Source organism: Lentiprolixibacter aurantiacus, assembly GCF_026241225.1.
Lineage (GTDB): Bacteria > Bacteroidota > Bacteroidia > Flavobacteriales > Flavobacteriaceae > Lentiprolixibacter > Lentiprolixibacter aurantiacus.
On the sequence record NZ_JAPFQP010000001.1, the window covers coordinates 1,150,464 to 1,265,806 of the forward strand.

Sequence of the window (115,343 nt, forward strand, 5' to 3'; positions counted from 1 at the left end):
AAAGAAATGGAATGTGTCCTCTGAGATTATGTTTTGGAGGACATTTCTTTTTTGGGGTTTAACCTGAGATACAGGCACTTTTTATCATAATCAATAACAGCCTTTGCCTTTTTCAGGACGTCTGCCCCTATGATGCCATCAACCGGCAGGGCCTCATGGGCTACCAGGGCTTCATTCACGTGGACCAGGTCAAAGAGCACCAGTTTGAGTTTGTTTTTTGTCCAGGCACCGATCTCCAGCTTGTTCTTTGAAGAAATCAGTGTGGCCATATCAGTAGCTCCGGCACCTGCAGCCTTTACTTCGGACTCTTTTGTGGTGAGCTTAAAGTAATCTATTTTATCGAAACTTACACAGGTATTGGATGCACCCGTGTCAACAATGAAACGCCCGGGTTGCCCGTTGATTTTGGCCCTCAATTCAAAATGGTTTGTGGCAGTATATACCAGGGGAATTCTGACGTAGTTTTTCTTTTCCAGAAACTTCCTGAGACTGGCCATAATCGGTTATTTTGACAAAGATAATCCTATTTTTGTTCCATGGTTATTACGGACACACATTGTCATCTTTATCTGGAGGCGTTTGAGGAAGACCTGGAAGCGGTCATGAGCCGGGCAAATGCAGAAGGGGTTTCACGATTCTTTATTCCTGCTATTGATTCCGGATACACACAGGCCATGCTCGATCTGAAAGGGGCCTTTCCAGACCAGGTATTTCTGATGGCGGGCCTGCATCCCACCCATGTGAAGGAAAATTACAGGCAGGAGCTGGAACATGTTAAAACCCTGCTTGATCATGGTAATTATTGCGCTGTGGGTGAGATCGGTATCGACCTGTACTGGGATAAGACTTTTATCAGGCAACAGCAGGAAGCTTTCCGGATCCAGATACGGTGGGCTAAAGAATATGGATTGCCCATTGTTATTCATTGCCGTGAATCCTTTGATGAGATATTTGAAATACTGGAAGAGGAAAAAGGGAATGATTTAAGGGGTATCTTCCATTGTTTTACCGGAACCCTGGAACAGGCCCATAGGGCTATTGGATACAATATGAAGCTGGGGATAGGGGGTGTGGTTACCTTCAAAAATGGAAAGATTGACCAGTTTATTGATCAGATCGACCTGGAGCATATTGTACTCGAAACGGATTCCCCCTATCTGGCGCCAGTGCCCTATCGCGGAAAAAGAAACGAAAGCAGCTATCTTAGGCAGGTCATTGATAAACTGGCCACCCTTTACAACATACCCGGGGAAGAAATAGCACGTATCACCACGGTAAACTCCAGGGCTGTTTTTGGAATGTAAAATAAATCGGTACTCATGTACCGCAATTGAAGAAGTTGGTATATGAACGAAAAGGTTAACATACTCATCATCTACACTGGAGGGACCATTGGAATGGTAAAGGAATACCAATCGGATGTGCTCAAGGCATTTGACTTCAGGAAGGTGGTAGAACAGATTCCGGAACTCAGGCAACTGGGCTGCCATATTGATAGTGTTTCCTTCAAAAAACCAATAGATTCCTCTGAAATGAACCCCGGGCACTGGACAGCTATTGCCACTCTGATCGAAACGCACTATGACAATTACGACGGTTTTGTTGTACTTCACGGAAGCGATACCATGAGCTATACAGCTTCGGCCCTGAGTTTTATGCTGGAGAACCTGGGAAAGCCGGTCATTTTTACAGGATCCCAGCTTCCTATAGGAGACCTGCGAACGGATGCCAAGGAAAACCTGATAACGGCTATACAGCTCGCCTCGCTTAAGGAAAATAATAAACCGGTAATACAGGAGGTTGGATTGTATTTTGAATATAAACTTTATCGGGCCAACAGGACTACCAAACTTAACGCCGAGCATTTTCAGGCTTTCGGATCCCCTAATTTCCCTGCTTTAGCCGAATCCGGGGTGCACCTCAGGATAAACAGGGAGTACCTTTGGCAAACTACTCCAAGGAAGAAGTTTAAGGTACACAAGGACCTGGATGCCAACGTGGCCATTCTCAAACTCTTTCCGGGGATGAGCAGGAACCTGCTTGAAGGGGTGTTGAATATTTCAGGTTTAAAGGCCCTGATCCTGGAGACTTATGGAGCGGGGAACGCGCCCACCGAGGCCTGGATGTTAAAGGCCCTAAAGAGAGCGCTTGAAAAGGGCCTTCATGTGGTAAATGTTACCCAATGCCCCGGGGGTAGTGTTATGATGGGTCGTTACAAGACCAGTTTGGCACTCAGGGAAATGCAGATCATAGATGGGGGAGACATCACTACAGAAGCTGCGATCACCAAGCTCATGTACCTGCTTGGCAGCAAGGTATCCCGCAAAGCATTTAAAACCATATTTGAAACCCCTTTAAGGGGGGAAATGTCCTAAAATTAACGCGGGAAAATTTTATTAAATAATAATTTTTTTGTTTCTTGGACGCCCTGTTTATAAGGAATAGAGAGGTGGCCGAGTGGTCGAAGGCGCACGCCTGGAAAGTGTGTATACACCAAAAGTGTATCGAGGGTTCGAATCCCTTCCTCTCTGCAAGTGTATTCCTTGGGGGTAAAGGCGCAGAACCGCCTATTTTTATGGGATTTGATGAGGTTCAGGTATGCATTTCTGCCGCCAAGTTTTAATTTTTTAATTGTATTTTTTATTTTATCTTTAACCCTATTAACTAACTAAATTTAAGTTTGAAAAAATGAAAAGATTATTCTCGATCCTGGCTATGGCCGGGTTATTTGTCCTAAGTACAAATACAGTGAGCGCGAAGGCAACAGCTGCAATCTCCAATATGTCAGCTACAGTCAACACAGCAATGGTGATGTTACAGGATGAAGCCGGAGCGGAAGAAGCCAAAGGATTTACGCAGGTATTGAAGGAGCAATTCATTCAGGGGGGCGCAGGCTTCATGGGAATTGTACTTCTTTGTTTGATCTTAGGTCTTGCGGTTGCAATAGAAAGAATTATTTATCTGAACCTGGCAAGTACTAATTCAGCTAAGCTCAAGCAGCAAGTTGAAGATGCACTGGCTTCCGGAGGAATTGAAGCTGCAAAAGAAATTTGCCGTAACACTAAGGGGCCCGTTGCCTCTATCTACTATCAGGGTCTGGACCGTGCAGGTGAGAGTGTAGAATCTGCTGAAAAAGCTGTTGTTGCTTACGGTGGAGTTCAGATGGGACAGCTCGAGAAAAACGTTTCCTGGTTATCTCTGTTTATCGCAATTGCTCCCATGCTTGGATTCATGGGTACGGTAATCGGTATGATCCAGGCCTTCCAGAAAATTAGTGCTGTTGGTAACCTGAGTGCCTCCCTGATTGCAGGTGACATCCAGGTAGCTCTTTTGACTACAGTATTCGGTCTTATCACAGCTATTATCCTGCAAATTTTCTACAACTATATCATTGCTAAAATCGACAGTATCGTAAACGATATGGAAGACTCTTCGATCACTTTGATCGATATGCTGGTAGACCACAAGAAATAAGTTGAACTCTTAAAGAACAAATTATGAACAAAATTGTAAAAATCGTTCTTGCCGTTATAGGAGTTGTGGCTGCAATTATGTGGTATCAGTTGCCCAGCAAGGATATGCCCGTTTCTGAGGCTATCGAGAGTGGACCAATGAATATCATGTTTATGATCATGTACCTCTTATTAGGAATTGCAGTCGCATCAAGTATATTGTTTGCGATCCGCGCTTATTTTTCTAACCCTAAAAGCCTCAAAAAGACTTTGATGCTTGTTGCTGGATTCGCGGTTGTAGTATTTATTGCATACGCCCTTTCCGATGGAGAGGACGGTACCGTTGAAGCCATGTCAAGCAGAGGTGTAGAAACCACTACGGATGTTGTTAAGAACATCGGTGCAGGTTTGAACGTGTTTTTCTTCCTGGTAATCATCGCTGTTGCATCAATGGCCTGGGGAGGAGTGAAGAAAGTATTTAGTAAATAAAAAGAAAAGTTATGCCTAGAAGAGGAGGACCACCGGAAGTAAATGCGGGCTCAATGGCAGATATCGCTTTCCTCTTGCTGATCTTTTTCCTGGTGACCACCACCATTGAAACAGACGCAGGTTTGGATCGTATGCTGCCTCCAATTGAACCACCAGATCAGGATGTGGTAATTAAACAGAAGAATATCTTCACCGTAAACATTAATAAAAATGGCCAGCTTCTCGTGGAAGAAGAGCTGTTGGACCTCAGGGATCTTAGAGCTAGAGCTGTTGAGTTTCTGGATAACGGTGGTGACGGAACCTGTAACTATTGCAGGGGAGGCAAAGACGCCAGTTCTTCGGATAATCCTACAAAGGCAATTATCTCCCTTAAGAACGACCGCGAAACCAAATATGCTACCTATATCACTGTTCAGAATGAACTGGTAGGAGCCTATAACGAATTGCGGAACAGGGAAGCACAACGCCTGTATGGCAGAAACTTTACGGAAATGGAAGCTGAATTTCTCAATCCGGAAACGCCTGCCAGTATTCGGGACGATCTGAAAGACAAAGTAAAGGCAGTGCAGGATTTATTCCCGCAAAAACTGTCCGAAGCTGAAACGTCTGCGAGTAACTAACAAAAGCTAAGTATCAATTATGGCTAAATTCAATAAGAAAAAGGATGGGGATGTACCCGCAGTATCTACGGCTTCGTTGCCAGATATTGTATTTATGCTTTTGTTCTTCTTCATGACAGTAACCACCATGAAAGACAGTTCTCTTATGGTACAAAACACCTTGCCTAATGCAACGGAGGTTAAGAAACTGGAGAAGAAAGACCGGGTCCTGTATATTTATGTGGGAAAACCAACCCGGGAGTATCAGAAGGTATTCGGTACAGAGCCTAAAATCCAATTGAACGATAAGTTCGCCAATGTTTCTGAAGTGGGTGATTTCATTCTGATGGAAAGAGCTAAGAAGCCTCAGGAACTTCAGAATGTGCTTACCACGGCTCTTAAAGTCGATAAGGAGGCCAATATGGGACTTATCTCGGATATAAAACAAGAACTGAGAAAGGTAAATGCCCTTAAGGTAAATTACACTACCTATGAAGGGGATGCCTTCCGAAATCTCCAGTAAAGGGAGAATATAATACAAACTTAAACAAGGTTAGAGGCGCTCCAAATGTAATATTTGGAGCGTTTTTTTGTGGGGAAGCTATTGGAAATAAGTACCTTTAATAACCATGTTCAGGACATTTCAGTTAATCTTTGCCTGTTTGTTATCCACTGCGCTGTTTGCCCAGGATTCTCTGACCATTAAGCAGAGCAAATACCTGGAAGACCAGTTCTATATTGGATTGACCTATAACCTCCTGCTGAACAAACCGGAAACGGTAACACAACAAAACTTATCCTATGGATTACAGGCCGGGTTTATAAAGGATATCCCGCTGAACAAGGAGCGCAATTTTGGCGTTGGCATCGGACTGGGATATGCCGTAAATTCATACTATAACAACATACAGGCTATAGAAACTGACAATGGAATTACCTACCGGGTGTTTGATGAGAACTTTTCCTATAAAAGAAATAAGATAGAAACCCACCTTATTGAAATGCCCCTGGAGATCCGCTGGCGGAATTCCACGGCAACAGAACACCGTTTTTGGCGGATATACACCGGATTTAAACTGGGCTATATTGTGGGAACACGGTCCAAGCTGGTCACAGAAGGCTATAAGGACTCATTTTACAACCGGGATACTGAAAACTTCCGCTATGGCCTGGTGCTCAATGTTGGCTACAATACATTCAATTTCCACTTGTACTATTCCTTGAACGATTTCTTTGAAGAGAATACAACTCTGGATACCGGTGAGACGCTTTCCCTCACCCCGATGAGCATAGGGATAATCTTCTATATTCTGTGATCTCCCGGTTTTAAGCCCGCTAAAGCCAGAATTTGAAAGTTAGTAGCTGAGAGATCATCCCCAAAAGAAATCCGATGAATATCTCAGACCTGCTGTGTGCCTGGAAATAGAGTCGTGCTGTGGCAACCAGTCCTGCAGCCAGGGTAACAGCACTTATAGCGATGGTAATATTTATCTCAAAATGTATGCTAAGGCCTGTCAGGAACATCAGCAGGGTGCCCATACCCATCATATGCAGGCTGCTTTTAAAATTCAGGAAGAGCAGTAAAAGGCAAGAAGATGTGGCCGCTATTAACCCAAGAAAAAAGTAATACAGCTCTATGATATAATTGTTGGGGATTACCTTGACTACAATCATCAATAATAAGGCGAGGCTAATAATCAGGGGATACTTTCTTTCCCCCACTTTGGGGAGGAAAATATTGCTAACCACTCCCAGGGTCCTCAGTATGAAATAAATAATTATGGGGATAATCACCGTGAGAATAAAAATGGGGAGGATATTCCCGTTCTGTATTTCCCTTGGGGTGTATTTGGGGGTGATCACAAAATAAGAAAGTGTACCCATTATCGGGATGAACAGTGGGTGGAAAAAGTAAGACAGTACTTTCAGGAACAGTTTCATCAAATCTGTTTTCTGAGTCGGGCTACTGGAATTCCGAGCTGTTCCCGATATTTGGCCACGGTGCGCCTGGCGATGGGATACCCTTTCTCTTTGAGTATCCTGGCTAGTTTGTCGTCTGTAAGTGGTTTTTTCTTGTCTTCCTCCCCGATAACATTTTCAAGAATAGTCTTGATCTCCCTGGTTGACACGTCCTCACCCTCCACGTTTTTCATGGATTCTGAGAAATACTCCTTAATCAATTTGGTGCCATATGGGGTGTCTACATATTTGCTGTTGGCCACCCTGGAGACTGTGGAAACATCCATTTGGATGGTGTCTGCAATGTCTTTCAGGATCATGGGTTTGAGCTTGCGCTCGTCCCCGGTCAGGAAATATTCCCGCTGATAGTCCATAATAGCCTTCATGGTTACATACAATGTCTGTTGTCTCTGCCGTATAGCATCTATAAACCATTTGGCCGCGTCCAGTTTCTGTTTGATAAAGAGTACTGCGTCCTTCTGGGCCTTTGTTCGCTCCTTGGACTTTTTATAGCCTTCCAGCATATTGTTGTACTCTTTTGAGACATGGAGGTCCGGTGCATTCCTGGCGTTAAGGTTCAGTTCCAGTTCCCCATCAACAATCTTTATGGAAAAATCCGGGACGATATGTTCAATAATCTTATTTCCACCCGAGTAAGACCCTCCGGGTTTGGGATTTAACTTTTCAATTTCGCTTATGGCCTCCTTTAGCTCTTCTTCCTCAATACCGTGTTTCTGAAGAAGCCTGGAATAGTGTTTTTTAGTAAAGTGTTCGAAGGATTTGTCCAGGATTTCCAGGGCCAGTTCTATGGAAGGGGTGGGGGGTTTTCGCTTCAATTGTATAATGAGGCACTCGTCCAGTGACCTGGCTGCCACTCCGGGCGGATCAAGTTCCTGTACAACTTTCAGCACATGTTCTATAGCCTCTTCATCTACATACACATTCTGGGTAAATGCCAGATCGTCCATGATATCCGGTATGGTCCTTCGGATATAGCCACTTTCATCAACACTACCAACCAGGAATTCAGCAATGGCCCACTCCTCATCATTGAGGTATATGGTGTTGAGCTGATTCATCAGGTACTGGTTAAAGGAAACACCAGCAGCATATGGAATGCTCTTTTCGTCTTCGTCCGGGCTGTAATTGCTGGTTTGGGTACGGTAATCCGGGATTTCATCGTCACTCAGATAGTCATCAATATTGATATCCTCCGTGTCTATGGTTTCGCTATCCATATCCCCATCCAGGGAATCGCTGTACTCGTCCTCCATTTCCAGGCTTTCCTTGCCGCTTTCAAGCGCAGGGTTTTCTTCCAATTCCTGTTTAAGCCGCTGTTCAAATGCCTGGGTAGGCAGTTGAATTAGCTTCATTAATTGGATCTGTTGGGGGCTTAGCTTTTGTGCAAGTTTAAACTGTAAGTGTTGTTTCAGCATTTGAGTAACAGATCAACCTTCCTCATAAAGTTACATAAGTATTTTAAAACTCCGCATTTTGCGGGGTTCTGGGGAATGGAATTACGTCTCGAATGTTACCCATGCCTGTAGCAAACTGAACAAGCCGTTCAAATCCAAGTCCAAAACCGCTGTGGACCGCACTTCCAAACCTGCGCAAGTCCAGATACCACCACAGTTCTTTTTCATCAATGCCCATTTCTGCAATGCGTTTTTCCAGCACATCAAGGCGTTCCTCCCGCTGTGATCCGCCAACGATTTCCCCAATACCCGGGAAAAGGATATCCATGGCACCAACGGTTTTGCCGTCATCATTGAGGCGCATATAAAAGGCCTTGATCCTGGCAGGGTAGTCGAACAGTATTACCGGGCATTTAAAATGCTTTTCAACCAGGTAGCGTTCGTGTTCACTTTGGAGATCCACACCCCATTCATTTACGGGGAACTGAAACTTCTTCTTCTTATTGGGTTTGCTGTTTCTCAGAATATCAATAGCCTCTGTGTATGGGATCCTTTTAAACTCATTGTCTGTGACAAACTTCAGTTTTTCAATCAGGGACAGTTCACTGCGTTCCGCCTGCGGACGGGTTTTTTCTTCATCCAGCAATCGTTTTTCCAGGAACAGCAGGTCCTCTTCACAGTTCTCCAGAATATACCTCAGAATATTTTTAATGAAATCTTCGGCCAGATCCATGTTGTCTTTCAGATCATGGAAGGCCATTTCAGGCTCGATCATCCAGAATTCTGCCAGGTGCCTCGAAGTATTGGAGTTTTCAGCCCTGAAGGTAGGCCCAAAAGTATACACCTTGCCCAGAGCCATGGCATAGGCCTCCGCCTCAAGCTGACCCGATACGGTCAGGTTGGTCTCTTTACCAAAAAAATCCTCGGTGTAGTCCACTTCATTGGCTTCCGTCAATGGCGGATCCTTCGGATCCAGGGTTGTTACCCTAAACATTTCTCCTGCCCCTTCTGCGTCTGAGCCCGTAATTATAGGTGCATGGAAATAGTAAAAACCGTTTTCCCTGAAATACTTGTGAATAGCAAATGCAAGGGCCGATCTCACACGCATGACTGCTGCAAACGTATTGGTGCGGACACGCAAATGGGCCTGCTCCCTGAGGAACTCCATAGAGTGTTTCTTAGGCTGTATGGGATAACGCTCCGGGTCGGCTCCACCGTGGAGGAAGAGATCCCTTACCTGAATTTCCACATCCTGCCCGCGACCCATGCTTTCCACTACAGTCCCGGAAACCCGCACAGCTGCACCAGTTGTGATTTGCCTTAGGAGGTTGTCATCAAAAGCTTCAAAATCCACAACACATTGGATACTCCGCTGGGAAGAGCCATCGTTAAGTGCAATAAAACGATTGCTGCGAAAGGTGCGTACCCATCCATTCACTACTACTTCTTTACCAATCCAATCCCGGTGCAAGAGATCAATTATACGATATGCCTCCATACAAATTTTTCTTATTCAAGCTCCAAAGATAACCCTTATCAAAAAATAAAGTAACGTATGTACCTCTTTTATAGCCGGAAATACGAGGGTTTTGATCAGGCGTTGCTGTCCGGAAGTTCTTCCTTGGGAAGAATATCGATCTGTGGTTTTTTAAGCACCTCTTTGTTGGCAATGCTACGTTCGAGGGAAAGCAATAGGGAAGGCAGCAGTATAAGGTTGGCCAGCATAGCGAAAAGCAGCGTGGCAGATACCAGGGCTCCCAAAGCCACGGTTCCCCCAAAACTGGATATAATAAATACAGAGAACCCAAAAAAGAGGACGATGGAGGTATAAAACATACTTACTCCGGTTTCCCTTAGAGCAGCGTAAACGGATTGCTTTATGCGCCATTTGTTTGCCGTTAATTCCTGGCGGTACTTGGCCAGAAAATGAATAGTGTCATCAACGGAAATTCCAAATGCAATACTGAAAACCAATATGGTTGACGGCTTTATAGGTACACCCACAAAGCCCATAACACCAGCGGTTATCAAAAGCGGGAGCAGGTTAGGGATCAGTGATATCAGGATCATGCGAAAAGATCGGAACAGATAAGCCATAAAGAGGGCAATGAGCCCGATTGCCAGGGACAGGGATAACAACAGGTTTCGGACCAGGTATTTGGTCCCTTTCAGGAAAAGCAGGGCCTTGCCGGTTATATATACCGAGTAGCGTTCATCAGGGAAAATTTTAGCAATGTTCTCCAGCAAGACCCTTTCAATTTCTTCCATACGATCTGTACGCACATCCCGCATGAAGGTGGTGATGCGGGCCACCTGCCCGGTACTGTCCACAAAACTTTGCAGAAGTTCGCTATTCCCCTGGGATTTCCGGGCAACATCCATAATAAAGGTATTCTCCTGGGCGGTGGGTAGTTGATAATACCTGGGAATACCGTTGTAAAAGGCTTGCTTGGAATACTTGATGAGGTTTACTACCGAAACGGGTTTGGACAGTTCCGGGGTTTCCTCAATGATCTCTCCCAGGCGGTCCATCCGCTTCAGGGTGGCAGGTTTCATAACCCCTTTTTTACGCTCTGTATCCACAACAATTTCAACGGGCATGATTCCGTCAAATTCCTGCTCAAAAAATCGGATATCCTTGAAGAAATCGGCCTTCTTTGGCATATCTTCTATGGGACTCCCCGAGATTTCTATCTGGTATATCCCTATAATACTCAGGGCAAGCAAGGCCACAGAAGTGAAATATACACCTATGCGGTGTTCACGCACAATGCGTTCCATCCAGCTTACAAATCCATCGATCCATTTTTTATTTAGGTGTTTAAGGTGCTTGGTCTTGGGCAAAGCCATAAAACTGTACACAATGGGAATGATGAGCAAAGAAAGGATAAATATCCCCAGAATATTGATGGAAGCCACTGTTCCAAATTCCGTGAGCAATTTACTATCGGTAATGATGAAAGTGGCAAAACCGGAGGCCGTGGTAACGTTCGTCATCAGGGTGGCATTCCCGATTTTGGAAATTACCCTTTGCAGGGACAGGGCCTGGTTGCCATGTTTATTTACTTCCTGCTGGTACTTGTTGATCAGGAAAATACAGTTGGGAATCCCGATTACAATGATCAATGGTGGAATCAAAGCGGTCAGGACGGTTATTTCATATCTGAGCAGACCCAATATGCCAAAGGCCCACATAACCCCAATAGTCACTACACAAATGGAAATAAAAGTAGCCCTAATGCTGCGGAAAAAGAAAAAGAAAATCAGGGAGGTTACAGCCAGTGCCGCCCCAATGAATTTCCCTATTTCATCAATGATATTCTGTGAATTTAGGGTTCTTATGTATGGCATTCCAGAGACCCGGACATCAAGTTGGGTTTCTTCCTCAAAATTTTCAACCAGCTTGCTAAGGTCGTTGAGGATAAAATCTTTCCTTACTGAAGTATTTACAATATCCTGATCCAGGTAAACCACCGTTCGGATGGTTCTGGTTTCCTTGTTGTAGAGAACTTTGTCATAAAACGGCAACTCATTAAAGAGGGTAGTGGTTATGCTATCAATTTCTTTCCGGCTGCCTACTTCATCTTCCAGAAATGGCAGGAGTACAAACTCCTGTTTTTCGTTATCCTTCTTCAGTATCTGTAGGTTATCCGTGGAAATGACAAAATCTACTTCGGGAAAAGCATCTAATTGTTTGCTCAGAATATTCCACCGATTGAATTTTTCCGGTGTAAACAGGGCACTGTCTTTTACCCCCAGTACTATGGCATTGCCTTCTTCCCCGAAGATATTTAGGAATTCATTGTACTGCAGATTAATGGGGTGGTCATCTGGCAAAAGATTGGCTTCGGAAGTAGAGAAGCGCATGTGTTGCCACTGCATCCCGAGGAAGACGGTTACAGCAGCGATAAGGGCTAGAATAAGTATCCTGTTTCGCAAGATGATGCGAGCTACTTTTGGCCAGAAGCCCCGAGTTAATTTTGCTACCATTTTAATCCGATTCCGGGCGGCAAAGGTAGAAAATGGCTAACAGTGTTCCTAGCGCAGCATCAAGAAAAGGGCCGGCAAAGCCAGTAAAATAAGGTTAATTATGCCGTCAAAGGGATATTATTTACCTTCCTCTAAGAAAAGGCGTCACGATTGGGCTCAGATACACCACATAAACGTTACAGGCGCCGGGCACGAAAATTGTACCAGATCTTAATAGTCCTGTGTCTGGTAGTCCTGGTTGTGGCAATAATTGCCCTCTATTTAGGGGATGAGTTATAAATGGAGGTGGCGGTATAGCTATACCTTCATGATTTCAGCCTCTTTTGACTCCAGCAGGGCGTCTATCTTTTTGATGTATGCATCCGTTAGTTCCTGAACATCGATCTCTGCATTAGCTTCCAAATCCTCAGAAACATCCAGATGCTTGATTTCCTTATTGGCTTCCTGCCGGGCACTTCGCACCCCTACCTTGGCATCCTCTGCCTCCGCCTTGGCTTGTTTTACCAGTTGCTTCCTTCTTTCCTCAGTAAGCGGAGGCACATTGATAATCACGGTTTCACCGTTATTCATTGGATTAAATCCCAGGTTGGCATTCATAATAGCCGTTTCAATCTCCCCCAGAAGGCTTTTTTCCCAGGGTTGCACAGAAAGGGTCCGCGCATCCGGGGTATTGATATTGGATACCTGAGACAGGGGAGTCATGGAGCCGTAGTATTCCACCATAACGCTCGACAACATGGAGGGGTTTGCCCTGCCTGCCCGGATCTTAATAAACTCTTTCTCCAAATGTGCAATGGCAGCGTCCATACTTTCTTTGGTCGTTTCCAGTATCAAGTCTATTTCTTCGTTCATGTCCACACGTTATTGAGGTTAATAATTGCCTGATATAATTACAGATTTACCACGGTTCCGATATTTTCACCCGAAACAATCTTTAAAAGATTTCCCTTTTTGTTCATGTCAAAAACAACAATGGGGAGCTCGTTTTCCTGACTGAGGGTAAATGCCGTGGTGTCCATCACCTTAAGGCCTTTGTTCAAAACATCCGTAAAGGATATCTTATCAAATTTGGTAGCGGTTTTATCTTTTTCCGGATCACTGGTATATATCCCATCTACCCGGGTTCCCTTGAGGATAACATCTGCCTCTACTTCTATAGCACGGAGCACGGCTGCGGAATCTGTAGTAAAATAAGGGTTACCGGTTCCTCCTCCAAAAATAACCACCCTCCCTTTTTCCAGGTGTCGCATTGCCCTTCTGCGAATAAACGGCTCAGCTACTTCGTTGATTTTTATGGCTGACTGCAAACGGGTTTCAAGGCCTTTATCCTCCAGGGCAGCCTGAAGGGCAAGCCCGTTGATGATGGTAGCCAGCATTCCCATATGGTCTCCCTGAACACGGTCCATCCCATTGCTCTGCCCGGCCAACCCCCTGAATATGTTGCCTCCACCAATCACAATGGCGACCTCAACACCAGTATCAACTACCTCTTTGATCTCTTCCGCATATTCTGCAAGGCGTTTGGGGTCTATTCCATATTGTCTTTCCCCCATTAAGGCTTCACCACTGAGTTTCAAAAGGATCCGTTTATACTGCATGCTTTTGGGCTTGATTTCGAACAAAAATAATCAAAAAATCAAGGGGATACAGGTACATATATGCAAAAAATAATTACAGTATTCTCCTGCTATTTTTTCAATTCAACCTTCTGAATGCATTTCAAAAAGTAAAAAATATTTGTCATAAAGTAAAAAACATTTTACATTTGAAGAAAAATAAAACATGAAAACCAAGTATTTATTTCACGCGAAGTATAGGAATCTGGGCTGGATGGTTTTTATTCCAGCTTCCATTCTGGGTTTTGTTACCTTACTGCTGGAATGGGAACCTGCTTTTTTAGATGTAGAGGTTCTGGGTTTTTTCATTGATGAGGTTTTTGGCGTAGAGAAGCTTGTTGGTTTTACGGAGAACAATATCCTCAATGAGATTCTTGGAATACTTGTTATTCTAAGCGGGTTAACGGTCGCTTTCAGCAGGGAGCCTGATGAAGATGAAATGATTACAAAAATACGCCTGGAATCCCTGGTCTGGGCAACCTACTGGAATTACGGCATCCTGGTCCTGGCGTTTTTATTCCTCTATGACCTCACATTTTATTGGGTAATGGTATTCAACATGTTTACCATCCTTTACCTGTTTATCATCCGGTTTACTCTGTCTATTCGCAAACTAAAAGCAACTTCCGGCAATGAAGAATACCATTAAAATAAACCGGGCCAGATTGGGATTGACGCAGGCCGATCTGGCCGTTAAGGTGCAGGTTAGCCGACAGACCATTAATGCCATGGAATTGGGGAAGTATGCGCCCTCTACAATATTATCCCTGAAGTTATCCGATATTTTTGATGTCCCGGTAAACGAGCTTTTTATGTTAGAGGAGGGAGACTGGCAATAAAAAAAGGCCACCTTATCTGGCGGCCTCTTATATGATTGTTATTGCTCAATTATGATCCGAGTGCTACGCGCTCAAATCCTGTGATTTCAAGGCTGGAATCTACAGACTTAACGTATTGAGCAACACTCTGCTTACTGTCTTTGATAAAGTCCTGATTTACCAGGGTGTTGTCCTTAAAGAAACGCTTCAGTTTTCCCTGAGCTATTTTTTCAAGCATAGCTTCGGGTTTTCCTTCCTGCCGAAGCTGGTCCTTGGCAATTTCAATTTCCTTTTCTATAACGCTTTGCTCAACCTGATCTTCGTTGAGGGCAACAGGGTTCATTGCAGCGGCCTGCATGGCCACATCCTTAGCAGCAGTCGCAGAACCTTCAACAGCACCAGACAATCCTACCAGGGTAGCGATTTTGTTACCGGCGTGGATATAGGATCCAACGAAAGGAGCGTTCAGCTTTTTAAAGCCTCCTATTTCGATCTTCTCACCAATTACTCCGGTTTGCTCTATCAACTTTTCCTCAACGGAAAGTCCGTTGAAGGAAGCCTTGAGAAATTCATCCTTTGAGTTAAAGTCAAGTGCCAGTTCTGCCAACTCATTAGCCAGCGTAACAAAGCTCTCGTTCTTGGCCACAAAGTCTGTTTCGCAGTTGAGGGAAATAATCACACCATTGGTGCGATCTTCACTAACCTTGGCGATAGCAGCACCTTCAGATGATTCCCGGTCGGCACGTTTTGCAGCAACTTTTTGACCTTTCTTTCTGAGGATTTCAATTGCTTTTTCAAAATCCCCTTCTGCTTCTACAAGTGCGTTTTTGCAGTCCATCATGCCTGCACCAGTAGACTTTCTTAATTTGTTTACCTCTGCGGCGGTAATCTTAACCATTTCCAATTAATTTATATCCTTTAAATAGTTTTGTTTTATGGTGTTTATTCAACACCTGCCTTGGCTTTATCCTGCCAGTCCTTCAGTTTGTCCCAGTCTCCGTCAGCAGCCATTTTAGCCTGCTTTGGCCAGGATGTAGGATCCAGGTGGGCCATCCTTGAGCTTGCTTCAGTAAGGATTTCCTTGATAGCGTCAGGTTTGGCTCCGGCCAGCTTTTCAAAAGAATCCATTCCGGCGTTGATAAGAGCTTCTGCTCCCTTTGGTCCGATCCCTTCAATTTTGGTAAGGTCATCTGCTTTTGCACTCTCTTTCTTTTCTTTTGCAGGAGCTTCTTTTGCTTCCACGGGTGCATCAGCAGCAACTTTTTCTTCTACAACCGTTTCTGCAGCTGCAGGAGCTTCTTCAACTTTTTCCTCGGCCACTGCCACTTCCTTAACCGGTGCCTTGGCTACTTCTGGTCCGGCTTCTGCTTCCTTCTCAGCAGATTCTGCTTGCTTATCGGCTTTTCGCTCTGCAAGTCCTTCTGCAACAGCAGTGGTAACAGAATCCATAATGATATCGATAGACTTGGATGCGTCATCGTTTGAAGGGATCACATAGTGAATAGGACGAGGATCACAATTGGTATCCACCATGGCAAAGATGGGGATATTGAGTTTCTGTGCTTCCTTCACTGCAATGTGCTCGCGCATTACGTCAACAATAAAAATTGCCCCTGGTAAGCGGGTCATATCTGCGATTGAACCCAGGTTCTTTTCCAGTTTTGCACGGAGACGGTCTACCTGCAGACGTTCCTTTTTCGAAAGGGTATTGAAAGTGCCGTCTTTCTTCATGCGATCGATGGAAGCCATTTTTTTAACGGCTTTCCTGATAGTCACAAAGTTGGTCAGCATACCCCCCGGCCACCTTTCGGTGATATAGGGCATGTTGATTTTCGATACTTTATCGGCAACAATGTCTTTAGCCTGCTTTTTGGTAGCAACAAAAAGGATCTTCCTGCCTGAAGCCGCTATTTTCTTAAGCGCTTCATTGGCTTCATCCAGTTTTGCTACAGTTTTGTAAAGATTGATTACGTGGATTCCATTACGCTCCATGTAGATGTAGGGAGCCATATTGGGATTCCATTTTCTGGTAAGGTGTCCGAAGTGTACACCTGCCTCCAAGAGGTCTTTTACTTCAGCTTTTTTCGCCATTTTAAAATTAGTTTACGTTCTTAATTTTTAGCAATGCGGAAGTGGTAGGCCTTTGCCAGCCTCCCGCATTTAGATGCTAAACTAAATTGTTCTGCAGGTACTTTTACCAGGTGATAGCCCTGGCGTACCTGCAATAGATTGTTGTCTTAAAAGACTATCAATGAACATTTTGCCCTGCAATTATGCCAGGCAGGACACGGCATATATTAACGTTTGGAGAACTGGAATTTCTTACGGGCTTTTTTCTGACCGAATTTCTTGCGTTCTACCATTCTTGGATCACGTGTAAGCAAACCTTCTGGTTTCAATACCTGGCGGTTTTCCTCGTCAATTTCGCACAGGGCTCTGGAAAGAGCCAGTCTAACGGCTTCTGCCTGCCCGGTGATTCCTCCACCATATACATTAACCTTTACGTCGTAATTTCCTTCTGTTGAGGTAAGGCTGAATGGTTGCTTAACCTTGTACTGCAAAGTTGCAGTTGGGAAGTACTCAGTCAGATCACGCTTGTTAACGGTGATGTTTCCTTTTCCTTCGGAAATATAAACACGAGCGATGGCTGTTTTTCTTCTTCCTATTTTATGTATCACTTCCATTACTTGAGGTCATTAAGGTTAATTGCCTTTGGCTTTTGGGCTTCCTGATCGTGTTCAGTTCCAACATATACTCTGAGGTTGCGAAAAAGGTCTGCACCTAAACGGTTTTTAGGAAGCATACCCTTAACGGCTTTCTCAACCAGTCGCTCAGGATGTTTGTCAAACAATTCCTGTGCTGACCTGCTTCGCTGTCCACCTGGGTAACCCGTGTGACGGATGTATGTTTTATCGTTCCACTTATTTCCTGTGAGGACGATTTTATCTGCATTGATGACAACAACATTGTCTCCACAATCTACGTGTGGGGTGAAATTAGTTTTGTATTTACCCCTCAGTAATTTGGCCACTTTGGAAGCAAGTCGTCCAAGTGGTTGTCCTTCGGCATCAACCAATACCCACTGCTTATCCACAGTAGTTTTATTGGCAGAAATCGTTTTGTAGCTAAGCGTATCCACTACTTATATTTTTTTATTAAACTCATGTATCCCGACAAACGGGCTGCAAATGTACAATTATTAAGTTGAAATACAAACCGTTGTTTAGCAATATTTTTACTTTTTTAATTGGGTAATCACACTAGGCCTCATATCCTTTGAGACGCCTTTAGTTTGCAATAATGCTACTCATTACCGCCGTACTAATTTTAGCCAATTCGATCCTATTCAGATTCAAGGATAACATACTATTACTGCTCCGTTTTCGTTTTCCCATTTACAAACCCAATAAAAATTGCGATATGCTAAGAAAGTTTGTATACACAGTTATAGCTTCCGCATTGCTGTTGTCCTGCTCGTCAGATAAGGAAGATGCCACTGATGTCTCTGGTATTCTGGGTACATGGGACCTGACGGCCCTTCAGATCGATGAGAACAATTCCACTTCAGATGAAGAGTTTGGCAAACAGATCCTGGATTTTCTCGCGGCCCAGGAGTGTTATATCATAACCCTTACCTTTAATGAAGACCTTAGTGTAGTTTTGGAAAATTCTGGAAATTATATTGAGATAAATGTTAACCCTGATGGTACAGGACTGGATATTCCCTGTCCCACTCAGAGCGATATTGAAGTAAGTACGTATACTTATGACGGGGAGCTTTTGAGCTATATAGATGAGAACCTGGAAACCGTAACCGTTACGGTACAAATAACAGGAAACACTATGACCATTAACGCCGTTGAATTTGGTGTGGAAAACTTGGATACAGGCGGACAATTAGTTTTTACCCGCAGGTAACATTCATTTCTAAAAAAGCAAAACCCTTCGGTTTTACTGAAGGGTTTTTTACTATATAATTAATGAGCTTCAAGCCAGTTAGCACCCTCCCCCAGGTCTACTTCCAATGGAACAGCCAGGTCAAAGGCATTTTCCATTTCCGATTTGATAAGGTTCCTGATCTCTTCCAATTCAGGTTTATATACATCGAAAACCAGTTCATCGTGCACCTGAAGCAGCATTTTAGTCTTGAAGCCTCCCTCTTTTAATTTATCGTGGATACGGATCATGGCTATCTTAATGATGTCTGCAGCGCTCCCCTGTATGGGGGCGTTTACGGCGTTCCTTTCTGCCGCACCCCGGACTACTGCGTTGCTGCCATTAATATCTTTAAGGTACCTCCTTCGTCCCAGAACCGTCTGTACATAACCATGTTCCCTTGCAAATTCAATCTGATCCTGTATGTAGTCCCTCAGTTTAGGATAGGTCTTGTAATAAGTGTCAATCAGTTCCTTGGCTTCGGTCCGAGATAGGTCGGTCTGGTTGCTTAAACCAAAGGCAGATACCCCATAAATGATCCCAAAATTCACCGTTTTGGCGTTGCTGCGCTGTTCCCGTGTAACTTCCTCGATAGGCACATTGAAAACTTTTGACGCCGTAGAGGCATGAATGTCCTCCCCCTGTTTGAAAGCCTCTATCATGGTGGATTCCTCGCTAAGGGCAGCAATTATCCGAAGTTCTATCTGGGAATAATCCGCGGCTAGCAATACATGGTCCTGGTCACGTGGGATAAAAGCCTTCCTTACCTGCCTGCCCCGTTCCGTGCGGATTGGTATATTCTGCAGGTTTGGGTTGTTGCTGCTCAGCCTGCCGGTGGCGGCAACGGTTTGCATATAGTCTGTATGTACTCTTCCTGTTTGGGGTTCCACCTGTTCCGGAAGGGCGTCCACGTATGTGCTCTTCAATTTGCTCAATCCACGATATTCGAGAACATCCCGAATAATCTGGTGATCCTTTGCGAGGTAAGACAGTACGTCTTCTGCCGTGGAATATTGACCGGTTCGGGTTTTTTTGGGCTTGTCTACCAGCTTTAGTTTTTCAAAAAGGATCTCGCCGAGTTGTTTGGGAGAGGCGATGTTAAATTCTTCCCCCGCTTCTGCATAGATCTTTTCCACCAGGGCCTTTATATCCCTGTCCAGGGCTTCCGAAAGGGTATTGAGAAATGGAATATCCAGGTTGATGCCTTCCAGCTCCATATCGGCCAGTACGCGCAGCAGCGGGATTTCAATTTCATCAAATAACTTACGGGTGTTGGCCGCTTCCAGTTCCGGCGCAAAATGCTGCGCAAGCTGATAGGTAATATCCGCATCCTCCACGGCGTATTCCGTTTGCTGGTCAATGGGTACTTCGCGCATGCTGAGCTGGTTCTTGCCTTTTTTGCCGATTAACTCCGTAATGGAAACAGGGCTGTAGTTGAGGTAGGTTTCGGAAAGTACGTCCATATTGTGCCGCATATCCGGATTAATGAGGTAATGCGCAAGCATGGTGTCGAAAAGCTTCCCCTTTACTTCAACTCCATATTTGTGCAGGACCTTGATATCGTATTTGAGGTTTTGCCCAACCTTCTCAATGGCCTCAGCTTCAAAAAATGGCCTTAGGTCCTCAATTAATTCTTTCGCCTCTTCCCGGTCTTCTGGAAAAGGAAGATAGAACCCTTTGCCGGCCTCCCAGGAAAAAGCTATCCCAACCAGTTCGGCGGTCAGCGGATTGATTCCGGTAGTTTCCGTATCAAAACAAACCGATGTCTGCTTCATCAGGTTTTGAAGAAATAGTTTACGGTTCATTCCGGGATTAACCAGCTGGTACACATGTGGTGTGTCCTTTATGGTTTGCCTTCCGGAGATTACTTTGCCTTCGGTTTGGGTGCCCCCATCTCCAAAAAGGGAAAACTGTCCTCCTCCGGCAACATTTTCCTTTAGTTTCTGAACAGGGGCTGATTCTTTTGATTCCGCTTCACCGGTTTCAGTAAAGAAGATCTTGAGGAACTGTTCGCGAAGCCTCCGGAATTCCAGATCTTCAAATATGGATTGTACCTTTTCACTGTCTGGTTGTGAAAGCTCATAATCCTTTTCATCAAACTGCACATCACAGGTAACACAGATCGTGGCCAGCTTTTTGGAAAGTCGGCCCAGTTCGGCATTGGCCTCAACTTTTTCCCGCATTTTTCCCTTCAACTTATCCGTATTGGCCAGCAATTCTTCCAGGCTGCCAAATTCTGCGATAAACTTTTTGGCAGTTTTATCGCCAACACCCGGCAAGCCGGGGATATTGTCACTAGCATCGCCCATCATGCCCAGGTAATCAATTACCTGCTCCGGGCGCTGTACCCCAAAGCGTTCCTGAACCTCCGGTATGCCCCAGATTTCGATACCATTCCCCATCCTGGCAGGCCGATACATATATATATTGTCCGAAACCAGCTGTCCGAAGTCCTTATCCGGGGTTACCATATAAACCTGATATCCCTGTTCTTCTGCCTGTTTAGCCAGGGTGCCAATAATATCGTCTGCTTCCAGTCCGGAAACTTCTACCACCGGTATATGCATGGCTTTCAGGATATCCTGTATGATAGGGACAGCCACCCGAATGGCATCCGGGGTTTCATCACGGTTAGCTTTATAATCGGCAAAAAGTTCCGTGCGTTCTGCACTGCCGTCCTTGTCAAAACATACTGCCAGGTGGTCTGGCTGTTCCCGCCTGATCACATCAAACAGGGAGTTTACAAACCCCATAATAGCAGAGGTATCCATTCCCTTGGAGTTAATCCTGGGGTTCTTTATCAAGGCATAATATCCCCTGAAAATCAGGGCATAGGCATCTAATAGGAAAAGTCTTTTTTTGTCGGACATAATAAGTGAGCTAAGGCAGATTCAAAACTACGAAGATAAGTCTCCAATCGAAAATATTAAGCCGGGACATGGCTGTCTGAAGTGGTGTTCATATGTCCTGCCGGGGAATAAGTTCTGTATGTAAAGCCTGGCTGAATGCAATAGGCTCCTACTTCTCCTTTTTTGTTTATGGCAATAAATCCAATCTGGAAATCGAGCTTTCCTTTGTTTTTTTCAATGATACGCTTTACTCCTTCTTCACAGGCTTCCTGAGGTGATTTTCCCTGCCGCATGAGCTCTACAATCAGGAAACTGCCCACAGTCCGCACTACCTCTTCGCCCACACCGGTGGCTGTAGCTGCACCCACTTCATTATCCACAAATAATCCGGCACCGATAATCGGGGAGTCACCCACCCGGCCAGCTAATTTGTAGGCCATTCCGCTGGTGGTACAGGCCCCGGACAGATTTCCATTATTGTCAATAGCCAGCATCCCGATAGTGTCGTGGTTTTCGATATTGATTATTGGCTTGTACTGAGCCGTTTCCTTCCAATTTTCCCATTCCTGCCTGGATTTTTCAGTAAGCAGATTCTCCAGTTGAAAGCCTTTTTCAACTGCAAATTTCTGAGCCCCCTGGCCAGCCAGCATAACGTGAGGAGTTTCCTCCATGACCTTTCGCGCCACGGAAATGGGATGTACAATATTCTGCAAATAAACTACCGAGCCACAATTTCCTTCGTGATCCATAATACAGGCATCCAGGGTTACATTCCCGTCGCGATCCGGTCTGCCCCCTTTACCAACACTCTGGTTGGAAACATCGGCTTCCTCCATGCGCACACCCTGTTCTACGGCATCCAGAGAATTACCTCCCTTTTCCAATATTTCCCAGGCCCTGCCCGTGGCGTTGGGTACATCCCAGGTGGCAATAACAATAGGTTTTATAGCCTTAGTACTTACTGGGATTTCCTTCTTTTCGGAGGGGTTTGCGCAGCTGTTGACTATGGATGCCGAAATCAATCCCGCGGCACCCAAACCGGAGTTTTTTACAAAATTTCTTCTTTTCATCTCGGGAGGTGATTACATTTAGGATGTGTTAAAGATACATAAATATGATAGTGGAAGTTTGTGCAGCCTCACTGGATTCGGCATTGAGTGCCGGGCGGGCCGGGGCAGACAGGATTGAACTGTGTTCTGAGCTTGGAGTAGGGGGTATTACCCCTTCCATGGGGCTTTTTAAGGAAGTAAAGGCCCGCACATCCCTTCCGGTGCATGTATTGATCCGTCCCAGAAGCGGGGATTTTGCTTACACCGAGGCAGAATTTGAAGTGATACTGGCCGATATAGCCCTGTTCAAGTCGAGTGGAGCAGAAGGTATTGTCTGTGGGATACTGCAGAAAGACCATGTGCTGGATACAGATCGAACCGAAAAAGTTCTGGAGGCGTCTGAAGGGCTTTCGTTTACTTTCCACAGGGCCTTTGACTGGGTTCCGGATCCGATGCAAACTTTTCAAACCCTCCAGGATATGGGGGTTAACACCTTGTTGAGTTCCGGAAAAGCCAAAGGTGCGCCAATGGGGCTACCTCTTTTAAAAAAGATGCACAAGTGCTCCAGGGCCACAACGGTAATGCCAGGTGCCGGGATAAGGCCCAATAATATCCGGCAATTCATTGAAGCCGGGTTTAAAGCACTGCATTTATCCGGTGCCGTTATGCAAAATAACAGTGAACCACACCACGGCATAAGCTTGATGGGCGGTGGTTTGTTATCCGAAACCGATATAGCAACTGCAGATTACGAGGTATTGCGGGCTGTAGTGCAAAGCGTTAAAGAATAGCTAAAGAGATTTAGCCGAATCGGGTTAAACAAATATCTTTGTAAAAAAAGGGCATGCTGCGCTGGATTGTATTTATTGTCGTTTACCTGGTTATGGGTTTTTATGCCCTTCAAGCCCTTAAGACCGTTACCCGATTCCCATATGTGTATTACGCATTTATGGGTTTGTCCCTTCTGGTCATCGGGAATTTTGTTTATCAGTTTACAATCGGAGAAGAGGCAGGCCGTGTACTGAGCCGTCCCAAGAGTTATGCTTTTGGGTTCCTGCTGGCCATGATTACTTTTAAGATTATCACTATTGGGTTTCTATTTTCGGAAGACCTTTTTCGTTTCCTGGCCGCGTCCTATCAAAAATTTTTTGGGGGTTCCGGAGAGTTTAGTCTGCCTACGAGGAGGAGGTTCCTCAGCCTGATGGCCATGGGAATTGCGGCTATACCTTTCGGAGCATTGTTGTATGGCATGTACAGGGGTAAGTACAACTTCCAGGTATTGAAATACGAGATGGAGTTTGATGACCTCCCTGAGGCTTTTGACGGATACCAGATCACCCAGATCTCGGATGTACACAGCGGTAGTTTTGACAATCGGGAGAAGATAGAATACGCTATTGACCTGATCAACAAACAGCAGAGCGATGCCATATTTTTTACCGGGGATATGGTCAATAACAAAACGGATGAAATGAAGCCCTGGGCAGATTTGTTTTCCCGGCTTAAGGCGCCAGATGGTATATATTCCATACTCGGGAACCATGATTATGGGGATTATATTCCCTGGGATACGCCAGAGTTGAAGCGGCAGAACCTGGAGGAACTGAAACAGCTTCAGCGGGATATGGGTTTTGATTTATTGCTCAATGAGAGTCGCTACCTTCAGAAAGGTTCCGAGCAGCTGGCACTGATAGGGGTTGAGAATTGGGGGCGTGGTGGTTTCAAAAAAGCAGGTGATCTGGACAAGGCTACAGCCGGTGTTAGATCTGAAGATTTTAAGATACTGTTGAGCCATGATCCATCGCATTGGGAAGATGTTGTTATTCATCATCCCTATCACTTTCACCTTACCCTGAGTGGACACACCCATGGGATGCAGTTTGGTATTGAAATCCCGGGATGGGTAAAATGGAGCCCTGTGAAGTGGCGCTATAAATACTGGGCTGGGATTTACGAAGAATTGGGGCAGTTCATAAATGTCAACCGCGGGTTCGGATTCCTTGGTTATCCCGGAAGAGTGGGTATATGGCCTGAAATAACGGTTATCACCCTGAAAAGGAAATCCAGTGTAGCCGCTGCCTGATCTCCGAAATCACAAATTATTGGCCCTAACTGTATTATTCACATTTTTTCTTACTTTTGAACGGTAATCCAACGTTATTTCTATGTCGAAATTTGGAGAACTCATCGATCTGAACATCCCGGTACTTCTGGATTTTTATGCAGAATGGAATGAGCAATCTACTTCCATGCACCCAGTTCTTAGGGATGTAGCAGCAGCCCTTGGCGATAAAGGGAAGGTTATTAAGATTGATGTGGATAAGAACAAGGAGCTTTCACAGGCGCTCCGTATCAAGGGCCTGCCCACCTTAATGATCTACAAGAAAGGTGAGATGGTCTGGCGACAAAGCGGTGAGCAGGATGCCAATACCCTGATAGGGATCCTGAATGAATACGTTTAAGAACCACCCGTACCTTTTTATATTTTAAGCAAGGTTACAGCAGTTAGCTTTTTGGGGTAGCCTTACTCTGGCAAAAGACTGTCGGTGCCTGTTCCTTCTTCCGGGGCAACTGTATCCGGTACTTGGTCCCAGCTTTCCTCTTCGAGAAGTTCATTCTGGTAAAAATGGCTGAACATATCAATGGTTTCATTGAAAACCTGGGTTTCCACCTCGGCCATTTCCCGGTCATCATTATCAATAAGGATATCGATATTGCGCCGGTAACCCTCCATGTCGGCAATTATCTCCTCAATTTTATCGTATTGTTCATCCAGTGGAATACCAGCATAATATTCCAGTCGATCCTGATAAATGGCCTTTAGCTTTTTAAAGAGCGCCCGGGCCTTTTCGGTTTCCCCAACCTTGTAATATCCATCTACAAAAGGTTCTACAAAGGTGTAGTAACCATAATGTTCCACTGGGAGGTTGGTCATGGCAATGTCGATGATCTCACGGGCCTTGTCTATTTTATTCTCACTGATAAGAGCTTCTGCAAGGCGTGCCAGGTTGCCCCGGAAAGAGAGGCCCTGAATACGGGTTTGCGGGTCGTGATATATGTCAGGGCTACCTGAATTTCCCCAATCCCATTGGGTTACCACCTCGTACATGCGCTCTGTGTCTATACGACCCATTTCATAAGGACTTTCATTGACCGTCTTAATAGGAACGAGCTTGTAGGCGAGGCCCTCCAGTTGCAGATATTCTTTCATCCAGATATACTCGGCCTTGTCAAAACTTCCACCGGAAAAATAAATGGGCCTTTCCCAGTTGTTGTTGGCCAGGATGTCCAGCATCATGATACGGTTTTTAGGCAGTGCTGATGGAAGGTCTATGTCTATGTAGTCCACAATAAGTGCAGAATCCTTTGCTTTTACCAGTCCGCTTTTCAGCACATTTTCCTTATTAACAGGAACCCTGATTTTGTTGGTAGGGTAATAGACCAGATCCAGAGTGCTTTCCGGGTATTCGCTCAAATCCCGACCCTGCTTTTGTAGAATATACCTCAATTTGGATTGTGGTTTGTTATCAGCTATCCAATCCATAAAATCTCTTATATCCCAACGCTGATCCGTTAATTCCTGGTGGTATATCACGTCCCTGTTTCCGTAACGGTACAATTCATGGGTGAGTTGGGATGGGATGGGATCACTTTTGTACGCCTTTCGCTTCATCTGGTCTACATACCAGTCTGTAGCAAACAGGCTGGTGCAGATAATGCGCACATCCTGCCTATGCCCTTCAATTTCCTGAACATACCAAAGTGGGAAGGTGTCGTTATCGCCTATGGTGAATAGCATGGCACCCACATCTTTTTCGCAGGAATCCAGGTATGCCATTGCGCTTGCCCTTGCGGTATACCGACCGGATCGATCGTGGTCGTCCCAGTTTTGAAATGCCATTACCCCCGGCACGGCAAGAAGGCAAACAACCAGAACTGCCGGGGCAAGAATTTTAGGGGTTAGGTATTTTTTAAACTCCTCAAAAAGGCCGTAAACCCCGATGCCAATCCAAAGGGCGAAAATGTAAAAAGACCCTACCAGGGAATAATCCCTTTCCCGGGGTTGGAAAATGTAGGGATTGGTATAGAATTGAATGGCCAGCCCAGTAAACATAAAAAACACAAAGAGTACCCAAAAATGCCTGGGGTTCTTTGAAAGCTGGAATACCAAACCAATTACACCCAGAAGCAGAGGCAGGAAGAAGTAGGTATTGCGCCCTTTGTTGTTCATTACATCCTCCGGAAGATTGTCCTGGCTTCCCAGACGCAGGCTGTCTATAAAGTTAATGCCACTGATCCATTCGCCATTGCCATTGTATCTCCCCTGAATATCATCTTTCTTACCAACGAAGTTCCACATGAAATAGCGCCAGTACATATAGCCGAACTGGAACTGGAACATATAGCCCAGATTGTCCCAAAGGGATGGTGGTTGAACTTCCAGATATTCCCCGAATTGCCTGAGGAAACTGATGTACTGGGTTTCATCGATCTCGCCATTGGCCAGTCCGTTTTTCACCTGTGCAGCAGCCCTCCTCAATTCTTCATTGGAAGATTTTAAGCGGAAATCAAGAGGGCCAAAATACTTCATGTAATTCTCGGCGTGCTGTTCACTCCACATACGAGGTAATATGCCGCGGTGAGCCTCATTAGGCCCCTGCATAGCATCTTCGTAGTTGTTAACGATGACGTATTTTCCCAGGGCCTCGTCCTTTTCGTATTTAGGCTTGTCGTCCTTGTCTTCGCCCGGAGGTGCAAAGAGGTTTGAGTAGTAAGTGCCGTATACCGGGCTGTCTACTCCCGGGTATTGCTCCCTGTTGTAGTAAGCCAGCAGGGACCTGGCATCCGATGGGTTGTTCTCATTAACTACTACATTGGCATTGGCCCTGATAGGCAGCATTAGCCAGGAGGAAAAGCCCAAAAACAAAAAGAGGGCGCACAGCACCAGGGTATTGGCAATGCGATAATTATTTTTTCGGGTATATCGTAGCCCAAAATAAAAGGCCGCAGCAAAAAGCAGTCCCATGATAATGGTTCCGGAATTAAACGGGAGTCCAATACTATTGATGAAAAATACTTCACTCCAGCCAAAGAGTTTCAACACATAGGTCAGCGAAAACTTGTAGACCAACATCAGTACGGCAATGACCAGTATATTGGCAAGCAGGAAGTTTTTGACAGTGGTTGTTTTATAGCGCTTGAAGTAATAAAGCAGACCAATGGAAGGGATGGCCAGGAATCCCATAAACTGTACCCCAAAAGTTAGGCCCACTACAAACGAAATCAGGATAAGAAAGCGATTGCCCCTGGGATGGTCCAGGTTGTCCGTCCATTTAAGCCCAAGCCATAATAGCAAGGCCATAATAAAACTGGCCATCGCGTAAACTTCTGTTTCCACGGCATTGAACCAGAAGCTGTCCGAATAGGTAAATGCCAGGCTTCCCACCAAACCGCTGCCCAGAACAGCTATTGCATGACTGTTGGTAAATGAAACATTTGAAGGTATCATTTTGCGGACCAGGTTGGTTATGGTCCAGAACATAAATAATATGGTAAAGGCGCTGGAGGCCCCTGATACGTAATTCACCATGCGCGCAACCTGATCTGCCTCAAGTGCAAACATGGCGAAAAAGGCACCGATCATTTGCAGCAATGGGGCACCAGGAGGGTGACCTACCTGCAATTTGGCTGAGGTGGTGATGTATTCACCGGCGTCCCAGAAGCTACCGGTAGGCTCTACGGTTAATCCGTAGGTTATCAGGGCTATAAAAAAAGTAACCCAGCCTAAGCGGGTTTCCCATTTCTCAAAATTCTTTGCAAACATCTATGTTCCAATTTACAGGTCGAAGCGAATTTACTAATTATAAAATTTAACCCCGGTTATTTTTCTAAAACCTTTAACAGCAATGGCGGTAGTGTTACCCGTTTTATCTCTCCATTTTGTTTGTGCAAACAAAAGAATGTTTTAAATTTGTCCGCTCTAATGAGAGATTGGCCTATGGTGTAATTGGCAACACTACTGATTTTGGTTCAGTCATTCTAGGTTCGAGTCCTAGTAGGCCAACAAAAACCCCGCAAATTTTGCGGGGTTTTTGTTTTATACCCTGCCCTCCTTTTCATATTCTTTATTTTTCCATTTTCATTCCTTTTTTACACCGGATGATGAACAGTGAAAAATATGGGTCACTTAAGTTCAATTCTTAAAATTTTCCTAAATTCAACCAAACACAAATTAAACCTTAACTATTATGAAGCAGACTTTTTTAAGGCGTATGGTTCTGATTGCCGGTGCAGGTATGTTTTTATTTTCCTGTTCGGACGAATCTGTCATTCAAGACGACAACCTTGATTTACAAAATGTATTTGAGCAAGACATAGAGGCCACTGTAGTACAACAGGGCAGTTATGTTATAGAAGGATCCTACATTGTTGTTTTTGACCAGAAGGTCACCGGAGATGTAGGTGCGAGATACGGTGCGGATTACAATGCAGCCAAAGCAGCGGTAAAAGAAATGGCAACAAAGATTTTTGATGGTTTGCAGATGAGGGGTGAAATTATCGAGCATGTTTACAGTAAAACGTTAACCGGGGTTTCGGTTAGACTTTCTGAGGAACAGGCAGCAGAGCTGATGGCCGATGAAAGGGTGGCCTATATTGAAAAAGACCAGATGTTTACCCTCGCACCCCCGCCTGGAAGAGGACCGGGAGGTGGAGGCGATGGCGGTGGTTCTGCAGCCCAGGAAAAGCCCTGGGGTATAACACGGGTCAACGGTGGAGCAACATATACCGGTAATAATGTTGCCTGGATTATAGATTCCGGAATTGATTCTGGCCATGAAGACCTCAACGTTGATGTAAGTCGGGGATTCAATGCCTTCAGCAAGGGCAAAGATTCCGATCTTTCAGCTGATGGTAATGGACACGGCACACACGTTGCAGGAACTGTTGCTGCCATTGATAATGAAGTTGGCGTGGTTGGCGTTGCGGCGGGAGCTACAGTTATTCCTGTAAAAGTACTGGACAGCCGCGGAAGTGGTTCTTATTCCGGTGTAATAGCGGGGATTGATCATGTGGCTGCCAATGGTAGTAATGGGGATGTGGCCAATATGAGTTTAGGTGGAGGCTATTCGCAAGCTGTTAACGATGCTGTAGAAAGCGCTGCCTCTACCGGGGTTAAATTTGCCCTGGCTGCAGGTAATGAAAGTACAGATGCAAATACCCGGTCTCCGGCATCTGCCAATGGATCAAATATCTACACTATTTCGGCAATGTCTCAGGGAGACAACTGGGCATCTTTCTCAAACTACGGCAATCCCCCGGTAGACTACTGTGAACCCGGTGTATCCATTAAGTCAACCTGGAAAGGTGGTGGGTACAACAGTATAAGCGGTACTTCAATGGCTGCTCCCCATGCTGCAGGCCTACTGCTTTTAGGGAATATTGGAAACGGCGGAACAGTAAATGGTGATCCGGATGGCAATGCGGATACCATAGGTGTAAACTAACATAATAGAGAAAGGTTATTAAGGCTTCTGAAAAGGAGCCTTTTTCTTTGTAATAGCCCGGGAACAACCCCAGTAACTTATTAATGGAAAATGTAGCAAAAAAGCAGTATCTTTCTGCCCCTTAATTAAAGAACTCATGGAGTATCCTCTGAGTTATGATAAAGGATTAAGCTGAAGCAACATTAATCCCATTTAGTCCATTTACAATGAATTACGATACCAGAATTTCAAGAAAGGCCACTTTTTATGGCGTGTTTTTAGCATTTTTAATATCTGTAGCTGTCAATGCACAGGAAAGATTTGGTGGACTGGCACTTTATACAGTAAGGGCGGAAATGAGTAAGGATCCGATCGAAACGCTGGAGAAGGTAGCCGATGCTGGTTATGCCTACGTTGAGGCGGCCAATTATTCGGATGGTAAGTTTTATGGTATGTCGCCCAGTGAATTTAAGGCGCAGTTAAAAAAACTTAAGCTGAAACCACTCAGTGCGCATCAGGGAAGTGTAACCCTGGAAAATGCCGATACCATGATAGCAGATACAAAAGCAGCAGGCTTCCAGTATTTCGTTGTCCCTATACCCCCAATGGGAATGTTTAAATATGACCGCGAAGCGGGAAAGATGGGCATGGAAGGAAGCGTGGAAAACTTAGCGGAAATCCTGCAGATCCTGGGTAAAAAATGCAAAGAAGCTGGAATTAAACTTTTATATCATAATCACGACTTTGAGTTTATGGCCGATGAAAATGGGGTTGTTCCCATTGATCATTTATTAGAGAATCTGGACCCTGAAATTGTTAACTTCCAGATGGATTTGTATTGGGTGACTAAAGCGGGTGCAGATCCATTCGCTTATTTTGAAAAGTACCCTGGTCGTTTCAAGATCTGGCATGTGAAGGATATGGACGAACAGGGCAGATTTGCCCCCGTAGGCACAGGGACAATAGATTTCGAAAAAATCCTCAAGATGAAATCAAAGTCGGGCATGAAATACTACATGGTAGAACAGGACAGGACGTTTGATGGTATGAAACCACTGGAAGTCATCAAAATCAGTCATGAAGGAATCCGTGAATACGGGTTTAACTAGAAGGAATGCTGCACTAATTACATGTTACAGGTTTACGGATCAACTCAATAGTTGCTCTAGCAAATAGCCAACGAAGTAGGCTACTACCGCGGCGATGGTTCCCAGACTTACCGTTTCTGATATGCCTTTCAGGATACGGGTCTGATTAACAACGGCTTTTAGCCAGCCTATGATAAAAAAGCCCATAGCCGTGAGTGTTGAGGAGATAACAAATAGGTTTTTGTCTATGGGGTTCAGGTAATCCAGCACAAAAACGGCAAGGGGAATAAGCCCGATCAGTAAAAACGAAATATAAGTTATCCCACCAATCCACAATGGGGACTTCATGGGTCTGTTCATCTGAAGTCCCTCCTTCATTTTCACATCTATCCAACGCTCTTTGTCCCGCGTAATTAAATCCACCACCTTATTGAGCAGCTCACCTTCAAATCCCTTCAGGGAATAGATCCTCCGAATTTCTTCTTTTTCCACTTCGTGCACCGTTTCCATGTTCCTGGCAGCCTGAGCCCTGTGCTTATCAAAGTTGTCCTTTTGTGTTTTGGCAGAAAGGTATGCTCCTACAGACATGGCAAAACCATCTGCCAGTAGGTTTGCAAAACCCAGGATAATAATGACAGAGCTATCCAGGCCTGCCCCCACAGAACCGGCGACCACGGCAAATGTAGTTACGCTGCCATCCATGCCGCCGTAAACGAACTCCCCAAGGTAGGGTTCCAGTTTGTGTATCCGGCTTCCTTTCATCTCCATTATTCTTCTTCTTCAACTACCTGGTTGGTTATTTCAAGATCGATGACCTCTCCTGTTGCTGGTTTTTTGCGACTCCGGATCATTGCCCAGGTCATAATTACACTGGTGCCAATAATTATAAAAAGCAATATACCCTGATCGAAGGCCGCTACCTTGGCTTCTTCTGGTATGGCATAAAACAGTAAAACTGTAATAAGCCCTCTGGGTGCGATAAAAAGCTGGGGAAATATATCCTTGCCGTAAAATGTGCGTAGCAGAACAAATCTGATCCCGTAAATGGAGGTCAGGATCAGAATACTGATCAGCAATACCCGTATACTTAACAAAGAAGAAAGGATAATGGTAATTCCAAATACTACGAAGAAAAAGGTGCGTACCACAAAAGCGCTTTCCAGGGTAATTATATGTAGTTCCTTATAGATCTGTTTGGCGCGGTCTTCCTTTAAGTATTTCTTGAGAGGTCCGGCAAAGAAAAGTTTCATATTGGCAATAACCAGTCCAAATATAAGGATGATGATCAGGGAAGAAAGGTGGAACTTTTTACCTATTGCATAGAGCAACAGCAATACGGCAATTAGGAGGAATTGTTTTGCCTGGGATTTAATTCCCTGGAATATGAGAATGATAACGTAACTGGCAATGATGGCTATTACAATGGTCAGTAAAATGCTGCCGGCAAACCCGGCCACCCCGGTACCTTCTTCCGGATTGAGTTGCCCGATTAGGAAATAGAAAAGAATGATCCCGGCAATATCCGAAAAGGTACTCTCATAAATATGGAATTCCCTTTTTTCCTCCCTCAACCTCGTCACACTGGGAATAATGATAGCACTCGACAATATGGAAAGAGGCGTGGCATACACCCATGCCTGAGGTATGCTCATCTCCGGGATGAGGGAATGCAGGATTAGCGCGGCAATCCAGGCCGAAAGACCAAGCCCCATGAGGGCAATCGCCATGGATTTCAGTAAAACCCAGATTTTGTCTTTTCGCAACTCCAGTTCAAGGGAGGCCTCCAGTACAATCATGATAAGTCCTACTATACCGAGGACTTCAAGTGCGGGAAACAAATCAGGGAGCTGGTCTACAAAAGCTTTTGCCACATACTGCAGTACAATGCCCAGCACAATAAGCATCAATACAGAAGGGATATTGGTTTTGCGGGATAGCCCGTTGAACCAGAACGATAGGATCAGGATGACCGAGGCTTCAATGATCAGGTTGTATGAAGAAAAAATATCCATGTTCCTGGTTTAAGCAGGTGAACAGCCTGTGTGCAGTACAATAAATGTACTATTAAATTGGCGAACACAATTTAAAAAAGTTAGGTATTGATTTAGCGGTGGTTATGAATCGGTTTTTCATAAAAAATATTGTATATTTGCGCCACTGAAAGGATAGTAATGTATTCATGAGGGGACAATAAGTCCCCTCTTTTATTACAGAAATGATATTGAAGGAGAAAGTAGCCCGTTTGTTAGAACAGGAGCTCAGCAACAGCCCCTCACTTTTTCTGATCGATCTTAAGGTAACACCTGACAATTCCATAAAGATTGTGATCGATGGAGACGAAGGTGTGACTTTGAAGGATTGTGTTGCTGTTAGCCGGGCAATTGAACGGGAACTGGACAGGGAAGAAACTGATTTTTCTCTGGAGGTTACTTCAGCCGGTGCTACAGCCCCGATAGTCAACCCCAGGCAGTACCGGAAAAACATTGGGAGGAAGCTGTCCGTTAGGACGGCGGAGAGCAAGTTTGAAGGAAATTTGTCTGAGGCGGATGACAAACGGATTGTGCTGGAATGGAAGAGCAGGGAACCCAAGCCGGTAGGCAAGGGAAAGGTAACCGTTTTGAAATCACAGGAGATCCGGATAACGGAAATTAAAGAAGCAAAAGTAAAATTGAATTTTTAATAAGTAGGACATGGAGAATATTGCATTGATTGAATCTTTCTCGGAATTTAAAGACGATAAGTTCATCGACAGGGTGACACTTATGGCTATTTTGGAAGATGTATTCAGGAATGCTTTGAAAAAGAAGTTCGGATCCGATGATAACTTTGATATCATCATTAACCCTGATAAAGGGGACTTGGAAATTTGGAGGAACCGTGTGGTTGTTGAAGATGGAGAAGTGGAAGATCCCAATGAAGAAATTGCTCTGAGTGAAGCCCGCAAGATAGAGCCTGATTTTGAAGTCGGGGAAGATGTGTCTGAAGAGGTTAAGCTGGTAGATCTGGGCCGCAGGGCTATCCTCGCGCTTAGGCAAAACCTGATTTCAAAGATTCATGAACATGACAATACCACTATCTATAAGCAGTTTAAAGATCTCGAAGGGGAGATATACACTGCCGAGGTACACCATATTCGGCACAAGGCGATAATCCTCCTTGACGACGAAGGCAACGAGATTATTTTGCCGAAGGAAAAACAAATTCCTTCAGATTTCTTCAGAAAGGGAGATAATGTGCGCGGGATCATTGAAGCGGTAGAGCTTAAAGGGAATAAACCTTTGATCATTATGTCCAGAACCTCACCTATATTCCTGGAGCAATTGTTCTTCCAGGAAATCCCAGAGGTGTTCGACGGGTTGATCACTATCAAAAAGGCAGTGCGCATACCTGGCGAAAAGGCCAAGGTGGCCGTGGATTCCTATGATGATCGCATAGATCCGGTTGGTGCCTGTGTAGGGATGAAGGGATCACGGATTCACGGTATTGTTCGTGAATTGGGCAATGAAAATATTGATGTTATCAACTGGACCAACAATCCGCAGCTCATGGTTACCCGTGCACTTAGTCCGGCACGTGTTTCTTCGGTTAAACTGAATGATGAGAACATGACCGCGCAGGTTTACCTGAAGCCAGAGGAGGTTTCCAAGGCTATTGGTCGTGGAGGACATAACATCCGGCTCGCAGGTCAACTTACTGGTTATGAGATCGATGTATTCAGGGAAGGGGTTGAAGAAGATGTGGAATTGACAGAATTTTCAGATGAGATTGAAGCATGGGTTATTGAAGAGTTCAAGAAAATCGGGCTGGATACAGCGCGAAGTGTTCTTGAGCAGGATGTGGATGACCTGGTAAAACGCACTGATCTGGAAGAGGAAACCGTCCTGGATGTAGTACGCATCCTCAAGGAGGAGTTTGAAGATTAAACTATATATTAGCACAGAATTTTAGAGAGGTAAAGCATATTTATGGCAGAAGGCGCAACAATAAGGCTTAATAAAGTACTTCGGGAACTCAATATTTCGCTGGACAGGGCGGTTGATTTCCTTGCATCCAAAGGACACGATGTGGATGCAAGGCCAACAACCAAAATATCCGCAGAGGTATACCAAGTCCTTTTGGATGAGTTTCAGACGGATATGACAAAAAAAGCTGCCTCCTTGGAAGTTAGTGAGGAGAAGCGAAAAGAAAAAGAAGCCTTACGATTGCAATTGGAGCAGGAACAGGAGGAAAAACGTCTTGCCAGGGAAAAGCGCGCAGCAGCGCGGGAAGTGGTAAAGGCCAAAGTTGAACTTAGCGGACCTAAAAAGGTTGGCAAGATCGACCTGGATAAAAAACCAGAACCTCCCAAACCTAAGGAAGAAGCGCCAGCCCCGGAAAAGAAAGTAGAGAAAGAAAAGCCTGCTGCCAAAAAAGAGGAGGTTGTTAAGGAAGAACCCCAGTCTATAGAGACGCAATACCAAAAATTATCGGGCCCAAAGATCATGGGCGATAAGATAGACCTCTCCAAATTCGAAAAACCGAAGAAGAAGAAAGAGGAGGCTTCGGATGCTGATAAGAAGGAAAGGAAAAAACGCAGGAAACGTATTGTTAGCAACAGGGATGCCGGAGGAGGTCGTGCCAAAGGCGGAAAGAAAGGACAGCGTTTCACAGCTCCAAGGGTAGAGCCTACCGAAGAAGAAGTACAAAAGCAGGTGAGAGAAACCCTGGAAAAGCTTCAGGGCAAATCCAAAAAAGGAAAAGGGGCCAAGTACCGAAGGGACAAAAGGGAATTGCACCGTCAGCAGACGGAGAAAGATCTCGAACAACAGGAATTGGAAAGCAAGATCCTCAAGGTTACAGAGTTCGTAACCGTAGGGGAGGTGGCCACCATGATGGAAGTGCCCATCACCGATATTATTTCAGCCTGTATGTCGCTTGGCATCATGGTTACCATGAACCAGCGGCTGGACGCTGAAACCCTGTCTATAGTTGCCGATGAATTTGGTTATGAGGTTGAATTCGTTAAGGCAGATATAGAAGAAACCATTGAAGAGGAGGAGGATGATCCGAAAGACCTGAAACCGAGAGCTCCTATTGTTACAGTTATGGGGCACGTGGATCACGGGAAAACATCCCTCCTGGACTACATTCGTCAGGAAAATGTAATTGCCGGTGAAAGCGGGGGTATTACCCAGCATATTGGAGCTTACGGCGTTAGCCTGTCAAGTGGACAAAAAATTACTTTCCTGGATACTCCGGGTCACGAGGCCTTTACGGCCATGCGTGCGAGAGGTGCCCAGGTTACGGATATTGCGATTATCGTGATCGCTGCAGATGACGATATCATGCCGCAAACCAAAGAAGCGATCAGCCATGCTCAGGCAGCTGGAGTTCCCATTGTATTTGCGATAAACAAGATCGATAGACCAACCGCTAATCCGGATAAGATTAAGGAAGGGCTGGCCAATATGAACCTGCTCGTGGAAGATTGGGGTGGGAAAATCCAGTCCCATGATATTTCCGCCAAGACAGGGGAAGGTGTGAAAGAACTACTTGAAAAAGTCTTGCTGGAGGCCGAACTCCTGGAGCTGAAGGCCAACCCGGATAAACTGGCCAGCGGTACGGTTGTTGAAGCTTTCCTGGACAAAGGAAGGGGATACGTGTCTACCATCCTGGTTCAGGCCGGTACGCTCAAAATAGGTGACTATGTGCTTGCAGGAACCTGTAGTGGAAAGATCAGGGCCATGCAGGACGAGCGAGGCAAAACGGTTAAAGAGGCAGGACCCTCCACGCCGATTTCCATACTTGGACTTGACGGAGCACCGCAGGCCGGTGATAAGTTTAATGTGCTGGAAGATGAAAAAGAGGCCAAGCAAATCGCTGCCAAGAGGAGCCAGTTGCAAAGGGAGCAAGCCGTACGTACCCAAAGGCATATTACTCTGGACGAAATCGGAAGGCGTATTGCCCTTGGGGAGTTCAAGGAATTGAATATAATCCTGAAAGGGGATGTGGACGGTTCAGTTGAAGCCCTGACAGATTCCTTCCAGAAATTGTCGACCGATGAAATACAGGTCAATATCATACACAAAGGTGTTGGTGCTATAACGGAATCGGATGTGCTTTTGGCATCTGCTTCAGACGCCATAGTGATCGGATTTAATGTTAGACCGATGGGCAATGCCCGGGATATAGCCGATAAGGAAGAAATTGATATCCGAATTTATTCCATTATATATGATGCCATAAATGATCTTAAAGATGCTATGGAAGGGATGCTTTCTCCAGAGATGAAGGAGGAAATTACCGGAACAGCAGAAATAAGGGAAACCTTCAAGATTTCCAAGATCGGCACTATTGCAGGATGTATGGTAACTAGTGGTAAGGTGTTCCGCAACTCACAGATTCGCCTCATCCGTGATGGGGTAGTGGTATACACTGGCGTACTGGCGTCTCTCAAGCGATTCAAGGATGATGTAAAGGAGGTCTCCAAAGGCTACGATTGCGGACTGCAGATCAAAAACTACAATGATATCAGGATTGGAGATATTGTTGAAGCCTTCCAGGAAGTAGCAGTAAAGAAAACCCTCTAAACCTTACTTCAATCTGAAAAGTAAAAAAAGCAGCAGGGCCTTTAGTTCTGCTGTTTTATCATGCGCGTTTCTGACTCCGGTTTGAGAATTAATGCTGCGGGGTATTTCTTCCGTACTTCGATGAACCTGCGTTCGGCTTCCAGTTTAGTTCGGAACTGTCCAATACGCACCCTGTAGGTTGGAGAATCAAAAATAATCTGTGGAGTCCACTCGGGAAAATCAATCTTAACCAGATCTTTAAGCTCTTCAGCTTCTTCATAATTTCCAAACCCCACTTGTATGGTATAGTAGGCTGAACGAGCATTGGCAGTTTTGTAAACTTGCATCAGCTGATCGATCTTTGGATCCTGCTCAATGGTAACCACACCCTGCTGCGCATAGGCAAAACCGCTGCAGCCAGCCAGTAGCAGAAAGAATAACAGTGTGTGTTTTTTAGCCGTTTTGTTTTGATATTTAGCCATGTGACAAAAGTAATGGATTAGCCTAAAAATAAGGGAAAAACATGTTATTTAGAATAATTATAAATTAGAAGTTATCAAGAATTTAACATTTTCAGAATAAAGTCAATGTTGTATTTTTGACGACAATTTGAACGCCGAGGAATTACGCGTTTTTTCGATATCCACCGTAATAATCGTGCCAAGATTTCGATAGAAACAAATCCAATATGAAAAAGGTTTCATACCGCAATCAAATCCTGACCCTTTTCGGTTGTACTTTTACCTTCCTTTTACTCTTTTCTACCTCCCTGTACGCTCAGGAAGGCGAGGCTGAAACGGCTGCTGTTGAAGAACAGGCCGCTGACGCTTCCGGGGGAGATGCTGCAAAAGGAAAACAATTGTTTAATCAGAACTGTGCGGCCTGTCATGCCCTGAACAGGAAAATGACGGGACCTGCTCTGGCAAACGTTGAGGCCAGGCTTGCAGAAGAAGAAGGATTGGACAAGGAATGGTTGTATTCCTGGATTAAGAACAGTGCCGGAATGATCAGTTCCGGAGATGCTTATGCCGTCCGTATCTACAACGAGTACAATCAGGCGGCCATGACGGCTTTTCCTACCCTGTCCAATGCAGATATCGATGATATTCTCGCTTATACGGCAGCTCCTCCTCCCGCCCCTGCAGCTGCCACTGCAGCAGCTCAGACAACAGATGGGGCAACGGGGGATACCGGTATCAGCAATGAGCTGATCCTCGGTGCCCTGGTAGTGGTTTTTGCCTTGCTGGTGATGATGCTCATCCTGGTAAACAATACTTTGAGGAAAATTGCGGAGGCCAATGGTGTTGTCCTCGAAAAAGCAAAAGCCGAAAAGCGCATGCCTCTTTGGAAGGCCTTTGCCAAAAACCAGTTTCTGGTGCTGGTTTCCAGTATCTTCCTCTTACTGGCAGCGGCTTATTTTGCCTACGGCTGGTTTATGCAGGTTGGTATTGATCAGGGGTATGCTCCTATCCAACCTATACATTATTCTCACAAGATCCACGCAGGCGATAACAAAATAGAATGTAAATATTGTCACTCTTCAGCAAGAGTTTCAAAGCATTCCGGAATACCTTCCCTTAATGTGTGTATGAATTGCCACAAGTCTATCTACGAATACACAGGCAATCCTGAGGGCCCGAGCGCTGAAGACCTGGCCAAAGGGTATACCAACGAATTCTATACTGCTGAAATCAAGAAACTGTACAAGGCTGTAGGATGGGATGAGGAAAATCAGCGCTACACCGGTGAATCACAACCTGTTGAGTGGGTGAGGATCCATAACCTGCCAGACCTGGCGTACTTCAACCATGCGCAGCACGTTACTGTGGGCGAAATCGAATGTCAAACCTGCCATGGTCCGGTCGAGGAAATGGAGATTATGTACCAGTACGCTCCGCTTACAATGGGTTGGTGTATAGAATGTCACAGGGATACCAACATAAAGGTTGAGGACAACGGGTATTACGAGAAAATTCACGAGGCACTATCCAAGAAATATGGTGTGGACAAACTTACAGCAGCACAAATGGGTGGCCTGGAATGTGGTAAGTGTCACTATTAAGATAAAAGCACAAGAAGCGAAACAGACGTAAAGCATGGCATCAAACAAGATATATTGGAAGAGTGAAGCGGAATTAAATCCGAATGATTCCATTATTGAGACGCTAAGACAAAATGAGTTTCCTGAGGATATTCCGGTTGATGAATTCCTTGGTGACAAGGAAGGCCTTTCCAGTGGAAACACTAACCGACGAGATTTCCTTAAATACGTCGGGTTTAGTACAGCTGCAGCAACTATGGCTGCCTGTGAGGGACCGGTTAGAAAATCTATTCCTTATGTGGTTCAGCCAGAACGCATAGTGCCCGGTGTAGCCAATTATTACGCCACTACTATTGCAAATGGCTTCGATTTTGCCAGTATCCTCATCAAGACAAGAGAAGGAAGACCAATCAAGGTAGAAAACAATAAGGACGCCAAGACTCTGGGAAGTGCCAATGCGAGAATTCAGGCTTCGGTATTGTCCTTATATGATAGTACTCGGCTTCAGGGACCTACTGCTAATGGTGAATCCATTGAGTGGGATGCCCTGGATGGAGCTGCAAAAACAAAATTTGCTTCCCTTCAGGCTTCAGGTGGGCAAATTGCCTTTCTTACACAAACTTATGCCAGTCCGTCTACTAACAGACTGATGGCAGATTTCAAAGAGAAATTTGGCAACGTCAATCACGTAACATACGATGCGATCTCGGAGGAGGCAGCAGTAAAAGCTTATGAGACCCTATACGGATCCAGAGCTCTTGCAGATTACGATTTCAGCAAGGCTGAGCTTATAGTTTCTTTCGGAGCTGATTTCCTGGCTGATTGGCAGGGGGGTGGATATGACTCCGGCTATGCCAGGGGAAGAGTTCCTGCTGAGGGCAAAATGTCAAGGCATATCCAGTTTGAATCGAATATGTCCCTCACCGGGGCCAACGCGGATAAACGCGTGCCGCTTACTCCTGCGGAGCAAAAGAAAGCTCTTGCCAGCCTCTATGGAAAGCTCAATGGAAGTACTGTAAGCACGGACTTGAAGGACAGCATTAAGGAAGCTGTGGATCAGGCTGCTGAACAAATTAGGAATGCAGGTGCCAAAGCTGTGGTGGTAACCGGGTTGAATGACCTGGATGCTCAAAAGCTGGTGCTTTCCATTAACAAAATGCTCAACAGTGAAGCCTTCGATGCTACCTCCCCCAGATATATCAGGCAAGGGAATAGCGAAGCACTGGCTGCTCTTATCCAGGATATGAAAGCTGGTAATGTGGGAGCGCTTATTATGGATGGGGTGAACCCCATGTTCACATTGCCTAATGCTGAGGAGTTCGCTGAAGCAGTTGGTAAGGTCGACATGACTGTCGCTTTTTCTACAAACCAGAACGAAACTACAGAGATTTGTCAGTACGTGGCTGCTTCTAACCACTACCTGGAAAGCTGGGGTGATGTGGAAATGAAAAAAGGCCATTACAGTCTTACCCAGCCCGCAATACGGGAATTGTTTGATACCCGCCAGTTCCAGCAGGCTGTACTTAACTGGATGGATAGCGAACAATCCTATTACGAATACATAAAAGACACCTGGAGTACCACAATCCTCGGGGATAGCTCCTGGGACAAGGCTCTTCATGATGGTGTTTATTCCCTTAGCGGTGATATGGCTGCTTCTTCTGAGCAGGAAAATCCAGAAGTAGCTGCCAGTATGGAAGACATGACTGCGTCCGTGCAGCGTCTTGCCAGGACTGCAGGTGCTGAAATGGAGCTCATACTTTACTCCAAGGTAGGCATGGGAGACGGGCAACAGGCCGGAAACCCCTGGTTACAGGAATTCCCTGATCCAATTACAAGGGTTTCCTGGGATAACTACCTTACTATTTCACGCGCGGATGCTGATAAATTAGGTTTCGTAAACGAAAATGTGGCCAACGGGGGACTGGATGGCAGCTATGCCACGGTTACCGTTAACGGGGTAAGGCTGAATAAAGTTCCTGTGATCATCCAGCCTGGACAGGCACCAGGCACCATAGGTATGGCCCTTGGTTTTGGAAGAAGAGTAGGGATGAAGCCCGAAATGATGACCGGGGTAAATGCCTTCAAGCTTTATAACGGATTCAATAATATTCAATCCGTGCAACTGGAGAAATCCTCCGGAATGCACGAATTTGCTTGTATACAACTACATAAAACTCTGATGGGTAGGGGTGATATCATTAAAGAGACCACCCTTGAGATCTTCAATACCAGGGACCATGCAGAATGGAATCCTGTACCCAAAGTTTCTCTGGACCATCAGGAAGTTCCCGCTACTTCGGTAGATTTATGGGACAGTTTTGACCGTTCCATAGGGCACCACTTCAATATGTCTATTGATCTAAATGCCTGTACCGGATGCGGTGCCTGTGTTATTGCCTGCCATGCAGAAAACAACGTTCCTGTTGTAGGAAAGCGGGAAGTAAGGCGCTCCAGGGATATGCACTGGTTGCGAATAGACCGTTACTATTCTTCCGAAGACACATTTACTGAAGATGTTGAGAAAAAAGAAGGACTATCCGGTGCCATCGAGTCCAAAGTAGGATTTGGTGAAATGGAACAGGCTGCTGCAAATCCGCAAGTGGCATTCCAGCCGGTAATGTGCCAGCATTGTAACCACGCACCCTGTGAAACGGTTTGTCCGGTGGCTGCAACATCACATAGTCGACAGGGGCAAAACCATATGGCGTACAACCGTTGTGTGGGTACCCGCTATTGTGCAAACAACTGTCCTTATAAAGTAAGACGATTTAACTGGTTCCTCTACAATAATAATGATGAGTTTGATTACCACATGAATAACGACCTCGGTAAGATGGTTATCAATCCGGATGTTACCGTAAGGTCAAGAGGGGTAATTGAAAAGTGCTCACTTTGTATCCAAATGACCCAGAAGACCATTCTGGACGCCAAGAAAGAAGGTCGCGAGATCAGGGATGGGGAATTCCAGACGGCCTGTTCCAATGCATGTAGCAGCGGAGCGATTGTTTTTGGAGACATTAACGATAAGGAGAGCCAGGTAGCTAAACTCAAGGAGAGCGACCGTATGTACCACCTGCTGGAAAGCGTGGGCACGCAACCTAACGTTTTCTACCATGTTAAAGTGAGGAATACAGAAGAAGCATAATCAACATAATAAACTAAATTCAATATATGGCATCGCATTACGAAGCACCAATCAGGAAACCCTTAGTTCTGGGAGACAAAGGCTACCACGATGTGTCCGTAGATATTGCTGCTCCAGTGGAAGGCAAAGCCAACAAACACTGGTGGATTGTTTTTTCCATTTCGCTTGCAGCGCTGCTCTGGGGTATTGGTGCAATAGTGTATACCATAAGTACCGGAATTGGTACCTGGGGATTGAACAAAACAGTTAACTGGGCCTGGGACATTACCAACTTCGTATGGTGGGTAGGTATTGGTCACGCAGGAACACTGATCTCGGCAGTATTGCTGTTGTTCAGACAAAAATGGAGAATGGCGATTAACCGCTCCGCAGAGGCGATGACTATTTTCTCGGTTATCCAGGCGGGGCTTTTTCCTATTATCCACATGGGTAGACCGTGGCTCGCCTACTGGGTGGTTCCTATTCCAAACCAGTTTGGTTCACTCTGGGTGAATTTTAACTCTCCCCTATTGTGGGACGTATTTGCGATCTCCACCTATCTGTCGGTTTCCCTGGTATTCTGGTGGACTGGTCTTCTTCCCGATTTCGGGATGATCCGGGACCGCGCCGTGAAACCATTTCAGAAAAAAATATACAGCCTGGTTAGTTTCGGGTGGACCGGAAGGGCCAAGGACTGGCAGCGCTTTGAAGAGGTATCCCTGGTACTGGCCGGGTTAGCTACACCTCTTGTACTTTCTGTGCATACCATTGTATCCTTTGACTTTGCAACATCGGTAATACCGGGATGGCACACCACCATTTTCCCTCCCTACTTCGTTGCAGGAGCGATCTTCTCAGGATTTGCCATGGTGCAGACCCTGCTGATCATTATGCGTAAGGTATGTAACCTGGAAGCCTATATTACCGTTCAGCACATAGAACTGATGAACATTGTTATTATGATAACTGGTTCGATTGTGGGATGTGCCTACATCACCGAGTTATTCATTGCCTGGTATTCCGGAGTAGAGTACGAGCAGTACGCCTTCCTCAACAGGGCAACAGGTCCTTACTGGTGGGCATACCTGCTGATGATGTCATGCAATGTGGTGTCTCCGCAGATCATGTGGTTCAAAAAGATCCGAACCAGCATCATGGTATCTTTTATCATATCTATTGTAGTAAATGTTGGGATGTGGTTTGAAAGGTTCGTGATCATTGTTTCTTCGTTGCACAGAGATTACCTGCCATCTTCCTGGACCATGTTCTCTCCAACCTTTGTAGATATAGGGATCTTTATTGGAACTATCGGATTTTTCTTTGTCCTGTTCCTGTTATATGCAAGAACATTCCCGGTAATTGCGCAGGCAGAAGTAAAGTCTATCCTGAAATCCTCAGGAGAACGCTATAAATCGCTTAGAGCGGCTGGAAAGCCGATGTATAAGATCCGTAAGGATGGTGTGGTTAGAGAAACCATCATGGATAGTGAAGGAACGTTATCAAACACTGACAAATAATTATGGCTGAAACCAAAATACACGCTTATTACGACGACGATGATGTCCTGATGCATGCCGTGAAAAAGGTGAAGGCTGCAAAGCATCATATTGAAGAAGTTTATTGCCCGTTTCCGGTTCACGGATTGGACAGGGCTATGGGACTGGCGCCTACCAGGATCGCCATAACCTCCTTCATGTATGGCTGTTTAGGACTAACCATAGCCATAGTTATGATGAACTATATCATGATACAGGACTGGCCCATGAATATTGGTGGGAAACCCAGTTTCAGCTATATTGAAAATATGCCGGCTTTTGTTCCGATCATGTTTGAGATGACGGTGTTTTTTGCTGCCCACCTTATGGTAATCACCTTCTATTTGAGGAGTAAGTTATGGCCCTTCAAGGAAGCCGAAAATCCGGATGTGCGTACTACCGATGACCATTTTGTAATGGAAGTTGAAGTGCACAACAACGAGGATGAATTGAAAGAATTATTGTTGGAGACCGGTGCTGTTGAACTGAATATTATTAAAAAGCGTCATTAAGAGATGAAAGGGTTATTCCAAAGTGTAATCGTATTGGGGATACTTCTGTTAGCTGCATCCTGTGCAGACAGCAGCAGACCAAATTACCAGTATATGCCCAACATGTATGAGCCTGTTGGCTATGAAACCTATCAGGAAGTTGATTTTCTTCCGGAAGGCACAGCGGCCCTGACTCCACCGGAGAACACGGTGAAAAGAGGATGGCTTCCCTATGAGTTCAGCAATGACGCTGAAGGAAAAGAGCTGGCAAGGGCGCAGCAGAGTCCACTGGATTCACTGAAGGCCGAAGCCAACCTGGCCAAAGGCAAGGAACTATATGATATCTATTGTGCTATCTGCCATGGCAATCAGGGAAAGGGACAGGGTACGCTCGTAAAACGAGAGAAAATCCTTGGGGTTCCCAGTTATGCCGATGCGGCACGAAATATAACCGCAGGAAGTACTTATCATACTATTTATTATGGACTGAATTCAATGGGTTCCTACGCGGGTCAGCTGAACTATGAGGAACGCTGGCAGGTATCCGAGTACGTGATGAAACTGAAAAACGACTTAACAAAATAATAGAGCGGACAGAACTATGTATACCTTTTCGAACAGACTGAGAATAGGCGCGATCATCCTGATGGCTCTGGGAATCGTTGGAATGACTATTGGTTTTATCTCCGCACCCGGATCGGTTGAGGAGGCAAAGGCGATTGTCGCTGCCCACGATGACGGACATGGTGGCTCCCATGGAGAAGAACATGCCGTAGCCGGGCATGAAACCCACGATGAAGCGTCAGCAGAAGAGCATGCCGCCCACGATGAGCATGTTTACCACCAATTGGCAAACAGGCCCTGGGCAGCACTGTATGTGGCAGCCTTCTTTTTCTTTATGATCTCCCTTGGGGTCCTGGCTTTCTACGGAATTCAACGAGCCTCCCAGGCTGGATGGTCTCCTTTGCTATTCCGTGTTATGGAGGGTATTACGGCCTATCTGGTCCCAGGTGGTATAATTGTATTTGTGTTGCTGGTCCTTTCTGTGCTTCACTTCAACCACCTCTTTCCATGGATGGATCCCGAAGTAGTGGCCGAAGACAAGATTATACAAAATAAAGCGGGGTACCTTAACCCCACCTTCTTTTTGATCAGGGCAGCCATTTACCTTGGCGGTTGGATCGCATATCGTGAAATTTCCCGCAGGCTTTCCATTGCGCAGGACAAAGCTGATGATGATTCGAACTTCAAAAAGAACTTCCGCTGGTCTGCAGGGTTCCTGGTATTCTACCTGGTAACGGAATCCATGATGTCCTGGGACTGGATCATGAGCGTTGACCCTCACTGGTTCAGCACACTGTTTGGGTGGTATGTATTTGCCAGTATGGTTGTATCCGGTGTAACAGTTATCGCCATGGTAGCCATATACCTTAAATCCAAAGGCTACCTGCCCGATGTAAACGACAGTCACATTCACGACCTGGGTAAATTCATGTTTGGTTTTAGTATTTTCTGGACTTACCTGTGGTTTGGACAGTTTATGCTGATCTGGTACGCCAATATCCCGGAAGAGGTAACTTATTTTGTACAACGAATAGAAGAATATAAATTACCATTTTTCGGAATGGTAGCCATGAACTTTGTATTCCCATTGCTGGTACTGATGAACAGTGATTACAAGCGCATTAACTGGTTTGTAATAATGACCGGTATCGTGGTGCTCCTCGGGCATTACCTGGATGTTTTTAACATGATTATGCCATCCGCGGTGGGAGACAAGTGGTTTATAGGACTTCCTGAACTGGGGGCGCTGTCATTCTTTAGCGGAGCCTTTATCTTTTGGGTTTTCAGGGCACTGACCAAGGCACCACTGCAGGTAACACGAAACCCTTACATAGAAGAGAGCCGTCAGTTTCATTATTAATGAGGTAGTAAAGACTAATTTGAAGAGTTGAAATGAGTACAGTATTAACAATAGCAGTTTTAGTATTAGTAGCCATCGCCATCTGGCAGATGACAAAAATATTTGAATTGTCGCAGGTGAAGGCCGAGATTACACAGGTGGCAAACGACAAGGATAATAAATACAACGGCTATCTCTTGTTTGCATTCCTGGTTTTTATTTACCTGATAACCATATTCTGTTTCTGGAAATACTCCAAGTTTATCTTGCCGGAAGCAGCTTCCGAGCATGGAGGAGAATACGATAGCCTGCTGCTGTGGTCTTTCGTTATTATCTTTATTGTACAGACCATTACCCAGGCACTGCTTCACTACTTCGGATATAAATACCGGGGTGAAAAAGGGAGAAAGGCCTTGTTTTTTGCTGATAATGACCGCCTGGAGTTTATCTGGACCATTATTCCGGTTATTGTACTTGCCGGCCTTATCCTCTGGGGACTGTATACCTGGACCAATATCATGGACATCAACGAAGACGATGACCCCTTGATCGTAGAGCTTTATGCCCAGCAATTTAACTGGACAGCCAGATACGGGGGAGGCGATAACGTGTTGGGTGATGCCAATGTACGGATGATCGATATAGACAAGGCCAATGTGCTTGGTTTGGATGAATCTGATCCCAATGCTGCAGATGATATTATAGTGAAAGAACTACACCTGCCGGTGGGGCGGAAAGTCAATTTTAAGATGCGTTCACAGGATGTCCTGCACTCGGCCTATATGCCTCACTTCAGGGCTCAGATGAACTGTGTGCCTGGAATGATTACAGAATTTTCGTTTACACCAACAATCACTACTGCAGAAATGCGTCTCAAGCCGGAGATTGTAGACAAGGTTAACCGAACCAATGCCATCAGGGCAGAAAGGGCAGCCAATGGCGAACCAAACTCTGACCCCTGGGAATTCGATTACGTACTCCTTTGCAATAAGATATGTGGAAAATCACATTACAACATGCAGATGAAGATAATCGTGGAAACCGAAGAAGAATACAACGAATGGATCGCCAGTCAACAAACCTTTGGGGATTTAATGGCCTCCATGAAATAATTTTGCTATAAAAAGAAAAGAAAATTTAAAAAGTCAATTATGTCTGTAACAGCACATGCAACGGGAGATGAACATGCACACGACCACGGGCATCATCACCACAAAGAGACATTTATAACCAAGTATATTTTCAGTCAGGATCACAAGATGATCTCCAAGCAATACCTGATCACAGGTTTGATCATGGGCTTTATTGGGATCGCCATGTCCCTGTTATTCCGCATGCAACTGGCATGGCCGGGGGAATCCTTTCCCATTTTTGAAACCTTGCTTGGCAAATGGGCTCCTGATGGAGTAATGGATGCCGACGTTTATCTGGCCCTGGTAACTATCCACGGGACCATAATGGTATTCTTTGTGCTGACTGCCGGACTTAGTGGTACTTTTAGTAACCTTCTTATCCCGCTTCAGATTGGGGCAAGGGATATGGCGTCAGGTTTTCTGAACATGGTTTCTTACTGGTTGTTTTTCCTATCCAGTATTATCATGGTTATTTCCTTATTTGTGGAAGCAGGACCTGCGGCAGCCGGTTGGACCATCTATCCTCCTCTTAGTGCACTGCCTATGGCACAGCCTGGGTCTGGTATGGGTATGACGCTTTGGCTGGTATCCATGGCTATCTTTATTGCAAGTTCCCTGTTAGGTTCCCTGAACTATATCGTAACGGTAATCAACCTGAGGACTAAAGGTATGTCCATGACAAGGTTGCCACTAACTATATGGGCATTTTTTGTAACGGCTATCATTGGGGTTATTTCTTTCCCCGTGCTTTTATCGGCTGCCCTTTTATTGATCATGGACAGAAGCTTCGGAACTTCCTTCTTCCTCTCGGATATATTTATCCAGGGTGAAGTGCTGCACTACCAGGGAGGTTCCCCGGTATTGTTCGAACACCTGTTCTGGTTCCTTGGGCACCCTGAAGTATATATCGTATTGCTTCCTGCATTGGGTATTACCTCTGAGGTAATGTCTACCAATGCGCGTAAACCTATTTTCGGTTATCGTGCGATGGTAGCTTCTATCCTTGCCATTGCCTTTTTGTCTACCATCGTTTGGGGGCACCACATGTTTGTATCCGGGATGAACCCTTTCCTGGGGTCGGTATTTACCTTTACCACCCTTTTGATTGCTATCCCATCAGCAGTAAAAGCATTTAACTATATCACTACACTCTGGAAGGGTAACCTGCAGTTGAATCCTGCCATGCTGTTTTCCATAGGTCTTGTTTCTACCTTCATTACAGGAGGTCTTACCGGGATCATTTTGGGAGACTCTACGCTGGATATCAACGTGCACGACACCTATTTTGTGGTGGCACACTTCCACCTGGTAATGGGTATTTCCGCACTTTACGGACTGTTTGCTGGTGTATATCACTGGTTCCCCAAGATGTTCAAGCGCATGATGAACAAGAACCTGGGATACGTTCACTTCTGGGTAACAGCAGTCTGTGCCTATGGGGTATTCTTCCCTATGCACTTTGTTGGTATGGCCGGGGTTCCCAGGAGGTATTACGAAAACACAGCTTTCCCCATGTTTGATGAACTGGCCGATGTAAACGTGCTGGTTACTGTTTTCGCACTGATCGCAGGGGCTGCACAGCTGGTTTTTGTATACAACTTCATCCACAGTATATTCTATGGTAAGCGCACCGTTCAGAATCCATGGAAATCAAATACCCTGGAATGGACAGCACCCATAGAGCATTTCCACGGAAACTGGGAAGGAGAAATCCCTGAAGTACACCGCTGGGCTTATGACTACAGCAAGACCAGGGAGAACGGAGAATACATTATAGCCGGTCAGGATTTTGTTCCCCAGAATGTCCCCTTGCAGGAGGATGAGGAAGAACTGAATCACTAAAGACTTATTTAGTATAAAGAACAATGGCCCATCTTTTGATGGGCCTTTTTATTGTCAGACAGAAGGGGTACCTGATTCACTTAAAGTATTTTCCCCTAATTTTATAATCAGAACACAAAATTTCCAAAGGTGAAAAAAATACTGTGCATCTTAATTATCCTTTCCTTTGGTGTGACCTTCGCCCAGAGAACGCCAAAAATAAAGGGAAACAGAAATGTTATTGAAGTCTTGGAACCGCTATCGGCTTTTCATACCATAGAGTTGAAGGACGATCTGCAAATCAACCTGGACGACAGTGCTTCTGAGAGTTATTCTATAATTGGTGATGATAACCTGATTGACATACTTCGCTTCAAGGTGGTAGACAGCACCCTGACCATAAGCTCCTTCTATAAAATAACAAGCAAGAAACAACTTGATATTACGGTAAACTACCGGCAGTTGAAATCGCTTATAGTCCGGAATGGATCCATAGTCACCAACCAGCGGATACAGGCAGACGAACTATCCGTAATGTCCAGTGGCACGGCCCGAATTGAACTGTCGGCCAACGCCGCCATAGTAGGGCTGTCTCTGGAAGAAAACAGCAAGGGGAATTTTAACCTGGAAGCAGACTCCCTGAATCTGGCACTTAAAGATAAAGCCAGTGTTCAGTTATATGGTGTTACCGGACAGCACCAGGTGCAAATGGAAGGGAATACCACGGCCGATTTGGAGGGTACTTCAGACAGCCTGCATATCAAACTAAAAGGAAGCCCTAATCTTAAAGCCCAGAAACTGGAATCAGCTATGATACGCTTGGAGACAACTGAAACATCAGTTGCCCGGATATATGCCTTGAGGGAACTGGAATTGCTGGCTTCTGGTGCTTCGCGTACCTACCTTTATGGAACCCCGTCAATTATCATAACCAGTTTTGAAGACAGGGCAGAATTGCACAAGGAACAGGACTAACTAACAAGGTTCAATTCTGCATTAGGACATAAAAAAACCCTGTAGTAACATTTCATACTACAGGGTTTCTTGTTAAACCATGAGTTTGATTAAACAGAGACTTCTAATTTAGGTCCGGCTTCAATTATTTCCTTATTTACTCCGGCCTCAAATTGCTTGAAGTTATCATTGAAGAGACCTATAAGCTTCCTCTTCGTTTGCTCATATTTCTCCTTGTCTTTCCAGGTATTCTTAGGTAGCAGCACATCTGCAGGTACTCCGGGACAACTCAATGGAATCTCGAAGCCAAAGGCCTCATCCGTAGTGTATTCCACATTGTTGAAGTCTTTATTGTGGATGGCGTCTATCATAGCCCTTGTATATTTAAGGTTGATCCTTGACCCCACACCATGTGCGCCACCGGTCCAACCGGTATTCACCAGCCAGGCAGTAGTATTGTGCTTTTTCATTTTTTCTGCCAGCATTTCAGCGTACTTGTTTGGGTGCCACATCATAAAGGCGGCTCCAAAGTTAGAACTGAATGTTGCCTGAGGTTCGGTTACACCCATCTCAGTTCCGGCCACTTTAGCCGTATATCCGGCTATGAAGTGGTAACTGGCCTGCTCAGGAGTAAGTTTGCTTACCGGAGGCAGTACACCAAAGGCATCACAGGTAAGGAAAATGATGTTTTCAGGATGACCTGCCATACATGGCACCTGAATATTATCTATGAAGGATAATGGATAGGATGCACGCGTATTCTGGGTGATGGTAGTATCCGTATAATCTACTTCACGGGTATCCTTGTCGTACACAACATTTTCCAGAACCGTACCAAAACGAATGGCATTAAAGATATCGGGTTCTTTCTCTGCAGAAAGGTTGATAGCTTTTGCATAGCATCCACCTTCTATATTGAAGACACCGTCATCAGTCCAGCAGTGCTCATCGTCTCCTATCAATCGGCGTTTAGGATCGGCACTCAAGGTAGTCTTACCGGTTCCGGACAGACCAAAGAGGATAGTAACATCGTCTTTTTCCCCAACGTTGGCAGAACAGTGCATTGGCAATACACCTTCCAATGGCATCAGGTAATTCATTACAGTAAATACCCCTTTCTTCATCTCACCTGCATATTGCGTACCCAGGATCACGATCTCTTTCCTTTCCAGATTAAGGTCTACACTGGTCTTGGAGGTCATCTCTGAAGTGTATCGGTTAGCAGGGAAGCCACCGGCGTTAAATACCACGTAATCGGGTTCACCAAAGTTGGCCAGTTCCGCTGCAGTAGGCATGATCAGCATGTTCTGCATGAACAGGGCGTGGTAAGCACGAGTACAAATAATACGTATTTTGAGGCGGTATTTTGGATCCCATCCGGCAAAGGCATCAACTACATAAAGCTGATCAAGGCTATTCAGATAATCAATGGCCCTTTCGTGGTTTACCATAAAGGTATGCTCATCAAGACCCATGTTGATTTCGCCCCAATCGATATTGTTTTCAGAATCTGGATGCCTTACAATTCTCTTGTCTTTTGGACTCCTACCGGTTTTCTCGCCGGAATAGGTCATCAAGGCACCAACATTGGAAATTGCGGTTCCCTTTTCCATTCTCAGTCCCAGTTCATAAAGCACGGGAACACTGGAATTCCGATATATGGTTTCAGTTTCTATCCCGTACTGTCTCAAATTAAAAGCTGCTGTCATGGATTCTTAATTTTGAAGGTTGTATTTTCTTTTTATTGGCGTTAAATGATACTTTTTTAAATATACGTGATGTACCTAAATACAATGCAAAGTAGAGGATAAATCTCAGTAAAAAAGATGATAATTATCATATCAAAACCACATTTGAAACACCCTGTTTCCGGGGCGTTTAATCCTTAAGGGATAGGCAGCAACCCTTCCTATTTTTACTATCTTTGGTTTATGAATGAAAACCTGGATCCCTCTACCCAAAACCTGTCTCAGGAAGAGCTGGCCATAGAAAAGGCCCTGAGGCCAATATCTTTTGACGATTTTACCGGTCAGGCCCAGGTTCTGGAAAACCTGAAGGTCTTTGTTGAGGCAGCTAACCTGCGTGGTGAGGCACTGGACCACACCTTGCTGCATGGTCCACCCGGCCTGGGTAAAACAACCCTGGCGCATATCCTCGCCCATGAATTGGGTGTAGGGATAAAGGTAACCTCCGGACCGGTTCTGGATAAACCTGGTGACCTGGCAGGCCTGCTTACGAACCTGGAGGAGCGCGATGTGCTTTTTATTGATGAGATCCACCGGCTGAGCCCCGTGGTTGAAGAGTATTTGTATTCGGCCATGGAAGATTATAAGATCGATATCATGATCGAAACCGGCCCCAATGCCCGTTCTGTACAGATCAACCTCCATCCTTTTACCCTTATAGGTGCAACTACACGATCCGGACTGCTTACAGCTCCAATGCGTGCGAGGTTTGGCATTACCAGTCGACTGGAATACTATTCCACCGAGTTGCTTTCAACCATTGTACAGCGAAGTGCAGATATACTGAAAGTACCCATTACCAATGAGGCGTCTATTGAGATTGCGGGAAGGAGCAGGGGTACACCCCGTATAAGCAATGCCCTCTTGCGCAGGGTGCGTGATTTTGCACAGATCAAGGGAGACGGAAGCATAGATATTGAAATCTCCCGTTTTGGATTGAAGGCCCTTAATGTGGACGCCCATGGCCTGGATGAGATGGACAATAAGATCCTGGCAACAATAATTGATAAGTTTAAAGGAGGTCCTGTAGGTATCAGTACACTGGCCACCGCTGTATCGGAAAATGCGGAAACCATTGAGGAGGTGTACGAACCTTTCCTGATTCAGCAGGGGTTTATCATGAGGACACCCCGGGGCCGGGAAGTAACTGAACTGGCCTACAAACATCTGGGAAGAATAAAAGGAGGAACTCAGGCCGGTTTATTCTGAGCAGGCTGTACATTAATACTTATAATTATGCCTCTTTTCGAAAAAGAAGAAACTCCCGTTAAGGTAAGGATTCAGGGGAAAACGCTGCATTGCAGGATTTGCGATCACGATACATTTTATAAAAGGCGTTCTCAACTAAACACCAGGGCTGCAACCTTCTTAAATTTAGATTGGGCCAACCGCAGCGCCTTTTGTTATGTCTGTGCCAAATGCAGTCATATTGACTGGTTTCTGGAAGAACAATGAAGAACCTGCCCACTATCTCCCGACGGGAAGTATTCAAAAACAGGAAGAGGATCCTCAAAAACCCCTTACCCTTCCACAGAGAAAATTTTGAGCGACTTGGTGACACCTTCAGAGTTAAGGTAATACTTGGCCCCTCGGTGGTATTTACCAGGGATGCCGGTATTATTGCGCATGTGCTGCAAAAGAACCACAAGAACTACCAGAAATCGACATTGCAAACCCGGGACCTGGCCCGTTATATAGGCGAGGGTATTCTCACCGCTACCGGGGAACACTGGAGGGTGCACCGCCGCATGATACAACCGGCATTTCACAGGAAGAAACTGGCCGGACTGTTTGGCATAATGAAGGAAACCATTGCCCGGGAATTGCAACGCATCACAACGGAAGAAATTATAGATGTGTTTCCCCTTATGGGAGATCTCGCCTTTCAGGTGGTAGCCAGATCTCTTTTCAGCGGATCGAATATTTCCCACCAGATGAATCGGCTACAGCAAATTACTGAGGATAACCAGCGGATGCTGATACAGGAAATGCGCCAGCCCTATCTGAAATGGTGGTTTCACCTGAGTGGCAGGATCAAGCGGCACCTGAAAATGGCAGAAGAGGGCAGAAACCTTCTGGATGAACTGATTGAGCGTCGTATAAGCAGCAAGGAACACCCGGACGACTTGTTGGATATGTTGCTGAACTCCCGCTATGAAGATGGAAGTCCTATGCCCAGGAGACAATTAATAGATGAAGTACTCATCCTCTTTACCGCAGGTCATGAAACTACGGCCAACGCCCTGAGCTTTTCCCTTTACCTTTTGGCCAGGCACCCTGAAATTCAGGATAAACTCTATGAGGAAGTTAAGAACATAGATTGGGAAGGGGCAGATTTACTTGCCGAACTTCCCAAACTGCAATTCACCAAGCAGTGTATAGAAGAAGCCCTGAGGCTGTACCCTCCCGTTTACGTTATAGACCGCGTAACCGTACAGGAGGATAAGGCGGGCAAGCTGATTTTTCCCCGGGACACCCTGGTACTACTTTCCATATTTGAGCTGCATCGCTCCAGAAAACATTGGGAAGATCCTGAAAAATACAATCCGGAACGCTTTGCACCAGAGCGCAAGAAAGATTTTTCAAAGGTTTATTACCCCTTTGGCGGAGGTCCAAGGATGTGTGTGGGTAATAATTTTGCCATGTATGAAATGATGATTACGCTGGGACTTATTGCAAAGCAATATCGTCTGGAATCTCCAGCAAATGAGCTGGAATTGGATCCGCTCATTTCTTTAAAGCCAAAGAAAGTTCCCATTCTTTTCCACCCCAGGAGTTCCTGTTAGGGACTTTGATCAGGCATAAAAACCTTACAATTGAAATGGGAAGGAATCTATTAGTATTGAAGGATTTTTTGTTTTAATTTCTTTTCTATTGCTCAAAATTAGGATTGCTTATTTTTGGGTTATAATGGGATCTCCCGAAAAACATGCGGAAGCAATCAAAGCCGAAGCCAAACGCCTCGGCTTTTTGTCATGCGGTATCTCCAAAGCCGTATTCCTTGAGGAAGAAGCCCCTCGTCTGGAAAAATGGCTAAAAAAGGGTATGCAGGGAGAAATGCAATACATGGAGAACCATTTCGATAAACGCCTGGACCCTCGTTTACTCGTTGATGACGCAAAATCCGTAATCTCTGTTTTGCTCAACTATTTCCCGGAAAAAACCCAGGATGAAGGGACCTATAAAATCTCCCGGTATGCCTACGGCCAGGACTATCACCATGTAATGAAGTCCAAGTTGAGACAATTAATGGAATTTATAGAGGAGTCTGTTGGAGAAGTAAATGGCAGGGCTTTTGTAGATTCTGCTCCTGTTCTGGACAAGGCCTGGGCAGCAAAAAGTGGCCTGGGCTGGATAGGGAAGAACAGCAACCTCCTTACACAGCAAGTGGGTTCCTATTACTTTATCGGAGAACTGATCGTTGATCTGGAATTAGACTACGATGGCCCTGTCACAGATCACTGCGGCAGCTGCACGGCCTGCCTGGATGCATGCCCTACCCAGGCCATTGTTGAACCTTATGTGGTGGATGGGAGCAAGTGTATTTCCTACTTTACCATCGAACTGAAAAATGAGATCCCCAGTCAAATGAGGGGCAAGTTTGATGACTGGATATTTGGTTGCGATGTATGCCAGGAGGTTTGCCCCTGGAACCGTTTCTCCAGGCCCCACAGCGAACCCTTGTTTCAACCCCATCCGGAGCTGCTGGCCATGGGCAAAAAAGACTGGGAGGAGATCACGGCAGAAGTGTTCCGGAAGGTCTTCAAAAAATCCGCAGTTAAGCGCACCAAATATGCCGGACTGAAACGAAATATCAGGTTCCTGGAATAAATTTCTTGCCGGATACGGGCCTTCATGAACCCAAAGAGGGGCTTAATATGTCGAATGAGCTGGATAAAGCCCTATATTGGAACTTTGTTTTTTGCCGTGATAGAGTAAAACCAACTGAAACCACATTGAACTAACTAATGAGAATAAAAAAACCAACACTTAGTTTTTGGCAGATATTCAACATGAATGTTGGATTTTTGGGAATACAGTACAGTTTTGGACTGCAACAGAGTGCCATCAATCCGATATTCCTTTTCCTGGGGGCCTCAGAGGAAATTTTACCCATTTTAAATATCGCAGGCCCCGTTACCGGACTGATTGTCCAGCCCCTGATAGGGGCAATTTCTGATAAAACCTGGTCTCCCCGATGGGGGAGGAGGAAGCCATTTTTCCTTATAGGCGCCCTTTTGGGGAGCTTGTGCCTGTTTGCTTTTCCGCTCAGTCCGGCCTTATGGTTCGCCGTAGGGTTACTATGGATTTTGGATGTTGGGAATAATATGGCCATGGAGCCCTACAGGGCTTTTGTGGGCGATAAGCTTCCTGAAAAACAACTTAGCATTGGTTATCAGATGCAGAGCTTGTTTGTAGGAGCTGGTATTTTGCTGGCCAATGCCTCAATATTTTTGTTCCAGGACTGGTTTGGAGGAGGAGAGGAAATAAGCGGACAAGTGCCAAAGTGGTTGTACTATTCGTTCTTTATAGGTTCTTTTTTATCTATTGCCACCATTTTGTGGTCCGTATTGAAAACACCTGAAATTCCACCAACCGATGAGGAACTGGAAGAGATCAACCGGCACAAGGCACTTTCATTTTCAGAACGATTCAAAGTGCCATTTGTTGAAATTGCCCATGCGGTTAAGGATATGCCCAAGTTCATGTGGAGCCTTTCCGTAGTGTACCTTTTCCAGTGGTACGCCCTCTTTATTTACTGGCAGTTTATTACGCCACTTTTTCGGACTACCATGGGCTTCGACACCTCACAGGCGGCTGCCCAAGCAGCAAAGATGAGCACCACTTACAATGTGGTAACTGCAGTAGTAGCCCTTATCCTGGTGCCCTTGACGATGAAGTTTGGCGGAAAAAGAATATATGCACTGAGCCTTTTTGGGACATCTATTGCGCTTTTCGCCATACCTCATATCACGGACCCTGTTTATGTATTATTCCCTATGGTGTTGTTCGGAATAGGGTGGGCAGCGATGATGGGTATCCCCTACAGTATGGTATCCAAAATTGTGCCCCAGGAAAGGCGGGGGGTCTATATGGGAATCCTTAATATGATGATTGTGATTCCCATGGGGATACAAACGCTCACCTTTGGCCCGATCTTTAAAAACCTGCTCGGGGCAAATTCGGTGAACGCCATGTTGTTTGCCGGTACCTGTTTTGTAATAGCAGCCAGTCTGGCTCTCCGGTTAAAAGTGGTCAAGGATCCCAACGGGGATTAGATATTGCCTGATATTGTCAGGTGATTTTCCCAAATTCAGGGGAATACCCGTAAATTTGTGCTTTATTCTATCCTATGACGAACAATAAAAAACGTCGCGAAGCGCTGGTATACCACGCCAAACCCCAACCGGGTAAGATAAAGGTGGTTCCAACCAAACCCTATGCTACCCAGAGGGACCTGGCGCTTGCCTATTCACCCGGAGTGGCCGAACCCTGCCTGGAAATCAATAGGGATAGGGAAAACGTGTATCGCTATACCGCTAAAGGGAATATTGTGGCGGTGATTACTAATGGGACCGCAGTCCTCGGTCTGGGAGATATTGGCCCTGAGGCAGCAAAGCCTGTGATGGAAGGAAAAAGCCTGCTCTTCAAGATATTCGCTGATATCGATGGAATAGATATTGAGCTTGATACCAAAGATGTTGACCAGTTTGTAGAAACGGTCAAAACCATAGCTCCTACTTTTGGAGGGATAAACCTTGAAGATATCAAAGCCCCGGAGGCTTTTGAGATTGAAAGGCGCCTGAAGGAGGAGCTGGATATCCCGGTAATGCATGATGATCAGCATGGTACCGCCATAATATCAGCAGCAGCCCTGCTTAATGCCCTGGAGCTAACCAACAGGAAAATGGAGGAGGTAAGGATCGTGATAAGCGGAGCTGGTGCAGCTGCCGTATCCTGTACCCGTCTTTACAAGGCCTTTGGAGCCAAAGCCGAAAACATCCTGATGCTGGACAGCAAGGGGGTTATACGCAAAGACCGGGAAGGGCTCACCCCTGAAAAATTGGAATTCGCAACAGACCTTAAGGTTTCCACTCTTGAGGAGGCCATAAAAGGTGCTGATGTCTTTATTGGCCTTTCCATTGCAGATATAATGACCCCGGAAATGCTGCTCTCCATGTCCGAAAACCCAATTGTCTTTGCCATGGCGAACCCGGACCCGGAGATTGACTACAACCTTGCCTGTAAAACCCGGGAAGACATCATTATGGCTACAGGCCGGTCTGACCACCCCAACCAGGTAAACAACGTACTGGGATTCCCCTTTATCTTCAGGGGTGCCCTGGATGTAAGGGCAACCAAGATCAACGAAGAAATGAAAATGGCCGCGGTAAAAGCCCTGGCCGATCTGGCAAAAGAACCAGTGCCAGAACAGGTTAACATTGCTTATGGAGAAACCAAACTAACTTTTGGCAAGGACTATATCATTCCCAAACCCTTTGATCCCAGGCTTATAGCAGAAGTCCCGATGGCCGTAGCCAGGGCTGCTATGGAAAGTGGAGTAGCAAAAGCTCCTGTGGCGGATTGGGAACGCTACAGGGAAGAATTGCTATCCCGTTCAGGAGATGACAATAAGGTGATCCGGTTGTTGATGAACAGGGCCAAGGCAAACCCAAAGAAAATTGTTTTCGCCGAGGCGAATCATCTGGATGTGCTTAAGGCGGCCCAGATCGCTTACGAAGATGGATTTGCACTCCCCATTTTGCTCGGTAATCACGGGGTTATTGAAGAATTGAAGAAGGAGCTGGAATTTGATGCGGATGTGCCGATAATTGATCCCAAGGATCCCTCCAGTGAGGCGACCCGGGAAATTTATGCCGAGCGCTTTTTTGATGCGCGAAAGCGAAGCGGGGTTACCCTTTACGGAGCCCGTACCAAGATGAGGGAAAGAAACTACTTTGGGTCTATGATGGTGCTGGTTGGTGACGCCGATGGCATGATCACCGGCCATTCTCGTGCCTACAATAACGTAATCCGGCCCATATTTGAAGTTATAGGTCGTTCCGCCAATGTAACCAAGGCTGCCACGGCCCATATCATGATTACCAACCGAGGTCCGTTAATTTTGGCAGATACCTCAATCAACATTGATCCCAATGCGGAGGAACTTGCAGAAATTACGCGGATGACCGCCAATCTGGGTACGGCATTTGGATTTGATCCTGTCCTGGCCTTGTTGTCTTATTCGAATTTTGGAGCCTCCAGTCATCCGCATGCCACTAAGGTAAGAGACGCGGTAAGGCTGTTACACGAAAGGCATCCCGAACTTATTGTGGACGGGGAGATACAAACTGATTTTGCCCTCAACCGTAAATTGCGCAAATCCCAGTTCCCATTTTCAAATCTGGTAGACAAACGGGTCAATACACTCATATTTCCCAACCTGGAATCTGCTAACATCACCTACAAACTACTGAAGGAAGTACATGCCTCAAATTCCATAGGGCCCATTATGCTTGGCCTGAGAAGGGCAGTCCATGTACTGCAGCTGGGCGCCAGTGTGGAGGAAATGGTCAATATGACCGCAGTAGCCGTTATAGATGCCCAGGAACGTGAAAAGCGCAGGAAGGCACACATGTCCGGGAAAAGGAAGAAATAGTTTTAACTGAGAAACCGATTCGGATGATAGATCACTTAAATGGTCGGATGCTTGAAAAGAACCCTACTTACCTGGTTGTGGAATGCGCAGGGGTGGGGTATTTTGTGAATATTTCCCTCAATACCTTTTCCAGGGTTCCCGATCAGGAAAACATAAGGATTTATACCCATTTACAGGTCAAGGAAGACTCCCATACCCTTTTTGGCTTTGCCGATAAAACGGAGAGGGAGATCTTTCGCTTGTTAATCTCTGTTTCCGGCATCGGTTCCAGCACCGCGCGCACCATGTTATCGTCCATGAGCCCTGAACAAGTCAGGGATGCCATCGCCTCCGGTGATGTGGCCCTGATACAGTCAATAAAAGGGATCGGGGCCAAGACTGCACAGCGGGTTATCCTCGACCTGAAGGATAAGATTTTAAAAATCTACAACTTAGAAGAAGTTTCCACAGATTCAAACAATACAAATAGAGAAGAAGCGTTATCTGCTTTAGAGGTTCTTGGCTTTGCCAGGAAACAGTCAGAGAAGACTGTAGACCAGGTTTTATCCCAGGATCCTTCTCTTAGCGCAGAGGACATTATAAAACGGGCGCTGAAAAATTTGTAACTAGTTTGAAAAAAGGGGCGTTTTCAACTCTTAAATCCTGTTCATTTAAGGTTGCTTTCCTGTTTACCTTATTTCTTGTCGGATCCCACGGGGTTTCTGCACAGGAAGAACAGCCTGCGGACTCCGTACAGACAGGAGTTGCCCTGGGACGTATTCTTCTTGAAAACCCTGAGAGCATAGTCTCTAAATATACCTACGATCCTAAGTTAGACCGCTACATCTACACAGAGACTGTTGGTGAATTCAACATCAGCTATCCCATAATTCTAACGCCCGAACAATACCTTGAACTGGTCCGGAAAGAAGGAATGAAGACCTACTTCAAGGACAAGATCGACGCCTATTCGGGTAAGAAGGCAGGAAGTGAAGAGGCCCGTAAGAACCTGCTCCCCAATTTCTATGTCAACAACAGTTTCTTTGAATCTGTTTTCGGAGGCAATACCATTGAAGTGATCCCACAGGGTTCCGTTGCCATGGACCTGGGTGTGATATGGCAGAAAAACGACAACCCGGCCTTATCCCCTCGGAACAGGACTAACCTGTCCTTTGATTTTGATCAGCGAATCAGCCTGAGTATGCTTGGAAAGATAGGGGAGCGACTGCAGGTAACAGCCAATTACGATACCGAGGCTACATTCGATTTCCAGAACCTCGTAAAACTGGATTATACGCCAACCGAGGATGATATTATCAGGAAGATTGAAATCGGTAATGTAAACCTGCCCCTGAACAGTTCACTTATAACCGGAGCGCAAAGCCTTTTCGGGGTTAAAACACAACTTCAGTTCGGGAGGACTACGGTAACTGCAGTGTTTTCCGAGCAACGTTCCCAGAACAATACTGTAGTAGCCCAGGGAGGTGGTACTTTGAATGAATTTGAACTCACCGCACTGGATTACGACGAGGACCGTCATTTTTTCCTGTCGCAATACTTTCGGGATCAATACGATCAGGCCCTGGAAAATTACCCCTTTATTCGCAGCCAGGTTCAGATTACCCGCCTTGAGGTTTGGGTTACTAACAGGAGCCAGCAAACCCTTAATGTACGGAATGTGGTGGCACTCCAGGATCTGGGAGAACCCATCAAGGAGAAAACCAGGATAGGTATTGCCAATGGGGAGCCCGCCGGTTTCTTCAATATTCTGGCTTCCAACCCTGAAGTTCCCAGGAACGGGGCAAACGATTTTGATCCGGCGCTTATTGGCAACGGCGGGTTATTGACGGAAGAAATTCGGGACATAGCCACCGTAGATGATGGCTTTTCAGTGTCTACCGGCTATCAGATCAACCAGGGGTTTGATTATGCGATCCTTGAAAATGCACGCAAACTGGAACAGGGAAGGGACTATTCCTTCAATTCCCAGCTGGGCTATATCTCCCTGAACCAGCGATTGAGCAATGATGAAGTCCTTGCAGTAGCTTTCCAGTATACCTTCAACGGAGAGGTCTTTCAGGTGGGAGAGTTTGCCAATGGAGGGATCGACGCAACAACGGTTTCGGCCGGGGTAACCCCTGAAATCAACAATAATACACTGGTGCTGAAATTGCTGAAAAGCAATATCACCAACGTCAATGACCCTATCTGGGACCTGATGATGAAGAACATCTATTCCACCGGGGCATTCCAGCTGAGCCAGGAAGATTTTAAGTTCAATATCCTTTATTCGGATCCAACCCCGAGGAATTATATTACACCAGTTGATCCCAACGATGGTTGGCCCACGGTTCCCGAGCCTCTTGAAGACCGCATCCTTATCGATGTCTTTAATCTGGATCGCTTAAACATCTATAACGATGTGCAACCTGGCGGAGATGGTTTCTTTGATTTCATTCCGGGAATTACGGTAAATACACAGGGAGGGCAGATCATCTTTACCAAGGTAGAGCCTTTCGGAGAATACCTCTTCAACGTTCTGGGTGGAGGTACCTATGATGCGGAAGATGATCAGGGGTATAACCTCAACCAGCAAAAGTACGTATTCAGGAACATGTATGCGCAAACCAAGGCGGCTTCCTTGCAGGATGCAGAAAAGAACAGGTTCCGACTTAAGGGACGATATAAATCTGAAGGCTCAGGGGGCATTCCCATCGGGGCTTTCAATGTGCCCAGGGGTTCTGTACGGGTAACTGCCGGGGGCAGACAATTGCAGGAAGGAATTGATTATACAGTGAACTACCAGGCAGGAACAGTACAAATACTGGACCCCAGCTTGCAGGCTTCCAACACGCCCATCAATATTTCTGTGGAAAACAACGCGGTTTTTGGACAACAGACCAGGCGCTTTACCGGAGTAAACGTTGAGCACAAATTCAATGAAAATTTTATTCTGGGAGCTACCCTGCTGAATCTGAATGAACGGCCACTCACCCAGAAATCCAATTTTGGCGTAGAACCGGTAAATAATACAATTTTTGGCCTCAACGGAAATTTTTCTACTGAGATACCTTTTTTAACCCGCCTGGCTAACAAATTACCCAACATAGATACGGATGTTCCATCAAACCTTTCCGTAAGGGGGGAAGTGGCTGTTCTAAGACCCAATTCTCCTAAGAATGCCGATTTCCGGGGGGAAACCACCACTTACCTTGACGATTTTGAAGGGGCGCAGGCGCTGATAGATATACGCTCTTCACTGGGTTGGTCTCTGGCCAGTACACCTGAAGAATTCAAGGTAGATGGAGAGGACGACCTGGAAACCGGATTTGAAAGGGCTAAAATGGCCTGGTATACCATAGATCCTATATTCTACACCAACCAGAGGCCGTCTACGATCTCAGACAATGATATTTCAACCAATGCCACAAGGCGCGTGTTTATTGATGAAGTCTTCCCGCAGATAGATGTGGCACAGGGCCAAACCACAGTACAAAATACCCTGGACCTGGTATACTATCCGAACCGGCGAGGGCCTTACAACGCCAATACCAATTTTGCTACCCTGAATCCTGATCAGAAATGGGCGGGGATAATGCGTTCCCTCAGCAGCACCAATTTTGAACAATCCAATGTGGAGTTTGTCCAGTTCTGGGTGCTGGATCCTTATGTAGACGGTACTACAAATAGTCCGGGAGAACTGGTGATCAACCTCGGGAACATCTCAGAAGATATCCTGGAAGATGGCAGGAAGCAATACGAAAACGGTCTGCCAGGGCTGAACAGCAATGAATTAACCACGGCTACCGCCTGGGGTAAGGTACCCTCCACACAATCGCTGGTGTATGCCTTCGATGCTGATGAAACCAACAGGGGTCTTCAGGACATCGGCTTTGATGGCCTGGACGATGCAGGGGAAGCTGCCCAGGGCTATACAGGCCCGCCTGAAGATCCGGCACTTGACAACTACCAGTACTACCTGAACAGGGAAGGCGGCATCCTGGAACGCTACTATGATTTTAACAATCCGGATGGAAACTCTCCGGTTGAGGTAACCAATACCAACAGGGGGTCTACCACCTTGCCCGATGTGGAAGATGTGGATCGAGACCTTACCATGAACACCATTAACAGTTATTACGAGTACCGCATCCCTATTGGACCCAATACTACTATTAATGATCTTTATGTAACGGATATCAAGGAAGGGGTTACACCCAATCTGCCCAATGGTTCCCAGCTGAATAGGAGGTGGATCCAGTACAAAATCCCACTGAGCGATTTCACAGATGCTGTTGGGGGTATTTCCGATTTCCGGTCCATTAGTTTTATGCGGATGTACCTCACTGGATTCTCGGACGATGTGGTCCTCAGGTTTGCCACCCTGGATCTGGTTCGGGGGGATTGGAGGAACTATACCAAGACGCTCGAGACCAATGGTGATGATCCTGCCGATGATGGAACAATCGTGGATGTAAATACGGTTAACATTGAGGAAAACAATTCCAGGATACCCATTCCATACGTTTTGCCTCCGGGTGTGGTCAGGGAACAACTGAACAACAATAACACCATTATCCGCCAGAATGAACAATCCCTTTCTTTTGTAATTGAAAACCTGGAGCCCCAGGATTCCCGTGGGGTGTTTAAAAATGTCAATATTGACGTAAGGCAATACGAACGTATCAAGATGTTCCTGCATGCCGAGAAAATTGTGGATTCGGACTACCTTAACGATGATATACCGCTGGTTGGTTTCCTAAGGATTGGAACCGATTTTTCCGAAAACTTCTACCAGATAGAGGTGCCCCTGCAATTCACCTCCTTTGGTGCCGCCACCCCTGAGGAAATATGGCCCGATGTGAATGAACTTGATATCGCTATCTCTGACCTGAATAAGATCAAATCACAGGGCATAGCCGATCAGACCCTTGCAGACCTTTCTTTTTATGAAGTTATAGATGGAGAGGTAGTAGCTGTACCCGAGTTTGCGCCAAGGACCCCGGGAAGGATGCGTATTGGGATTCGCGGTAACCCTTCTCTGGGTAGCATTCGAAGCATGATGGTAGGGGTTAAGAATATAGACCTTGTTCCGGCAAGGGCAGAAGTGTGGTTTAATGAATTGCGCCTGGCGGGACTGGATAACAATGGCGGTTGGGCTGCAGTTGCAGCGGTTGATGCAAACATGGCCGATTTTGCCAATGTTTCGGCTACGGGAAGCAAAAGCACTTCCGGCTTCGGGTCCATAGATCAGATGCCAAATGAGAGGCTCAGGGAAGATGCCATAAGCTACGATGTGGTTACCAACGTGGAAGTGGGGCAGCTCTTCCCCAAAAAATGGAACTTGCAGATCCCGTTTAACTATGGGATTTCGGAACAGCTCATCACACCTGAATTTGATCCTGTTTATGACGACCTCAAACTGGAAGACAGGATTGCTGCGGCAACCACCCAGGCGGAAGCAGAAGAGATACAGGAACAGGCTGAAGATTATACCAAGAGAACCAGTATTAACTTTATTGGTGTTCGAAAAAACCGGGGGCCGGAAGCCCAGGAGAACTTTTTCGACATAGAGAATTTTACCTTCAATTATTCCTACAACGAAACTGAACACAGGGATTTTGAGGTGGCACAGTTGCGGGACCAGAATGTAAAGGCAGGGTTTGTCTACAACCACAACTTTAAACCAGCTCCGGTGGCACCTTTCGCAAAAAATGATTCCCTGTTTAGAGGGAAGTACTGGAAATGGCTCAAGGATCTCAATATTAACCTGTTGCCATCCAGCCTGTCTATCAGATCAGATATCAACCGGCAGTTTAACCAGCAGCGCTTCCGCGATGTGCTGGAACCAGGTGTTGAACGTTTGGAACTGCCTTTGCTGCAGCAACGGAATTACTTGTTCAACTGGGAGTATGCCCTTAACTACAGCCTTACCAAATCACTCAGGGTAAACCTCACGAGCTCCAATAATAATATTGTCCGGAATTACTTTACTGAAAAGGGAAATCCGGATTCTCCAATTGATGAATCACTGGAAGTATGGGACGGTTTCTTTGATATAGGTGAGCCGAACCGCCACTCCCAGCAGATGCAGGTCAATTATGAACTTCCGTTCAATAAGATTCCTATTTTCGATTTTATAAATGCCCAGTACACCTATACCAGCAACTTCGACTGGCAGCGCGGTGGAGATGCCATCAGGGAAGTAACGGGTGAAAATATCAATACCATACAAAATGCCCAGACCCACACCCTCACGGCTGCCCTCAGTATGCAGCGATTTTATGATCAGATCGGTCTGAGGAAAAGGGATACCAAAGGTCCGACCCAGCCCGTAAGGCGGGATAAGGCCGGGAATCTTCCCAGCGGAAGCCAGGAGCAGAAAACAAGAAAGGCCAGCGGACTTGGAAATGCCCTGATTGACGTGCTGACCATGGTAAAGCGATTGAATATAAACTACAGCGAAAATAACGGACAGGTCTTACCCGGTTATACCCAGTCCATTGGTTTTATCGGTACAACCCGTCCCACGCTCGGGTTTGTATTCGGAAGTCAGGCAGACGTAAGGTTCGAAGCCGCAAGAAACGGCTGGCTCACTACTTTTCCTGAGTTTAACCAGCAATTTATCAAGAGGAAGAATACCCAGCTGAATGTTACGGCCACGGCACAGATAACCAATGATCTTACCATAGATCTTACAGCCGACAGGCAGTATACAAGCAGCCTTCAGGAAAACTTCAAAGTTGAAGACGGAGAATATATACAGCAGACGCCCAACACCTACGGCAATTTCAGTATATCCACACTGATGATTGGCACCTTCTTCAGCAAGAGCGATGAGATAAGTTCCGATATTTTTGAGACCTTCAAGGAAAACAGGATTACAATAGCCAATCGCCTGCTTTCGGACCGGTCTGGCGCCGATGAAGGACTGGATGCAGACGGCTTCCCTATACGTTACGGAAAGACGAGCCAGGAAGTGCTTTTACCAGCTTTCTTTGCGGCTTACACGGGCCAGGATGTAGACCGTGTGAACCTCGACGCCTTTCGCCAGATTCCCATTCCCAACTGGAATATCAAGTACACCGGATTGATGCGTAACAAATGGTTCAAGAAGAAGTTCAAGCGTTTTTCGCTTAGCCATGGCTACAGGGCTGCATATAGCATAAACAACTTCCAGACTAACCTGGAACGGCAGAACAATCCGATAAACCCGGAGAACCAGGATCTTCTTCCTGAGAATATCATCAACAATGTGGTGTTGACCGATCAGTTTAATCCGCTGATACGGGTAGATTTTGAAATGAAGAACTCCCTGAGCGTGCTGGCAGAAGTAAGGGCAGACCGGGCACTTTCACTGAGTTTCGACAACAATTTGCTGACCGAAATCAACGGCAAGGAGTATACGCTGGGATTGGGTTACCGCTTTAAGGATGTAAAACTGGTTACCAATTTTGGGGGTGAGAAACAGCGCCTGAAGGGAGATCTCAACCTCAAGGCAGACATTAGTTTGCGCGATAACATAACCATTATTCGCAACCTGGATGTGGACAACAACCAGATCACCTCCGGTCAAAACCTGCTATCTGTTAAGTTTACGGCAGATTACGCGCTTAGCAAGAACCTGAATGCACTCTTCTTCTACGATCATTCATTCTCCCAGTTTGCTGTATCCACAGCCTTTCCACAGACTACTATCAACACGGGGTTTACGCTCAGGTATAATTTCGGGAATTAATCTACTGATCGGACGCAGGTTCTCTCTGCATTCTCACAGATGCTTCTTTTTTTTGATTACACCGGAAGAAAAATTTACATTTGTTGCTACTAAAAAAGCAGAAATGAACATACCATCCGAATTGAAGTATACCAAGGACCACGAGTGGGTTAAAATAGAAGGGGATATCGCCACAGTAGGAATCACGGATTTTGCCCAGGGTGAGCTAGGTGATATTGTATATGTTGAGGTGGAAACGGTTGACGAAACTCTGGACAAAGAGGAGGTTTTTGGTACTGTAGAGGCAGTGAAGACTGTTTCTGATTTGTTTTTGCCGCTCAGTGGTGAAATCGTTGAATTCAATGAAGCCCTGGAAGATGAGCCTGAAAAAGTAAATTCTGATCCCTACGGGGAGGGCTGGATGGTCAGGATCAAACTAAGTGATCCATCAGAGGCAGATGAATTACTCTCCGATGAGGATTACAAAGCCTTGATTGGTGGGTAAAAAGTGGATATTTGGCCTTGGTTTTTTGGGCTGGATCCTGCTGATTACTGTATTGAGCCTGGTACACTTCCCGGAAGACCCTGTTAAAGGCCTGGAAATTCCACATCTGGATAAGCTCGTACACTTCACTTTTTATTTTGTAGCGTCTATCCTTGCATGCTTTTACCTCAAAGAGGCCTTTGGGAAGCAACTTGGGTTTAATAAAATACTGTTAATCAGTTTGTTATTTGCGTGGTTTTATGGTATACTTATTGAAGTATTGCAAAGTACCATTACTACCAACAGGAGTGGAGATATGTACGACGTCTGGGCCAATTGTTTAGGGGCGCTCATCGGTGTACTGCTTTTAAAACTCTGGTTTTCAGGTAAACGCGCCTATCGGTGGAAACATTAAAATGCTTTTCATCTTTTTAAATTAATAGTTATATTAGCGGACATTAAATACGAAGAAGAAAATGGAACCAAAGAAAAATCCGAAAGCTGATCTGAGAAAAAACAGTGGTCTGTACTTTGTTGTCGGACTGGCGATTGTAATGCTGCTGGTATATGCGGCCTTCGAATGGAAAACCTATGACGAGGTGAATGAGTATGATATTTCCCTGAATGTTGAGGATCAACTGGATGAGGAAGTTCCTATGACAGAACAAATAAAAACACCACCACCGCCACCGCCACCGGCGGCTCCTGAAGTGATCGAGGTAGTTGAGGATGAGGAGGAAGTTGAAGAAACTGTAATTGAGTCTACTGAGACCAGCCAGGAGGAAGAGGTAATTGAAATCGAAGATATTGAGGTGGAAGAGGTCGAGGAAATTGAAGATGTTCCCTTTGCCGTGATTGAGGACGTACCGGTTTATCCCGGATGTGAGGGCGCCAAAGACAAAAGGGCGTGTTTCAACGAAATGATACAGAAGCATATTCGCAAGAATTTCCGTTACCCTGAAATTGCTCAGGAAATGGGAATCCAGGGAAGGGTAAACGTAATGTTTACAATTATGACCGATGGAAGTATTGGAAATATCCGATACAGAGGTCCGGATAAAAACCTTGAGGCAGAAGCACTCAGGATTATTGAAAAGCTTCCTAAAATGACGCCAGGAAGGCAAAGAGGAAGAGCCGTGCGTGTTCCCTTTAGTATTCCCATTACCTTCAGGCTGCAATAAAAAACTTACGTGATATAGTCAAGATCCCCGGTAGTTGCCGGGGATTTTTTTATTATGATTTAAGGGGTTAAAGCACAGCTTCTTAAAGAATTTACAAAGCATGACATATCGTTGTATAAATATGATCAGGACCTTATCTTTGCAAACTCATTAAAACAGCATGAAGACGGCAGTTGAAACGGCAGGGGGCCAAACTTTTTCCTTAATTTTTGCCGATTTTAAGGAGCTTACCAAAGCCAGGCTTGCCGTTAGTGTTGTTTTTTCCTCCGTTGCGGGGTACCTGCTGGGTGCAACTCAAATTGATGTCTTATCCCTCCTCCTCCTCTCTTTTGGGGGTTATTGCATGGTTGGTGCTTCCAACGCTTTTAACCAGATTATCGAAAAGGACCTGGATGCCAAAATGATGCGGACCCGAAACAGGCCCATACCTGCAGGGCGGGTTTCCGTTAATACGGCTATGTTACTGGCGGTTGCCATGACCCTGATGGGGGTAATAACCCTTTATATCCTCAATCCGAAAACCGCCATGTTCGGGGCTATATCCATTTTCCTTTACACCGGCGTCTACACCCCATTAAAAACGGTGACCCCACTTGCGGTATTTGTGGGGGCTTTGCCAGGTGCTATTCCTTTTATGCTGGGCTGGGTAGCTGCAACCAACGACTTTGGCATTGAGCCGGGTACCTTGTTCATGATACAGTTCTTCTGGCAATTCCCTCACTTCTGGGCTCTAGGCTGGATGCTGGATGAGGATTACCGGCGGGGTGGCTTCAAAATGCTTCCTACCGGGGCAAAGGACAGGGGGACAGTACTTCAGATAATCATGTATACGATCTGGATGATCATTATTTCCATAATCCCGGTATTTGGGTTCACGGGCAGACTAAGCCTTTCCATTACAGCGGGCATAGTTGTTTTTATTATGGGAATGGTAATGCTGGCTTTTGCCTTCAGGCTGTACGAAAAAAGAAATAACAAAACAGCAAGGAAACTGATGCTGGCAAGTGTGAGCTATATTACGCTCATGCAGCTGGTATATGTAATTGATAAATTAGTGTAATACCTATGGATCTTACCCAGGGAACAGAAAGAGATAAACATGTAAGGGCCAGAAAAATGATGCTCTGGTTTGGGATAGTGAGCCTTATCATGGGGTTTGCAGGTTGGACCAGCGCCTACATTGTAAGCAGCTCAAGGGAGGACTGGATGGAAGATTTTGTCCTTCCACAGGCCTTCCTGTACAGTACAATAATACTGGTCATGAGCAGTTTTACCTATATTTTGGCCAAAAGAGCGGTTAAAAAAGAGAATCAGAAAGCCTGTACACAGTGGCTGGTGGTAACCATGCTATTGGGGATCGGTTTTATATTACTGCAGTTTCAGGGATTTTCGGAAATGATTGGACAGGGGTATTATTTCACCGGGCCAACAAGCAATATCACCATGTCTTATGTTTTCCTGATAGCAGCAGTGCATATTGCGCACGTGGTGGCAGGATTGATTTCCCTGCTTGTGGTCCTGGTAAATCAGCTTCGGGGAAAATACTCCACTCAGGATTACCTGGGACTGGAGCTTGGTGCTACCTTCTGGCATTTCCTGGACCTGCTTTGGGTATATCTGATCCTGTTTTTTTATTTCTTTAGATAAGCTCATAAAATAATTTCCCGATGACGGCAAAATCGACTTTTCTATGATAGAAAAAGGTGTAAATTTGCCATTGTTCTGTTAATGTATATACTATTATATGGATACTACGGTTACTGAAGAAAATGTCTGGGGTGGAGGTAACCGCCCACTAGGAGCGAGTTACGGTAAACTGATGATGTGGTTCTTCATCGTTTCTGATGCCCTGACCTTCTCCGGATTCCTCGCCTCTTACGGCTTTTCAAGATTCAAGTTTATAGAGACCTGGCCTATTGCCGATGAAGTTTTTACCCACGTGCCTTTCTTCCATGGCAACTATCCTATGTACTATGTGGCATTCATGACCTTTATCCTGATCATGTCGTCCGTAACCATGGTACTTGCCGTAGATGCCGGGCATAACATGAAGAAGAACAAGACCATCATCTACATGTTCCTTACCATAATAGGGGGTGCCATATTCGTAGGGTCACAGGCCTGGGAATGGGCTACCTTTATCAAAGGGGATTACGGGGCTCTGGAAACCAACGGCGGGAGGATACTGCAGTTTGTGAAAGCAGATTCTGGCGAAAGAGCTGCCCTGGCAGATTTTGCCAAGGTGATTCCCGGAGACAGGGAGCAGCACAGCAAGAATGTAGGCGTATGGTTCAAGGACGAACCTACACTTACCAGCTACACTGTAGAAGAGGTTAAAGCTGGTTTTATGGCTAACCCCAATATCCTGATCCGAACCGAAACTATTAACGAAGATGGGGAGAAAACCCTGCTTACCCGCGAAGAATCCCTTAGTCGGATTCAGGATGCGAAGCTTGTCGTTGAAGGCGCCAACCTGGTGCGCAATGAATACGGAAGCCGCCTGTTTGCAGACTTCTTCTTCTTTATCACAGGTTTCCACGGATTCCACGTATTCTCAGGAGTAGTGATCAACATCATTATATTTTTCAATATTATCCTGGGCACATACGAGAGGAGGGGACATTATGAAATGGTTGAGAAAGTTGGATTGTACTGGCACTTTGTAGATTTGGTGTGGGTATTTGTATTTACCTTCTTCTACCTCGTTTAATATTGAAATAATAAAGTCAAAAAGCAATTAATTAATATAGCATATGGCACACGAGCATAAACTGGAAATATTCAGAGGCCTGCTAAAATTTAAGTCGAACACCCAGAAAATCTGGGGAGTATTGATCTTTCTGTCTATTGTAACGGCTATTGAGGTGGCCCTGGGGATTACTAAACCGGAAATCCTGACCAAGACCTCCTTAATCGGGATGAAGTTGCTGAACTGGATATTCATAATCCTTACACTGGTTAAGGCCTATTACATTGCATGGGATTTTATGCACCTGCGTGACGAAAAGACCTCCCTCAGGCGTACCATTGTTTGGACCCCTATATTCCTGGTTTGTTACCTGATATTTATTCTGCTTTTTGAGGCCGATTATATCTACAATGTCTACAAGGATGGATTTGTAGCCTGGGACTTCTAACAAGGAATTAACAAGAGTTAAAGACGGTTTTGAGACCGTCTTTTTTATTTTTGTATGATAGTTAATCAACTATGAAAAAGACCTTTGTTCTGGTAGTGCTTTTCATTCTGCCGCTGGTGGCTTACATGTTTTTTGCCTCCGGGGTGAATAACTTTGGCAGGCTTCCCACCCTGACAGAAGATGTGCAGGACCTTCAGGCTTTCAGCCCGCAGGAAACCCTTGAGGGCAAGATCACTATTCTTGGCTTTCTTGGCTATGACCTGGAAATGAAAAAAGGTAATGCCTTCAATCTGAATCAAAAAATTTACAAGCCTTTTTACGAATTCCGGGATTTCCAAATGGTAATGGTCCTGCCCAAAGGTTCGGAAGAAAAGGTTGCCGAATTAAAGAAGGAACTTTCAGGACTGGCAGACATCAGGAACTGGAAATTTGTACATGGTGAAGACCAGGACATAAAAGCCCTGTTCAGCTCCCTTAAAACCAATATGGAGCTGGATGAAAAGCTGGGTTCCCCCTATGTCTTTATTATTGATAAGGATCGCAACCTAAGAGGAAGGAGCAATGATGAAGATGAGGGCATGAAATACGGCTTTGATGCCACTTCCGTAGCAGATATCAACAATAAGATGGAAGATGATGTGAAAGTGATTCTTGCAGAATACAGGCTGGCATTAAAGAAGAATAACGCAAAACGTAATTGAGCGTGAATAAGGGCAAATATCACTACATATGGATCTCACTGGTAATCCTCATTTTTGGGATCATTTTTATCCCAAAGATTGTTAACCGGTTTAATGAGGGAACCATTGTGGAGACCGATCGGATGAATGTGAAAGACCCTGCGGACCAGCTGGCCTATATTATACTTAACGGGGAAAAGCGTAAAGTGCCCCCTTTTGCCTTTATGAACCAGGACAGCCTGCTAATAACCAATGAGGATTACCTGGGCAAGGTATACGTGGTCGAATTCTTTTTTACAACCTGTCCTACTATCTGCCCTATAATGAACCGTAACCTGGTTGAGGTACAGGACGAATTTCGGGAGTTCGAAGATTTCGGAGTTGCTTCCTTCACTATAAACCCGGACTACGATACCCCCAGGGTACTCAAAGAATATGCCGAAAAGTACGGGATAACCGATATGGACTGGCACTTGCTTACAGGTGACCGGGAGGAAATATACCAACTGGCCAACGTGGGCTTTAATATCTTTGCAGCCCAGGCAGACGATGTGCCCGGGGGATTTGAACACTCGGGCTTGTTTGCCCTGATCGATAAGGAGGGGTATATCAGGTCGCGACTGGACGATTTCGGGAACCCGATCATATACTACAGGGGGACCATTACTGAAGCTCAGGGCACCAATATAGACGGGGAGGAAGAGCAAATAAGCATACTGAAAACGGACATAAAAAAACTACTGCAGGAATAACATGGACCAGCTTGCACTCAAAGAAAAACGATTTAACAGGTATATCACCATCATATCCATTGTGATACCGGTAGTAGTTGCCGTATTGTTCGGTATCCGCATCCCCGACGTGGAACCCTTGGGATTTTTGCCGCCAATTTATGCCACTATCAACGGACTTACGGCAGTGTTGCTGATTGCGGCAGTTTTGGCCATCAAAAACGGAAAGCAAAAACTGCATCAAAACCTGATGACAACTTGTATTGTGCTTTCGGTTCTTTTTCTTGTGATGTACGTAGCCTATCACATGACCTCAGACTCTACACCTTACGGAGGTGAAGGCGTCATGAGATATGTTTATTTTTTCATTTTGATTACGCATATCATGCTCTCTATAGTGATTATACCTCTGGTTTTAAAAACCTATGCCAGGGCCTATCTTAAGAAGTATGAAGAACACAGGAAGATTGCCAGAATTACCTTCCCCATCTGGCTGTATGTGGCCGTAACGGGCGTAGTTGTTTACCTGATGATTTCACCCTATTATAATTACTAATTGGCTTTAGTTTAATTCTAGATGAATCCCTACCCGAAAAAAATAGTCGCCTTTATCCTGCTGGCCATATTCCCGTTAGTGGGCCGTGCTCAGTGCGCCATGTGCCGGGCGGTCCTGGAAAGCGGCGATAACAATGCAGTCGCAGAAGGGATCAATAACGGAATCGTTTACCTGATGGCCATTCCATACATTTTGGTAGGAGTGATTTTCTATATTGTTTATCGCAAAATGAAGACGCCCAAAATTACTTGATCTTTTAACAGTTTTTTACACTTAAAACTGTAACAAAACCGGGCCGGAAACGTCTTCTCTTATACATCCTTTTTATCATCATTCATCACCAACCCAATGTTCGATATAGAAAGATGGCAGGAAATCTTTGATACTATTCGTAAGAACAAATTACGAACCTTCCTCACTGGCCTGTCTGTTGCTTCTGGAATCTTTATACTGGTAATCCTTTTGGGATTTGGACAGGGTATGCAAAATGGTGTGGCCCAGGAATTTGAAGAAGATGCCATAACCAGCATCAATGTGTGGGCCGGTACTACCACCAAAGAACACAAAGGAATGAACCCGGGGCGGAGGATACAGCTCAGGAATGAGAACTACGAACTGGTAAATGAACTGTTTGTAGATGATATCGAATACGGGTCTTCAAGAACTTACATTAACGGTCTAAGTATAAATTATGGCAAGGAATCACTGGCCTATGGTTTGCAGGGTGTCTCGCCAGAATTTCAGTTCATCGAGAACGCAAAGATCTCAGAGGGCAGATTTATTAATGAATACGATGAGGTCAATGTTGCCAAGGTAGCCGTCATTGGAAACAAGATCAAAACAGATGTTTTTAATTCGTTGGAATCCCCTATTGGAGAGTATATCAAGATTTCGGGTATTCCATTTAAAATAATAGGGGTTTTCAGTGAGAATGAAGACCGTGAGGAAGAACGGATATACATTCCGCTGAATACATCTCAGAAGGTCTTCAACGAAGCCGATAGAATTGGTAATATTTCCTACACCTTACCCCCTGCCGATGATTTTAAAACTGCGGTAGCGGAGGCTACAGAATTCAAAAACAAATTAAGGACCCATCTGCAACGGGTGCATACGGTAGCACCTGAAGACACCTCCGCAATTAATGTATTCAGCATGATGGAGGCGGCAGATCGGTATTTCAGCCTCATTGACAACATCAAGCTATTCTTCTGGTTTGTGGGTATTTGTACGGTTATAGCCGGAATCGTTGGGGTAAGTAATATCATGTTAATTGTAGTCAAGGAACGTACCCGGGAAATTGGAATCCGCAAAGCCATCGGGGCTAAACCCTGGGCAATAGTCGGACTTATACTGCAGGAATCCATATTTGTAACTGCTATCTCCGGTTTTTCAGGTTTTATATTCAGTATGGGCCTGCTTGAGATTTTCGGGCCCTATATCGAAGTAGATTACATTGTTAATCCCTCGGTAAATTTCAATGTGGCGCTATCTACGGTGATTTTGTTAATCATTGCCGGAACCCTGGCGGGATTTTTCCCGGCCTGGAGGGCAGCTAATATCCATACGATAAAAGCCCTTAAGGACGAATAATAAGAAGTTATGTTTAATCGGGACCGCTGGAAGGAGATTTTGGAAGTGCTGACCACAAACTGGTTCAGGACTGTGCTTACTGCATTCGGGGTTTTTTGGGGCATTATGATCCTGATTATCCTGCTGGCCGCCGGTAAAGGTCTTGAGAATGGGGTTAAATCAGATTTTGGTGGCCTGGCTACCAATACCATGAGCATGTGGGCAAACAGGACTACTATACCTTATGAGGGATTACCAAAGGATCGCCGCTATAGCTTTAAGCTGGAAGATGTTCAGGCAATAAATGAGAACATTCCTAATCTCAGGCATGTTTCTCCCAGGAACCAACTGGGCGGATACCGGGGAACCAACAATGTAATAAGGGGCTTACGGACGGGTGCTTACAACGTTTATGGGGATTATCCGGAAATCATAGAACAGCAGCCCATGACCGTAAGCTCTGGAAGGTTTATCAATCAGGGTGATATAGCCGAAGCACGTAAAGTGGCGGTTATTGGTAACGGAGTGCGAAATGAGTTATACAGTATGGGGGAGGAAGTCCTGGGGACCTACATCAAGATACAGGGGGTAAATTTCATGGTAATCGGGACCTACAAGAATAACTCCAGCCGTCAGGGAGAGGAAGGTGAAAAGAAAATATACATCCCATTCACCTCTTTTGCTCAGGCTTTCAATACAGCGAACAGGGTGGGTTGGATAACCATTACCGCTGAGGATCAAACACCTATAACAGATCTTAAAATGGACATTATAAACCTTATGAAAAAACGTCATAAGGTACATCCCGAAGACAGAAGGGCCATTGGCTATAATGATATCTACGAGGAATTCAGCAGGGTAGACCGTCTGTTCGCCGCCCTGGAACTGATAGCTTATTTTGTGGGCACACTGGTATTGTTAAGTGGTATCATTGGGGTTAGTAATATCATGCTCATTGTAGTTAAGGAAAGGACCAAGGAAATAGGGATACGAAGAGCGTTAGGTGAAGGTCCCTGGTCCATTAAAAAACAAATTTTGATGGAATCCATATTCCTGACCATTATTTCAGGAATGCTCGGCATTGTGGCTGGAACCCTGTTCATCTATGGGGTAAATGCTCTTATAGCGGCCAATGGCCCGGTGGATATGTTTACGAATCCGAGCGTAAACCTTGGGGTTGTCACAATTGCCCTCAGCATCCTCGTTATTGCCGGATTACTTGCAGGTTATATCCCTGCGCAGAGTGCCATAAAAGTAAAACCTATTGAAGCTTTGCGAACAGAGTAAATAAAATTATTTATCGATCAATTAGACTAAAATGAAAAAATCCATAACTGTAATTATCCTGCTGATTATTGTCATTGCCTTTGGGGGGTCTATGGTATACCTCTACCAAAAGAATGCAGAAGATCCTATTACTTATCAGACGGAAAAGCCGAGTACGCAAACTATAATCAAAAAGACCGTTGCCACTGGGAGCATCTTGCCTCTGGAGGAGGTCCTTATCAAGCCTAATATTTCTGGGGTAATAGAAGAGGTATACGTGGAAGGGGGCGATTATGTGAAATCAGGAGATCTGATTGCCAGGATCAAGGTGGTGCCAAACCTTGCTGCACTTAATGATGCGAGAAATGCGATAGATGCCGCTAAGATTAGTTTTGACGACCAGCGTCGCAACTATACCCGGCAGCAAAGCCTGTTCGAAAAGGGTGTGATCTCACAGCAGGACCTGGAAAGGGCGCAGGTAGCTTTTGACCAGTCCCGGCAGACGCTGGAAGCTGCCAATAAGCGATTCGATATCGTGAAGACAGGTACAACGAAGGGGCTTAGCAATGCCGCAAATACCCTCATCCGGTCTACTGTAAGCGGTATGGTTCTGGATGTGCCGGTGGAAATGGGGAACCAGGTCATTGAAAGCAATAATTTTAATGAAGGTACCACCATTGCGGCCATTGCCGATGTGGATAAGATGATCTTCGAGGGCAAGGTGGATGAGTCTGAAGTAGGCAAGATCAGGGAAGACCTACCGCTGGAAATTACGGTAGGTGCACTGGAGAATATCACTTTTGACGCTGTTCTGGATTATATCGCCCCCAAGGGGAAGGAAGAGAACGGGGCCATTCAATTTGAAATAAAGGGCACTTTAAAAAAGCTGGATACCGTATTTATACGTGCCGGCTTAAGTGCTAATGCTTCTATTATTCTTGACCGGGCCGATAGTGTCCTCGCCCTAAAAGAGGCCCTGATCCAGTTCGACCAGGAAACAAAGAAACCCTTTGTTGAAGTAGCCACCGGCGATCAGCAATTTGAACGCAGGGAGGTGGAGCTTGGGATCAGCGATGGCATCTATGTTGAAATCAAGTCTGGCATCAGCCAGGATGATGAAATCAAGATCTGGAACCAGATAGAACCTGAGCGGTTCGGGGGCTAGGCTTTTTAACAGAATCTTTTGATAAAAATTTGTAACAACTTAACAGTAAACGAGTCCAATAAATGGATCTGCTTTTAAACACTTGCGCTAGCCATGATTGAAATAAAAAATCTTCATAAGTCCTATAAAATGGGCAGTAATGCCCTGCATGTTCTCAAGGGGATAGATTTCTCGGTAAAAGAAGGAGAACTTGTAGCCATTATGGGATCTTCAGGCTCCGGAAAATCTACCCTGCTTAACATATTGGGAATGCTGGATGTAGCCGATGAGGGGGAATACAACTTAGATGGGATGCCTATCAAAAACCTCAATGAAACCAAGGCGGCAAATTACCGGAACAAATTTTTAGGGTTCATTTTCCAGTCCTTTAATCTGATTAACTATAAAACAGCCCTGGAGAATGTGGCCCTGCCCCTTTACTATCAGGGGATGAACAGAAAGAAGAGGCAGGAAAAGGCATTGAAGTACCTGGAGCAGGTTGGCCTCAAAGAATGGTCGCACCACCTCCCAAGTGAATTGTCTGGTGGACAAAAACAAAGGGTGGCGATAGCCCGGGCTATGGTGACAGAGCCCAAGGTTCTGCTGGCGGATGAGCTTACCGGTGCTTTGGATAGTAAAACTTCTTATGAGGTAATGGACCTGATCCAGCAAATTAATGATAAGGGAAATACCATCCTGGTAGTTACACACGAGAATGATATTGCACACATGTGTAAGCGCATTGTATACCTCAGGGACGGGGTAATTGTCAAGGACGAAAAAGTAAAGCAAGTTAGAGCTAAAGAGTATGTTCAGTAGGGATACCTGGCGGGAAATATTCGACACCTTAAATAAAAACAAACTCAGGACCTTTCTATCCGGGTTTACAGTTGCCCTCGGCATCCTGATTTTTGTGGGTCTGGTTGGCATGACCAATGGGCTGCAGAATACCTTTGAATATTATTTTTCCCGGGATGCAACCAACATTTTGTACCTGCAACCTGGCAGGACCTCGAGACCATACAAAGGATATAAATCCCAGAGGCGCATTGAATTCGAAAATGAAGACCTGAAGGATATTAAGGAAAATTTTTCCATCTTCATTGACTATGTTTCCCCAATGATCCGCAGAGGAGCGCTTGTGAAATACAGGGAAGAATCCAATAACTACACCACTATCGGGGCTGACTGGGGGCAGCAATTTGCGGAAAATACCATTATGATGAAGGGCCGGTTTATCAACCAGGAGGATGTGAAAAACAAGACTCGGAATGCAGTAATTGGCCGTTTGGTGGAGCAGGACCTTTTTGGCAACATGAATGCCATGGGTAAATATATTGACGTTGGTGGAAGTGTTTTTAAGGTTGTTGGCGTATTTCAGGATGAAGGAGGAGATCGTGAGGAACGTCAGATATTCATTCCTTATACCACACGTCAGCTTATTGAAAAAAATACAGATAAAATTGATCTGATTGTAGTCGGATTCAGGCCTGAAATAGGATACACCGGGGCAATGGCCCTGCAGCGTAACCTGAATAAGTATTTAAAAGATAAAAAGTTCATAAGCCCTGAAGACCAGAAAGGAATTTTTATCCGCAATGTCGCAGAGGAGCTGGAAAGAAATCAGGCTTTTGCCAGGGTTTTGGCGATTATTGCGGCCTTTGTTGCATTTGGAACTATCATTGCCGGGATTATCGGTATTAGTAATATCATGGTATATGTGGTAAAGGAACGCACAAAGGAAATAGGGATACGAAAGGCTATTGGGGCAACACCTCGTAACGTTATCAGTAATATCCTGCTCGAGTCCATTTTCATTACTACCCTTTCCGGATTTTCAGGTATGATTGCCGGTATTGCCTTACTCAGTTCTCTGGGGGACAAGCTTATGGATGACTACTTTATATTGAATCCCGGAATTGACACGGGTCTCGCTATATCTGCAACAATTGTCCTGATTCTTTTTGGAAGCATAGCTGGCTATGTTCCCGCAAAGCGTGCGGCACAAATCAAGCCCATTGTGGCCTTAAATGAAGAATAATGCGCTTACTGTTTGATAAAAATACCTGGCAGGAGATCTTCGGTTCTATAGGAAAGAATCGCACCCGGACTATTATCACAGTAATCGGGGTACTCTGGGGAATCTTTATTTACGTTGTCCTGGCCGGGGCTTCCAAAGGACTGGACAATGGCTTTGAACGTACCTTTGAGGTTGTGGCCAAAAACAGCATGTGGTGTTACGCACAGAATACAAGTATACCCTATGCAGGATATAAAACAGGCCGGCGTATACGTCTGAAAGTGGGAGATGCAAATATCCTGCGTAATCGTATTCCGGAAATACAATATATAGCCCCGGTAAATACCAAAGGGGCATTTGGAGGAACAGGCGCCCTTACCGTCAGGGGATTGAATTCGAACACCTACGCCATGTACGGTTACTATCCCGATTTAGCGAGGATTACACCTCAAAAGATTTATGATAATGGCCGTTTTATTAACGACCAGGACATTGAACAGGCACGGAAGGTCTGTGTAATTGGCGAGCGTACACAACAGGAAATGTTTGAAAAAGGCGAAGACCCCATAGGAGGATATATCCGAATTGAAAACATTTACTTTCAGGTAGTGGGTGTTCATCAGTATCAAAGGACTACCCCATTTGGGTCTGATGGGGATATTTTTATTCCTTTCACCACCTTTCAGAAGATCTATAATACCGGAGAGGATGTACAATTCTTTACTGTTGCTGCCTATGATGACGCGGATGCGGCTCAGGTAGAAAAGGATATTAAGGCGGTGTTAAAGAATTTGCATAACGTGCATCCAGATGATGAACGTGCTATTGGCGCTATTAACCTTGGGGTAATTTTCGACAGGATTATCGGATTTGCAAAGGGGATTACTTTTCTTTCCCTCATCGTGGGGCTTGCCACCATACTGGCTGGAGTTATAGGCATTGGCAACATTTTATTGATCTCGGTTAAAGAGCGCACCAAAGAATTGGGTATTCGGCGTGCCCTGGGCGCTACTCCGAATGAAGTACGGACATTGATCATCCTGGAGTCTGTGTTCCTGACTATGGTGGCCGGTCTTATAGGAATCATATTAGGAGCGGCAGTATTGAATTTGATAAACAATCTTACCCAGGATTCGGCGCTTCCCTATACCAATCCAACCGTGCCCATACCGCTTGTGATCGGGGCACTTTTGGTCATGGTAGTTTTGGGAACATTAATAGGACTCATACCAGCACAGCGCGCGGTGAGAGTCAGGCCAATAGATGCCCTGAGGGAAGAATAACAACATTAACTGTATAAATAATTAACACAAACAAGATGAACAAATATGTTAAATATGGATTGATAGCCGTCCTGGTCCTGGGAGCCATGTGGGCAGCAGCTTTTTTTATTAAATCCAATAGCAAATCGGCTACCGCCTATGATACCAAAAAACCGTTTACTTCCAATATTGAAAAGAAAACGGTAGCTACTGGGAAGGTAATACCCGAAGATGAGGTGGAGATCAAGCCACAGATCTCAGGTATTATTGATAAGATCTATATGGAAGAGGGGGAAGCTGTAAAAGCAGGGGATCTTATTGCCGTGATCAAGGTGGTTCCCAACGAACAGGCACTCAACTCGTCCAGAGGCCGGGTTCGTAATGCGGAAATTGCCCTTAATAATACTAAGATCGAATACGACCGAAGCAAGGCCTTGTTTGATAAAGGGGTGATCTCCAGCCAGGATTTCCTTAACCTGCAGTTGCGTTATGACCAGGCTGTTCAGGAACTGGACAATGCCCGCGCGGATTATCAGATCATCCGAATAGGATCTGCTGGAGGTTCTTCCAGTGCTAATACCAATATCCGGGCCACTGTGAACGGGACCATTCTTGAAATCCCGGTAGAAGAAGGTGACCAGGTCATCCAGAGCAACAATTTTAATGATGGTACCACCATTGCGACTATTGCAGACCTGAGCAAAATGATTTTTGAAGGAAAGGTAGACGAAGGTGAGGTTGGCAAACTGCAGTTGGGGATGCCCTTAGAGATCAGCCTGGGTGCCATTGCGGACCAGAAACTCGAAGCAAAATTAAAGTTTATCGCTCCTAAAGGGATTGAAGAAGCGGGGGCCGTTCAGTTTAAGATTGAAGGAGATGTGGAAATAAACGATTCTATCTTCGTTCGCGCCGGTTACAGCGCCAACGCTTCACTGGTACTTGAGAAGAAAGACAGTATCATGGTCATTCCTGAAGCCCTGCTTCAATTCGACAGGGAAACAGACAAGCCGTATGTTGAAGTCAAGGTTGGAGACCAGAAGTTTGAACGGCGAGATATAGAAATAGGAATTTCCGATGGGGTGAATGTGGAAATTGTTTCCGGGCTGTCCTTTGAAGATGAGGTGAAGATCTGGAACAAGACGGAGCCCATAAAACGCGGAGAAGATGAAGAAGGAAATGAGGGTGGAGAGGAAGAAACGTCCTAGGAAATAGAGTGCGTGCAATTATCAAATTGATCAAAAAACTAGAAATGAAATACAAATTAACCCTTTTACTCCTGGTGTTCGGAATGATTTCGCTTTCCGCACAACTGAAGAAATGGACGCTTGAGGAGTGTGTTACCTACGCCGTAGAAAATAACCTGTCTATTGAGCAGTTCAGGCTGGATTTGGAAAATGCCAAAATTGACAAGTCGGATGCCATAGGAAACCTGTTGCCAACATTAAACGGGCAGCTAAGTGCTCAGAGCAGTACGGGTTTATCCTTTAACCCGGCGAACAACGAACCCGTAAATATTACTCAGAATTCTGCTTCGGGAAGCCTTACTTCTTTTGTGACGCTTTTCGATGGTTTGCGGAATTACAACCAGATACAAAGAGCCAAATTGAACGCCATCGCGAGTCAGTACCGATTGGATAATCTCGTTGATGATATCAGGCTGAACGTGGCACTCAATTACCTTAGTGTCTTGTCAAACAAGGAGTCGCTTAAGGTCTTTGAGGCCCAGTATGCGGTTACCGAACAAGATTTGAAGCGAACCCAGGAATTGGTGGAATCCGGAGTTTTGCCGAGAGGAGATTTGCTTGAAATTGAAGCTACGGCCGCTAACCAGGAACAGCAGATCATAAACGCCAGGAACCAGGTGCTGATCTCAAGGATCAACCTGGCCCAGTTACTGCAGATTACGGATTATGAGAATTTCGACATCGCAGATGAAGAATTTGAAGTGCCTCCTTCCGATATCCTGAATAATTCGGCTAAATCTATTTTTGCCAAGGCTTTGAGTTTCCGTAACGACATCAAGTTTTCCGAGTCTAATGTGGCCCTGGCAGAGAAGGATTTGCAGATTGCCAAGGGAGCAGCCCTTCCTACCCTCGGGGCGTTTATCAATTACAACACCCGTTACTCGGATCAGTTCTTTGATCCATTTACGGGGGATCTGATCCCGTTTAAGGACCAGCTTTGGATAAACGATGGTATTTCGTTGGGAGCCCGCCTTGACATCCCTATTTTCAATGGTTTCAATACACGTAACAGCATAAAAAGATCAAAGATCAGTCTGGAAAAGGCAAAGTTGCAGCTGGAACAGGACAAACTGGACCTGGAGACCAATGTTAATCAGGCCTATGTGGACGTGGAAAACACCGCAAAAACCTATGAGGCTTCGCTCAAAACATTAGAAGCCCGTAGACTGGCTTATGATTACGCAAGGGAACGCTATAATGTAGGTGTTATGAATGCCTTTGATTTCAGCCAGGCCCAGGCGCGGGTAGATAATGCCGCCGCATCGGTGATCCGTTCCAAGTACGATTATATTTTTCGTATCAAAGTGCTGGAATTCTATTTTGGACTTCCCATAGTACTGGATTAGGCATTATTCAGGGATAAATATTTTTAAATTAGTACTGCCGGCTGCAAAGCCGGCAGGCTTTTTTTTATCGTATCTTTGCCGCCATTATGGCGATAATTCTCAATCTGGAAACCGCAACTACCAACTGCTCTGTTAGCCTGGCGCAGGATGGGAAATTACTGGCTTTGCGTGAAGAGAATTATCAGGGATATTCTCACTCGGAGAAACTGCATATTTTTATTGGGGAGGTGCTGGAAGAAGCTGGCAAGGATATGCAGGATCTTAGTGCGGTAGCCGTTAGTAAAGGGCCAGGCTCGTATACCGGTTTGCGCATTGGGGTGGCTGCAGCCAAGGGAATTTGTTTTGCATTGGATATTCCACTGATTTCAATCCCCACTTTAGACAGCCTGGGCAGGCAGATCGAGGTTGAAGAAGGCTATTTAATCCCGATGCTGGACGCCAGGAGAATGGAGGTGTATGCCAAGGTTTTAAGTAATTCTTACGAGACTGTCAGGGAGACGGAAGCAGAGATTATTGATGCCAAATCCTTTGCCGAATTTGCTAAAAAAGCCCCCGTCTATCTATTGGGGAATGGAGCAAAGAAATGCATAGGCGTTCTTGATCACCCCAATTTTCATTTCCGGGAAGATCTGGTGCCTTCCGCCAGGGAGATGGCCAGCATGTCCTATCATAATTATGCCAACAAGGAGTTTGAGGACCTGGCCTATTTCGAACCTTACTATTTAAAAGAATTTATACTGGGTAAATAGGGGTCTGCCTCAAAAGGAACCTGCAGGCCTGGTTAAACACCTATGCCGGCTTTTGATGCACATCGATCTGAGGGAAGGGAATCTCGATTCCAGCCTCATCAAAGCGGTATTTGAGTGTCTCCATGACATGGAAGTGCGCCGCCCAGAAGTTTTCATTGGCTGCCCAGAAGCGAAGTGACAGAACTACAGCGCTATCGGCGAGTTCCCCAACATAAACTTCAGGAGCCGGATCTTCCAGGATGTTTTCATATTGACTACAAATTTCCAATAAAATATCCTTGGCCTTCTTTATGTTGGAACTATAACTGATACCCACTTCAATTTTATCCCGCCTCTTATCTTCGGCATTATAGTTAATAATATTGTTATTGGATAATTGCCCATTCGGGATGATAGCCAACTGATTTCCAAATGTGTTCAGTTTTGTGGTAAAAATGGATATTTCCTTCACGGTTCCATCAACTCCCTGAGCGGAGATAAAGTCTCCTACACGGAACGGCTTAAATATCAGGATCAGGACTCCTCCCGCAAAGTTAGCCAGGGAACCCTGAAGCGCTAAACCTACCGCAAGCCCAGCCGCACCCAGCATGGCAACCAGCGAGGACGATTTTACACCCAACTGGGTTATTACGAGCACAAATAAAATAACCTTTAAACTGATTTTGATAAAACTCTGGAGGAAGGTTTCCAGGGCGGGATCAAAATCCTTTTTGTCAAAAAAGCGCCTGACTATATGATTTAAAAACCGGATCACCCATAGACCAACGACAAGGATTATTACTGCTGTTATGAGATCGGGGAGAAAATCTAATATCCAGTTCCAGGCCTCTTTTGCAAATCCTTCGAGATCGTTTAATTTATCCATAATGGGTGGTGTTATTTATATTTAATAATATTTACAAAGATACTATTCGAATTAAAAAAAAGAATCCTGATCTGGCTGAATCTGGCCCAGTGCCTCATCTGCAACTTTAACAGGCAGCTTGCATGACCCCTTTTGACAAACATATATCAGGGTTTCCCCCGATACAAATCGTTTTTCCAGTAATGGCAAATTGCTTTCGCTGTCCGATCCCGCCATAATAGTATTGGGTAGGTAATGCTGTTGCAAAAACGAACGGTCCTGTTCGTTATCCGGGCCTAACAAGGCCACTTCGTAAAATGGATTTTGGGTAAACAACACAAGGTGCAGCCAGTTGGCGTATCCTGAAATATCTTCACTAAAATTACCTTGTACAGCTTTCATCATATTGATTGCGGTGTCCTCGTATGCGGTGTTGTACAGGTGCTTGGACAGGTAAAATAAATTCTTTGCCATAATGGAGTTGGAAGCCGGAATAACATTGTCCATGGTTTCCAGGGTCCTGCGGATTACAAACTCGTCTTGCCTGGAGGTAAAGAAAAAGAGGCCTGAAGACTCATCGTAATGATTTTGCAGGCAGTATTCAGTCAGTGATTCTGCTTTCTTCAGCCAATTCTTATCAAAGGTAACTTCGTATAAGGCCAGGAATGCATCTATAATACTGGCGTAATCTTCAAGATAGCCGTTGATGGTACTCCTTCCTTCTTTATGGTTGTGGTAGAGCCCGCCATCTTCCCTCATCATATGCTCAGATATGAAGTTTGCATTTTTCAGCGCCATCTCCAGGTAGCTGCTCTTGCCTACTGTTTTATAGGCGTCAACCAATCCTTTCAGCATTAGTCCATTCCAGGAAGCCAGTATCTTGTCGTCCAGCCTGGGCCTGTCCCGCTGTTCACGTCTTTCAAATAACCTTTCCTTACAGGAACGGATAAGTCTGGCCAGTTCATCAATGGTAAGGCCATGCATTTTTGCGATTTCCATTTCGCTTTTATTCCGGATCAGCACAAACTTTCCTTCTTCCCAGAATCCATAGGGATTGATGTTGTAATAATCTTTAAAAACTGGAAAATCGTCTGCGAGGACATCCTGCAATTCTTCTGCCTTCCAAACGTAGAATGCGCCTTCTTCCAATTTGCCGGAATCATCCTTGCTGTCTGCGTCAAGAGAGGAATAAAAGGCACCATTTTCATTGGTGAGTTCGCGGGCAACAAAGCTGATGGTTTCTTCTACCGTCTTCCGGTAAAGCGGGTCCTGCGTCAGGGCGTAGGCCTTTGCATATAAGCTCACCAGCTGGCCGTTGTCATAGAGCATTTTTTCAAAATGGGGCACATGCCATTTGGTGTCTACAGAATAACGGGCAAATCCGCCCCCCAGGTGGTCATATACACCACCGTAGGCCATTTTAGTCAGTGTAAGGTTAACGTAATCTTTGGTCTGGATGTCGTTTTCGGCCCAGGCATAGTGCAACAGAAAATCCAGGTTTCCGGGCATCATGAATTTAGGTGCCCTTTTGTAGCCGCCCATTTCCATATCGAAAAAGGTAGTCCATTTGGCAACCGCAGCGGCCAGTTTTTCCTTATCATAAAGGTCGGGGTTCTCATGGGGAGGGATGAGGTTTATTTCTTTGATTCCCTGGGCCAGATCACGGGCATAGTCTGTTACCTTTCCCGGATCCTCTTCATACAGGTCGCTCAATTGGTTCAGGACCTTCATCCAGTCTTCTTTTTTTACGTAGGTACCCCCCCAGAAAGGCCTCCCGTCCGGCAAGGCTACAACATTCAGTGGCCATCCCCCGCGGCCGGTCATCATTTGTACGGCATCCATGTAGATCTGGTCGATATCAGGCCGTTCCTCCCTGTCTATTTTGATGTTGATAAACCGATCATTCATTACCCTGGCCACCTCTTCATCCTCGAAGCATTCCTCTTCCATGACATGGCACCAGTGGCAGGCGGCATAACCAATACTGATCAACAATAGTTTGTTCTCTTTTTCAGCCTTTTTAAGGACTTCAGGAGACCAGGCCTCCCAGTTCACCGGGTTGTGGGCGTGCTGGAGCAGGTAGGGGCTTGTTTCGTCAATAAGGGCGTTGGTATATTTATGGGTCATGGTCGTATTTTTTCGCTGGCATCCCCAAAGAGAAGCCAGAATACAAATCAAAAGACAATAGGTTTTCCACATAGGTATGTGCAGTGTATTGAAGGGAGGATTATCGGGGCACTTAGGCTTGCCTGAAAGCCATTATATTACTTCGAAGGTGACCTTAACATTTACCCGGTACTCGTCTATCTTGCCATCTCTCACGGTAGCACTCTGCTCCTGTATATATACCGAACGAATATTGTCAACCGATTTTGATGCCTGAGCCAGTGCCCTTTTGGTGGCATCTTCCCAACTTTCCTGTGAGTTGGCCATTAATTCAATAACCTTTAGAACTGCCATAATACTAGAATTGTTATTTGATGAAAGATAGTGATATTACAGCTATTTATGACACCAGAAGATTTTCTAGCCGTTAATAGCAACAACCTGGTCTACTTTATCCCCAAGCATATTCTTCAACATGGTTTCAATACCGTTTTTAAGGGTAAATGTGGAAGAGGGGCAACCGCTGCATGCTCCCTGCAGGATCACATTTACTGTTTTGCTTTCCTCTTCGTAAGACTGAAATAGAATGTTGCCTCCGTCACTCGCAACAGCAGGCTTTACGTATTCTTCCAGGATATCCACAATTTGTTTTGAGGTATCGTCCAGATTGTTGTTTGATTGCTTTGCTTCTTCATTCTTTTCTGCAACTTTGGCAACTGCTGCTTCCGATATCAGTTCATTACCTTCAGTGATGAAGTTTCGAATTTCATCTCTGAGTTCCATGGTTACCTCATTCCAGTCAGCCACCTCATATTTGGTGACGGAAATATAATTTTCGTCCATAAATACCTCCTTTACAAAAGGATGCTGGAAAAGGAAGGTTGCCAATTTAGAGGTAGACGCCTCATCTATATTTTTAAATTCAAAAGCTGCAGGAACCAGTTTTTTGTTTGCCACGAACTTCATAACTGCGGGGTTGGGGGTAACTTCCGCGTAAAGCGTAACGGGGACTTTCTTGCTCTGGGTTTCTTCATTGACCACAGCAGCACCGGTATTGAGGTATTCTACGAGTTGCTGGGCTACTTCACCCTGCACATCCTCCCATTCCACTATTTCAAAGCGTTCCAGGGCAATGAAATTGGCAGATACGTATACGGTTTTGATGAAAGGCAAATAGAATAATTGTTGCGCCAGCGGAGAATTCTTCGCCTCATCTATGTTGTGGTATTCGTAGTGTCCGTTTTCAACCAGCATATGGTTGGCTTCGAACTTTAAAACAGCCGGATTATTGGTTGGTACTACGGTGATATTGAACGTTTTCATTAGCCTGATTTTCCCGCAAAAATACAACCTATTTACTAGTTATACCACATATAATAATGTCGTATTTCATCCGTTATACTTTATATTTGGAACCCTTAGCTAAAAACCTGCCTCACATTCGCTGATGAGAAAAACCATAACCTTTTTTTGTTCTTTTCTGTTTTTTTGTTCATTGGCATGGTCTCAGGAGGGTATTCCTGTCTATTTTGATTACCTGTCTGACAATTATTACCTGTTACACCCTTCCATGGCCGGTATAGGTGAGGGTGGTAAAATTCGGCTAACAGCCAGGAAGCAGTGGTTTAATGTAGACGAGGCACCCAGTCTCCAAACGATTAATGCACATTACAGGATTCCGCAGACCAGCAGCGGGGTGGGGGCTATCCTATTCAATGACGCCAACGGATACCACAGTCAGACCGGGGTTAAGCTTACCTATGCCCATCATTTGCAATTGGGCCCGGAGGTAAGGATTTTAAACCAGCTCTCTTTTGGAATGAGCGCCGGGTTTATACAGAGTAGTCTGGATGAAACGGAGTTTCGCTCAGTAATTCCTGATCCCGTAATTTCCGGTGCACGAAACAGCGTAGGCTATTTCAATGTTGATTTTGGTATGTCTTACAATTACATGGAATTTTACGCGCATTTTTCGGTACTAAATGCCCTGGGTAGTGGCCGTGACCTCTATACTGCCATTGAATTTGACAACCTTAGGAGGTACCTGCTATCTGCAGGATATGTCTTTGGGAGGAGTGAATGGCGTGTGGAACCTTCAGTATTGTTGCAGTTAACTGAGTTCACAGAAGAAAAAACAGTCGATTTCAATGTCAAGGTATACCGGGATGTTAGCTTTGGAACCGTTTGGGGCGGGCTGTCTTATCGCAGGAGTTTTGACGGGGCCCAGTTCCTGGTAGACGGATCCTTCGGGGAACAGCGACTTCAACTGTTTACCCCTATTGTTGGATTGAATTACAAGAACTTCATGTTTGCCTATACCTATTCCTATCAGTCTGGCGATATCCGCCTGGATAACGGAGGCTTCCACCAGATTACCCTGGGCTACCAGTTTGGCCAGGTCGACCGGGGTGCTAAGTACGATTGCTACTGTCCGGCCGCCAATTACTAATCAGGCCGTTTTTCCTATCCTTTGAGACTAAATTGATTCCCCTTGTTGCTTTTAAAAGTGAGGCAGCACCTATCTTTGTGGTATTGGAATTTCAACCCAAAAAACATGATACGAAAATTAAAAGGGATAAGCCCCAAAACGGGAAAAGGATGTTTCCTTGCCGAGAACGCCGTTGTTATTGGGGATGTAACCATGGGTGATGAATGCAGTGTCTGGTACAATGCCGTAATCCGTGGAGATGTGCATTATATCAGAATGGGAAACAGGGTAAATGTTCAGGACGGGGCAGTGATCCACTGTACCTATCAGAAGGCACCAACCAATATTGGCAACAATGTTTCCATAGCCCATGGGGCAATCGTGCACGGCTGTACTATTCACGATAATGTACTGGTAGGAATGGGTAGCATTATCATGGACGATTGTGTTATAGAATCAAACTGCATAATAGCTGCTGGCGCCGTGTTAACGAAAGGCACCAGGGTACCTTCTGGGAGCGTCTTTGCGGGTATGCCTGCAAAAAAGATCAAGGATATTGATCCGGCATTAAGTGAAGGAGAGATAAAGCGTATTGCGAACAGCTATGTGAAGTATGCCAGCTGGTATGACGGGGATTAGGAAGATCCTTCAAAGAATCCTTATTTTTACACAACCAAAAACGTTAAAATGAAAGCCTATATTTTTCCCGGACAGGGTTCCCAATTTGTTGGAATGGGACTCGATTTATATGAAAACCACACCGTAGCACAGGAACTGTTTGAAAAGGCCAATGACATTCTGGGCTTTTCCATTACGGATATCATGTTCGAGGGCACTGCTGAGGACCTGAAACAAACCAATGTAACCCAGCCCGCTATTTTTCTGCATTCGGTGATCTTAAGCCAGGTACTTGGAGATTCATTTCAACCCGATATGGTGGCCGGTCATTCCCTGGGAGAATTTTCAGCCCTGGTGGCCAATCAGACCCTGAAGTTTGAAGATGGTTTAAAGCTGGTAGCCCAGCGGGCGGAGGCCATGCAAAAGGCCTGCGAACTGCAGCCGGGGACAATGGCTGCGGTACTTGGCATGGCCGATGAAGAGGTTGCCCGGATCTGCGAGGATACATCGGGTATAGTGGTAGCGGCAAATTTCAACTGTCCCGGACAACTGGTTATTTCCGGAGAAGTAGACGCTATTAATACGGCCTGTGAAGCCCTTAAAGAGGCTGGGGCCAGGCGTGCCCTTGTGCTTCCTGTTGGAGGGGCTTTCCATTCTCCGCTTATGGAACCTGCACGCGAAGAACTGGCTGAAGCCATTGCCAGTACCTCTTTTAGTACTCCTTCCTGTCCGATTTACCAGAATGTAAGTACTACAGCGGTTTCGGACCAGGGGCAGATCAAGCAGAATCTGATTGCCCAGCTGACTTCACCCGTAAAATGGACACAGAGCGTTCAGCAGATGATCAAAGATGGTGCCTCTCAGTTTATTGAGGTTGGTCCCGGAAAGGTCTTGCAGGGGCTGGTGAAAAAGATCGACAATAAAGTTGAGGTTGGCTCTGCCTAATTACAGCTTTTTGCCTCGCTGAAAACGGTTTATCCCTTATATTTTTATTTGGTCATTATTATTGGGCAACGTCCAAAATTTTAGTGATATTAGAGGATTGTAGCATCATGCATTCAGTAGAGGCTATTTGCTTAAATAGGTAAAGAATTGAATACAGGTAACGGAAGGTTTTTGCATAAATGTAATGAGGAGAAAAATAATGTAACGCTTACTTGCATTGTCTTTGTTTTTGCCTTTATGGTTCACATGGCTGCAATGGCTCAGGGAACCGTTCAGTTTTCTGCTACAACCGGCGCGGATGTTGAAGCCACAGGTGCTAATTTTCCCGTTTTATTTGTAAATGATACCATTAACTTTCCATCAACAGTTACCATAATTGATACCAATTCAGGGAATGCGACTGCGGGTGTGGACTACCTGTTTACTAGCCCGGTAACACTGGATATTCCCATTGGGGTATATGACGGGACGCTTCAAAGTGCAATCCCGGTTCCGGTAGCCATTCTTGACGATCAGTTGTTAGAACCTGATGAAACCTTGATATTAAGTATTGGTAGTGTTTCCGGAAGTGTAAATATTGGCACCAATACAACGGTAACCTATACCATTCAGGACGATGATGTTTGCCTTGCGGGAGATTCTGCACCTGTTCAGAACAATTTGGTACCCCTGGAATACTGTGATGAAAGCATTAGAGATCTTAACGCTTTTGTATTGGGATCGCCGCCAGATGGGGCCTCCCTGATATGGAGTATAAATCCCGATCCCCTTGTAACTGATGATCACTTGCTGAATAGTGTTGTTTCTGCCGGGGGAACCTACTATGGGTTCTACTATGATTTTAATAATAATTGTGCGAGTCCGGTTCTCTCTATCAACCTGGTTTTGAATACCTCTCCTGATCCGGGAAATACCATAAGTACTCTTGCCTGTAATGTGGCTGCGAACGGTTTGGCAATTATAGACCTTGATGATCAGATTACCGGCCAGGATTCGGGTGACTGGTCTCTGACCTCGGCTCCTGCCACGGCTTCAATTGTTGTCAACGCCAACAATACGGTCAGTTTTGATGGGCAGCCTGCGGGAGATTATATTTTTACGTATACCACCAATTCTGCACAGGCACCCTGCGGGGAAAAAAGCACAGAGCTAATTATATCTGTTTCTGATTGTGCCGCGCCCTGCGATGCAGGTAACAATGCACCTTTGCAGGATCTGAGTGTTTCTACCCTCTTCTGTGACCAGATTAATGCCAGCCTCAATGATTTTACCACCAGCACTTCTTCTGGAAATGCGGTGCTCACCTGGAGCATTAATCCGGATCCACTGGTGCTTTCCGGACACCTAAGCGACGCCTTAATTGATAATCCGGGTGCGGGCACTTATTATGCTTTCTTCTATGATGCCGTCAATAGTTGTTCAAGTGCTGTACTCGAGTTAACCCTCACTCTGAACCGCACACCGGTGATCACCTCTACGAACACAGAGGAGATCTGTGGGCCGGGCCAGGTTAATCTTTCTGTACTGGGAGAAATACCCGATAGCCCTGAAGCCCCCAGTTACAACTGGTATGCTTCTGAGACTGATACGGGTATCCTTTCCGGCCTGTCTGATTTTTCAGTTTTCATAACTTCTACAACCACCTTCTGGGTAGAGGCTACGGCTAATGGGTGTACATCACCCAGGGTTCCGGTCACGGCAACAGTAAACGATCAGCCGAATGCCGGTACACCGGTCGGTACGACTGCCTGCAATGATCCTGTCAACGGATCAGCGGTTGTAGATTTGGATAATCAATTGATCGGGGCAGACTCAGGAAGCTGGAGTATATTAACCGATCCCTCAGCTGGAGGTTTGGTTATAAATGCGAATAATCAGGTAGATTTTTCAGGGCTTCCCGTTGGTGATTATGTGTTTCAGTTTAGTACTAATTCGGCTGAAGCACCTTGCACCAATGAAACTTCCATCCTTAGTATCCGTGTTACGGATTGTTTCCTGGATACGGACAACGACGGCCTTTCCAATGGAGAGGAAATTGCTATAAATACGGACCCTACCGATCCGGACACCGATGATGACGGAATTACCGATGGGGATGAGGTTACTAATAATACTGATCCCCTGGATCCCTGTGATCCAAATCTTACCTCGGATTGTAATCCACCTCCTGTAGACCTTGCGATAACGAAGATTGCCAGCAGGAATATCGCTCAGGTGGGAGATGAGGTGGTATTTACCATTTCTCTTGAAAACCTGGATAACAGACGTGTTATTGAAATTGAATTGGGGGATTTCCTGGAATCCGGTTTTATTTATGTGGGGCATACAACCAGCCTTGGGGATTATGATGTAGACACCGGTTTATGGAATATACAGGAACTAAGTCCGCTTGGTACAGCCACTTTGCAAATTACGACTACGGTAGCACCTTCAGGCATATACACAAATACTGTCGAACTGTTAGCCTCATTGCCGGACGATAATAATTCAGCAAACAACAGCGCTACGGTTTCCATTCAAATTGAGACACCAACTGGAGCAGAACTTGCCCTGACCAAGAATGTGGTGAGTGAACGTCCCCTGGTAGGCGACGAGGTGGTGTACTCCCTGACGCTTATCAATGAGTCGGACTCACTGGCTGTGGACAGGCTTGTTGTGGAAGATGTGATTCCCACCGGGTCACAGGCTGCAATCTCCTATATTTCACATATTGCTGAACTAGGAGTTTACGATCCGACAACAGGATTGTGGGAGATACCTGCCCTGGATCCTGGTGAACAGACTGTTCTCACTATAAGAGCGCAGGTCCTACAGGCCGGCAGCTATACCAATAATGCGAGTATACAGTTTTCCAGCCCCAGAGATACCACGTCTGAAAATAATACTGCGGAAGCGACATTCTTGTCCAGTGAACCCAGTAACACGGAATGTGGTTTCCTTTTCAACCAATTCTCACCCAACGGAGACGGCACCAATGATTTCCTGAGGATAAACTGCCTTGAACAATACCCGAATAACTCCCTTGAGATCTATGACCGATACGGGAATCAGGTCTTTAGTATTCGGGGCATGACAGATGGGAACACCTGGGATGGGACCAGGGACGGCGAGCAGGTGCCGGAAGGAACATATTTTTATATTCTGGATCTGGGTGACGGATCGGAAGTCAGAAAAGGATGGATACAACTGATCAGATAAAATGAAACAGAAAAAAATCAACGTATCGGCTTTTCAGTTAATCCTATGGGCAACCATCATCCTATGCTCTCAATTATCCATAGCTCAGAAAGAGCCCCAGTATACCCAGTATATGTACAATATAGGCAGTTTTAACCCCGCCTATGTGGGTACTACAGAATCTGCGGAGATCATTGGCTTGTACAGGGCACAATGGATAGACATAGACGGGGCGCCCAGAACATTGCGCCTGGGCCTCAACCTTCCTTTTCAGAATGAAAAAAATGGTTTGGGATTCAATGTAATCAGTGATCAGCTTGGACCCACCACTAATACTTATATAGATGTTGCGTACTCTTTTCAGATAAACCTGAGCGATGATACCAGGCTGTCTTTTGGGATTGATGCCGGAGGTTCATTCCTGAATGTGGATTTTTCAAAAGGCACCTTTGAAAACCCGGGCGAACCCATTCTGGACAGGGAACAAATACAGGAGTTCTATCCAACGGTTGGTGCCGGTTTATTTCTTTATGCCGATAACTGGTATCTGGGGGCTTCTTCACCCAATTTCCTCACAGATGGACTCTACAATAAGGACGTGGCCACTATAATCGATGATCAGCTGCACCTCAATTTTATCGGAGGGTATGTTTTCGATCTCTCCGGAGGACTTAAATTTAAACCTGCCTTTCTGGTGAATTATGTAAAAGGCCTGCCTTTAAATGTGAATGCTTCGGCAAATTTCCTGATTCGCGATGCGGTAACCCTGGGGGCTTCTTACCGTTTCGATAACGCTTTTAGCGGTCTGGCTGGGTTCCAGATAGGTGCAGGAACCTTTATAGGGTACTCCTACGAATACAATACTAATAACCTGGCCGATTTTAATAATGGGTCCCATGAGATCATTCTTAAATTCTTTCCGGGTAGAAAATCAAACCGAACAACCAGAGACAAAAACAAGAAGAAAAAGTCAAAAGATAAACAAATTGATTCCCCAAGATTCTTTTAAATGAAATACAAGACACCTGCCAAGCTATTACTCCTGATCTTATGTTTCTCCAGTATTACTATGAGCTCTCAGGAGGTTGATGTTGAATCACGAGCCGATCAGCTATTCTCACGATATTCATATGCAGAAGCTATTGGTGAATATCTCAGGGAAAGCAAGATGGGCCCACTGGAGGACTACCAGATCCTGAATCTGGCAGATGCCTATTTCTTTACCGGCCAGTTTAAAAAGGCCAATGAGCAGTACAGGCTGGTGTATGGGAATGATGGGGCTTTAAATGCACAACAACTAAACAGGATGCTTCAGGCATTCTCAAAATTTGGCGGGAAGGATAGTATTCAGAACTTCCTGGATAACGCCAGGTCGACCGATTTGAGCAAGGCATTGGAGAACGCTGCCTTAAACAGGAAGATCATAAGCGAAGGTGGTACATCCGGGATCAAATTTGAAATTTTTAACCTCGCGGTAAACAGTCCCCAATCTGATTTCGCCCCTTTCTTTTTCAATGAACTATTACTCTATACGAGTGCTAAGGGCTACGGTCGAAAACCGCTTTATGACCAGTCCGGCGAATACTACATGGATATTTTTATTTCCAAGATCCTGAATAATGGAGGCCTGGCAGGAAGTACGCCATTCAATGGACTTCCGGAATTGAAATTCCACAAGGCTACACCTTTTTATGAACCTAAGGATCGATCGTTTCTGTACATCTTATCCAATACGGAAGACGGTAAAATGCTTTTTGACGAATCCGGCAGGAATTCCCTGGCAATTGGTCAGGTAGACAGTACTGGAACCTTCAAATATGCCATAAGAGATCTCAGTACTTCATTTTATTACCCTTATCTAGACAAAGCATCCGGGAAACTTTATTTCGCAGCCAGGCTCGAAGGCGGATATGGTGGTACCGACCTGTACTATGTATACACTAACAATGGACTTATCATGTCCGCACCGGTAAACCTCGGCCCGAGGATTAATAGTCCCGGCAATGAGATTGCACCGTTTATTTTCGAAAACAGCCTTTATTTTTCATCGGATGTCTTTTATGGGTTTGGGGGTATGGATGTTTATATAGCCCAGATGCAGGATAACGACAACTTCAGTATCCCCGTAAATCTCGGCAGTGAAATAAATACGGAGTACGATGAATTTGGATTCATCATCAGAAACTATGGGGAAGAGGGTTTGATGGGGTACTTCGCTTCCAATCGTCCGGGAGGTAAAGGAAAGGATGATCTCTACGGTTTCCGCGTTGCCGAAAAACCTGGCATCAAAACCTTTGCCCTTAAGGGTAGGATTGTAAATGAGGTAACAGGTGTAGTTGTCCCTGAAGCTCAGATTAAAGTCCTGGACAGTAATGGTGATATACTCAAAGAACTTTATGCTGCTGAGAATGGCACCTACCAGTTTGAAATTCCCTGGGAAGCGGGGATAATCCTGGAGGCAAGTAAAGAAAAGCACTCCACGTACAGGGTTGCTTTCGATGAGGAGCAGATGGAAACCATGCAGGAATCCCTTTTTGATATCCCCATTGCTTTTATTGAAGACCTGGTTGAAGAAAAAGAGGGTCAAACGGTTATAAAGCTCAACAAGGTTTATTTCGACAGGGGTAGGAGTCAGATCACTCCTCAGGTAGCAGGAGAGCTCGACAGGGTTGTGGATGTAATTAAGAAATTCCCGGAATTGCAGCTAAGGATTGAATCCCATACTGACAGTCGGGGGGGAAGTGCAACCAATTTCCGGATATCTCAAAGCAGAGCAGATGCCATAAAGGCCTACCTGACCTCAAAAGGGGTGCCCGAATCCAACATTCTATATACAATAGGCTATGGAGAGGATAAAATCCTGAACGATTGTACCAATGGGGTATATTGCCTGGAGACCTTCCATAAACAGAACGAACGTCAGCTTATTGTAGTGCTTAACTACAATATTCTTTACTGATACTACTTCTTTCCTTATAAAATTCGCATACCAATCTGCAGGACTGCCAGGGAATATTTATATTTAAGCTGAAGACTTTTATATGCAGCAATCTGAGAAATCCCGGAAGTACTGGAAAAAAAACCTGCAATACCTGGCTATATTACTTAGTATTTGGGCTCTTGTTTCCTATGGTTTTGGCATCCTACTGAAGGACACCCTGGATCTGATTCCACTTGGTGGATTCAAACTCGGGTTCTGGTTCGCCCAGCAAGGGTCTATCTATGTTTTTGTCATCCTGATTTTTGTCTATGTGTGGCTGATGAACCGCCTGGACAAAAAGTATGGATTTCAGGAATAAACCTAACCAACTAATATCTATTTATGGATGTTCAGACATGGACCCTGACCCTGGTGGTAATCACCTTCCTGCTATATATCGGAATAGCCATTTGGTCAAGGGCAGGATCTACCCGCGATTTTTATGTTGCCGGAGGTGGTGTGCATCCACTGGCCAATGGACTGGCCACGGCGGCCGACTGGATGTCTGCGGCTTCATTCCTGGGGATGGCAGGTCTCATCTCCATTAATGGTTATGATGGCTCGGTTTACCTGATGGGCTGGACAGGGGGATATGTGCTGCTCGCCCTGTTGCTCGCACCTTACCTGAGGAAATTTGGGAAATTTACGGTTCCTGACTTTATAGGAGACCGCTATTATTCCAATGTAGCCCGGACCGTAGCCGTCTTTTGTGCACTTCTTGTTTCATTTACCTATGTGGCAGGGCAGATGAGGGGGGTAGGGCTGGTATTTTCGCGCTTCCTGGAAGTCCCCATAAATACGGGTGTGATAATTGGGATGATCATTGTGCTTTTTTACGCGGTACTTGGGGGAATGAAAGGGATAACCTATACCCAGGTTGCCCAGTACTGCGTGCTCATTTTTGCTTTTATGGTCCCCGCTATATTTATTTCGATACAGATGACAGGAAACCCCATCCCGCAATTAGGTATGGGGAGCATGGTTTTAGGGGAAGAAGTGTCCCTGCTGGACAAGCTGGATGGCCTCTCGCGCGACCTTGGTTTTCACCTGTACACAGAAGGTTCCAAACCCATGATAGACGTGTTCTTCATTACGGCCGCCCTCATGGTAGGAACAGCGGGCCTGCCCCATGTCATTGTGCGCTTTTTTACCGTGCCCAAAGTCCGTGATGCCCGTAAATCTGCCGGCTACGCCCTGTTGTTCATCGCAGTGCTCTACACTACGGCCCCGGCCGTTGCGGTATTTGCCCGCACCAACCTCATTGAGACGGTTAGCAATAAGCCTTATGAAGACATGCCTGAGTGGTTTTCTAAATGGGAAACAACGGGACTTATCCGATTTGATGATAAAAATAGCGATGGCAGGGTGCAATATGTAGCAGATCCGGATATCAATGAACTAACAGTAGATCCGGATATCACTGTGCTGGCCAATCCTGAAATTGCCAGGCTTCCCAATTGGGTGATTGCCCTGGTTGCTGCCGGCGGACTTGCCGCAGCGCTTTCTACCGCAGCTGGTTTGCTACTCGTTATTTCCACTTCAATATCCCATGACCTGATAAAAAAACAGTTACGTCCTAACATCTCGGATAAAGGGGAATTGATCATTGCAAGATTATCAGCAGTAGTCGCTGTTTGTATAGCGGGATACTTTGGTATCAATCCTCCGGATTTCGTTGCGGCAACCGTTGCATTGGCGTTTGGGTTGGCGGCAGCTTCCTTCTTCCCGGCTATTATTCTGGGGATATTTTACAAGAAAATGAATAAGGAAGGAGCCATTGCAGGAATGCTGGTTGGCATAGTGATAATGTCAATATATATGCTTAAATTTAAGTTTGATTTGTTCGGTGGGGGAACCCAGGAAGATTGGTGGTTTGGGATTTCTCCCGAGGGCTTTGGAACCGTCGCCATGTTGCTGAATTTTGCCGTATCTATCATTGTTAGCCGGTTTACTCCAAACCCTCCAGCAGGTGTTCAGAACATCGTAGAACACATCCGCATCCCTTCAGGCGCAGGGGATGCTCAGGCGCACTAAAATTTTTTTCTATGAGTAATTATTTCATAAAGAACCTGGAAGAATATTTCCAGGTTTACCGTAGGTCTGTACGAGATCCTGAAACATTCTGGGAAGAGATCGCAGAAGAACATTTTTTGTGGCGCAAAAAATGGGACAAAGTACTCAGTTGGGATTTTACCAAACCTGAAATCAGATGGTTTGAGAATGCAAAACTCAACATCACCGAGAATTGCCTGGACAGGCATCTCCCCATACGGAAGAATAAAACAGCCATTATATTTGAACCCAATAACCCCAAGGAAGGAGCTCAGTATATTACCTATAAGGAGTTACATGAGCGAGTCTGTAAAATGGCCAATGTACTCGTGGATAAGGGTGTCCAAAAAGGCGACAGGGTGTGTATTTACCTGCCTATGATCCCTGAGCTTGCAGTTACTGTACTGGCCTGTGCACGTATCGGTGCAATCCATTCCGTGGTTTTCGCCGGCTTTTCCTCAACTGCCCTGGCAACCCGTATTAATGATTGTGATTGTAAAATGGTGATCACTTCAGACGGTTCTTACCGGGGTAAAAAGCAAATCGACCTAAAGGGAATCGTGGATATCGCTCTGGAAGAATGCCCGGGGGTAGAAACCGTGCTCGTTGTAAAAAGGACTGGGACCAATATTAAAATGAAAGAAGGTAGGGATGTACTGCTTCAGCCATTATTGGACAAAGCCGATTCTTATTTTGAAGTTGTTAAGATGGATGCCGAGGATCCTTTGTTTATTCTTTATACATCAGGCTCTACAGGAAAGCCTAAAGGTATGGTTCATTCCTGTGGCGGCTATATGGTATACACGGCTTATACTTTTAAAAATATATTCCAGTACCGGGAAAATGATGTGTACTGGTGTACCGCAGATATCGGATGGATCACCGGACACTCCTACATCGTTTACGGTCCGCTGGCCAATGGTGCTACCACGGTGATGTTTGAAGGAGTACCTACCTATCCGGATTTTGGCCGGTTCTGGCATATAGTCGAGAAACATAAGGTTAACCAGTTTTATACTGCGCCTACTGCGATCAGGGCCCTTGCCAAGGAAAACTATGAATATGTGGAAAGGTATGACCTATCTTCTCTGAAAGTACTGGGTACGGTAGGGGAGCCCATAAACGAAGATGCCTGGCACTGGTATAACAATGTTGTAGGTAATGATCAAAGCCCTATTGTGGATACCTGGTGGCAGACGGAAACAGGAGGTATTATGATTTCACCTATCCCTTATGTAACCCCTACTATTCCTACCTATGCCACCCTGCCCTTTATTGGGGTACAACCCGCCCTGATGGATGAAGAGGGGAATGAAATAAAAGGAAACCAGGTGCACGGTCGTTTATGTATTAAATTTCCCTGGCCAGGGATTGCCAGGACCATATGGGGCAATCATGAGAGGTACCGGGACACCTACTTCGCTGCCTATGAAAACAAATATTTCACAGGAGATGGTGCACTACGGGATGAAGTGGGATATTATCGAATTACAGGACGTGTAGACGACGTGATAATCGTCTCCGGACATAATCTGGGCACGGCGCCAATAGAAGATGCAATCAATGAGCACCACGCAGTGGCAGAATCAGCTATTGTTGGCTTCCCACATGATATAAAAGGAAATGCACTTTATGGTTTCGTAATTCTGAAGGAGGAGCGGGAATCACGGGATAGTAATGAGCTGAGGAAGGAGATCAACCAACAGATTACAGAGCAGATAGGGCCTATTGCCAAACTTGATAAGATACAGTTTGTGCCAGGCCTGCCCAAGACCCGATCTGGTAAGATTATGCGCAGGATCCTGAGGAAGATCGCCTCTAATGACACAGACAACATGGGTGATATCAGTACACTGCTCAATCCGGAGGTTGTACAGGAAATCATGGATAACGCACTATAGCAGGATTAGCTAAGTTCAATCCAGCAGTAGTACAGGGCGAACAGGGTAAGGAAAATTATCCCCGCAAAGGTGAGTCCCTGAAGCCATTTTTTAGGCCAGAACTCCCGGGGTAGATCATGGCTCATCACGTTTTTGAGGTTCATGTATCCCACCACGGGTGCCAGGACAAAGGAGATGAAAGTGGCCAGGGACACCAGTATACCCATATTGGCGCTGAATACCGTTACCACTACAAAATTTACCAGGGCCAGCACAATTACACCGGCAGCATAGTGCCTCCGACGGGAAAAATCCTTGTTTTCAGGTGTCAGGTAGCCTATAATATCAAGACTTACCCGGGATATGGCGTCGTGTGCCGTCATGCAGGTACTGAACATGGTGGCAAAGGCAGAGACGGCAATAAAGATATAAGCCCAGTTGCCAATATGAGTGGTGAACAACTGCACCACCTGATCGGCAAAGGTTACGGCATTGCCGCTTAATTCTGTATTGGTGCCGTAAAGGGTCATCCAGCCGATGATCAGGAAGAATATGGCCAGCAAAGCAGTCATCAGGTAGCCGGAATTGAATTCCTGCAGGGCTTCTTTTAAGCTGGGTTTATTTCCGCTCAGCTTGTACTTGGCAAGGCTCCAGAGGCTGATCCAGCTCGAGGCTTCCACTGCAGTAGGCATCCAGCCAATCAGACCGATAAGGAACAGGATTCCAACATCATTGAAAATTGGTTCCCGCTCAAAGTTGGGGACCGGGCTTACCTGTCCCTTAAATATTACCAGCACTGTTGTTATCAGGAGAGCAATAAACAAAATGGATACCACCACTTTAAGGGAATCTTCCAGGAATTTATAACGCCCGATGATGAGTATGGCACTGATAAACAAAAAAAGCCCCAGGGCAACTGTTGCCACAGACAGGTCGGGTAAGTCGAACAGATTGATAAACAGGCCGGCTGTCACAACATAAAGAGCAGCCAGGATGGTAAAGGTGGTCATGAGGGTAATAAAGGCATACAGCCACAACCAGCCTTTTCCACGTCTCCGGTAACCTTCGATGAGGGATCGTCCGGTAACATTCGTATAGCGGATGCCAAACTCAAAGAAGGGGTATTTTAAAAGGTTGGCCAGGATAATCGGGATAACCATAACCCACCCGTACTGTGCTCCTGCTTTGGTGGAAAGCACCAGATGCGAAGTGCCTATGGCCATGCTTGCAAAGAGCAATCCGGGCCCCAGGTTTTTCAGGAAGATTTTTAGTTTGGGCATTTAACGGTCAGCTTGTTTTGTCTAAAATAGGACATTTTAAACACTTGGTGTCTTATTGGATTTCTATACGATTGCCATAATAACGCGGCTGGGTGTTGAGGATAAGGTCTATAAATACCTTTACCCTGGCCAGATACTCCCTCAGGTGTACTTTTAACCCAGGGTTTCCGCTGACATCCCCGGCATTGAAGCCAATGGCGTCCAGGCCCTTTTTTCGGGCCAGGTAAATGGCCCTTTTGTTGTGGAACTCCTGGGAGATTACTGTAACACTGTCCAGTCCGAAAATGACCTTGGCCCGTACCATGGAATCCAATGTCCTGAAACCTGCATAATCCAGATAAATCCGTTCTTCAGGAATACCTGCTTCTACCAGGTCATTCTTGATGGTTGTGGGTTCGTTGTAGTAGATGCTTCCATTGTCCCCGCTTACCAGAACATACTGTATCTTACCGGCCTTAAATAAATCAACAGTAGCCTGAATCCTGTGGGTGTAGTAGGGGTTTAGTCCGCCTTCCACAAGCCTTCTGGCAGTACCCAGCACCAGTCCCACCTTGTTATGGGGAATATCGGCAACAGTGTCGTAGGTTTTGCTCTTTGTAGCCTGTTCAATAATAACATTGGCCAGCAGTATCACCACTAAGGGCATGGCGATCAGAAGAAGGATGGCAATGCGTATTTTTCTCCTCATTATACAAGACTACAAAGAAATCCCCAATAAATTTTCAACAGGAATGGTTTATTCCGTCTCCTCTGTTTTGTCTTGGATATGAGCCGTGAAATCATTATAGCTCATGTACGGTACTATGCCCTTCACTGGTGCCAATCACCATGAAAGTGGCTGGGACCTCTTCCAGGCTTCCCCCTTGGAAACCCATTATTGGGCCCGGGTTAAGCAGCAGGGTAGCACCTGTTTTTTCCTCCTTCAGGGTGTGGTTATGGCCATAGCAAACAATATCATAAATACCGAGACCGGCGAGCTTTTGAGCCTTATCAGGGTAGTGGCTCATGGCTACGGTTTTTCCGTTAAATTCACCCCTGAAATACTCACCGTGCAAATGCATATGGGGATATCTATTCAGGTTGTTAATGATTGCATTGACGTCCCCGTCATTATTGCCCAGGACCATGTGTATGGGGTTGGGGTAGCCTTGTCCTAACAGGTGGATAATAAAAGGCGCACAAAGGTCCCCGCAGAACAGTAAGGCATCCGTATTTTGCAAGGCCGGCATGGCCAATGCCTTGTTCAGGTTCCATACATGGTCGTGGATATCAGAAAGGATAGCAAGTTTCATCAGAAGGCATTTAACATTAACAAAAATAAAACAGCAGGCGACCGAAAATTAAGGGAAATCCCCTTAATTTTATAGGTGTAAACTAAAATTATCACATTGGTTATGAGGGGAATTCATCTAAGAATTGGATTGATGGCGTTCTTGTTTTTGTTTGGTTGGAGCAGCTTTGAAGTGCAGGCACAATCCCGCAAAAAAGTAGAAAATATAAGGCAGGATGCCCGCGAGGCCAAGGCGGAGTTTCTGGAGTCCGACTGGCGCATGGAAAAGCATTTCAGCAATGCGTATGGTTATGTGATCTTCCCCAATGTGGGCAAGGGTGCTATAGGTATTGGAGGTGCTGCCGGTAATGGGGTAGTCTATGAAGGGGGAAAGGAGATCGGGATGGCCAAACTTACACAATTGAGCATAGGATTCCAGTGGGGCGGTCAAGCCTACCGGGAGGTCATATTCTTCGAGAATAAGGCGGCTATGGACCGCTTTAAACAAAACAAGGTTGAATTCGCGGCCCAGGCTTCAGCGGTTGCGGTCACCGAAGGTGCTTCTGCCGATGCCAGCTACGTGGACGGGGTTATGGTCTTTACCATGCAAAAAGGCGGACTGATGTATGAAGCCTCTGTAGGCGGGCAAAAGTTCAAGTTTGATGCTTTTTAGAGCATTGAAACTACTAAATAGAAAGTCCAGACCAGAATATAAGCGGGCTTTTATTGCACTTTAGCCACCTCCCCAATACCTTCTTTTAATTAAGCTTAAATCCATTTTAAAATAAAGTTGAGAATGACTGGTAATACACTATTTTTAAGATGAATCTGAAACAAACCAAGACCATGCAAGCCTATAGATTATCATTTGTTTTAATATTACTGTTACTAATTAACCAGGCTGTAATTGCTCAAGTCAGCACCTTAGACACACAAAATCAGCTTCTTAGAGAGATTTGGCTTGACGGTTCTGATTTGCCCCCGGATTTGGAAGGAACTCCCTATGACAACGATGAATTTCAAACCGGGAAGATTTTTATTAACAATGCTCAGTCTATCCCTGCCTTATTAAGATACAATGCCTTCGAAGACTATATTGAAGTTAAGGATAAGAACGGGATCTATGCCTTACTCAAAAGAGACTATGTGCATGCCACAATCAAAGGTGAGAAATATGCCGTGTTTCTGTATTTGATTGGAAAAAAGGAAGTTAAGGAAGGATATTTTGTTCCACTTACCCAGGGACCGATTATACTGCTAAAAAAGAAATCAAAAATGTATTATTATGGCAGTAAAGGAGATGGTATACGTCCGGACAAACCTGCCAGATTTGAAGACAAAACCTACTATTACCTGAAAGTTAATGATGATATTCCCAAAGAGGTAAAGCTTCGCAAAAAGAGCATATTAGGTGTATTGGGAAATACTGGGAAAACAAACAAAATTATCAAGGAAAAGGACCTGAATATAAGTGAAGAGTCCAACTTAGTGTTGTTAATAAAGGAATTAAATAAGACTAGTCGAGAGTGAATTAGCTGCTCCTTTGTGTTTAGGAGTAGATCGGCGGTGCAAGCCCACTGTCTACTCCACTTAACCTAGTGTTTGGCTAAGTCTTAATAAGTTAATAAAAATATAGGTATCGATATCAGAAATACCACAATAACGCCAATTATCCCCCATTTTAAAAATACTCCTTTATCTTTTTCCATCATCACATCAGTTACCTCATCTGTATTGATTGGAAATTTTACATCTTCTCCTGGATTATCCTTAACCCCATAGAACTGTCCGTCCTCATATACAATGTACTTGTACTTGAAGGTGTCATCATCTACAGTAAAAATCTTAACAGCTTTTTCCTCCTGTGCCGCTTGTTGAAGGGTTACAGGAGTTTTATATGCGGAACAGCTTTGCAGGAAGATTAGTCCTGATAGGAATAAAGCAACCATCCTAAGTCCTTTCTTCAGCTTTTTCATGACTTCTGAATTTCGAATAAAGGTATGGCTGAAGTGGGTGATAGGCTATGATGTGGGTCAGCGCAGGGATCTTGCAGGAGAATAACCCGGATGAGCTAAGTCTTCATTAATTCAAAATATTCCATCTGACTGGGTAGATACGGGTTGGTTCTATAGAATAAAATGTTTCTGTAAAGTGGTATATTCGTTAGGATATTATAAGTCAAACCATACATACAGAAACAAAATATTATGAACCAATTCCTTCGTCTTCTTATTGTAATTTTCTTCTTTGGTTTAAATTCCTATTCACAAGAAAACCCCAGGTGGTTGCGTTACCCTGCGATATCTCCGGATGGTAAAACCATTTTATTTAATTATAAGGGAGACATATATAAGGTTGCTTCAGCTGGAGGAACAGCTATTCCCATTACGTTATCGGAAAGCTATGAATACTCAGCAGTTTGGAGCCACGATGGAAGCCAGATTGCTTTTGCCTCTGATCGCTATGGCAATTTTGACGTATTTACCATGCCTGTTTCTGGCGGAGAAGCTACAAGGCTCACCTACCATTCTACAAACGAAAAGCCCAGTGATTTTTCACGGGATAATAAAAACATAATATTTACAGGTGTCCGACAAGACTTACATACCAATGTACAGTTTCCATCGGGTGTGATGGCTGAGTTGTACAGCGTACCTGCTAAAGGGGGCAGGGTGAGCCAGTTACTCACCTCCCCGGCACACGATGCAACCTATAGTCCGGATGGGACCAAGCTTATTTACCATGATAGAAAAGGCTATGAAAATGAATGGAGGAAGCATCACACCTCATCTGTTACAAGGGATATATGGACCTATGACCTGAACACCGGGGAATATACAAAACTGTCCACTTTTGAGGGGGAGGATAGAAACCCGGTACTGGCAGCAGATAATGATACCTTTTATTATCTGTCAGAGGAAAGTGGATCTTTCAACATATACAAAAGCTCCCTTAGTGATCCTTTAAGAAGCACGGCTATCACAAATCTTTCAGATCATCCTGTACGCTTTTTGACTGTTTCAGACAATGGCACGCTTTGTTTTAGTTACCATGGAGATCTCTATACCATGGTTGAAGGGCAACAACCTCAAAAGGTCAACTTGTCCATCGCCTTTGATGGTAGGCAAAACCTTGACAAGGTTGTGAAAGTGGCAGGTAATTTTACTGAGGTTAGTCTATCGCCCAATGGAAAAGAATTTGCATATGTATTCAGAGGAGAAGTCTTTGTCAGCAGCATTGAGCATGGAACCACCAAAAGGATTACCAATACGCCCTGGCAGGAAAGGAGTGTTAGCTTTAGTCCTGACGGCAGGTCTCTTTTATATGCCGCGGAGGTCAATGACAGCTGGAACATATACACTCAGACTATAAAAAGGGCCGAAGAAAAATACTTCTTTGCTGCTACACTTTTAAAGGAAGAGACCATCATCGCAACAGAGGCCGAAGAGTTTCAACCTGCTTACTCTCCCGATGGAAAGGAGGTAGCTTACCTTGAAGACCGTACCACGCTCAAAGTCATAAACCTTGATTCCAGGAGCAGCAGAACTATTCTTCCCCCGGAATATAATTATTCCTATTCGGATGGCGATATGTGGTATGAATGGTCTCCTGACAACAAGTGGTTTTTGGTTGGATTTGGACCGAAAGAACGCATCTTTTGGCCGGAAGTAGGATTGATCGAGGCTTCTGGAAAAGGCACCCTCCGAAACCTAACGCAAAGCGGCTACAGAGACTACCGCCCTAAATGGGAAATGGATGGCAAAATGGTAATCTGGCTGTCCACCCGCCAGGGTAACCGGACGGAGAACGGATTTATCTCTGAAGGTGATGTATTTGGTATGTTTTTTACCCAGGAAGCCTATGACAAATTCAACCTGTCAGCAGAAGAGTTTGCACTTATGAAGGAGCAAGCCGATAAAGAGAAGGAAGAAGAGAAAAATGATGAAGACAAATCATCAAAAAAGAAAAAAGAAAAGGCAGACGAGAAAAAACTGCTGACCTTCGATTGGAAAAACCTAATAGAACGCAAAAAGAAATTAACCGTGCATACTTCCAGTGCCTCGGATTATGTGCTTTCAAAGGAAGGGGATAAACTTTACTATGCTACCCGTTTTGAAGGCAAGGATAACCTGTGGGAGACGGACCTGCGCACTAAAGAAACCAAACTGTTTTCAAAAATAGGAGGCAATATCCAGGGCATGGAGCGATCTAAAGAGGGTGATTTTCTACTGGTATTAGCCGATGGCAAACCGATGAAAGTGAACCTGAATGATGGTAAATCTACCCCTATAAACACAAAGGGGGAGATGCTTTTAAAAAGAGGAGATGAACGAGCATACATATTTGAACATAGCTGGAGACAGGTGCGGGAAAAATTTTATGTACCTGATTTACAAGGCGTAAACTGGGAATTTTACAAAAAGGAATATGCTCCCTTCCTGCCTTATATCAACAACAATTATGATTTTGCTGAGATGCTGAGTGAAATGCTGGGTGAACTCAATGCTTCCCATACCGGAAGCGGCTATCGGCATAACCCTGATAATGGGGATCAGACAGCTTCTCTTGGCCTGCTCTACGATTATTCTCATACAGCAGATGGCCTGCGTGTGGCAGAGGTCCTTCTCGGAGGTCCACTGGATAAAGCAGCCTCCCGGGTTGCCAAAGGCAGCATCATCGAAAGTATTGATGGGGTGAGAATTACTACAGAACTTGATTTTTACCAGTTGCTCAATAGAAAAGTGGATCAAAATGTATTGCTTTCTCTTTTAAACCCATCAAATGGTGAGAGATGGCAGGAGGTTGTCAAACCAGTATCCTTAGGTGCTGAAAATGAAATGCTATACAAACGCTGGGTAAACACACGCAGGGAAAAAACCCTTCAACTCTCAGGTGGCAAGTTGGGCTATGTACATGTCAGAGGCATGAATGATCCGAGTATGCGGTCTGTTTTTGAAGATGCGTTGGGCAAGCATATTGGTGCCGAAGCCCTGATTGTAGATACACGATTCAATGGAGGGGGTAACCTGCACGATGTTCTGTCTGATTTTCTGGTTGGGAAAAAATACATGGACATAATCCCCCACGGGCAGAATATTGGGTATCAGCCCTGGAATCGCTGGATAAAACCGTCCATTGTCCTGATGGGTGAAAGCAATTACTCAGACGCCCATCTCTTTCCGGTTGCTTACAAGATCAAAAAAGGAGGAAAGACCCTTGGTATGCCTGTTCCCGGAACCGGAACCTTTGTATGGTGGGAAACACAGATCGATCCCAGCCTGTACTTTGGCATTCCTATGGGAGGGTGGAAACCGCTCGGACAACCCTTTCTGGAAAATAACCAGATGGAGCCGGACATCAGGGTGCAAAATGAACCGGGAGAGATGGCTGCAGGACGGGATCAACAGCTTGAAGAAGCGGTCAAATACTTGTTGGAGAATTGATAAGATTTTTCCTAAAAGCCAGCCAAACGGTTTAGCTAAATACTTGGAAAACAAAAAAGTCAGAGCAATCGCTCTGACTTTTTTTTCTCTGGTACTTGAGGCTGGGAAGCACTGTTAGGGTGCATTAGCCATGCCTGCCAGAAGGACGTCAGCTGGCCAGGTAAATCAACACTTCTTGTTTTCTTGATGAGAATTACCCCCTGAACTTTTAACCCTATGTTATTGATTTAGTAGGGCGATGGATACAGGAGGGAAAATAATTAAACAACTACTTAACCAACTGGGTGAATAGCCTCATGATTCTTACCAGTATCTTATTAGTGGTTTGATGAGAGATGACCCAAGTCATAGCATATTTCAAGGGTTGATTTTACATTGGTATTCTTTATTGATAAACCCAAATAACCATTATTGGGAGAAGGGTTGAAGTCAAGTAATAATTCCAGAGGAATTAAATCAATCACATTATGAATAAATTAAAAGTTTTACTCGTTGTCAATTTCTTATTTATAGCATGTTCAAAAGTGGAGGTCATAGTTCCAGAAGATAGCAATCAAATAGAAATAACCGAGACAGGCACTGTTGATATATCCACGGATGCCGGGCAGGTAGGTTTTATTTTAGATGTAAGATCAATTAATTCCAAGGGTTATAAGCCAACCACTGCAACAATTTCTTTTCCTCAATACAACAAATTTAACCGTATTCTTGAGATTAATCAGGATTTGAATCTTGCAGCATTTAGAGTTAGTAATGACTCCTTAAGCCAGGAGGAAAAAAATGATTTTTCGGATGGAGTTACAATCCAAATTGAAATAAAAAATAGTGAGGGAGAGGTGCTGAGTTTATATGAGGGTAATTTAACAATTAATAGTAATAATGAAATTCTAGCTATTGATACAGATTTGGAATTTATTCCTGGTATGGTATATATAGACCCTAATACCAAATATATTATTGCATTTAAAACTCAATGGGGCACAATTAATACTCCAAGCACTGATGTTCTCACAAGAGACATTAACCCTTCCATGCTCGGTGCACCGATAAATGATAGCGGCTTTGCACTTACGGAATATCCCTATGAAGATAACGGTAAAGACATGAGATCTGTCCAATTATTTTATTTTCATCATGTGGCGGATAATAAATACAAAATTAGGTTACCCGCGATATGTATCGATTCCAATAATGAGATTGTTAATTGTCCAGAATTTCCGAACGCTTTGATTGATTATGTTCCTGAGGGTTACATTGGAGTAAATAGAAATAACGATACTTGTGATCAAAATATAGTTAAGGTAGAATCTCTTAATGAAGCAGCGATATTTGAACTAGTGCCAAAGGAGAATGGATGGATGAATATGTTTTTAATAAATGAAGATGCCAGCGATAACAGAGAATGTGGTTATTGGACAAATTGGGATAATACCTGGGTGTGGCAAGAAGATCCCAATGCCTTGGGATTTACCAATGCTAGTGATCTGCCCATAGCGGAAATTAGAATTATTCCAGATGAAATTGATTATGAGGTAATAGAATTTAACACTATTTACTATCAACCCATTATGGGGGCAACAGGTGTAGATTTTTCATTCAGATCTACAATAGTAAATTGTTCGGGAAGTACCATTGAGGAATCCGTAGGAAGGTCTGAAACTAAATCGAGAACAACCTCTGTAAGTACAACAGAATCTTTTCAATTGTTTTCATCAAGAGAGGCCGGATTAAGTGTAACCTTAGGTTTTGAAGCCGGCATTAAATCTAAAGTTGGTGAATCCAAAGTTAGCGGGTCCGTTACAGGTAGTTATACATATACTCAATCAACAACAACTTCAACTCAAAATACTATGCAAGAACAATTTACAGATGAAATTGAAGTATCTCGAGTTAGAACAGCTACTGTTTTGCCTTATTCTGGTGTGGAAATTTTTGATTATGTAGAAAGCAATGACAATGTGGTAGTTCCATTTGTTAAAAAGTTGAGGATATCAGGTAGCAATAGATCAAACGGTATAAAGTTATCAGGCACTGACTTGGTATCTGCAGTTGAGGGCAATTTGTTTGGAGGATTAATAACTAAAGTTGATGATTATTATATTGAAGTTTCAATAAGAGGGGAATCTTTGGTTAATTCGGTATTTGTAGCATTTTCTGGAGCAAATGAAATCAAAGATCCATGTTCTGAATGATTCAATTTTTCTACTTGATAAGGTTCTGATTCGTTATCAGAAAATACCCATGAGAATTATGTCAATTGGGAGTTCCAAATATCAGAACTAAATACTTCAATGTTCATGGTATAAGTCACAGGAAGTGGGAGAGAATAAGGTTTAACCTGATCGTTAAAAACCCAGAAGCTATATAACGAAATCTAATAATCACATCTAATACAGACGTAATCCTCGGCATGGCCAGTTGCTAGACATTCTGCTTCAGTTTCCTAACATTGAGATGCCGATGTGTGATTTACTGTCCAGGGTTTAGAAGAGGGACACCTTACTGGATAAAATCCCAATCCCAAGGATTATCACTACCATAAGTGCTACATAAAAAAATGGAAAGGGATAAGATGATCATTCGTACTAGAGTTTTCATCACTTTTTATTTACAATACAGATATTATTGACGAGGCATGAGGAGTATTATAGGAGTCATGTTGCATGCCTTTTGGTTAACTTACAACTAGAAACCATAGGCAGAATCATCAATTAGATAAACAGTTATTAAAACAACAAAAAAGCCCCCTATGACGATTAGAATCCACGCCCACCAAGGTATTCCGCCATTCTTCATCAATACCTCCTCCACTTCTTCTACAGTAATTGGGAACTTTACATCCTCTCCTGGATTGTCTTTTACACCGTAAAACTGCCCATCTTCATAAACAATGTATTTGTACTTGTAGGTGTCATCGTCAATGGTAACAATCTTGACTGCTTTTTCCTCCTGTGCCGCTTGTTGAAGGGTTACGGGCGTTTTATAAGTGGAACAACTTTGCAGGAGGATTAATCCTGCCATAAATAGTGCGACGGATTTGAGACTTTTTTTAGCTTTTTTCATCACCTCTGAATTTAAATAAAGGTATTGCTGAGGTGTGTGGTGAGCAATGATGCAGGTCAGGGCAAGGATATTGCAGATATGCTCAGGAATAATACACCACCTTCACTAAGTAAAAAGGGACCTTGCCCTAAACAACCTCATGGGCAGCTTTGATTTAATCCATGAAAATGGGGATGAGATCTACCTAAATTAACTCAAAGGAATCGGAACTCATAACATTAAACTCTCACTATATGAAACAAATGACCCTCATTCATTTCACCTAATGAGATTGCACTTCATAGGCTCTAAACAAAAAAATTAATATCGGTGAAACGTGCATTTTTACGGTGTCTGTTCGATGAAATACACCTTGTCGAAATAGTATTGAACTTTGTCTAAGATCATTGCCATAAAGTTCAATCCTTTGGAATTTAGCCCCAGATATAACCCACAAATCTGTTATTATGAAAGCAATTTTACTTCTAAAAAATATTTATGAAGAAGCCTTTAGAAATTTGGGGAATTTCCTGGTAAAGAACTTCTTCAAAGCTTTTGCCTGGTTTAGTTTTGGCATGTTCGCAGTTGTAGTATATGCCTTTGTGTTCAGGCTCATTACTGGTTTTCCATTTGATTAAACCATTTTAAATGAAAGTCATCAAAAACGTAAAGTTCGTTCATTACATAAAAGCAATTGGAGGGGCGATGATAATTTATATAATCCTCCTGTTTTCAGTGTTGATTTTTGGGATATAGCGGAGCTATTTATTTGCCATAATTTTATTTCTGCTCCGCAAAGACATTGCAGAATAGAGTGATTATTTTGTAATGTCTTTACTTATTTAAGACTACCCCGGCTGTAAGGCTGGGGTAGTGTTTTTATGGTGTGGTTGAGGTATATTTTATCCTGTTTCTTAATTGGTGCAAGTTTTCGGACGCCCCTTTTCTATATGTTGCGCAAATTTGGTTTGAAGAATTGGAGTAGAATTATACCCATCCTCATAACCTAACAAACAACCAAAACTCCCAGTTATGAAAATAATAGTTTGCTATGTATTATTAGCCCTAGGTACTTTCTGCAATCTGGATGAAGATTATGAATACGAAGAATGCTTAGTGGATTATTATATAAGAATTTCAGAAAATTGTGATTGTAATAATGATGCGTGTATAGTTGATTATTCTGTTTCCGAGGAAGAATATAAAAGGCTTAAAAACCAATCATCAGCATGCCCTTATGTACAAGTTGAGGTTTTAGATAGTCAGGAGAAAGTCGAAGGCTACTTTAGAGGTTACCGTAAGAAGGGCTGTTTTTGACTGTCCATGGTTTAATGGCTTTCGCGGAGGTGTTGTTTGCACAAAGGGCTGGTAAATAGGCGGCTTTTGCTTTTCGTCCTAAACCAGGAAAACCAATACGAATAAGGTGACCAGCAAAAGTCCAATTCCATTTATGACCCAGAAATTCTTTACTTTTTTCTGCAGCACAAGGTCTATTAACAATCCAAACAACCCCGTCAGGACAGATATTACCAATGCAACAAAACCGTACTCATATCTTTCTCCCTTAAAATAGGAAGTCCAATAAGTATAATTGTCAACCACAATTAGCAGGAATGAAGCGATATTTAAAATGGTGGGTCTATAGTGCATTCCATAATGAATTATCGTGAATATCTTTTTGGCTGGGGAATTTAAAAAGTCATATAAATTTAAGTTATAATGCCTTTGGAAAGATAATATTGCTAAAAGTTTGGCTTACCCCACAGATAACAAAAAAGCCAGTGGGTTACCACTGGCTTTTGCTTGCATCTGTACTCGAGGCGGAGAATTACCTCTCCCGATAGCTATCCGGATCAGTGAGTCCTGCTCGAACATTTTGAAAAAAGAAAAGCCAATCCGGTGGCCTGCTTTTTTGCTTTCCTGCCCTTCGCTCAAACAAGTTTGGCTCAGTCCAGCATGAACAAAAAAGTCAGCGCATTTGCGCTGACTTTTCTTCTTATCCGTACTCGAGGCGGGAAGTAGCTTCGCTGAGTCCCGCCCGAACATCTTGAACATGTAAAACCCCGCACATTGTACGGTATTTTTTTGTTTCCCAATCCTTCACTCAACTAAAGTTGGTTCGTCTTTGAAAACAAAAAAACCAGCGGGATTCCGCTGGTTTTACATGCATCCGTACTCGAGGCGGGACTTGAACCCGCACGGCCATAATGGCCATTGGATTTTAAGTCCAACGTGTCTACCAATTCCACCACTCGAGCATATACTCCTAAGCATTGGCTTCGGAGGCTGGTACAAAAAAACGCTGACAAGCAGCGTTTTTGTCGAGCGAAAAACGGGATTCGAACCCGCGACCTCCACCTTGGCAAGGTGGCGCTCTACCAACTGAGCTATTTTCGCAGATTTATTCTGAACGTACCTATCTATCAGATGGGGACGCAAATTTAATACAAATTCGCTAAATCCAAAGTACTTTTTTTCTAAAAAGCTAGTGGTTTATGAGCTGGCAC

Annotated in this window: 98 protein-coding genes and 4 tRNA genes (1 of these 102 only partly in view); 71 read left to right on the top strand and 31 right to left on the bottom strand. The window is 44.9% G+C overall.

The window, feature by feature from the left end; genetic code table 11:
• Positions 1 to 26: 26 nt before the first annotated feature.
• Positions 27 to 497 (bottom strand): retropepsin-like aspartic protease family protein, encoded by a 471-nt coding sequence (locus OO016_RS05165; protein ID WP_266011384.1) that lies wholly within the window; start codon positions 495 to 497, stop codon positions 27 to 29.
• A 39-nt stretch (positions 498 to 536) separates the two neighbouring features.
• Here OO016_RS05165 and OO016_RS05170 point away from each other — a divergent pair, with 39 nt between their 5' ends.
• The 8 genes from OO016_RS05170 (at position 537) to OO016_RS05205 (ending at position 5,856) form a co-directional block, all read left to right on the top strand.
• A complete protein-coding gene (locus OO016_RS05170; protein WP_266011386.1) occupies positions 537 to 1,304 on the top strand; it encodes a TatD family hydrolase in 768 nt (255 codons plus the stop codon).
• A gap of 42 nt (positions 1,305 to 1,346) precedes the next feature.
• Positions 1,347 to 2,375 carry an asparaginase gene (locus OO016_RS05175; RefSeq protein WP_266011387.1) on the top strand — a complete coding sequence of 343 codons (1,029 nt, stop codon included), beginning with the start codon at positions 1,347 to 1,349 and terminating at the stop codon, positions 2,373 to 2,375.
• A 68-nt stretch (positions 2,376 to 2,443) separates the two neighbouring features.
• Positions 2,444 to 2,531: transfer RNA gene (locus OO016_RS05180), tRNA-Ser, on the top strand.
• Positions 2,532 to 2,688: 157 nt separating this feature from the next.
• Entirely contained in the window at positions 2,689 to 3,474 is a 786-nt protein-coding gene (locus OO016_RS05185) for a MotA/TolQ/ExbB proton channel family protein (protein WP_266011388.1), read from the top strand.
• 23 nt (positions 3,475 to 3,497) lie between these two features.
• On the top strand, positions 3,498 to 3,941 hold the full coding sequence (locus OO016_RS05190; protein WP_266011389.1) for a hypothetical protein: 444 nt from the start codon (positions 3,498 to 3,500) through the stop codon (positions 3,939 to 3,941).
• A gap of 11 nt (positions 3,942 to 3,952) precedes the next feature.
• Entirely contained in the window at positions 3,953 to 4,561 is a 609-nt protein-coding gene (locus tag OO016_RS05195) for an ExbD/TolR family protein (RefSeq protein ID WP_266011390.1), read from the top strand.
• A 19-nt stretch (positions 4,562 to 4,580) separates the two neighbouring features.
• On the top strand, positions 4,581 to 5,063 hold the full coding sequence (locus OO016_RS05200) for an ExbD/TolR family protein (protein WP_266011392.1): 483 nt from the start codon (positions 4,581 to 4,583) through the stop codon (positions 5,061 to 5,063).
• A 106-nt stretch (positions 5,064 to 5,169) separates the two neighbouring features.
• Entirely contained in the window at positions 5,170 to 5,856 is a 687-nt protein-coding gene (locus OO016_RS05205) for a porin family protein (RefSeq protein ID WP_266011394.1), read from the top strand.
• A 19-nt stretch (positions 5,857 to 5,875) separates the two neighbouring features.
• Here OO016_RS05205 and OO016_RS05210 read toward each other — a convergent pair whose 3' ends face one another.
• The 6 genes from OO016_RS05210 to pyrH form a co-directional block, all read right to left on the bottom strand.
• The gene (locus OO016_RS05210) at positions 5,876 to 6,481 is read right to left on the bottom strand and encodes a hypothetical protein (RefSeq protein WP_266011396.1); all 606 of its coding nucleotides are present in this window, start codon (positions 6,479 to 6,481) and stop codon (positions 5,876 to 5,878) included.
• A complete protein-coding gene (gene rpoN, locus OO016_RS05215) occupies positions 6,481 to 7,935 on the bottom strand; it encodes an RNA polymerase factor sigma-54 (protein WP_266011398.1) in 1,455 nt (484 codons plus the stop codon). The genes OO016_RS05210 and rpoN overlap by 1 nt, the downstream gene beginning before the upstream one ends.
• Before the next feature lie 43 nt (positions 7,936 to 7,978).
• Complete coding sequence (asnS, locus tag OO016_RS05220; protein WP_266011399.1) at positions 7,979 to 9,412, bottom strand: asparagine--tRNA ligase; 1,434 nt, start codon at positions 9,410 to 9,412, stop codon at positions 7,979 to 7,981.
• Between the two features lie 95 nt (positions 9,413 to 9,507).
• Entirely contained in the window at positions 9,508 to 11,904 is a 2,397-nt protein-coding gene (locus OO016_RS05225; protein ID WP_266011400.1) for an efflux RND transporter permease subunit, read from the bottom strand.
• A gap of 297 nt (positions 11,905 to 12,201) precedes the next feature.
• Positions 12,202 to 12,756, bottom strand: a complete 555-nt coding sequence (gene frr, locus OO016_RS05230) for a ribosome recycling factor (RefSeq protein ID WP_266011402.1) — start codon at positions 12,754 to 12,756, stop codon at positions 12,202 to 12,204.
• A 38-nt stretch (positions 12,757 to 12,794) separates the two neighbouring features.
• Positions 12,795 to 13,502: a UMP kinase gene (gene pyrH / locus OO016_RS05235; RefSeq protein ID WP_266011405.1), complete on the bottom strand. Its 708-nt coding sequence runs from the start codon at positions 13,500 to 13,502 to the stop codon at positions 12,795 to 12,797.
• A 184-nt stretch (positions 13,503 to 13,686) separates the two neighbouring features.
• Between pyrH and OO016_RS05240 the strand changes: the two genes are divergently transcribed.
• Complete coding sequence (locus tag OO016_RS05240; RefSeq protein ID WP_266011407.1) at positions 13,687 to 14,169, top strand: hypothetical protein; 483 nt, start codon at positions 13,687 to 13,689, stop codon at positions 14,167 to 14,169.
• Positions 14,153 to 14,359, top strand: a complete 207-nt coding sequence (locus OO016_RS05245) for a helix-turn-helix transcriptional regulator (protein ID WP_266011409.1) — start codon at positions 14,153 to 14,155, stop codon at positions 14,357 to 14,359. The genes OO016_RS05240 and OO016_RS05245 overlap by 17 nt, the downstream gene beginning before the upstream one ends.
• Positions 14,360 to 14,408: 49 nt before the next feature.
• Here OO016_RS05245 and tsf read toward each other — a convergent pair whose 3' ends face one another.
• From tsf to rplM, 4 genes are all read right to left on the bottom strand, one after another.
• Entirely contained in the window at positions 14,409 to 15,236 is an 828-nt protein-coding gene (tsf, locus tag OO016_RS05250) for a translation elongation factor Ts (RefSeq protein ID WP_266011411.1), read from the bottom strand.
• Between the two features lie 44 nt (positions 15,237 to 15,280).
• The gene (gene rpsB / locus OO016_RS05255) at positions 15,281 to 16,429 is read right to left on the bottom strand and encodes a 30S ribosomal protein S2 (RefSeq protein WP_266011413.1); all 1,149 of its coding nucleotides are present in this window, start codon (positions 16,427 to 16,429) and stop codon (positions 15,281 to 15,283) included.
• Between the two features lie 206 nt (positions 16,430 to 16,635).
• The gene (gene rpsI / locus OO016_RS05260) at positions 16,636 to 17,022 is read right to left on the bottom strand and encodes a 30S ribosomal protein S9 (protein ID WP_266011415.1); all 387 of its coding nucleotides are present in this window, start codon (positions 17,020 to 17,022) and stop codon (positions 16,636 to 16,638) included.
• Positions 17,022 to 17,477: a 50S ribosomal protein L13 gene (rplM, locus tag OO016_RS05265; protein ID WP_266011417.1), complete on the bottom strand. Its 456-nt coding sequence runs from the start codon at positions 17,475 to 17,477 to the stop codon at positions 17,022 to 17,024. The genes rpsI and rplM overlap by 1 nt, the downstream gene beginning before the upstream one ends.
• A 281-nt stretch (positions 17,478 to 17,758) precedes the next feature.
• Between rplM and OO016_RS05270 the strand changes: the two genes are divergently transcribed.
• Positions 17,759 to 18,256, top strand: a complete 498-nt coding sequence (locus tag OO016_RS05270; protein WP_266011418.1) for a lipocalin family protein — start codon at positions 17,759 to 17,761, stop codon at positions 18,254 to 18,256.
• Positions 18,257 to 18,315: 59 nt separating this feature from the next.
• On the opposite strand, the gene polA is transcribed toward OO016_RS05270, so the two are convergent.
• On the bottom strand, positions 18,316 to 21,144 hold the full coding sequence (gene polA, locus OO016_RS05275; RefSeq protein WP_266011419.1) for a DNA polymerase I: 2,829 nt from the start codon (positions 21,142 to 21,144) through the stop codon (positions 18,316 to 18,318).
• A 56-nt stretch (positions 21,145 to 21,200) separates the two neighbouring features.
• Positions 21,201 to 22,193 (bottom strand): isoaspartyl peptidase/L-asparaginase family protein, encoded by a 993-nt coding sequence (locus OO016_RS05280; protein ID WP_266011420.1) that lies wholly within the window; start codon positions 22,191 to 22,193, stop codon positions 21,201 to 21,203.
• 44 nt (positions 22,194 to 22,237) lie between these two features.
• Between OO016_RS05280 and OO016_RS05285 the strand changes: the two genes are divergently transcribed.
• The 3 genes from OO016_RS05285 (at position 22,238) to OO016_RS05295 (ending at position 24,634) form a co-directional block, all read left to right on the top strand.
• Positions 22,238 to 22,963 carry a copper homeostasis protein CutC gene (locus tag OO016_RS05285; RefSeq protein WP_266011422.1) on the top strand — a complete coding sequence of 242 codons (726 nt, stop codon included), beginning with the start codon at positions 22,238 to 22,240 and terminating at the stop codon, positions 22,961 to 22,963.
• Between the two features lie 53 nt (positions 22,964 to 23,016).
• The gene (locus OO016_RS05290; RefSeq protein WP_266011424.1) at positions 23,017 to 24,255 is read left to right on the top strand and encodes a metallophosphoesterase; all 1,239 of its coding nucleotides are present in this window, start codon (positions 23,017 to 23,019) and stop codon (positions 24,253 to 24,255) included.
• Between the two features lie 82 nt (positions 24,256 to 24,337).
• A complete protein-coding gene (locus OO016_RS05295; RefSeq protein ID WP_266011426.1) occupies positions 24,338 to 24,634 on the top strand; it encodes a thioredoxin family protein in 297 nt (98 codons plus the stop codon).
• Between the two features lie 62 nt (positions 24,635 to 24,696).
• Here OO016_RS05295 and OO016_RS05300 read toward each other — a convergent pair whose 3' ends face one another.
• Complete coding sequence (locus OO016_RS05300; protein ID WP_266011427.1) at positions 24,697 to 27,996, bottom strand: glycosyltransferase family 117 protein; 3,300 nt, start codon at positions 27,994 to 27,996, stop codon at positions 24,697 to 24,699.
• A 168-nt stretch (positions 27,997 to 28,164) separates the two neighbouring features.
• Here OO016_RS05300 and OO016_RS05305 point away from each other — a divergent pair.
• From OO016_RS05305 to OO016_RS05315, 3 genes are all read left to right on the top strand, one after another.
• Positions 28,165 to 28,236: transfer RNA gene (locus OO016_RS05305), tRNA-Gln, on the top strand.
• Between the two features lie 184 nt (positions 28,237 to 28,420).
• On the top strand, positions 28,421 to 29,677 hold the full coding sequence (locus OO016_RS05310; protein ID WP_266011428.1) for a S8 family serine peptidase: 1,257 nt from the start codon (positions 28,421 to 28,423) through the stop codon (positions 29,675 to 29,677).
• A gap of 206 nt (positions 29,678 to 29,883) precedes the next feature.
• Positions 29,884 to 30,765: a sugar phosphate isomerase/epimerase family protein gene (locus OO016_RS05315; RefSeq protein WP_266011430.1), complete on the top strand. Its 882-nt coding sequence runs from the start codon at positions 29,884 to 29,886 to the stop codon at positions 30,763 to 30,765.
• A 39-nt stretch (positions 30,766 to 30,804) separates the two neighbouring features.
• On the opposite strand, the gene OO016_RS05320 is transcribed toward OO016_RS05315, so the two are convergent.
• Together OO016_RS05320 and OO016_RS05325 are read right to left on the bottom strand one after the other, a co-directional pair.
• Positions 30,805 to 31,512: a VIT1/CCC1 transporter family protein gene (locus OO016_RS05320; protein WP_266011432.1), complete on the bottom strand. Its 708-nt coding sequence runs from the start codon at positions 31,510 to 31,512 to the stop codon at positions 30,805 to 30,807.
• The gene (locus OO016_RS05325) at positions 31,512 to 32,756 is read right to left on the bottom strand and encodes a cation:proton antiporter domain-containing protein (protein ID WP_266011434.1); all 1,245 of its coding nucleotides are present in this window, start codon (positions 32,754 to 32,756) and stop codon (positions 31,512 to 31,514) included. The genes OO016_RS05320 and OO016_RS05325 overlap by 1 nt, the downstream gene beginning before the upstream one ends.
• A 206-nt stretch (positions 32,757 to 32,962) precedes the next feature.
• Between OO016_RS05325 and rimP the strand changes: the two genes are divergently transcribed.
• The 3 genes from rimP to infB are packed head-to-tail and all read left to right on the top strand — an operon-like array spanning position 32,963 to position 37,313.
• A complete protein-coding gene (gene rimP, locus OO016_RS05330; protein ID WP_266011967.1) occupies positions 32,963 to 33,424 on the top strand; it encodes a ribosome assembly cofactor RimP in 462 nt (153 codons plus the stop codon).
• A gap of 10 nt (positions 33,425 to 33,434) precedes the next feature.
• On the top strand, positions 33,435 to 34,667 hold the full coding sequence (nusA, locus tag OO016_RS05335) for a transcription termination factor NusA (RefSeq protein WP_266011436.1): 1,233 nt from the start codon (positions 33,435 to 33,437) through the stop codon (positions 34,665 to 34,667).
• A gap of 42 nt (positions 34,668 to 34,709) precedes the next feature.
• A complete protein-coding gene (infB, locus tag OO016_RS05340; RefSeq protein ID WP_266011438.1) occupies positions 34,710 to 37,313 on the top strand; it encodes a translation initiation factor IF-2 in 2,604 nt (867 codons plus the stop codon).
• 41 nt (positions 37,314 to 37,354) lie between these two features.
• On the opposite strand, the gene OO016_RS05345 is transcribed toward infB, so the two are convergent.
• Positions 37,355 to 37,774 (bottom strand): SPOR domain-containing protein, encoded by a 420-nt coding sequence (locus OO016_RS05345; protein ID WP_266011439.1) that lies wholly within the window; start codon positions 37,772 to 37,774, stop codon positions 37,355 to 37,357.
• Between the two features lie 206 nt (positions 37,775 to 37,980).
• On the opposite strand from OO016_RS05345, the gene OO016_RS05350 reads away from it, so the two are divergent.
• The 9 genes from OO016_RS05350 to OO016_RS05390 all read left to right on the top strand — a co-directional run bounded on the left by OO016_RS05350 (position 37,981) and on the right by OO016_RS05390 (position 50,318).
• Positions 37,981 to 39,354 (top strand): c-type cytochrome, encoded by a 1,374-nt coding sequence (locus OO016_RS05350; RefSeq protein WP_266011441.1) that lies wholly within the window; start codon positions 37,981 to 37,983, stop codon positions 39,352 to 39,354.
• Between the two features lie 34 nt (positions 39,355 to 39,388).
• Complete coding sequence (locus OO016_RS05355; protein WP_266011443.1) at positions 39,389 to 42,481, top strand: TAT-variant-translocated molybdopterin oxidoreductase; 3,093 nt, start codon at positions 39,389 to 39,391, stop codon at positions 42,479 to 42,481.
• Positions 42,482 to 42,507: 26 nt separating this feature from the next.
• Positions 42,508 to 43,977 (top strand): NrfD/PsrC family molybdoenzyme membrane anchor subunit, encoded by a 1,470-nt coding sequence (nrfD, locus tag OO016_RS05360; protein ID WP_266011445.1) that lies wholly within the window; start codon positions 42,508 to 42,510, stop codon positions 43,975 to 43,977.
• A gap of 2 nt (positions 43,978 to 43,979) precedes the next feature.
• Positions 43,980 to 44,507 (top strand): DUF3341 domain-containing protein, encoded by a 528-nt coding sequence (locus OO016_RS05365; RefSeq protein ID WP_266011447.1) that lies wholly within the window; start codon positions 43,980 to 43,982, stop codon positions 44,505 to 44,507.
• Between the two features lie 3 nt (positions 44,508 to 44,510).
• Positions 44,511 to 45,071, top strand: a complete 561-nt coding sequence (locus OO016_RS05370; protein ID WP_266011449.1) for a c-type cytochrome — start codon at positions 44,511 to 44,513, stop codon at positions 45,069 to 45,071.
• Between the two features lie 16 nt (positions 45,072 to 45,087).
• Positions 45,088 to 46,410, top strand: coding sequence for a quinol:cytochrome C oxidoreductase (locus OO016_RS05375; RefSeq protein WP_266011451.1), 1,323 nt, complete (start codon positions 45,088 to 45,090; stop codon positions 46,408 to 46,410).
• A 32-nt stretch (positions 46,411 to 46,442) separates the two neighbouring features.
• A complete protein-coding gene (locus OO016_RS05380; protein WP_266011453.1) occupies positions 46,443 to 47,501 on the top strand; it encodes a cytochrome c oxidase subunit II in 1,059 nt (352 codons plus the stop codon).
• Positions 47,502 to 47,540: 39 nt separating this feature from the next.
• On the top strand, positions 47,541 to 49,364 hold the full coding sequence (locus tag OO016_RS05385; protein ID WP_266011455.1) for a cytochrome c oxidase subunit I: 1,824 nt from the start codon (positions 47,541 to 47,543) through the stop codon (positions 49,362 to 49,364).
• 129 nt (positions 49,365 to 49,493) lie between these two features.
• Positions 49,494 to 50,318: a GIN domain-containing protein gene (locus OO016_RS05390; protein WP_266011457.1), complete on the top strand. Its 825-nt coding sequence runs from the start codon at positions 49,494 to 49,496 to the stop codon at positions 50,316 to 50,318.
• Positions 50,319 to 50,407: 89 nt separating this feature from the next.
• On the opposite strand, the gene pckA is transcribed toward OO016_RS05390, so the two are convergent.
• Positions 50,408 to 52,006 (bottom strand): phosphoenolpyruvate carboxykinase (ATP), encoded by a 1,599-nt coding sequence (pckA, locus tag OO016_RS05395; RefSeq protein ID WP_266011459.1) that lies wholly within the window; start codon positions 52,004 to 52,006, stop codon positions 50,408 to 50,410.
• Positions 52,007 to 52,228: 222 nt separating this feature from the next.
• Here pckA and ruvB point away from each other — a divergent pair, with 222 nt between their 5' ends.
• The 27 genes from ruvB to tsaB all read left to right on the top strand — a co-directional run bounded on the left by ruvB (position 52,229) and on the right by tsaB (position 84,770).
• The gene (gene ruvB, locus OO016_RS05400) at positions 52,229 to 53,251 is read left to right on the top strand and encodes a Holliday junction branch migration DNA helicase RuvB (protein WP_266011461.1); all 1,023 of its coding nucleotides are present in this window, start codon (positions 52,229 to 52,231) and stop codon (positions 53,249 to 53,251) included.
• 242 nt (positions 53,252 to 53,493) lie between these two features.
• Positions 53,494 to 54,828 (top strand): cytochrome P450, encoded by a 1,335-nt coding sequence (locus OO016_RS05405; protein WP_266011463.1) that lies wholly within the window; start codon positions 53,494 to 53,496, stop codon positions 54,826 to 54,828.
• Between the two features lie 124 nt (positions 54,829 to 54,952).
• Positions 54,953 to 55,873 carry a tRNA epoxyqueuosine(34) reductase QueG gene (gene queG, locus OO016_RS05410; RefSeq protein WP_266011465.1) on the top strand — a complete coding sequence of 307 codons (921 nt, stop codon included), beginning with the start codon at positions 54,953 to 54,955 and terminating at the stop codon, positions 55,871 to 55,873.
• Positions 55,874 to 56,010: 137 nt separating this feature from the next.
• Positions 56,011 to 57,321, top strand: a complete 1,311-nt coding sequence (locus OO016_RS05415) for an MFS transporter (RefSeq protein WP_266011466.1) — start codon at positions 56,011 to 56,013, stop codon at positions 57,319 to 57,321.
• Between the two features lie 74 nt (positions 57,322 to 57,395).
• Positions 57,396 to 59,702, top strand: coding sequence for an NADP-dependent malic enzyme (locus OO016_RS05420; protein ID WP_266011467.1), 2,307 nt, complete (start codon positions 57,396 to 57,398; stop codon positions 59,700 to 59,702).
• Positions 59,703 to 59,725: 23 nt separating this feature from the next.
• A complete protein-coding gene (gene ruvA, locus OO016_RS05425; protein ID WP_266011468.1) occupies positions 59,726 to 60,307 on the top strand; it encodes a Holliday junction branch migration protein RuvA in 582 nt (193 codons plus the stop codon).
• A 5-nt stretch (positions 60,308 to 60,312) separates the two neighbouring features.
• Complete coding sequence (gene sov, locus OO016_RS05430; RefSeq protein WP_266011470.1) at positions 60,313 to 67,419, top strand: T9SS outer membrane translocon Sov/SprA; 7,107 nt, start codon at positions 60,313 to 60,315, stop codon at positions 67,417 to 67,419.
• Between the two features lie 103 nt (positions 67,420 to 67,522).
• The gene (gcvH, locus tag OO016_RS05435; protein WP_266011472.1) at positions 67,523 to 67,903 is read left to right on the top strand and encodes a glycine cleavage system protein GcvH; all 381 of its coding nucleotides are present in this window, start codon (positions 67,523 to 67,525) and stop codon (positions 67,901 to 67,903) included.
• A complete protein-coding gene (locus OO016_RS05440; protein ID WP_266011474.1) occupies positions 67,896 to 68,297 on the top strand; it encodes a VanZ family protein in 402 nt (133 codons plus the stop codon). The genes gcvH and OO016_RS05440 overlap by 8 nt, the downstream gene beginning before the upstream one ends.
• A 61-nt stretch (positions 68,298 to 68,358) precedes the next feature.
• Complete coding sequence (locus OO016_RS05445; RefSeq protein ID WP_266011475.1) at positions 68,359 to 69,063, top strand: energy transducer TonB; 705 nt, start codon at positions 68,359 to 68,361, stop codon at positions 69,061 to 69,063.
• A 160-nt stretch (positions 69,064 to 69,223) separates the two neighbouring features.
• Complete coding sequence (gene cyoE / locus OO016_RS05450; RefSeq protein WP_266011476.1) at positions 69,224 to 70,123, top strand: heme o synthase; 900 nt, start codon at positions 69,224 to 69,226, stop codon at positions 70,121 to 70,123.
• A gap of 5 nt (positions 70,124 to 70,128) precedes the next feature.
• Entirely contained in the window at positions 70,129 to 70,710 is a 582-nt protein-coding gene (locus OO016_RS05455) for a cytochrome c oxidase subunit 3 (RefSeq protein WP_266011477.1), read from the top strand.
• Positions 70,711 to 70,807: 97 nt separating this feature from the next.
• Entirely contained in the window at positions 70,808 to 71,773 is a 966-nt protein-coding gene (locus tag OO016_RS05460) for a cytochrome c oxidase subunit 3 (protein WP_266011478.1), read from the top strand.
• Positions 71,774 to 71,816: 43 nt separating this feature from the next.
• Positions 71,817 to 72,200 carry a cytochrome C oxidase subunit IV family protein gene (locus OO016_RS05465; RefSeq protein WP_266011479.1) on the top strand — a complete coding sequence of 128 codons (384 nt, stop codon included), beginning with the start codon at positions 71,817 to 71,819 and terminating at the stop codon, positions 72,198 to 72,200.
• A gap of 71 nt (positions 72,201 to 72,271) precedes the next feature.
• Positions 72,272 to 72,901, top strand: coding sequence for a hypothetical protein (locus OO016_RS05470; protein ID WP_266011481.1), 630 nt, complete (start codon positions 72,272 to 72,274; stop codon positions 72,899 to 72,901).
• Positions 72,902 to 72,903: 2 nt separating this feature from the next.
• Positions 72,904 to 73,632, top strand: a complete 729-nt coding sequence (locus OO016_RS05475; protein ID WP_266011483.1) for an SCO family protein — start codon at positions 72,904 to 72,906, stop codon at positions 73,630 to 73,632.
• Between the two features lies 1 nt (position 73,633).
• Positions 73,634 to 74,167 (top strand): DUF420 domain-containing protein, encoded by a 534-nt coding sequence (locus OO016_RS05480; protein ID WP_266011485.1) that lies wholly within the window; start codon positions 73,634 to 73,636, stop codon positions 74,165 to 74,167.
• 21 nt (positions 74,168 to 74,188) lie between these two features.
• Positions 74,189 to 74,419 carry a hypothetical protein gene (locus OO016_RS05485; protein ID WP_266011486.1) on the top strand — a complete coding sequence of 77 codons (231 nt, stop codon included), beginning with the start codon at positions 74,189 to 74,191 and terminating at the stop codon, positions 74,417 to 74,419.
• Positions 74,420 to 74,515: 96 nt separating this feature from the next.
• Entirely contained in the window at positions 74,516 to 75,760 is a 1,245-nt protein-coding gene (locus OO016_RS05490) for an ABC transporter permease (RefSeq protein WP_266011487.1), read from the top strand.
• 9 nt (positions 75,761 to 75,769) lie between these two features.
• Complete coding sequence (locus OO016_RS05495) at positions 75,770 to 77,026, top strand: ABC transporter permease (RefSeq protein ID WP_266011488.1); 1,257 nt, start codon at positions 75,770 to 75,772, stop codon at positions 77,024 to 77,026.
• Positions 77,027 to 77,057: 31 nt separating this feature from the next.
• On the top strand, positions 77,058 to 78,170 hold the full coding sequence (locus tag OO016_RS05500) for an efflux RND transporter periplasmic adaptor subunit (protein WP_266011489.1): 1,113 nt from the start codon (positions 77,058 to 77,060) through the stop codon (positions 78,168 to 78,170).
• Positions 78,171 to 78,263: 93 nt separating this feature from the next.
• Entirely contained in the window at positions 78,264 to 78,968 is a 705-nt protein-coding gene (locus OO016_RS05505) for an ABC transporter ATP-binding protein (RefSeq protein WP_266011490.1), read from the top strand.
• Entirely contained in the window at positions 78,958 to 80,190 is a 1,233-nt protein-coding gene (locus OO016_RS05510) for an ABC transporter permease (RefSeq protein ID WP_266011491.1), read from the top strand. Before OO016_RS05505 ends, OO016_RS05510 begins: the two co-directional genes overlap by 11 nt.
• Positions 80,190 to 81,452 carry an ABC transporter permease gene (locus OO016_RS05515; protein WP_266011492.1) on the top strand — a complete coding sequence of 421 codons (1,263 nt, stop codon included), beginning with the start codon at positions 80,190 to 80,192 and terminating at the stop codon, positions 81,450 to 81,452. The genes OO016_RS05510 and OO016_RS05515 overlap by 1 nt, the downstream gene beginning before the upstream one ends.
• A 35-nt stretch (positions 81,453 to 81,487) precedes the next feature.
• Positions 81,488 to 82,636: an efflux RND transporter periplasmic adaptor subunit gene (locus tag OO016_RS05520; RefSeq protein WP_266011493.1), complete on the top strand. Its 1,149-nt coding sequence runs from the start codon at positions 81,488 to 81,490 to the stop codon at positions 82,634 to 82,636.
• 44 nt (positions 82,637 to 82,680) lie between these two features.
• Positions 82,681 to 84,021, top strand: a complete 1,341-nt coding sequence (locus OO016_RS05525) for a TolC family protein (RefSeq protein ID WP_266011494.1) — start codon at positions 82,681 to 82,683, stop codon at positions 84,019 to 84,021.
• An 86-nt stretch (positions 84,022 to 84,107) separates the two neighbouring features.
• Positions 84,108 to 84,770, top strand: a complete 663-nt coding sequence (gene tsaB, locus OO016_RS05530) for a tRNA (adenosine(37)-N6)-threonylcarbamoyltransferase complex dimerization subunit type 1 TsaB (protein WP_266011495.1) — start codon at positions 84,108 to 84,110, stop codon at positions 84,768 to 84,770.
• A gap of 40 nt (positions 84,771 to 84,810) precedes the next feature.
• Here the strand turns inward: tsaB and OO016_RS05535 are convergent, their stop codons facing one another.
• From OO016_RS05535 to OO016_RS05550, 4 genes are all read right to left on the bottom strand, one after another.
• Positions 84,811 to 85,635: a mechanosensitive ion channel family protein gene (locus OO016_RS05535; RefSeq protein WP_266011496.1), complete on the bottom strand. Its 825-nt coding sequence runs from the start codon at positions 85,633 to 85,635 to the stop codon at positions 84,811 to 84,813.
• 51 nt (positions 85,636 to 85,686) lie between these two features.
• The gene (locus OO016_RS05540) at positions 85,687 to 87,741 is read right to left on the bottom strand and encodes a thioredoxin domain-containing protein (RefSeq protein WP_266011497.1); all 2,055 of its coding nucleotides are present in this window, start codon (positions 87,739 to 87,741) and stop codon (positions 85,687 to 85,689) included.
• 132 nt (positions 87,742 to 87,873) lie between these two features.
• On the bottom strand, positions 87,874 to 88,074 hold the full coding sequence (locus OO016_RS05545) for a dodecin family protein (RefSeq protein ID WP_266011498.1): 201 nt from the start codon (positions 88,072 to 88,074) through the stop codon (positions 87,874 to 87,876).
• Between the two features lie 66 nt (positions 88,075 to 88,140).
• Positions 88,141 to 89,043 carry a NifU family protein gene (locus OO016_RS05550; RefSeq protein WP_266011499.1) on the bottom strand — a complete coding sequence of 301 codons (903 nt, stop codon included), beginning with the start codon at positions 89,041 to 89,043 and terminating at the stop codon, positions 88,141 to 88,143.
• A 124-nt stretch (positions 89,044 to 89,167) separates the two neighbouring features.
• Here OO016_RS05550 and OO016_RS05555 point away from each other — a divergent pair, with 124 nt between their 5' ends.
• From OO016_RS05555 to acs, 9 genes are all read left to right on the top strand, one after another.
• Positions 89,168 to 90,169, top strand: coding sequence for a PorP/SprF family type IX secretion system membrane protein (locus OO016_RS05555; protein ID WP_266011500.1), 1,002 nt, complete (start codon positions 89,168 to 89,170; stop codon positions 90,167 to 90,169).
• A gap of 105 nt (positions 90,170 to 90,274) precedes the next feature.
• Entirely contained in the window at positions 90,275 to 90,787 is a 513-nt protein-coding gene (locus OO016_RS05560) for a gamma carbonic anhydrase family protein (protein ID WP_266011501.1), read from the top strand.
• A gap of 48 nt (positions 90,788 to 90,835) precedes the next feature.
• Positions 90,836 to 91,711, top strand: coding sequence for an ACP S-malonyltransferase (gene fabD / locus OO016_RS05565; RefSeq protein WP_266011502.1), 876 nt, complete (start codon positions 90,836 to 90,838; stop codon positions 91,709 to 91,711).
• Positions 91,712 to 91,858: 147 nt separating this feature from the next.
• The gene (locus tag OO016_RS05570; RefSeq protein WP_266011503.1) at positions 91,859 to 94,909 is read left to right on the top strand and encodes a T9SS type B sorting domain-containing protein; all 3,051 of its coding nucleotides are present in this window, start codon (positions 91,859 to 91,861) and stop codon (positions 94,907 to 94,909) included.
• Position 94,910: 1 nt separating this feature from the next.
• Complete coding sequence (locus OO016_RS05575) at positions 94,911 to 95,897, top strand: PorP/SprF family type IX secretion system membrane protein (protein ID WP_266011504.1); 987 nt, start codon at positions 94,911 to 94,913, stop codon at positions 95,895 to 95,897.
• Complete coding sequence (locus OO016_RS05580) at positions 95,898 to 97,847, top strand: OmpA family protein (RefSeq protein WP_266011505.1); 1,950 nt, start codon at positions 95,898 to 95,900, stop codon at positions 97,845 to 97,847. It abuts the gene before it with no gap.
• An 82-nt stretch (positions 97,848 to 97,929) separates the two neighbouring features.
• Positions 97,930 to 98,187: a DUF4212 domain-containing protein gene (locus OO016_RS05585; RefSeq protein ID WP_266011507.1), complete on the top strand. Its 258-nt coding sequence runs from the start codon at positions 97,930 to 97,932 to the stop codon at positions 98,185 to 98,187.
• Between the two features lie 23 nt (positions 98,188 to 98,210).
• Positions 98,211 to 99,902 (top strand): sodium:solute symporter family protein, encoded by a 1,692-nt coding sequence (locus tag OO016_RS05590; protein ID WP_266011508.1) that lies wholly within the window; start codon positions 98,211 to 98,213, stop codon positions 99,900 to 99,902.
• An 11-nt stretch (positions 99,903 to 99,913) separates the two neighbouring features.
• Positions 99,914 to 101,821: an acetate--CoA ligase gene (gene acs / locus OO016_RS05595; protein WP_266011509.1), complete on the top strand. Its 1,908-nt coding sequence runs from the start codon at positions 99,914 to 99,916 to the stop codon at positions 101,819 to 101,821.
• A 5-nt stretch (positions 101,822 to 101,826) separates the two neighbouring features.
• On the opposite strand, the gene OO016_RS05600 is transcribed toward acs, so the two are convergent.
• From OO016_RS05600 to OO016_RS05610, 3 genes are all read right to left on the bottom strand, one after another.
• Positions 101,827 to 103,080: an Nramp family divalent metal transporter gene (locus OO016_RS05600; RefSeq protein ID WP_266011510.1), complete on the bottom strand. Its 1,254-nt coding sequence runs from the start codon at positions 103,078 to 103,080 to the stop codon at positions 101,827 to 101,829.
• 52 nt (positions 103,081 to 103,132) lie between these two features.
• Positions 103,133 to 103,768, bottom strand: coding sequence for a SanA/YdcF family protein (locus tag OO016_RS05605; protein ID WP_266011512.1), 636 nt, complete (start codon positions 103,766 to 103,768; stop codon positions 103,133 to 103,135).
• A 94-nt stretch (positions 103,769 to 103,862) separates the two neighbouring features.
• A complete protein-coding gene (locus tag OO016_RS05610; protein WP_266011513.1) occupies positions 103,863 to 104,372 on the bottom strand; it encodes a metallophosphoesterase family protein in 510 nt (169 codons plus the stop codon).
• A 102-nt stretch (positions 104,373 to 104,474) separates the two neighbouring features.
• On the opposite strand from OO016_RS05610, the gene OO016_RS05615 reads away from it, so the two are divergent.
• Together OO016_RS05615 and OO016_RS05620 are read left to right on the top strand one after the other, a co-directional pair.
• Positions 104,475 to 105,023, top strand: coding sequence for a lipid-binding SYLF domain-containing protein (locus tag OO016_RS05615; RefSeq protein WP_266011514.1), 549 nt, complete (start codon positions 104,475 to 104,477; stop codon positions 105,021 to 105,023).
• A 149-nt stretch (positions 105,024 to 105,172) separates the two neighbouring features.
• Positions 105,173 to 105,880 carry a hypothetical protein gene (locus OO016_RS05620; RefSeq protein ID WP_266011515.1) on the top strand — a complete coding sequence of 236 codons (708 nt, stop codon included), beginning with the start codon at positions 105,173 to 105,175 and terminating at the stop codon, positions 105,878 to 105,880.
• 83 nt (positions 105,881 to 105,963) lie between these two features.
• Here the strand turns inward: OO016_RS05620 and OO016_RS05625 are convergent, their stop codons facing one another.
• Positions 105,964 to 106,326 carry a hypothetical protein gene (locus OO016_RS05625; RefSeq protein WP_266011516.1) on the bottom strand — a complete coding sequence of 121 codons (363 nt, stop codon included), beginning with the start codon at positions 106,324 to 106,326 and terminating at the stop codon, positions 105,964 to 105,966.
• Positions 106,327 to 106,557: 231 nt separating this feature from the next.
• Here OO016_RS05625 and OO016_RS05630 point away from each other — a divergent pair, with 231 nt between their 5' ends.
• Positions 106,558 to 109,794: a S41 family peptidase gene (locus OO016_RS05630; RefSeq protein ID WP_266011517.1), complete on the top strand. Its 3,237-nt coding sequence runs from the start codon at positions 106,558 to 106,560 to the stop codon at positions 109,792 to 109,794.
• 467 nt (positions 109,795 to 110,261) lie between these two features.
• Positions 110,262 to 111,986, top strand: a complete 1,725-nt coding sequence (locus tag OO016_RS05635; protein ID WP_266011518.1) for a hypothetical protein — start codon at positions 110,262 to 110,264, stop codon at positions 111,984 to 111,986.
• A 493-nt stretch (positions 111,987 to 112,479) separates the two neighbouring features.
• Here the strand turns inward: OO016_RS05635 and OO016_RS05640 are convergent, their stop codons facing one another.
• The gene (locus OO016_RS05640; protein ID WP_266011519.1) at positions 112,480 to 112,857 is read right to left on the bottom strand and encodes a hypothetical protein; all 378 of its coding nucleotides are present in this window, start codon (positions 112,855 to 112,857) and stop codon (positions 112,480 to 112,482) included.
• A gap of 446 nt (positions 112,858 to 113,303) precedes the next feature.
• On the opposite strand from OO016_RS05640, the gene OO016_RS05645 reads away from it, so the two are divergent.
• Both OO016_RS05645 and OO016_RS05650 read left to right on the top strand, forming a co-directional pair.
• Entirely contained in the window at positions 113,304 to 113,474 is a 171-nt protein-coding gene (locus OO016_RS05645; protein WP_266011520.1) for a DUF6747 family protein, read from the top strand.
• A gap of 394 nt (positions 113,475 to 113,868) precedes the next feature.
• Entirely contained in the window at positions 113,869 to 114,153 is a 285-nt protein-coding gene (locus tag OO016_RS05650) for a hypothetical protein (RefSeq protein WP_266011521.1), read from the top strand.
• A gap of 78 nt (positions 114,154 to 114,231) precedes the next feature.
• On the opposite strand, the gene OO016_RS05655 is transcribed toward OO016_RS05650, so the two are convergent.
• From OO016_RS05655 to mutS, 4 genes are all read right to left on the bottom strand, one after another.
• Entirely contained in the window at positions 114,232 to 114,486 is a 255-nt protein-coding gene (locus OO016_RS05655) for a hypothetical protein (protein WP_266011522.1), read from the bottom strand.
• 523 nt (positions 114,487 to 115,009) lie between these two features.
• Positions 115,010 to 115,094, bottom strand: a tRNA-Leu gene (locus OO016_RS05660).
• 66 nt (positions 115,095 to 115,160) lie between these two features.
• Positions 115,161 to 115,233: transfer RNA gene (locus OO016_RS05665), tRNA-Gly, on the bottom strand.
• Positions 115,234 to 115,329: 96 nt separating this feature from the next.
• Positions 115,330 to 115,343, bottom strand: the 3' portion of a protein-coding gene (gene mutS, locus OO016_RS05670) for a DNA mismatch repair protein MutS (protein ID WP_266011968.1). 2,569 nt of this gene lie beyond the right edge of the window; the window shows 14 of its 2,583 coding nt (coding positions 2,570-2,583); its start codon lies beyond the right edge, outside the window — the gene reads right to left on this strand; its stop codon occupies positions 115,330 to 115,332.

Excerpts from the sequence above, each read along its gene's own strand:
- OO016_RS05525 (WP_266011494.1), top strand. The coding sequence starts at position 82,681 with ATGAAATACAAATTAACCCTTTTACTCCTGGTGTTCGGAATGATTTCG.
- OO016_RS05195 (WP_266011390.1), top strand. The coding sequence starts at position 3,953 with ATGCCTAGAAGAGGAGGACCACCGGAAGTAAATGCGGGCTCAATGGCA.
- OO016_RS05470 (WP_266011481.1), top strand. The coding sequence starts at position 72,272 with ATGAAAAAGACCTTTGTTCTGGTAGTGCTTTTCATTCTGCCGCTGGTG.
- OO016_RS05165 (WP_266011384.1), bottom strand. The coding sequence starts at position 497 with ATGGCCAGTCTCAGGAAGTTTCTGGAAAAGAAAAACTACGTCAGAATT.
- infB (WP_266011438.1), top strand. The coding sequence starts at position 34,710 with ATGGCAGAAGGCGCAACAATAAGGCTTAATAAAGTACTTCGGGAACTC.
- asnS (WP_266011399.1), bottom strand. The coding sequence starts at position 9,412 with ATGGAGGCATATCGTATAATTGATCTCTTGCACCGGGATTGGATTGGT.
- cyoE (WP_266011476.1), top strand. The coding sequence starts at position 69,224 with ATGAAGACGGCAGTTGAAACGGCAGGGGGCCAAACTTTTTCCTTAATT.
- OO016_RS05560 (WP_266011501.1), top strand. The coding sequence starts at position 90,275 with ATGATACGAAAATTAAAAGGGATAAGCCCCAAAACGGGAAAAGGATGT.
- OO016_RS05380 (WP_266011453.1), top strand. The coding sequence starts at position 46,443 with ATGAGTACAGTATTAACAATAGCAGTTTTAGTATTAGTAGCCATCGCC.
- OO016_RS05280 (WP_266011420.1), bottom strand. The coding sequence starts at position 22,193 with ATGAAAAGAAGAAATTTTGTAAAAAACTCCGGTTTGGGTGCCGCGGGA.
- OO016_RS05315 (WP_266011430.1), top strand. The coding sequence starts at position 29,884 with ATGAATTACGATACCAGAATTTCAAGAAAGGCCACTTTTTATGGCGTG.
- OO016_RS05455 (WP_266011477.1), top strand. The coding sequence starts at position 70,129 with ATGGATCTTACCCAGGGAACAGAAAGAGATAAACATGTAAGGGCCAGA.
- OO016_RS05285 (WP_266011422.1), top strand. The coding sequence starts at position 22,238 with ATGATAGTGGAAGTTTGTGCAGCCTCACTGGATTCGGCATTGAGTGCC.
- OO016_RS05290 (WP_266011424.1), top strand. The coding sequence starts at position 23,017 with ATGCTGCGCTGGATTGTATTTATTGTCGTTTACCTGGTTATGGGTTTT.
- OO016_RS05295 (WP_266011426.1), top strand. The coding sequence starts at position 24,338 with ATGTCGAAATTTGGAGAACTCATCGATCTGAACATCCCGGTACTTCTG.
- OO016_RS05520 (WP_266011493.1), top strand. The coding sequence starts at position 81,488 with ATGAACAAATATGTTAAATATGGATTGATAGCCGTCCTGGTCCTGGGA.
- OO016_RS05375 (WP_266011451.1), top strand. The coding sequence starts at position 45,088 with ATGTATACCTTTTCGAACAGACTGAGAATAGGCGCGATCATCCTGATG.
- OO016_RS05420 (WP_266011467.1), top strand. The coding sequence starts at position 57,396 with ATGACGAACAATAAAAAACGTCGCGAAGCGCTGGTATACCACGCCAAA.
- OO016_RS05550 (WP_266011499.1), bottom strand. The coding sequence starts at position 89,043 with ATGAAAACGTTCAATATCACCGTAGTACCAACCAATAATCCGGCTGTT.
- ruvA (WP_266011468.1), top strand. The coding sequence starts at position 59,726 with ATGATAGATCACTTAAATGGTCGGATGCTTGAAAAGAACCCTACTTAC.
- OO016_RS05655 (WP_266011522.1), bottom strand. The coding sequence starts at position 114,486 with ATGCACTATAGACCCACCATTTTAAATATCGCTTCATTCCTGCTAATT.
- OO016_RS05485 (WP_266011486.1), top strand. The coding sequence starts at position 74,189 with ATGAATCCCTACCCGAAAAAAATAGTCGCCTTTATCCTGCTGGCCATA.
- OO016_RS05500 (WP_266011489.1), top strand. The coding sequence starts at position 77,058 with ATGAAAAAATCCATAACTGTAATTATCCTGCTGATTATTGTCATTGCC.
- frr (WP_266011402.1), bottom strand. The coding sequence starts at position 12,756 with ATGAACGAAGAAATAGACTTGATACTGGAAACGACCAAAGAAAGTATG.
- OO016_RS05575 (WP_266011504.1), top strand. The coding sequence starts at position 94,911 with ATGAAACAGAAAAAAATCAACGTATCGGCTTTTCAGTTAATCCTATGG.
- nusA (WP_266011436.1), top strand. The coding sequence starts at position 33,435 with ATGGAGAATATTGCATTGATTGAATCTTTCTCGGAATTTAAAGACGAT.
- OO016_RS05600 (WP_266011510.1), bottom strand. The coding sequence starts at position 103,080 with ATGCCCAAACTAAAAATCTTCCTGAAAAACCTGGGGCCCGGATTGCTC.
- OO016_RS05415 (WP_266011466.1), top strand. The coding sequence starts at position 56,011 with ATGAGAATAAAAAAACCAACACTTAGTTTTTGGCAGATATTCAACATG.
- OO016_RS05580 (WP_266011505.1), top strand. The coding sequence starts at position 95,898 with ATGAAATACAAGACACCTGCCAAGCTATTACTCCTGATCTTATGTTTC.
- OO016_RS05405 (WP_266011463.1), top strand. The coding sequence starts at position 53,494 with ATGAAGAACCTGCCCACTATCTCCCGACGGGAAGTATTCAAAAACAGG.
- OO016_RS05645 (WP_266011520.1), top strand. The coding sequence starts at position 113,304 with ATGAAAGCAATTTTACTTCTAAAAAATATTTATGAAGAAGCCTTTAGA.
- OO016_RS05385 (WP_266011455.1), top strand. The coding sequence starts at position 47,541 with ATGTCTGTAACAGCACATGCAACGGGAGATGAACATGCACACGACCAC.
- OO016_RS05490 (WP_266011487.1), top strand. The coding sequence starts at position 74,516 with ATGTTCGATATAGAAAGATGGCAGGAAATCTTTGATACTATTCGTAAG.
- acs (WP_266011509.1), top strand. The coding sequence starts at position 99,914 with ATGAGTAATTATTTCATAAAGAACCTGGAAGAATATTTCCAGGTTTAC.
- OO016_RS05480 (WP_266011485.1), top strand. The coding sequence starts at position 73,634 with ATGGACCAGCTTGCACTCAAAGAAAAACGATTTAACAGGTATATCACC.
- OO016_RS05630 (WP_266011517.1), top strand. The coding sequence starts at position 106,558 with ATGAACCAATTCCTTCGTCTTCTTATTGTAATTTTCTTCTTTGGTTTA.
- OO016_RS05350 (WP_266011441.1), top strand. The coding sequence starts at position 37,981 with ATGAAAAAGGTTTCATACCGCAATCAAATCCTGACCCTTTTCGGTTGT.
- OO016_RS05185 (WP_266011388.1), top strand. The coding sequence starts at position 2,689 with ATGAAAAGATTATTCTCGATCCTGGCTATGGCCGGGTTATTTGTCCTA.
- polA (WP_266011419.1), bottom strand. The coding sequence starts at position 21,144 with ATGTCCGACAAAAAAAGACTTTTCCTATTAGATGCCTATGCCCTGATT.
- pckA (WP_266011459.1), bottom strand. The coding sequence starts at position 52,006 with ATGACAGCAGCTTTTAATTTGAGACAGTACGGGATAGAAACTGAAACC.
- OO016_RS05170 (WP_266011386.1), top strand. The coding sequence starts at position 537 with ATGGTTATTACGGACACACATTGTCATCTTTATCTGGAGGCGTTTGAG.
- OO016_RS05620 (WP_266011515.1), top strand. The coding sequence starts at position 105,173 with ATGAATCTGAAACAAACCAAGACCATGCAAGCCTATAGATTATCATTT.
- queG (WP_266011465.1), top strand. The coding sequence starts at position 54,953 with ATGGGATCTCCCGAAAAACATGCGGAAGCAATCAAAGCCGAAGCCAAA.
- OO016_RS05310 (WP_266011428.1), top strand. The coding sequence starts at position 28,421 with ATGAAGCAGACTTTTTTAAGGCGTATGGTTCTGATTGCCGGTGCAGGT.
- OO016_RS05325 (WP_266011434.1), bottom strand. The coding sequence starts at position 32,756 with ATGGATATTTTTTCTTCATACAACCTGATCATTGAAGCCTCGGTCATC.
- gcvH (WP_266011472.1), top strand. The coding sequence starts at position 67,523 with ATGAACATACCATCCGAATTGAAGTATACCAAGGACCACGAGTGGGTT.
- OO016_RS05590 (WP_266011508.1), top strand. The coding sequence starts at position 98,211 with ATGGATGTTCAGACATGGACCCTGACCCTGGTGGTAATCACCTTCCTG.
- OO016_RS05555 (WP_266011500.1), top strand. The coding sequence starts at position 89,168 with ATGAGAAAAACCATAACCTTTTTTTGTTCTTTTCTGTTTTTTTGTTCA.
- OO016_RS05640 (WP_266011519.1), bottom strand. The coding sequence starts at position 112,857 with ATGAAAAAAGCTAAAAAAAGTCTCAAATCCGTCGCACTATTTATGGCA.
- OO016_RS05370 (WP_266011449.1), top strand. The coding sequence starts at position 44,511 with ATGAAAGGGTTATTCCAAAGTGTAATCGTATTGGGGATACTTCTGTTA.
- OO016_RS05460 (WP_266011478.1), top strand. The coding sequence starts at position 70,808 with ATGGATACTACGGTTACTGAAGAAAATGTCTGGGGTGGAGGTAACCGC.
- OO016_RS05355 (WP_266011443.1), top strand. The coding sequence starts at position 39,389 with ATGGCATCAAACAAGATATATTGGAAGAGTGAAGCGGAATTAAATCCG.
- OO016_RS05625 (WP_266011516.1), bottom strand. The coding sequence starts at position 106,326 with ATGAAAAAGCTGAAGAAAGGACTTAGGATGGTTGCTTTATTCCTATCA.
- OO016_RS05365 (WP_266011447.1), top strand. The coding sequence starts at position 43,980 with ATGGCTGAAACCAAAATACACGCTTATTACGACGACGATGATGTCCTG.
- OO016_RS05635 (WP_266011518.1), top strand. The coding sequence starts at position 110,262 with ATGAATAAATTAAAAGTTTTACTCGTTGTCAATTTCTTATTTATAGCA.
- rpoN (WP_266011398.1), bottom strand. The coding sequence starts at position 7,935 with ATGCTGAAACAACACTTACAGTTTAAACTTGCACAAAAGCTAAGCCCC.
- OO016_RS05205 (WP_266011394.1), top strand. The coding sequence starts at position 5,170 with ATGTTCAGGACATTTCAGTTAATCTTTGCCTGTTTGTTATCCACTGCG.
- OO016_RS05200 (WP_266011392.1), top strand. The coding sequence starts at position 4,581 with ATGGCTAAATTCAATAAGAAAAAGGATGGGGATGTACCCGCAGTATCT.
- OO016_RS05585 (WP_266011507.1), top strand. The coding sequence starts at position 97,930 with ATGCAGCAATCTGAGAAATCCCGGAAGTACTGGAAAAAAAACCTGCAA.
- OO016_RS05510 (WP_266011491.1), top strand. The coding sequence starts at position 78,958 with ATGTTCAGTAGGGATACCTGGCGGGAAATATTCGACACCTTAAATAAA.
- OO016_RS05465 (WP_266011479.1), top strand. The coding sequence starts at position 71,817 with ATGGCACACGAGCATAAACTGGAAATATTCAGAGGCCTGCTAAAATTT.
- tsaB (WP_266011495.1), top strand. The coding sequence starts at position 84,108 with ATGGCGATAATTCTCAATCTGGAAACCGCAACTACCAACTGCTCTGTT.
- OO016_RS05615 (WP_266011514.1), top strand. The coding sequence starts at position 104,475 with ATGAGGGGAATTCATCTAAGAATTGGATTGATGGCGTTCTTGTTTTTG.
- ruvB (WP_266011461.1), top strand. The coding sequence starts at position 52,229 with ATGAATGAAAACCTGGATCCCTCTACCCAAAACCTGTCTCAGGAAGAG.
- OO016_RS05650 (WP_266011521.1), top strand. The coding sequence starts at position 113,869 with ATGAAAATAATAGTTTGCTATGTATTATTAGCCCTAGGTACTTTCTGC.
- OO016_RS05610 (WP_266011513.1), bottom strand. The coding sequence starts at position 104,372 with ATGAAACTTGCTATCCTTTCTGATATCCACGACCATGTATGGAACCTG.
- OO016_RS05540 (WP_266011497.1), bottom strand. The coding sequence starts at position 87,741 with ATGACCCATAAATATACCAACGCCCTTATTGACGAAACAAGCCCCTAC.
- OO016_RS05210 (WP_266011396.1), bottom strand. The coding sequence starts at position 6,481 with ATGAAACTGTTCCTGAAAGTACTGTCTTACTTTTTCCACCCACTGTTC.
- tsf (WP_266011411.1), bottom strand. The coding sequence starts at position 15,236 with ATGGTTAAGATTACCGCCGCAGAGGTAAACAAATTAAGAAAGTCTACT.
- OO016_RS05320 (WP_266011432.1), bottom strand. The coding sequence starts at position 31,512 with ATGGAGATGAAAGGAAGCCGGATACACAAACTGGAACCCTACCTTGGG.
- OO016_RS05535 (WP_266011496.1), bottom strand. The coding sequence starts at position 85,635 with ATGGATAAATTAAACGATCTCGAAGGATTTGCAAAAGAGGCCTGGAAC.
- OO016_RS05190 (WP_266011389.1), top strand. The coding sequence starts at position 3,498 with ATGAACAAAATTGTAAAAATCGTTCTTGCCGTTATAGGAGTTGTGGCT.
- rpsB (WP_266011413.1), bottom strand. The coding sequence starts at position 16,429 with ATGGCGAAAAAAGCTGAAGTAAAAGACCTCTTGGAGGCAGGTGTACAC.
- OO016_RS05505 (WP_266011490.1), top strand. The coding sequence starts at position 78,264 with ATGATTGAAATAAAAAATCTTCATAAGTCCTATAAAATGGGCAGTAAT.
- OO016_RS05605 (WP_266011512.1), bottom strand. The coding sequence starts at position 103,768 with ATGAGGAGAAAAATACGCATTGCCATCCTTCTTCTGATCGCCATGCCC.
- OO016_RS05175 (WP_266011387.1), top strand. The coding sequence starts at position 1,347 with ATGAACGAAAAGGTTAACATACTCATCATCTACACTGGAGGGACCATT.
- OO016_RS05245 (WP_266011409.1), top strand. The coding sequence starts at position 14,153 with ATGAAGAATACCATTAAAATAAACCGGGCCAGATTGGGATTGACGCAG.
- OO016_RS05545 (WP_266011498.1), bottom strand. The coding sequence starts at position 88,074 with ATGGCAGTTCTAAAGGTTATTGAATTAATGGCCAACTCACAGGAAAGT.
- OO016_RS05495 (WP_266011488.1), top strand. The coding sequence starts at position 75,770 with ATGTTTAATCGGGACCGCTGGAAGGAGATTTTGGAAGTGCTGACCACA.
- rpsI (WP_266011415.1), bottom strand. The coding sequence starts at position 17,022 with ATGGAAGTGATACATAAAATAGGAAGAAGAAAAACAGCCATCGCTCGT.
- OO016_RS05270 (WP_266011418.1), top strand. The coding sequence starts at position 17,759 with ATGCTAAGAAAGTTTGTATACACAGTTATAGCTTCCGCATTGCTGTTG.
- OO016_RS05515 (WP_266011492.1), top strand. The coding sequence starts at position 80,190 with ATGCGCTTACTGTTTGATAAAAATACCTGGCAGGAGATCTTCGGTTCT.
- OO016_RS05445 (WP_266011475.1), top strand. The coding sequence starts at position 68,359 with ATGGAACCAAAGAAAAATCCGAAAGCTGATCTGAGAAAAAACAGTGGT.
- OO016_RS05240 (WP_266011407.1), top strand. The coding sequence starts at position 13,687 with ATGAAAACCAAGTATTTATTTCACGCGAAGTATAGGAATCTGGGCTGG.
- OO016_RS05345 (WP_266011439.1), bottom strand. The coding sequence starts at position 37,774 with ATGGCTAAATATCAAAACAAAACGGCTAAAAAACACACACTGTTATTC.
- OO016_RS05225 (WP_266011400.1), bottom strand. The coding sequence starts at position 11,904 with ATGGTAGCAAAATTAACTCGGGGCTTCTGGCCAAAAGTAGCTCGCATC.
- fabD (WP_266011502.1), top strand. The coding sequence starts at position 90,836 with ATGAAAGCCTATATTTTTCCCGGACAGGGTTCCCAATTTGTTGGAATG.
- OO016_RS05300 (WP_266011427.1), bottom strand. The coding sequence starts at position 27,996 with ATGTTTGCAAAGAATTTTGAGAAATGGGAAACCCGCTTAGGCTGGGTT.
- nrfD (WP_266011445.1), top strand. The coding sequence starts at position 42,508 with ATGGCATCGCATTACGAAGCACCAATCAGGAAACCCTTAGTTCTGGGA.
- pyrH (WP_266011405.1), bottom strand. The coding sequence starts at position 13,502 with ATGCAGTATAAACGGATCCTTTTGAAACTCAGTGGTGAAGCCTTAATG.